Raw genomic sequence first — 89,007 nt, forward strand, 5'->3', positions numbered from 1 at the left:
CGGACGAGGTCCAGCGGCTGATGAACGAGTTGAAAGAGGCGACCGACGCTTACACCCAAATGCTGGCCGAGCAGGGGAAGGCCGATCCGGCCGAAAGATTCACTAAAAATCAGGAACGGCAGCAGATTACCGGCGATCAGATCCAGCAGATGATGGATGAGATCCAGCGACTCATGAATGAGGGCCGTATGGCGGAAGCCCAGCAATTGCTGGAACAGTTCAACCGCATGATGGAAAATCTGCAAGTTACGAACGACGGGGATCCGAACGGGTCGTCGGACGGGCAGGGCAATCGCTCGATGAATGGTCTTGCCGATACTCTGCGTGAGCAGCAGCGCCTGTCCGACGAAGCCTTCCGCGAGATGCAGGAGCAATTCGGTCGGGGCGAGGGGGAATCCTCGGGTAATTCGGAAGAACTGGCACAGCGTCAGCGTGAATTGCGCGAAGAACTGGGCCAGCAACGTGGTCTTCTGCCCGGCGAGGGAACGCAGCAGGGGGACGATGCGCGCCAGCGTCTGGATGATGCCGGTCGTGCCATGGAAGATGCCGAGGAATCTTTGCGCAATGGCGATCCGGGCGGGGCGATGCAGCGGCAGGCCGATGCGATCCAGTCCATGCGAGAGGGGATGCGCGCCCTGGGCGATATGCTTGGGCAAGACGGGCAGCGGCGTACAGGGGACGATTCGGACCGTGGTCAGGAAGGGTCGGGATCGCAATCCGCTGCGCCAGAGGGTGAACAGAGGCGGAGCGGTCAATCCGATTCCCGCGAGGGACAAAGCATGTTGGATCCGCTTGGCCGCGAGCAGTCAAGCAACGGGAACGTCACCACGCCCGATGGCCGCCTGGCAGAGGGTGAAATCGATCCGGCGGCGCGGGCGCGTAGCCTGCTTGATGAAATCCGGCGCCGCAGCGGCGATCAGGAACGGCCGCGCGCCGAGCGGGATTATCTGGAGCGGTTGCTGGATAGGTTCTGATCCGCTATCCCGATTGACGCCGGATCAATTGCCTTGTGTCAGTCTGGAAGTCTGGGTCTGAAGCCAGTCCCGCCCGGCATCGACTATTTCGCGGTATTGTGAAAACTGTGTGCCGAAACGGTCATTATTCGCGAAATCCGGCGCAATGACATAAAGCCCGAATGCGATTGCCGCCGCGACCAATGCGGTTCCGAACCCGGTGACATAACCACGGTTCTGCCCATGTTTTTCCGGGAGGGTTGCTTCGGCCGGGGCAGCGGGGGCGATGTGCTTGGCTGCAATCTCGGCGGATGGCATGGCAGGGGCGGGCAGCTGATCCGGCTGCGGGTCGTCAAGCGGAATACTATGAGGAAGATCACGGATATCCGGAACAGGGCCGGAATCCGTTATGGTCGTGGCGGGCCAGTCGTGATCCGGCTGGCCCGATGAATTTTCCGTGATCTCCGCCTGACGGGCACGCCTTTCGAATTCGACCTCTTCGCGCAGGATGTTCAGAACGCTTTCGGGAATACGGCGAGCCAGTGGGGGCGTTTCAAAATCGCCGGGCGGATTGCTTGTTTCCATTCCGCCGGAAGCAGAGCCATGCGGCGCGGCATAGCGGATAATGCCTGATTTATCGCCTTCATCCGCCTGTTCGACGCTGGCAGTCTTGTCTTCGGAACTGTCTGGAGAGTCGCGTTTTTCCGCGAAGGCCAGCCAGACATGATCGCAAGACGTGCATTCGACTTGCCGGCCCTCCTTTGGGATCACTCCTTCGGGCAGGTGGTACTCGGTTCCGCATTCCGGACATTGCAGCCTTATTTCACCCATGTCGCCCTCTCGCATTCGTCCTCTGCCTGTTCTATCAAGCGCAGGGCCGGCTTCCAAGCCGCAGGCCGCGGGACAGATACAGGAGAATGCGTTTGATCGAGATGCAGGATGTGAGCTTTGGCTACCGGCCCGGCTCCGAACTGTTGTCGGGAATGACGATGAGCTTGCAGCCGGGCATGTTCCATTTCCTGACGGGTCCCTCGGGATCGGGCAAGACCACGCTTCTCCGGCTGTGTTACGCCGATCTTCTGCCCAGCGGTGGGAAGCTGAGCGTTTTCGGGCAGGATGTCGCAGGGTTGTCGCGCGACGGAATCGCCATGCTGCGTCGCCGGGTGGGCGTGGTGCATCAGGACACCCAGTTTCTGGACCATTTGCCTGTGGCGGAAAATGTCGCCCTGCCGTTAAGCGTTTCGGGGCAGCCCGCAGATATCGAGGCGATGCGCGATCTTCTGGGCTGGGTTCAGCTTTCGCAGCATGCCCGGGCTTTTCCGCCTTCGTTGTCAGGCGGAGAAAGGCAGAGGGCGGCGCTTGCGCGGGCGGTCATCCTGTCACCCGATGTCGTGCTTGCCGATGAGCCGACGGGCAATCTGGATTGGGACATGTCGATGCGGTTGATGCAGTTACTGGTGGAACTGAACAAGACCGGCAAGGCGGTGCTGGTCGCCACCCATGATCTGAATCTCATACGCGCCGTCAAGGCGCAGGTTTCGGCGCGGGTTTTGCGGATCGCGGGCGGCGGGTTGCAACTGGCGGGGGCGGAACTGTGAGGCAGAGCGAATTCCGTGCGCTGAAACTCAAGGCGCTGTGGCAGGGTTTGATCGGGCGTGACGGAGGTGCGGCAAACCGTATCGTGCCACCGACGGGCTTTACCGCGCATCTGACGCTGTTCTCCGCCGGGGCCATGGCGTTCCTGGCGGTTTTCGCACTTGCGCTTGCGCTTGCGACCGAACGCCTTGCCGATCGCTGGGCGTCCGAGCTTTCCCAGTCGGTGACCGTTCGGGTCAGCGGTCAGCAGCAGGAACAAGAGGCCCTGACGCAATCCGTCCTGGACATCCTCCAGACGACGCCCGGCGCAGGGCAGCCCCGGCTTCTGGATCAGGATGAGGTGGCGGCATTGCTGACGCCGTGGTTCGGCCCGGACATGCCGATCGATGCTCTACCGGTGCCGGATCTGATCGAATTGCCGATTGCAGGCGATGATTTCGATGCTGAGGGATTGCGGCTGCGATTGGAAGGCGAGGTCCCCGGAGCGGTGCTGGATGATCATACAGAATGGCGCCGGCCTCTGGTCTCGGCGGCGAACCGGTTGCAGGCGCTGGGTGTCATCTCGCTGCTGCTGATAACGGCCGCGTCGGCGGCGATGATCACGCTGGCCGCCAAGGCGGCACTGGCTGCAAATGGTCAGGTGATACAGGTCCTGCGGCTGATCGGTGCGCGTGACATCACCATTGCGATCGCCTTTGTGCGCCGCTTTACCCATCGGGCCGCGATCGGGGCAGCGGCCGGCACCGTTCTGGGCATGGCGGCGATTGCTTTGCTGCCCGACATGCAGGCGGCAGGGGGTTTTCTGACCGGGCTTGGCTTTTCCGGCTGGAGTTGGCTTTTGCCACTTCTTGTTCCACTCGTGGCTGCGGTGGTGGGGTTCCTTGCAACCCGTTGGGCGGCATTGAAAATGCTGGAATCGGTCAGATGAGCCGCCGCGCCGATTCTTTTGTGCCGGGAAGGTTGGGGCCGTGGCAATATCTGCAGAATGCGCTGTTCTATCTGCATGTCAGCGTGGCGACCCTGCTGATGGGGGCCGTCGGTATCCTGCGGGTCATACGCCATGGCCGAGCCGGTGCGAACCGGGTGGCGACGGGTTGGATCGGCTATGTTCTCTGGGCCGCAAAGCTGCATATGGGGGTATCCTGCGAGGTGCGGGGCACGCCGCCTGTGGGCGATTGCATCGTCGCTGCAAAGCATCAGTGCTTTCTGGATATCCTTGCCATCGCACATGCTGTTCCCGAGCGGAATTTCATCATGAAGCGCGAGGTGATGCGGGTGCCGGTCATGGGCTGGTATGCCTATAAGGTCGGCTGCATCCCGATTGATCGAACGCGGGGGCGCGATGCGATGCGCGCCATCGGCAGCACGATCAATCGGCGGATTGCAGAAGAGGGGCTTGGACAATTGATCATCTATCCCGAAGGCACACGCACACGGCCCGGAGAGCGCCGAAGCTACAAGCACGGCGTTGGTACGATTCGGGCGGCGACAGGTTTGCCCGTGGTGCCGGTGGCGGTAAATGCGGGTTTGTTCTGGCCGCGTGGCGGCTGGGGCGTGCGATCCGGACGGGCGGTGGTGGAATTCCTGCCGCCGATCGATCCGCAATTGGCGTCCGAGGCCTTCATGTCGGAACTATCCGAGCAGATCGAAGAGAATTCCGACCGGTTGATGCGGGAAGCGGGGTTCCAGCTGTCGGAGGTCAGGGCATGAACTGGCTGAAAGAAGGTGATCTGGCGAGGATTTACGGTGCGCCGGGAGCAGCATCGTTGCGGAAAGTGGCGGACCGGCTGACCCCGGAATATGCGCGTTTCATCGAGGCCGCGCGCTTCTGTGTGTTGGGGACGGTCGGGCCAGAGGGCACGGATGGCAGCCCGCGTGGCGACGATGGCCCGGTGGTGCGGGCGCTGGATGAGAAATATCTGGCCTTGCCCGACTGGCGCGGAAATGACCGGATCGATTCGCTGCGCAATATCGCGCGTGACGGACGGGTGAGCCTGATGTTCCTTGTGCGCGGCTCGGGCAATGCGATCCGGGTGAACGGTACGGCGCGACTGACCGATGATGCCGAACTGTGCCAAAGCTTTGCGCATAACGGAAAATTACCGCGCACCGTGATCGTGGTGCAGATCGGCGAGGTCTATTTTCAATGCGCGAGGGCGGTGATCCGCGCGGGCCTTTGGGAAGATCGGGATGACAGCAAGGGGTTGCCGACTCCCGGACAGATCCTTGCGAATATGACCAGTGGCGAGGTTGGCGGTGCAGGTTACGATGCCGAATGGCCGGAACGCGCCGCCAGAACAATGTGGTAAGGCGCGCAGGGACCGCGCGCCTTCCTGTTGCTTTATCTCAGATCGTAGTATTTCGGTGCATGCGGCAGCGTCGGGGGAAGCCCGATGTCACGCCGCAGATGCGCGCCGAGATGATCCGTATCAGGTGGCCGCGGCCGCCTTCGCCGTGGCATCAGCAAGGCTCGGATCGTGGCCCATAAGACCGGCATCGCGCCATAATGCTGGATCAGGCGTTCGATCGTCGGACGCGGCGTCAGCACGCGCGCGGGAAGTTGCGCAATCATTGCGATCTCCTTGTTTGCCCATGCCGGGGCATGGGCATATTTGCTTGGGGTTGCTGAGAAAAAGACATGACAAATTGCCGCGAAAAAACGCAGTGAGTCAGATCATGTCAGCTTGGAATCTACCCTTGCGGGAACGAATCAGGCTTGTCGGTTGATGAACCGGTCAGCCATCACGGGAAGGGCATGTGCAAAGCGGTATATTGGCATGATCACCCCTCCTTTGGTCGTTCCTGACAATGGGCAGAGGTATCGAATGTCACAAAGTGACGTGGATTTCAAGAGTTCACGGCTGCGTGAGAGATGATTTTTCACTGTAGCGATTGGGCACCAGTTCAGCAGGGTTTCAGGCGGTCAGATCCTTGCCCATGAAAACCAGATCGTGAAATTGTCCGAATTTCCAGCCCGCTGCCGGGATGCGCCCCCATTCACTGTAACCCATCCGGTCATGAAAGCGGATCGAGATCACGTTGCTGGCGGTAATGCCCCCGATCATTAGCCGATGCCCTGCCGCACGGGCATGATCCTCGAGCGCATTCAGCAGCAGTTTGGCGGTGCCGGTCCCCCGGGCCTGTGGATGCAGGTTTATGGAATGCTCCATGCTTCTTGCATAGCCACCCCCTGCGCGGAACTGGCTGTAAGAGGCAAAGCCGGTCACATCGCCCTCATCACTCAATGACAGAAGGAAGGGATGGCCTGCCTTCCGCCGGTCGTGGATGATGGCCGCGATTTCGGGTTCGCTGCGTTGCTGCGGCCAGAAGGTGATCGGGGTGTCGCGGATGATCGGGTTCCAGATTGCCGCGATGGCTGCGGCGTCATCGGGCCCGGCATCGCGCAACCAGGTCACAGAACCACCTCGCCGCGAGGGGTGGCGATGCGAGCCGTGAAACCCGGTGCTCCGACCGAAACCCGGATGCGGGAATCGCTCACCGGCATGACCAGCCTTTCGGGGCATTGCACATCCAGCCCGGTCAGACGAAACCCGTGATGGGGCAGGTGGTCTGCGGGATGCGGCCCGTTGCCCCAGTCGATCCGCATGGGAATTGTGCCACTGCCGGGCATCTGCCCGGATTTCGGCAGAGTAATTCGCCAACGCAGATCACCACGACTGACTTCGGCGACAGTGGTCGCCGTATCAGCTTCAAGCGGAGACTGACGCAGAACCCAGCCAGCAATGCATGGCGAGGCGTCAAAATCTTTCAGCCCGAACCATCCGGGTCCTGTTATGGGGCCGGAATCCGGATCCATGGCAATCAGTTCAAGGTATTCGCGGGCGCCCAGCGACAGCAGCATGTTATGAGTGCCAAGCTGTGGATGTTTGCCGCCAGCCTGCAGCACGGCCCCAAGCCGCTCGTGCAGCCATGCGGCGCCTTCTTCCAGATTGCGTGCGGCGATGGCGATATGATCGAATTCGAGCATGGCGTTCAGCCGCGATGCGCCCCTGCCGCCAGATCGCGTACGAAATCAAGGATCTCGGGTACCGGGCGGCCTTCGCCGATCAGCTTGACGATGGCGCTGCCGACGACGCAGCCATCGGCGACCGAGGCGACTTTCTCGGCGGCTTCGGGAGTCGAGATGCCGAAGCCCACCACGACCGGCAGATTGGCCGCCGCCTTGATCCGGGCGACTTCCGGGGCGACTTCGGCGGCATTGGCAGCGGGCCCGCCGGTGATGCCCGTGACGCTGACATAGTAGACGAAACCGCTGGTATTCCGGATGACGGCGGGCAGGCGCCGGTCATCGGTGGTGGGCGTGGCAAGGCGGATGAAGTTCAACCCGGCGCGCGCGGCAGGCAGGCAAAGTTCATCATCCTCTTCGGGCGGCAGATCGACGATAATCAATCCATCGACGCCGGCCTCTTTCGCGTCAGACAGGAACCGCTCTACTCCGCCGGGACGGGCATAGATCGGATTGTAATAGCCCATCAGTACGACTGGTGTCCTGTCATCCTGCTTGCGGAATTCGCGCAGCAGGTCCAGCGTACGGCTGACGCTGCCGCCAACCGCCAGCGCCCGCTGCCCCGCCGCCTGAACGGTCGGGCCATCGGCCATCGGATCGGTGAAGGGCATGCCCAGTTCGATAATGTCCGCGCCAGCTCCCGGCAGGCCGCGCATGATTTCAAGCGCGGTCGCATCATCCGGGTCCGACGCCATGATATAGGTCACGAAGGCTTTTTTGCCTTGAGCCTGAAGCTGCGCGAATGTGTCGTCGATTCTGGTCATCTTGGGTCCCTGCAATCCTTCGGCTCAGAACTAGCCAACATGGGCGGGCTGCGCAATGAGAGTCAGTCTGCGGGCGCGCAGGGTGCAGGACTCCTTACGTCGGACAGCCGTCCGTTCGCCGGAAACAGCATGCCGATCAGCAAGGCCGCTGGTCGCAAACGCGCATTGCCTCCGACTGTTCGGGCGGATGGGCTGTTGTCACTCTGCCTCGACCACCAGCATCCAGCTTGCCCCGAAACGGTCGGTCAGCATGGCAAAGGATTTGGCGAAGAAGGTCGGGCCGGGCTCCATCTTGACCGTGCCGCCTTCAGCCAGTTCATCGAAGACGCGGCGGATCTCGGCTTCGGATTGCAGCGTGACCGCAATCGAAGAACCGGCCATGCGTTCGCCTCCGAATTGCTGGGGGGTGTCGCTTCCCAGCAATCTGCCGCCGTCCGGCAGGGTCAGTTGGGCATGCAGAACCCAGCCCGCCTGATCGGGCTCGAGTTCCGGCATTCCGGTGGCCTCGGGCATTTCATCGAAACGGTTGATCAGCAACTCGCCTCCGAATACCCGGGCATAGGTTTCGAACGCCTCGTGGCATTCGCCCTGAAAGGACAGATATGGGATAAAATTCACGGCTCCTCCTTTGCTCCCGCGGGGTGGACTTGTGGCGGGCCTCGCCCTAAGTATCCGCGAAATTCAAGGAGTGTTGCAATATGGGCTTTCGCATGGGGATCGTGGGGCTGCCGAATGTCGGCAAATCCACGCTGTTCAACGCGCTGACGAAAACGGCTGCCGCGCAGGCCGCGAATTTCCCGTTCTGCACGATCGAGCCGAATGTGGGCGAGGTCGCCGTGCCCGATCCGCGGCTGGAGAAGCTGGCCGGCATCGCAGGCAGCAAGCAGATCATCCCGACGCGGATCACATTCGTTGATATCGCCGGGCTGGTGAAGGGCGCCAGCAAGGGCGAGGGGCTGGGTAACCAGTTCCTTGCCAATATCCGCGAGGTGGATGCGATCGCCCATGTGCTGCGCTGTTTCGAAGACGGAGACGTCACCCATGTCGAAGGCAGGGTCGATCCCCTCAGTGATGCCGAGGTGATCGAGACCGAGCTGATGATCGCCGATATGGAATCCATCGAACGCCGCATGGCCAACCTGACCCGCAAGCTGAAGGGCGGCGACAAGGAAGCCGCCGCACAGGAGCGTCTTCTGAAACAGGCGCTTGCCGCGCTTGAAACCGGCAAGCCCGCCCGTAGCGTCGAGGTGACGGAAGATGACCGCAAGGCATGGGACATGTTGCAGCTTCTGACAGCGAAGCCGGTGCTTTACGTCTGCAATGTGGCCGAGGACGAGGCCGCATCAGGGAATGAATGGTCCGCAAAAGTCGCACATATGGCGGCAGAGCAGGGGGCGGGGCATGTGGTGATCTCGGCCCGTATCGAGGAAGAGATCAGCCAGCTTGACGCCGACGAGGCTCAGATGTTCCTGGGTGAGATGGGATTGGACGAGGCCGGACTGGATCGTCTGATCCGGGCCGGTTACGATCTGCTGGGGTTGCAGACCTATTTCACGGTCGGCCCGAAAGAGGCGCGGGCATGGACGATCCGCAAGGGTACCTTGGCCCCGCAGGCCGCCGCAGTCATTCACGGCGATTTCGAGAAGGGCTTCATTCGGGCCGAAACCATTGCCTATGACGATTACATTTCCGGAAATGGTGAAGCTGGCGCACGAGAAGCCGGAAAACTGCGCGTCGAAGGCAAGGGCTACGAGGTCAGGGATGGCGATGTGCTGCATTTCCTGTTCAATGCCTGAGTGGATGGGAGCGACGTGAAGGGAATGGGATTGCGAACGGCGTGACCGGCAGATAGCCTTTGGAAAGGACACTGGCCCGCTTATCGTTGCGCTTCTCGTCAAGAACAGGGGGCGGGTCTTCAGGACAAGGCAGGATTGGAGACGCGAATGAGTTGCGCCTGTGGACATCATCATCCGAAACCGGTTCGGGGCGGGGATGGCGCGGCCATTTCGCTGACCCGGCCGATGATCGCTTTGACCGGCCGCCTGATTTGCCATGATACCGCACAGATGATGACCGCGCTTTCGCTGCTGCCGGAACATGTCCGGCTAAGCCGGGCGGAGCCGGGTTGCCTGCGTTTCGATATCTGGCAGGATGAGGATCCGATGATCTGGCACCTGTCCGAATTATTCGCGGATGCCGACGCTTTCGCAGCGCATCAGCAACGCGCCGGCAGCAGCGATTGGAGCCTGCAAAGCCACGAGATCGAGCGTGATTTCGCCAAGCGCGAGATTTCGCCTGTCCTGCGCGAAGAACAGCCGTCGGATATAGACAGCATCGACAGCTTGCTGCGCGAGGCTTTCGGCGGTTCTGACGAGGCCCGGTTGGTTGCCGAGTTGCGGGGGCAGGGTGATCTGCAATTCTCACTGGTCGCCGAGGCGGCCGGGACAGTGGTCGGTCATCTGGGGCTTTCTCCGCTGACAGGGGATGTCGCGGGTCTGGCGCTTGCCCCGATAGCTGTCAGTCCGAAGCTGCAGCGCCGCGGGATCGGTGCCGCGATGATCCATCACGCCCTTGCTCATGCAGGTCAGACCCCGGTGATCGTGCTGGGGGAACCGGGATATTATAAAGCCTTCGGATTTGTTCCAGCAGAGCTGAACTCGCCTTATGCCGGGCCATATCTGCAAGCGCATGGCAAGATTGCCCCCTACAGCAATATCCGGCATGCTCGGGCCTTCGGCCAGCTATAATCAGCCAAATGGATGATAGCTGTGGAAAAATTAGTTAACATTTTGCTTGTAGCTTAGTATGAGGCTGTTATCGAGTGATAAGGTAATGTGTTTTCCTGCGCTGCCAATGAATTGGGCCGCAATCCTTTGCCAAGCGTACCCGCGTGAGGCATAACCGCTGTCCTGGGAGGTAACATGATCCGGTCCGAGCTGATTCAGAAGATCTCAGACGAAAACCCGCATTTGTTTCGACGCGATGTCGAAAAAATCGTCAGTACCGTCTTTGACGAGATCATTGATGCCATGGCGCGGGGCGATCGGGTCGAGTTGCGTGGTTTCGGGGCGTTTTCGGTCAAGAAGCGCGATGCGCGCACTGGCCGCAACCCGCGCACAGGCGAATCCGTCGAGGTCGAAGAGAAGCATGTGCCGTTCTTCAAGACCGGCAAGCTCTTGCGCGACAGGTTGAACGACAACGCCTGATCGTTCTAGAAAGGCGAAGAAGGAATGGCGCAGACAACCCTGCGCCAGACAAGAGGTTCCAGATGCGCTTTCTTCGCCTGCTGTTCATCGTTCTGCTTGCTATCGTTCTGGTGGCAGTTGCCCTTGCCAACCGGGAAATGGTTACGCTGAACGCGTTCCCCGCCAATCTGGGCGCATTCCTGGGCGTTAAATCCTCGATCGAATTGCCGCTGTTCCTGGTGATTTTCGTTGCTGTGGCCTTTGGCATGCTTGCCGGTCTGGTGTGGGAATATCTGCGCGAAGCCAGCATCCGACGCGAGGTCCGCAACCGCAGCGCCCAGGTCAGCAGGCTGGAAAACGAAGTCGACAATCTGCGCGACCGTCACGCCAATCCGCGCGACGAGGTTCTTGCGATCGTGGACCGGCCGAAGGAAGGCGGAACATCTCAGTCGTCCCGTCCGGCCCTGTCGGCTGCCTCGCCGGCAACCGGCACGACCCTGCCAGCGGCAAGATAGCTTCAGATGGCACAGGTCAAGATATGCGGCCTGCGCGAGCAGGCTCATGTGACCGTCGCGCTTGATGCGGGCGCGCGATATCTTGGGTTTGTCTTTTTCCCCAAATCTCCGCGCGCCGTTTCGGCCGCGCAAGCGGCGGAACTGGCCTCTCGGATACCTGCCGGGATCGCGCGTGTCGGGCTGTTCGTGAATCCTGATGACGCATTGCTTCAGGCCGTGCTGAGCGAGGTTCCGCTTGATCTGATCCAGCTTCATGGCGACGAGTCTCCGCAGCGCGTGGCCGAGGTCAAATCGCGATTCGGCCTGCCGGTGATGAAAGCGGTCGGGATCGCGACACCCGATGATATGCCGGCGCTGACCGATTACGGTCTGGTGGCGGATATGCTGCTGGTTGATGCCAAGCCGGCCGCGGATGCGATTTTGCCGGGCGGGAACGGGCTGGCTTTTGATTGGCGCCTGCTGGCTGGTCGCCGCTGGCTGAAACCCTGGATGCTGGCCGGCGGCCTTACGCCCGGGAACGTTGCCGAAGCGGTCCGCCTGACCAACGCGCCCTGCGTTGACGTATCCTCCGGCGTCGAATCGGCGCGCGGGCAGAAGGATGCCGGGTTGATCCGCGATTTTATCGCCGCTGCAGAAGGGTGATGTCATGGTCCAGTTTCGTCTCGCCCGGCGCGAAGATGTGCCGGAAGTTGTTGCGCTGCTGGCGGATGACATGCTTGGCCGCGGCCGCGAAATTGCCGGGCCTGCAAGCTATCTTGCCGCATTCGACGCCATGCAGGACGAGGGGAGCAATCACCTGATCGTAGGTGAGGATGATGGCCGGATCGTTGCCTGCTATCAGTTGACGTTCATCTCGGGCCTGTCGCTTTCCGCCGCTCGCCGTGCCCAGATCGAGGCTGTGCGGGTGGCCGCCTCCTGCCGTGGCCGGAAGATCGGCGAGGCTATGATCGAGGATGCCGAACAGCGCGCGCAAGCCGCAGGCTGCACGCTCCTTCAGTTCACCACGAATAAAAGCCGCAACGACGCGCATCGTTTCTATGACCGCATGGGCTTCACGGCCAGCCATATCGGTTATAAGAAATCCCTCTAGAGCTTCTTCTTTGTCCAAATACCTCTTCAACCGCGAAGGCGCACCCAATGCCCGATGATCTGGTGAACAGCTTCAAAAACGGACCCGATGAACAGGGCCGCTTCGGTATCTATGGCGGGCGTTTCGTCAGCGAGACGCTGATGCCGCTGATCCTCGATCTCGAAGCGGAATATGGGCGTGCCAAGACGGATCCGGCATTCTGGGCTGAGATGGACGATCTCTGGACTCATTACGTGGGCCGCCCCTCACCACTTTATTTCGCCGAACGCCTGACCGCGCGTCTGGGTGGTGCGAAAATCTATCTGAAACGCGATGAGCTGAACCATACGGGTGCGCATAAGATCAACAACGTGCTGGGCCAGATCCTGCTGGCGCGGCGCATGGGCAAGACCCGGATCATCGCCGAGACCGGAGCCGGTCAGCACGGCGTGGCGACGGCGACGGTCTGCGCGCGTTTCGGCTTGAAATGCGTGGTCTATATGGGCGCTCATGACGTCGAACGTCAGGCGCCGAACGTGTTCCGCATGCGTCTTTTGGGGGCCGAGGTCGTGCCGGTGACATCGGGGCGCGGCACGCTGAAGGATGCCATGAACGACGCGCTGCGCGACTGGGTCACGAATGTGCGCGACACCTTCTATTGCATCGGTACGGTTGCCGGGCCGCATCCCTATCCGGCGATGGTCCGCGATTTCCAGTCGATCATCGGCAAGGAAGCGCGCGAGCAGATTCTGTCCCGCGAAGGCAGGCTGCCCGACACGATCATTGCCGCGATCGGCGGCGGCTCGAATGCCATGGGACTGTTCTTTCCTTTTCTCGATGACAAAAGCGTCGGTATCATCGGGGTTGAGGCTGGCGGCAAGGGCGTCGATGACCGGATGGAGCATTGCGCCTCGTTGTCGGGCGGCCGGGCCGGTGTGCTGCATGGCAACCGCACCTATCTGCTGCAGGATGAAGACGGGCAGATCCTTGAAGGATATTCGATCAGTGCGGGGCTGGATTATCCCGGCATCGGACCCGAACACGCCTGGCTCAAGGATGTGGGGCGCGCCGAATATGTCAGCATCACCGACAAGGAGGCGCTTGAGGCGTTTCAGTTCTGCTGTGAAAACGAGGGCATCATTCCGGCGCTCGAACCCTGTCACGCGCTGGCACATGTGATGAAAATCGCTCCCGATTTACCCGCCGATCATCTGATCGTCATGAATATGTGCGGGCGCGGCGACAAGGATATCTTTACGGTCGCCAAACATCTGGGCTTTGATATCCAGACCTGATCTTGTTTCGATAATTCCCTTGTCAAGATGTTGATATAAATAATTTTATTAAACAATATTGCCATTGATCGATGGGCGGCATGTTATGCGGGGCAAGCCCTGAAGTTCCATGAACGAACGCCGGCGGTTTTACCCGCCGGCGCACAAGAGGATTGTTCATCGGTGGGGTTTTCAGGCACCGCCGGAACTGTCGCCCGAATCCGAGCCACCGTCCGAGTCTGATCCTCCGCCCGAATCCGATCCGCCGTCTGAACCCGATCCACCGTCTGAATCGGAACCGTCTCCCGAATCGGAACTATCACCGGAACCGCTGTCACTGCCATCCGAGGAATCTCCCGAATCCGCCCCATCATCCGAGGAACCATCATCGCCGCCGGTATCTGCCGAACCATCGTCAGAAGCGCCGTCGTCTGGACCGCCGTCATCTCCCGTACCGTCGGATGCTCCGTCATCCGGCGTACCATCATCGGGGCTGCCATCGTCAGCGGTGCCGTCGTCGCCATCTTCGCCGGGGTCGGCCGGATCCGTGGCATCGGCGGTCGGGGTTCCCGAACTGCCGCTTCCCGATTCATCGACCGTCGTCGGATTCAGTTCCTGCCCGTCGACCGACACCAGAGTGCCATTCGAGACGTTGTAGACCAGTTCCACCGGCTGTCCGTCGCGCATGGCGGTAACCGTCATGATCGCGGCTTTGCGCAGAATATGAATATCTGTGAACCCCTGTGAGATCAGGGTATCGATAACGGCATCGTTATTATCCAGTTGTTCTGGAATAGGGAAATCGCTGTCGCGAACCGCGCCGGCATTGGGCTCGGAGGTTTTGGCGGCCTCGGGGACGATTGCCTCGTTATCCGTGGAACCTTGTGCGAGTGCAGTGCTGCCCAGCAGGACAGTCAGAACAGCGGCCTTCCCGGCCGTAGTGATAAGCCATTTGGTATCGTTAAGCATCTGTTGCCTCCATTCTTGGCTTCGGCAACACAACGCAGCGATGCGCCAGAGGTTCATACCTTTGGCTATCGATCGTCCGATAAGCGTAAATCCGCCAGAGCCGGCAAAGCCTGTCCGGCACGCCTTTGGCGGCTTAGCGGCGCAGCAGGATCAGATCCATCCGCGATTCCAGATAAGGGTCGGGGAACAGGATTCGCGCGTGATCTGACGAGGTCATTTCGACCACCCCGATTTCCGGCATGAGTTGTGGGGTCGTTTGCGTATCGACCTGTTCCGGCAAGTCGGCATAGGGAACAGGAGTTTCGCCACTGACAAAGCCGGTTCCCAGATATACCAGCCTTTCGCCATCGAGATGCAGTTCCCCCCGGGTACGCTGCGATCCGGTCAGTTTTTCGAATTCCCCATTCTCGGACACGAGGCAGCGGAATTCCTGATAAACCACCAGCGGCAGGTTCTTTCCGAGTTTGATGGTTCTGCAGGACCATTCGCCAGGCAGGGCGGCCAAAGCATCTTCGGGTGAGAGCGGGTCCCCCGCAAGTGCCCTGGTCAATTCCGCGACATCCTCGGGCGCGCCACCCGCAAAGGCCTGTCGCAAGGCGGCCCCGGTGCTTGCATCCAGTTCCTGCAGCCGTCTGGCGTCATCCGCACGGATTTCGGTCATATCCGCCAGATGGGGCTGATCCGCCGCAGCTTCCCGAACTGCGCCAGGCAGAACGGTCAGGCTGCATAGAAATGTGACGATTATCGCGTTAAGTCCGGGTATCGAGGGCATGATTTTGCAGGAGCTCAAGGGGGACAATTTCCGTAGCACGGGCATGGGTTGCCTCCAGCACCACTTTCGGGGCGGCAAATTCCTGTGCCGCTTGCAGAAACCGGGCGGCGCAAAGGCACCAGCGATCCCCGGGTTTCAGGCCGGGAAAATGAAATTCCGGACGCGGCGTGCTGAGATCGTTTCCCAGATATTTCGACAATGCGAGAAATTCGGCGTTGACGATCACGCAGACCGTGTGACTGCCACGATCTTCTGCGCCGGTATTGCAGCAGCCGTCGCGGTAAAACCCGGTCATCGGACTGGTCGAGCAGGGCTGCAATGCTTCGCCCAGGACATTCAACGATGGCTCCATCGGCGCCTCTCTTTCTATGTCAGGTTAGCCCGGACCATATCCAGCGCCAAGCCCCGATGGTTCACAAGGCCTCATGACCGCGGGCAGGATCATTTGAAGCGATCCGCCAGCGCTCGTAGACGATCGGCAAAGCCAAGCGGTTCTTCAGCTTTCCGGGGCGGATCGGGTTTGGCGGGGGCGACGCGGGGTGGTTCTGTTTCGACCGGCTTTCCGGCATTCCGTGCGGGGGCTACCCTGTTGGCAACTGCGTTCTGAAACCGCCCGCCATCGCCAGCAGCCAATGCCGCCGCGCCCTCGGAAATGCCCCGTAAAAGATCGTCCAACCAGTCCTGATCGGCTTTGGAGAAATCCGACAGCACATATTGCGCCACCCGATCCTTGTGTCCCGGGTGTCCGATCCCCAGCCGGACCCGATGATATTCCGGGCCGATATGCTGATGGATCGAGCGCAGGCCGTTGTGACCGGCATGGCCTCCGCCCTGTTTGAGGCGGCATTTCCCAGGAGCCAGATCCAACTCGTCATGCAGGACGATGATATCTTCGGGTGTCAGCTTCAGATAACGCATCGCCTCGCCGACCGACTGGCCCGACAGATTCATGAAGGTCTGCGGTTTCAGCAGCAGAACCCTGTCATCGCCAAGGCGACCCTCGGCCGTCTGCCCCTGAAACCGCGATTTCCACGGCGCCAGCCCGTGATCCCCCGCGATGCGATCCACGGCCATAAAGCCGATATTGTGACGGTTATCCCGGTATTTCGCGCCCGGATTTCCCAGGCCCACGATCAGTTTCATGCTCGTCTCCTGCCGTGCGGTCCAAAGATGTCACGGCCGATTTTCGTTCAATCCCTTGCGGCGGACCTTGCCCGTTACTAAGACTCTGTCAACCTTTCGCGGCTAAGACGGGGTGGAATACCCGGTCGAATCGTGGGAAATGGGGCTATCAGGCAAGGAACAACGATGAGCGATCCGGCAGAATTCTACATGAACACCCTCGTTCCCATGGTGGTGGAGCAGACGTCCCGCGGGGAACGGGCCTATGATATCTTTTCGCGCTTGCTGAAGGAACGAATCATTTTCGTGTCCGGACCGGTGCATGACGGGATGTCCACGCTGATCTGCGCGCAGCTTCTGTTCCTTGAGGCTGAAAATCCGTCCAAGGATATCAGCATGTATATCAACAGCCCCGGTGGCGTGGTGACCTCGGGCCTGTCGATCTATGACACCATGCAATATATCCGCCCCCGCGTCTCGACGCTGGTCGTGGGGCAGGCGGCCTCGATGGGATCGCTGTTGCTGGCCGCCGGAGAGTCGGGGCTGCGCTATTCGCTGCCCAACAGCCGGATCATGGTGCATCAGCCCTCGGGCGGCTATCAGGGGCAGGCGACCGATATCCTGATTCACGCGCGGGAAACCGAGAAGCTGAAGCGCCGTCTGAATGAAATCTATGTGAAGCATACCGGAAAATCGCTCGAAGACGTCGAAGAAGCATTGGAACGTGACCGTTTCATGGCTCCGGAAGAGGCCCGGGACTGGGGCCTGATCGATGAAGTTCTGGAACCACGCGGCAAAGCCGAGGCCGAGAAGAAATAAGGCTGGGGGGGATTGTGACGGAAGCGCGTCACCCCTAACATGTGGGAAAAGCGTTGTGTCGCGGCCGATGGGTCGGGATGGCGGATTTGAATGGCGATGATCGGAATTGGTTCGGCATCGCCAGCCGCGTCGGGAGGGCGTTGGCTATATTGAAGGAATTGGACGATGGCTAACCAGTCCGGCTCAGACAGCAAGAACACGCTTTACTGCAGCTTTTGCGGTAAAAGCCAGCATGAGGTTCGCAAGCTGATTGCAGGACCGACAGTGTTCATCTGCGATGAATGCGTCGAGCTTTGCATGGACATTATCCGCGAGGAAACCAAGTCGACCGGGCTGAAATCCGATAATGGCGTGCCGACACCCAAGGAAATCTGCCAGGTTCTGGACGATTATGTCATCGGTCAGGAACATGCGAAGCGTGTCCTGTCTGTCGCGGTGCATAACCATTATAAACGGCTGAATAACGGCGCAAAATCCGATATCGAACTGGCGAAGTCGAATATCCTGCTGATTGGTCCTACGGGATGCGGCAAAACGCTGCTGGCGCAGACGCTGGCACGCATTCTTGACGTGCCGTTCACCATGGCCGATGCGACGACGCTGACCGAGGCGGGATATGTCGGCGAGGATGTCGAGAATATTATCCTTAAGCTGTTGCAGGCCAGCGAATACAATGTTGAGCGCGCGCAGTCCGGAATCGTCTACATCGACGAGGTCGACAAGATCACGCGCAAATCCGACAATCCGTCGATTACCCGAGATGTGTCGGGCGAAGGGGTGCAGCAGGCGCTTCTGAAGATCATGGAGGGGACTGTCGCCTCGGTGCCTCCGCAGGGCGGCCGCAAGCACCCGCAACAGGAATTCCTGCAGGTGGATACGACGAATATCCTGTTCATCTGCGGTGGCGCATTTGCCGGGCTTGATCGGATCATCTCGCAGCGCAACAAGGGCAGCGCCATGGGCTTTGGCGCCGAGGTCAAGGAAAACGACGACCGCGGCGTGGGTGAGCTGTTCAAGGATCTGGAACCTGAAGACCTGCTGAAATTCGGACTTATCCCGGAATTCGTCGGTCGTCTGCCGGTGATCGCGACCTTGACCGATCTGGACGAGGAAGCCCTGATCATCATCCTGACCAAGCCCAAGAACGCTTTGGTCAAGCAGTATCAACGGCTGTTCGATCTTGAAAACGTGCAGCTGACATTTACCGACGACGCCCTGAGCGCGATCGCGAAGCGCGCGATCAAGCGCAAGACCGGCGCGCGAGGATTGCGTTCGATCATGGAAGATATTCTTCTGGATACCATGTTCGACTTGCCCGGCATGGATAGCGTTTCAGAGGTCGTGGTGAATGAGGACGCGGTCGAGAATGCATCGGCCAAGCCTTTGCTGATTCATGCCGAAAACAAGAAAGAGAGTGCCTCGGCCGGATGAGCGGGGTGCTTGGGCATCGGGGGTTGTCTGCCCCCGGCCCGGCCTTTGATCGGACTCCCCCGAGGATATTTGAGTGAAGAAAGAAGGCCGGACCGCTGATTATACGGTGCGGGGACTGGATCTTCGCGGTGAGTTCCGCCATATCATTGACGAACCCGAGTTATGAGGTCTGCGCCCATGTCGTTTCTGCTTCGTGCCCTGACCTGGTGGAACAGCCAGACGATCAATACCCAGTTCTGGACCTGGCGTAACGGAACCAAGGTGGGTGAGGATAGCGAAGGCAATTTGTTCTATCAGAACAGGGATGGCAGCCGTCGTTGGGTGATCTTTAACGGTGAATCCCAGGCAAGCCGGGTCAGCCCCGAATGGCATGGCTGGCTGCATCACACATGGGCCGAGCCGCCGACCGAGGCGCCTTTGCCACATAAGCCCTGGGAACAGCCGCATCTGGCGAATATGACCGGGACCGAGGAAGCCTATTATCCGGAAGGGTCGCTTCAGCGTCCCGAGCCGGTGGCGCGCCGCGATTACGATGCCTGGCAGCCAGAATAGATGTCTGTCAGACGGCTGACACGGGCTGCTGCGGCACTGGCGGTATATGGCTTTGCCGCCTTGCCGCTTCTGGCGCAGGAGATCGTGGAATCGGATCAGGATACCCCTCCGCCTGTGATACGGGAGAGGGTCGCGCGTGCGGATACCGCCTTGCTGCGCGGCTTGGACAAGGTATCGGGTCGGACAACCGATCTGACGGTCGGCGTAGGTGAGGCGGTCCGGCTGGGGCGGCTGGAGATACGGTTGGGTGAATGCCGTTACCCTGCCGATGATCCGAGTTCTGATGCTTATGCGCAACTTACCATCACCGATCAGTCGGAAAATGTGACGCGGTTCAGCGGCTGGATGATCGCCTCTTCCCCGGCGCTTTCGGCGCTTGACGATGCGCGCTATGATGTCTGGGTGATTTCTTGCCAGATTTGATTGGAATCCGGTAAAGAATAGGCCCTAAAATCCGCCTCTGATCTTAGGGCATTGGCGAGCTGCTGGCGATAGGCCAGGCGTGGAATCTCGCGGCCGCCCATTCGCTCCAGATGCGGTGTCAGGAATTGCGTGTCGAATAGCGTAAAACCGCATCGGGCAAGATGGCACGATGTCCAAAGCAGCGCCATTTTCGATCCGTTGGTTCTGGTTGAAACCATCGATTCGCCAAAGAATGCCGAACCCAGGGTGACGCCGAAGATGCCGCCCGCAAACTGATTTTCGTAACGAATTTCAATGGCATGAGCGTGGTCCGCCTGATGCAGATCGCGATAGAGATGGCGCAGCGGCGTGTTGATCCATGTTTCGCGCCGATCGGCGCAGGCTGCGACGACCCGGTCGAAATCCGTGTCGAGATGCGCGGACCATCCTCCGCGCCGCAAATCGCGCAGCAGTGAGCGGGAAGCATGAATCTTGCCCACAGGCAGGACGCCCCGCACCGGTGGGTCGAACCAATGCAGATGCGGATCATCGGCACGTTCCGCCATCGGGAAGACGCCCTGCGCGTAGCCGGACAGCAATTGCGCGGGCGTCAGCACCGGGGTTCAGCCGAAATTCTGGTCCAGCCAGCGTTCCAGCCAGTGAATCGAGTAATTGCCCGTCTGGATATCCGGCTCTTGCAGCAACGCGCGGAACAGCGGCACAGTGGTATCGACGCCATCCACGATCAATTCGCCAAGGGCGCGATCAAGCCGTGCCAAAGCCTCGCGCCGGTCGCGGCCGTGTACGATCAGCTTTCCGATCAGGCTGTCGTAATAGGGCGGGATCGAATAGCCCTGATACAGCGCCGAATCCATCCGAACGCCCAGGCCCCCCGGCGCATGAAACTGGCTGATCCTGCCGGGGCAGGGGGTGAAACCCGGTACCTTCTCGGCATTGATGCGGACCTCGATGGAATGGCCGCGGATCGACAGGTTTTCCTGCTGAAATTCCATCTCTTCGCCTGCCGCGACCAGGATTTGCTGGCGAACCAGATCGACGCCGAAAATCGCCTCGGTCACGGGATGTTCGACCTGAAGACGAGTGTTCATCTCGATGAAATAGAATTCGTCATCCTCGAACAGGAATTCGATCGTGCCTGCACCCGCATAGCCGATCTTGGCCACTGCATCCGCGCAGATCGTGCCGATCCGGGCGCGTTGTTCGGCGGTGATGGCGGGGCCAGGGGCTTCTTCCAGAACCTTCTGGTGTCGGCGTTGCAGCGAACAATCGCGTTCGCCCAGATGCACAGCGCGCCCCTTGCCGTCGCCAAAGACCTGAATTTCGATATGGCGCGGTTTTTGCAGGTATTTCTCGATATAGACATCTGGATTGCCGAAAGCCGCCTTGGCTTCGGCTCTTGCGGTGCGGAACGCAACCTCCAGCCCATTCTCGTCCAGCGCGACCTTCATGCCGCGCCCGCCGCCGCCTGCCGTGGCCTTGATGATGACCGGATAGCCGATCTCGGCGGCGACGCGCTTGGCGTCATCCACATCGGCCACGCCGCCCTCGCTGCCCGGAACGCAGGGCACGCCAAGCGCCTTCATCGTTTCCTTGGCGGTGATCTTGTCGCCCATGATCCGGATATGTTCGGCCCGGGGGCCGATGAAGGTGATGCCGTGATCCTCCAGCATCTGCACGAAACCGGCATTCTCGGACAGGAAACCGTAACCGGGATGGATTGCCTGCGCCCCGGTAATCTCGCAGGCCGAGATGATGGCGGGCATCGACAGATAGCTGGCCGAGGATGGAGCCGGACCGATACAGACCGATTCGTCGGCCATACGGACATGCATGGCATCCTCATCGGCAGTGGAATGGACCGCGACCGAGGCAATGCCCATCTCGCGGCAGGCGCGGATCACGCGAAGGGCGATCTCGCCGCGATTGGCGATCAGGAGCTTGTCGAACATGCCTGCCTCACTCGACAACCATCAGGGGCGCGCCGAACTCGACCGGGCTGCCATCATCGACCAATATCCGTTTCACAGTTCCGGCGCGCGGGGCGGGAATGTGATTCATGGTTTTCATTGCCTCGACGATCAGAAGCGTGTCGCCTTCCTCAACCTGCTGACCGATCTGAACGAATGCCGCTGCGCCGGGTTCCGGTGCAAGATAGGCAGTGCCGACCATGGGCGAGGTCACCGCCCCGGGCAGATCGGCGGGATCGTCGCCACTGGTCTGTGCCGGTATGGTTGCGGTGGGCGCAGGGGCCGAAGGAGCAGGGGCTGCATGGACCGGCGCAGCCTGTACCGTGACTTGCTTGCCATGTTTGGACAGACTGACGGTAAGCCGGTCATGTTCGCCATATTCGCGTTTGACCGATAGTTCGGCCAGATCCCGTGCATTCAGCAGTTCGGCCAGCGACTGGATAAAGGCCACGTCGCCATCGTGATGCTTGCCGTCGTTTGAATCGTTGCTCATGCCGTCCTCTGTAATATGTTTGCGTCATCCCGAAGGGCGCTTGAATTGGGCCGCTTATAGCCTTCATGTCCGCCCAAGGGGAAGAGTTTCCGTCAAATCGTCAAGTTTCCGCCGCCTTGCAGAGATGATCTGCCAATTCCGTAATCCTGTGGGGCCGGCCCAAGCTTAACGCGACAGCAACGGTCCCGGATCATTTTGTCCCACGCGACGCCTTTTCTTCCAGCCCCGACTGTCCTTCGCGCCGTTCCAGTTCCGCCTCGACATCCGCCAGCGTCAGGTCGCGCGAAGCGAGCATCACCATCAGGTGATAGATCACATCCGCGGCTTCCGAGGTCAGCCGTCCGCGGTTGCCCTTGATGGCTTCGATGATCGCCTCAATGGCTTCTTCGCCGAATTTCTCGGCGCATTTCTCGGGGCCGCTGGCCAGTAGTTTCGCGGTCCAGCTGCTGCCGGGATCGGCAGTTTTTCGGGCAGCGATCGTTGCGGCAAGACGGTCGAGCGGGCGGGTCATGTCAACCTCATCGGGATACCAGCGGCGGCCATATGGGCCTTGGCCTCGGCAATCGTATAGGTGCCGAAATGAAAAATCGAGGCGGCCAGAACGGCGCTTGCATGGCCTTCGGTGACGCCTTCGACCAGATGATCCAGCGTGCCGACCCCACCCGAAGCGATGACCGGGATATTCACTGCATCCGCGATGGCCCGGGTCAGGGGCAGGTTGAAGCCCGAACGGGTTCCGTCGCGATCCATGCTGGTCAGCAGGATCTCTCCCGCGCCTTTCGCCTCGACTTTACGGGCAAATTCAACGGCGTTGATGCCGGTAGGCTTGCGGCCGCCATGGGTGAAGATCTCCCATCGGCCCGGCGCGACGGTCTTGGCGTCGATGGCGGTGACGATGCATTGGCTGCCGAAACGGTCGGCGGATTCGGCGACGACATCGGGGTTGGCGACGGCGGCGGAGTTGAAGCTGACCTTGTCCGCGCCGGCCAGCAGCAGGTCGCGCACATCACCCGAGCTGCGAACGCCGCCGCCGACGGTCAGCGGAACAAAGCACTGTTCTGCCGTTCGGGTGACAAGATCGAACATGGTGCCGCGGTTTTCATGCGTGGCATGAATGTCCAGAAAGCAGATCTCGTCTGCTCCGGCGGCATCATAGGCGCGCGCCGCCTCGACCGGATCCCCGGCATCCCGCAGATCGACGAAATTCACGCCCTTCACCACGCGCCCGTCGGCAACATCGAGACAGGGGATGATCCGGGTCTTGAGCATCGGTTATCCTTTCAGGGCGGCCAGGGCTTCGCCCAGATCAAGCGCTCCGTCATACAGCGCCCGCCCCGAGATTGCCCCGGCGATGATGCGGGTCTCGGCAAGCGATTTCAGATCGTCCAGCTTCGACACCCCGCCCGAGGCGATGACAGGGATATGTACGGCCCGGGCAAGCGCCTCGGTCGCGGGGATGTTCGGTCCCTGCATGGCGCCGTCACGATCGATATCGGTATAGATGATCGCGGCCACGCCCGCATCCTCGAACTGGCGGGCGAGATCGGCGGCTTTCACATCGGTTTCGGTTGCCCATCCCCGGGTTGCGACCCGGCCCGCACGGGCATCGATACCCACCGCGATCCGGCCTGGAAATGCCTCTGCTGCTTCGCGTACCAGGGCAGGGTTCTCGACCGCGACTGTTCCAAGGATGATCCGGTTCAATCCGCGGTCGAGCCAGCTTTCGATCGTCGCCATGTCGCGGATCCCGCCGCCAAGCTGGGCAGGAATATCGACCGCCGCAAGAATCGCTTCCACCGCTGCTGCGTTAACCGGTTTCCCCTCGAATGCGCCGTTCAGGTCGACCAGATGCAGCCATTCCGCCCCCGCATCCTGAAAGGCGCGCGCCTGCGCTGCCGGGTCGGTGCCGAATACGGTTGCCGCGTCCATGTCGCCACGCAGCAGGCGTACGCAGTTTCCGTCTTTCAGATCGATGGCGGGGTAAAGGATCATCTCGGCTCTCTCATTCGTCTTGCTGGCTTTCCTTTGCCATCTTGCTGACGAAAGGGAAAGGGTTTCACCTGACGTCATGCTTGCCATGAGCGTATTTTGAGGCACAAACTGCGGTTTATGATCCGAGGAGGAATGATCATGAGAAAACTGTTCTTTAGCGCGGCATTCCTGCTTGGCGCGGGTGCCGCGAGCGCCGACCCGATCGAGGGGATCTGGCAGACCCAGCCCGATGAGGGTGCTTTCGCCCATGTCACCATCGCACCTTGCGGCCAGGCTTTCTGCGGCACGATCAGCCGGACATTCAAGGACAAGACCGAATATCAATCGCCCAATATCGGCCGGCAGATCGTGATCGATATGGCTGCGCAGGGCGGCGATAATTATGAAGGCAGGATCTGGCGTCCTGCGAATAACAAGATTTATATGGGCAAGGCCAAGATTTCCGGCGATCAGATGAGCTTGTCTGGCTGTGTCGCCGGCGGCCTGTTGTGCAAAAGCCAGACCTGGGTGCGGGTCCAGTAAGCAAATAGGGGAAGCCCGGGGCAGGCATGGCCAGCTTCTGGTGGCTGCATGTCCGGGATTTCGGCAAACAGCCAGGGGCTGGCCTGCGGAATCTGGTCCGGCGGTGTTATCCTTTTGGCAACCCCAATGCCGTCAGTACGGATGACAGCGTATCGCGCGGCAGGATGATCAGCATCGGCCCGTCGATCTTCAACGTCACCAGCCCATGCGCGCGGTTCGACGTACCGACCCGCTGGCCCGGGGTGAATTCGATTCCGTCGATGGGCCATTCCAGCCCGGTGCTGATTCCGCGCGCCGGACCCATCGGATACAGCGAAACCCGCGTGCCCGGCATCAGCGGCAGGGTCAGCCGTGATGGCGCCCGGAACACGATATCTTCGGCGGTCAGCATGATCGGCACCGGCAGGCTGCACGTGACAAGCGTGGTCAGTGCGGCCAATGTATGATCAAGCCTCAGGCCCGAGAAGCCGACCGCAAGCGCGAAAGGCGCCTGTATCCGCTTCAGGCATTTGGTGAAATCGGTACTGTCCTGTTCGGCGACATGGACGATTCGTTCGGCCGGGATGATCTCTCTTGCGGCATCGCTGATACTGTCCAGATCTCCGATCACCCAATCCGGAGCCTGCCCCAGAGACAGGGCCCGATCCGCCCCGCCATCGGCGGCCACGATGGTCGGAGCGATACTGAGCGCGGTCATCAGTTCGACCGGGCGCACCTCTCCTCCTCCGATGACGGTCACGCCGGTGTCGCAGATGACCAGCGGCGGGTTCATTCGTCCCTGCCTATGCCGGTGAACAGGCGTTTGAACGGCATGATCCAGATGATGCCCAGAAGGACATAGACCAGAAGTTCGATCCAGATCGGCTGCCGACCCCAGGTCGCATCCATCCAGTTCGTCAAGGTGACAGCCACAATGATATACGCCGGAAGACCCAGCACGAGCACAAGAATCGAGAGGCGTTTCCGAGTCTTCAAATCCATTGTCTCAGCTTCCCGGTTCGATGTTTTGGGCAATCCGCCGATGCGCTTCCGGCGGTGACACCCCTTTCCGCGAAACCATTATTAATCCGAGAAAGGATCGGTCACCAGAATCGTGTCGTCGCGCTCGGGGCTGGTGGACAGGAGGGCGACGGGACATTGAATCAGCTCTTCGACGCGGCGCACATATTTGATCGCCTCAGCCGGAAGATCGGCCCAACTTCGCGCGCCCGAGGTAGAGCCCTGCCAGCCGTCCATTTCCTCGTAAACCGGCGTCACTCTGGATTGCAGCGCGGCAGCCGTCGGCAGGTAGTCATAATGCTGTCCGTCGATCTCGTATCCCACGCAGATTTTCAGCTTTTTGAAGCCATCCAACACATCAAGCTTGGTCAGGGCAATGCCGCTTACGCCTGATATGGCGCAGGTCTGGCGTACCAGCACCGCATCGAACCAGCCGCAGCGGCGCTGACGTCCGGTGACCGTGCCGAATTCGTGGCCGCGTTCGCCCAGTCGCTGGCCGTCCTCATCATGAAGCTCGGTCGGGAAGGGGCCTTCGCCGACACGAGTCGTATAGGCCTTGACGATGCCCAGTACAAAATCCACGGCTCCGGGTCCCATTCCGGTTCCGGTCGCGGCCATGCCGGACATCGTGGTTGAGCTGGTGACATAGGGGTAAGTGCCGAAATCGATATCCAGAAGCGAACCCTGCGCGCCTTCGAACAGGATGCGCTTGCCGGATTTCCTGGCATCGGCCATGATTTTCCAGACCGGCTGTGCATATGGCAGAAGACGTGGCGCGATCTCTTGCAGTTTTGCCTTGAGTGCGGCCCGGTCGATAGGTTCCGCGCCCAATCCCTGCCGCAGCGCATCGTGATGCGCCAGCAGGCGGTCAAGCCGGGCGTCCAATGTCTCTTCGTCGCCAAGATCGGCAAGGCGGATCGCCCGACGCCCCACCTTGTCTTCATAGGCGGGGCCGATGCCGCGACCGGTCGTGCCGATCTTGGCCTTGCCTGCAGCCGCTTCCCGAAGCTGGTCCAGATCCTGATGAAGCGGCAGGATCAGCGGAACATTCTCGGCGATCATCAGGTTTTCGGTCGAGATGGAGATGCCCTGCGCGGAAATCTTGTCGATCTCGCTGAACAATGCCCAGGGGTCCAGTACGACGCCATTGCCGATGATCGCCAGCTTGCCTTCGCGCACGATGCCGGAAGGCAGCAGAGAGAGTTTGAAAACCGTGTTACCGATGACCAGCGTGTGCCCGGCGTTATGACCGCCCTGAAATCGCGCGATCACATCGGCCCGTTCGCTGAGCCAGTCGACGATCTTACCCTTGCCCTCGTCACCCCACTGAGCGCCGACAACCACCACATTGGCCATGAGCAGGTCCTTCCATTACCCGAAAACTGTCCGCCAAGCGGTCTAGCGCATGACACTTGCGGGGGAAAGCGGATTTCAACCCTCGCAATTGCCGTGGTGCCGGGTCGGGGTGGCGATTCCGGAAATTGGAGCGGTGTGGCTTACCAATGCGGGGGACGCTGGTCGGACAGCGGGACGGTATTGCCCGCTTCGGTCTCGCGAGTCGCTTCGGCCTGCATCAGCATTTCGACGCGGCGCGTCAGGCGTGCGATCTCCGCGTCCTGACGGGCGATGACCTCGCTCAGATCCTCCGTAAGAAGTGTCAGATGGGCCAGAACCTCTTCAAGATGCTCGATTCGCGCCTCGTGCTGCTTGTCCATTTGGCCCCCTTCCGTTAGAGCAGCCACGGATTGGCCGGAAGGGCACAGGACCATGGCGAAGGATAAGAAGAAACAGCCCCGTCCCAAGGCGGAAACGCCGAAGGGCTTTCGTGACTATTTTGGCGCGGATGTGACGGAACGCAAGGTGATGCTGGACCGTATCGCGGAAATCTATCATCGCCACGGTTTCGATCCTCTGGAAACGAGCGCCGTCGAGACCGTCGAGGCGCTGGGAAAATTCCTGCCCGATGTCGACCGGCCAAATGCCGGGGTCTTCGCATGGCAGGAAGAGGCGGTGCCGGGCGGAGGCTCGGGCGACTGGCTGGCGCTGCGCTATGACCTGACCGCGCCGCTGGCCCGTGTCGCCGCGCAGTTCCGCAATGATCTGCCGATGCCGTATCGCCGCTTTGCCATGGGTCCGGTCTGGCGGAATGAAAAGCCGGGGCCGGGGCGGTTCCGGCAGTTCTATCAATGCGATGCGGATACGGTGGGTTCGGCCTCGGTCGCGGCGGATGCCGAGATTTGCGCGATGCTGGCCGATGCGCTTGAGGCGGTGGGGATCGCGCGGGGCGATTACATCGTGCGGATCAATAATCGCAAGGTTCTGAATGGCGTGCTTGAGACTGTTTTACCAATGCCCGCGAGTAAAGAGCAAGATTCGCATCATGAAGCGATTGGGCAGTCGGTAACTCGCGCAATGCGAACATATACCGCAGAATTGCTTTTGAGTGATGATATCCTGAGAGTGATCGATAAATTCGACAAGGTCGGTAAAGAGGGTGTGCGACAACTTTTGACCACCGGTCGTAAAGATGACAGCGGTGCCTTCATAGAAGGCATCGGGCTGAGCGAAGATTTAGCTGCGCCGGTGCTCGTCTTTCTGACCGCCAAAGGTGACGACAATGCAGCAACATTGGAGAACCTGCGCGCGGCAGTAGGCAATTCTGAGATCGGGACCGAGGGCGTGGATGAACTCACGCAGATTGCCGCCATGCTGAAGGCGATGAGGGTAGACGAAGATCGTGTGGTGATCGATCCCTCTGTCGTGCGCGGGTTGGGTTATTATACCGGGCCGGTTTTCGAGGCGGAACTGACTTTCGAGATCCTTGATGACAAGGGACGCAAACGGCAATTCGGCAGCGTTGCGGGCGGCGGGCGCTATGATGGGCTGGTCGAACGGTTCACCGGACAGAAAGTGCCGGCGACCGGGATCAGTATCGGCGTGGACCGCCTGCTTGCCGCCTTGCGTGCCAAGGGTTTGGCCGGGGCCGAAACGGGCGGACCGGTTGTCGTGACCGTTATGGATCGCGACCGGATGGCGGATTATCAGGCCATGGCCGCCGAACTGCGCGCCGCCGGTATCCGGGCAGAGGTCTATCTGGGTAATCCGAAGAATTTCGGCAACCAGTTGAAATATGCCGACAAGCGTGGGGCTCCTGTAGCGATTATCCAGGGCGCGGATGAGGCGGCAAGGGGCGTGGTTCAGGTCAAGGATCTGGTTCTTGGTGCGAAAATCGCCGCCGAGGCCAGCCTTGACGAATGGAAATCCCAACCCGCCCAGACCGAGGTTCCACGCAACGAATTGGTGGCTGAAGTCCGGCGGATACTCGGATGACCCTGAATTGCGGCAAGCAGACGGTCGGAAAAAGGCTTCTCGCGGCGTTCCGCGAGGCGGGCGCGGAAGAGGTTGCGCCCGATATCCTGCTTCCCGCCGAAAGCCTGTTGGATCTGTATGGCGAGGATATCCGCGCCCGCGCCTATGTCACCAGCGATCCGATCCGTGGCGAAATGATGCTGCGGCCGGATTTCACTGTGCCGGTTGTGCAGGCGCATATGGAGAATGGCGCGGAACCGGCCCGCTATTGCTATCTGGGCGAGGTATTCCGCAAGCAGGACATGGGCGATACCCGCTCCGAAACGCCGCGCGACAACGAATATCTGCAAGCGGGGTTCGAGCTTTTCTCGCATGAAACCGGCGCGGATGCCGAGGTGTTTGCGCTGTTCTATCGTCTGTTGTCGCCCTATGGGGCACGTGCCGAAACCGGAGATATGGGCTTGTTGCTGGATGCCGTGCGCGGCTTGCCGTTGCCTGCGCCGCGCCGGGATGCCCTGCTGCACCATATCTGGCGGGCAGGGCGGTTTCAGCAATTGCTTGTGCGGTTTTCTGCCGAGACCAGACCGCGTGATTTTCCGCAAAACGTGGCGTCCTGGACGGGGCTGCGCAGCACGGCCGAGATGCAGGCCCGGATCGACCGGCTGCGGGCGGATGCCGGATCCCCGCCATTGCCCGCGATCTGGACTGAACGGCTGAAGCGGTTATTCGCGGTCCGGGCGCCCGCATCCGAAGCTGTCGTCATGCTGCGGGAACTCGCCTTGGAATGGCCAGAGATCGCGGGAGCGGTCGAACGGATCGTAACCCGTTTCGACAAGATCGCGCGCGCAGGTGTCGCTCCGGAACAGGTTGTGTTCGACGCCAGTCACGGGCGGACCACGATGGAATATTACGACGGTTTCACCTTCAGCTTCATGGCCGGGGATCGCGGCTGGCCGCCGATTGCTTCGGGCGGGCGTTATGACGCACTGACCTCGGTTCTGGGCAAAGGGCGCAGGATTCCTGCTGTCGGGGGCATCATCCGTCCCGGCCTGCTTGCGGAACTGGAGACGGCATGATCCGGCTGGGAGTACCGTCCAAGGGGCGGCTGATGGAACAGACCTTCGATTGGTTCGCAGATCGCGGCGTGCGGCTGTCGCGCAGCGGTTCGGACCGCGAATATGCGGGGCAGGTCGAAGGCGCCGAGGGCGTTTCACTGGTGCTGTTGTCAGCAGGAGAGATCCCCCGCGAACTTCGGGCGGGGCGAATCGAACTGGGCGTGACCGGCACCGATCTGATCCGCGAAAAGCTGGCCGGTTGGAAGTCGGATATCGTCGAGGTGGTACCGATGGGATTCGGTCATGCCGATCTGATCCTTGCAGTGCCTGAATGCTGGTGTGATTGCGATAATTTGGACGACCTTACCTCGATCGCCCGTGATTTCCGCGCCGCGCATGGATTCCGCCTGCGAATCGCCACCAAATATCACCGGTTGGTGCGGGCATGGTTGGCTGCGCATGAAGTGGCAGATTACCAACTGGTCGACAGTCAGGGCGCGACCGAAGGCACCGTGGCCAATCAGACGGCCGAGGCGATTGCCGATATCACCAGTTCTGGCGCAACCCTGAGGGCGAATAACCTGAAAATCCTGTCGGAAGAGCCGATCTTGCGCTCGCAGGCGACATTATTCGCCAATCAGGCAGCGATGGATCCGAATATGAAGCGGTTTCTGAATCAGCTTGGGCTATAAATCCGGGAATTCCTGAGGGCTCGCCTGATCTGTATATCAGGCGGTGCGGTATACGCTTCGGGTCGTGAAACCTGACTGGAAGCGCACCCGGCTCATGAAAAAGGCCGCTGCAGTTTTCCGCAACGGCCTTTTCAGGAATCGTGAACGCCGGATCAGCTGCGGTCTTCGTCCGCGGCGCCGTCCTCGTCCGAAGTGGCGCTTCCGATATCGTCGAACAGTTCGGCGATTTCGAACTCGGCTTCGGCATCGGCCTCGGCGGCAATATCCTGAATGGATTTGCCCTGAGCCTGAATCTCGGCCTCTTCATTGGTGCGGGCGACGTTCAGGGTGATCGTTGCCTCGACCTCGGGATGCAGGATGATCTGTACCTTGTGCAGGCCCAGCTCTTTGATGGGCTGACCCAGAACGACCTGTTTGCGATCTACTGTAAAGCCCGCTTCGGTCGCGGCGTCAGCCGCGTCACGGGTGGTGACGGAACCGTAAAGCGCGCCCGAGTCGGAAGCCGAGCGGATCACGACGAAGGACTGACCGTCCAGCTTGTCAGCGACTTTCTGAGCGTCGGTCTTGGTTTCGGCGTTGCGGGCTTCAAGCTGAACCTTACGCTCTTCGAAGGCTTTCATATTGGCTTCGGATGCACGAAGCGCCTTGCCCTGAGGCAGCAGGAAATTGCGGGCGTAGCCGTGCTTGACGTTGACCACTTCGCCCATCTGGCCAAGCTTGGCCACACGTTCCAGCAGGATGACTTGCATGATATGTCCTCCTTACTTCACGGCATAGGGAAGCAGAGCAAGGAAGCGGGCGCGCTTGATTGCACGGGCCAGCTCACGCTGCTTCTTTGCCGAGACGGCGGTGATGCGGGAAGGAACGATCTTGCCGCGTTCGCTGATATAGCGTTGCAGCAGACGGGTGTCCTTGTAGTCGATGACCGGCGCGTTCTCGCCCGAGAAGGGGCAGACCTTGCGGCGGCGGAAAAACGGTTTGCTTGCCATTGTTCAGATCCTCTCAGTTCCGCTCGCGGCGGCGCTCGCCGCGCTCTTCGCGTTTCTGCATCTGCACCGAGGGGCCTTCCTTGTGCTCATCGACGCGGATGGTCATCACACGCATCACGTCGTCATGCAGGCGGGCAAGACGCTCCATCTCGTGAACGGCATCCGAGGGGGCGTCGCTGCGCAGGAAGGCGTAATGGCCCTTGCGGTTCTTGTTGATCTTATAGGCGAGGGTGCGGACACCCCAGTATTCATGATCTACGACCTTGCCGCCGTTATCGGCGAGAACGGTCGAAAAATGTTCAATCAGCCCTTCAGCCTGCGTGTTGGACAGGTCCTGACGGCTGATCAGCACATGCTCGTACAGAGGCATGGCGATCCTTTCATCTTGTCAAGCGCACTTCAAAGGCAGGCTTTGTCTTTCCGCCCCCGCCACGAGAGGTTACGCCGATTGCGAATAGTCTGCGGAAAGATGGGGTCTTATAGCGGTGGTTGCCGAAGATGCAAGGGAATTCTCGGGAAATGCAGCCTCGCCGGGAAGCGGCGGATATTCCTGCGTCAGTATGAGAATAGCTGTTATCACGCTTTACGGCTGGCCACGGCAGAGGTAATTCCCTTTCATGCTGCCAGAAGACCGCCTTGAACAGATTGTCCAGCGCTTCGAGTTTCTCGAGGCGCAGTTGAATGCCGGCGCCGCGCCTGCCCAGATCGCAGGAATCAGCCGTGAATATGCCGAGTTGAAGCCGGTGGTCGAACAGATCGGCCAGTGGCAGGACGCGCGTGCCCAGGTTACAGAGGCGCAGGCGATGCTTGCCGATCCCGAGATGCGGGAACTGGCCGAGGATGAACTGTCCCGATTGCGCGAGGAACTGCCAGAGCTCGAGCAGAAATTGCGCCTTGCGCTGCTGCCCCGGGATGCTGCCGATGCCCGTCCAGCGATCGTCGAGATCAGGCCGGGAACCGGGGGGGACGAAGCGGCATTGTTCGCAGGCGATCTGTTGGCCATGTATCGCCGCTATGCCGAGATGCAGGGCTGGTCGTTTCAATTGCTGGAATATAGCGAAACCGAGCTTGGCGGCATCAAGGAGGCCGTGGCGCGGATCGAGGGAGAGGGCGTCTTCGCCCGCCTGAAATACGAATCGGGGGTGCATCGGGTGCAGCGGGTGCCGGAAACCGAATCGGGCGGGCGGATTCATACCAGTGCTGCCACCGTGGCGGTGCTGCCTGAGGCGGAAGAGGTCGATATCGAGATTCCGGCCAGCGACATCCGCATCGACACGATGCGGGCCTCGGGTGCGGGGGGGCAGCATGTGAACACCACCGATTCGGCGGTGAGGCTGACCCATATTCCTACCGGAATCGTGGTAACCAGTTCGGAAAAATCCCAGCATCAGAACCGCGCCAACGCCATGGCGGTCCTGCGCGCGCGGCTTTACGATATCGAGCGGCAGCGCAGCGATGACGAACGCGCCGCGGATCGCAAATCCCAGGTGGGCAGCGGTGATCGCAGCGAACGGATCCGGACCTATAATTTTCCGCAGGGCCGGCTGACCGATCACCGGATCAACCTGACACTTTATGCGCTGGACAAGGTGATGCAGGGCGATCTGGGCGATATCATCGACGCGCTGATCTCGCATGATCAGGCCGCGCGGCTGGCCGCGCAGGAATGAGCAGACCCACAGGCAAAGAACTGTGCCTTGCCGCGCAGCAGCGGCTTGAAGCGGCGGGGATCGCGGATAGTTATCGGGATGCGTCACTGTTGTTCATGCATGCGCTGTGCCTGATTACGGGAGAGCAGATCAAGGATCACTATCGGGGGCAATATCTTGCGGCGGTTGCCTCGCCCGAATTGGAAGCCGCTTATCGGCGGATGATCGATGCCCGCGCGACGCGGCAACCGGTCAGCCAGATCACCGGTCGCCGCGCCTTTTGGGAACATGAATTCATCGTGACCCGCGACACGCTGGACCCGCGACCAGAGACGGAAACCCTGGTTGAAGAAGCGTTGAAATTGCCTTGGCACAGCGTGTTGGACCTGGGGGTGGGAACAGGCGCGATCCTGATTTCGCTGCTGTCTGCACGGCCTGGCAGTGTGGGGACAGGAACCGATATTTCCGAAGCGGCGCTTGATGTCGCGAGGCGGAATGCCCATCTGATTGGGGTGACAGCGCGGTTGGCAGTTTCGGACTGGTTTTCTACCGTGAATGGGCGCTTTGACCTGATCGTCTCGAATCCGCCTTATATCGCGCTTGATGAAATGGCCGGACTTGCCCCCGAAGTGGGCAAGTGGGAGCCGCGCCGGGCATTGACGGATGGCGCGGATGGGTTATCCGCCTATCGTGTCATTGCCGGCAGCGCGGCCGGGCATCTGACCCCGCACGGCCATGTTCTGGTTGAGATCGGCCATAAACAGGGCGAAGCGGTTGCGACGATTTTTCGCAGTCATGGTGCTGAAACACGCTGCCTTACCGATCTTGACGGTCGGGATCGTGTCATATTGGCACGTTTTTAGCCACTGATTGGCGGAATTTGCATGGAAATGAAGAAAACTTGAAACTTTTTCCTTGTCATAGCCCTGCTAGCGTGGTTAGTCACCGACATGCTGGGGCCGAAAGGCTGCCGCATATGTCAGCCCGACAATGCCGAAACCGTTTGATGTGCGAAGCGCATCGCATGAACGCAGGACAAGGCTGAATGGCAGGGCGCGGATTTCGCCGCGGAGGCCGCCTTAAACGTTGTCCAGACAACTGGAACCACATACAGACAAACTGATGAGATCATCGAAATCACGTTCGCGCAACAAGTCCAATCGCCAGCGCTCGCTGGGGAATATCGTCAATCGCGTCTTCGACAGCTCCGGCCCGGAGGGTAAGGTTCGCGGCACGCCACAGCAGATCATCGACAAATATCTGATGCTGGCGCGCGATGCGCAATTATCCAATGACCGCGTGGCCGAGCAAAGCTTCTTTCAGCATGCCGAGCATTACACCCGGCTGCTGGGCGAAGCACAGCGCGAAATGGCCGAGCGGCAACAGCAATTCCAGCAACAGCAGCATAATCGCCCGAATGGCGAGGATGATCGCGAAAATGGTGGCCGTGACCATATGTCACGCGATCATGGCCGGGAGGGCGCTGCTTCAGTGCAGGCTGATGCAAATCAGGCCGGGAACGAGACATCCACATCCCAATCCGAACCTGCCGTGACGTCCGACGCGGAACGATCGCAGGTGGAAATTCCGCAAACCGCCAGCAAATCCGGCGGATCGCCCCGTCGTTCCAGCCGGTCGCGCAGCAGCTCTGCGGAAACCGGGGCCGGACGTGCAAAGCCCGTATCCCAACCTGCTGATTCCCCTGCACCCGAACAGTCCGAACCGTCGGCTTTGGGATTGCCGGATGTTGTCGGCTCGTCGGAAGAGGGCGGGCTGGTCGAGACCCCCGAAAGCGGGAGCGGACGGAAATCGCGTGCCAAGCCCAGCACGGCCCGAAGCCGCAGCTCGCGGACGACAACAAGCCGCAAGAAGAGCACGAAGGCCTCTGACGACAGCGCGGAAGCTAGTGCTGTTCCGGCACCGGAAAAGAACGGCACTGACAACAGCGAGGGTTGATCCCGACTGATGGGGGCGTTCCAGCTCTCGGGAAGCGTAACGAAACTCTGTCTCGTCGGCTGCGATTTGCGTTAATTCCCTTGCGTCTCTGCAACCAGTCGGGCGAGGGCGCAAAATTGTTCAAGGTCGATTTCTTCTGCGCGTGATGTGGGGGCAATTCCTGCGGCTTCCAGCAGTCTTTCGATATCCGGATGCACCCCGCGCAGCGAGGCCCGCAGCATTTTCCGACGCTGGTTGAACGCCGCCGCCGTAATTCGCGACAGGATCGCCGGATTGGCGGGAAAACGCGGCTTGGGCAATGCCGTGATATGGACGACCGCGGAATGCACCTTCGGCGCGGGGACAAAGGCTTCCGGCGGCAGGGTCATGACGATCCGAGCATCCGCCCGCCATTGCGCAAGCAGCGCAAGCCGGCCATAGGCCTTGCTGCCCGGTCGCGCCGTGATACGTTCGGCGACTTCTTTCTGGAACATCAGGGTCAGTGATTGCCAGAATGGTGGCCATTCCGGGGGCGTCAGCCAGCGAATCAGCAATTCGGTGCCGATATTATAGGGAAGATTGGCGATAATGCGGATCGGTGGCGTCAGATGGGCCAGCGGGTCGATCTTGAGGGCATCGTCATTAAGAACGCTGAGACGGCCGGGATAAGCCGAGGCGATCTCTTCCAGCGCGGGCAGAGCGCGGGCATCCTTTTCGATGGCCAGAACCCGACGGGCGCCCTCGGCCAACAACCCACGGGTCAAGCCTCCGGGGCCGGGGCCGATTTCCAGGACATCGCATTCTGTCAGATCCCCTGCTTGCCGGGCGATCTTGGCTGTCAGGTTCAGATCAAGCAGGAAATTCTGGCCAAGCTGTTTCTTCGCGCGCAGTTCATGACGCGCGATGACGTCTCGCAAGGGGGGAAGGCCGTCGAGGCTGCTCATATTCGCGCCCTTTGACCGTCACGTGCCATCATCTGCGCCGTGCCGCCATGTCTTTGGCCATCCTTAGTGCCGCGATTGTCGATGCGGGATCTGCCCGACCGGTGCCCGCAATATCGAAGGCGGTGCCGTGATCGGGTGAAGTGCGGATGAAGGGAAGGCCCAGCGTGACATTGACCCCTCCCGCGAAATCCAACGTCTTGATCGGGATCAGGGCCTGATCGTGATAGGCACAGATCGCCGCGTCATATTTCTTGCGTGCGGGGGCGTGAAACATCGTATCTGCCGGTAGCGGCCCGGTAAGGTTAATGCCCTCATTGCGGAGCCGTTCCAGAAGGGGCGCGATGAAATCGATCTCTTCGCGCCCCATATTGCCGCCTTCGCCCGCATGGGGGTTGATACCGGCGATGGCAAGGCGGGGCGCGGGGATGCCGAAATCACGGATCATCGCGGCATGCGTGACCCTGATCGCTTCTTCAAGCCTGGCAGGGGTCAGGGTAGCAGGAACCTCGGCCAGGGCGATATGGATGGTTGCCGGAACCACGCGGCAAGGGGGCGCGACAGAGGTCGATGCCAGCATCATCGCGACCGGAGGGTCCCCCGCCAGATGGGCAAGATATTCGGTATGCCCGGGGAAAGGAAAGCCTGCTCCTTCCTTCAGCACACGCTTGTTGATCGGCAGGGTTGTCACCGCGCGGACCTGATCCCGCAATGCCAGATTGACGGCACGGGCGATTACATCGATGACCGCTTGCGCATTTTCCGGATTTGGCTGACCGGCAGTGACAGCGGCGGGGAAATCATGCTGTAGCACCGGAAGATGACCCGCCGGAACCGGATCGTCGACTTCGGCGATCCGGGTATGGGGGAGGTTATCTGGCAGGTGGCGCGCATCGCCGATCCAGACATAATCCACCCCACAATCCAATGCGCGGGCGGCAATTTCCGGTCCGATTCCGGCGGGCTCTCCGCAGGTCAGCAGAACGCGTCCGGCCATGTCGTCAGGGCCGGCGGATAACCGCATCCGCCCGCAATTCCTCCAGCAGGGCGTTTGCCATTTCATTTGCCTTGCGGTTGAATAATTGCTCGCGCATTGCCGTGCGGTCGGGAATGTCCGACTGATTGGGAACGGCGGCTTCCACCCCATCCGGTTCTTCGGCGGTGGTGGCGACATCTGAATCATCCTGCGCCAGCAATGCAGATTGACGCGAGCAAAGCATGACGAGATCCGCGCTGCCACCATAATCCACGACACTGGCCTCATCCGCATCCAGCGAGGCAAGCCGGGTGGCGATCAGCGTCGGGATTGCGCTTTGCGACGCGGTTTGGCGGTTGATTCGCGTGGACGCCGTGCCTGCCTGAACATAAAGATCCGCACAGCTCTGGCTGCGTGCCGCAAGCGAGGCGGCCTCGCTGGCGGATGTCAGCCGGAGGGTCGCATAATCCAGCAATTGTTCGCGCGCGCCGGGGCGCAATGTACCCTGGCTGTCACGAAGCCGGAACAGGACGACCGCACCGGTCACATTGAGAGGTTGCGAGACCTGTCCGGGCTGAAGTCCAAGAATGATTGGGCGCAGGCCCGGCGGCAGGTTATCGATACCGACCCATTCCAATCGGCCGCCCTGTCTGCCGGAATCGGCGGCGGAATATTGGCGCGCCGCCTCTGCGAACTGGGCATCGCTCGGGTTGCTCGCGGCGATGGAATTGGCAAGCTGCATTGCCTGATCTTCCTGACCTTCCGGGGCGGGGATGACCAGCTCTGAAAGCAGGACCCGTGTCACGATCGGGGTTTCGATCACCTGTTTGAGGGCCTGATCCACTTCGGCATCGCTGACATTGATCGCCGGCAGGAGTCGCTGACGGATAACGCCCCGCCATGCCACGCCCGCCTCGACGAAATCGCGGAAGACCTGATATTCGACCCCGGCATTTTCCAGCGCGGCGATGAATTCGGGTGCGCTCATATTTGCGCGACCGGCGAATTCCTCAAGCCCGGTATCCAGCTCTTCTTCGCTGACCTGGATGCCCATCTGCTGCGCCTCGAACATCCGCAGCCGATCCTGAATCAGGGCATCCTCCGCTGCCTTGCGATCCGTGTCTCCGGCGCCGAGAAGCCGCATGAAGCGTATCCGCTGATCTATCTCGTAGCCCGTAACGGCACGATCATTGACATATACCACCGGCTCGAACGGATTCTGCGCCAAGGCGGGCGAGAGTTGCCCGAACACCATGCAGGCCGAGATGGCGATGCCGGAAATAAGATGCCGCATATGCTGCCCCCAAATTCTTCTTCGGCCCAAGACTAGCGCATGCAACTGCGCCGCGCCACTGTGCCCGGGATGTCTTTTTGCCTGCCGAACCCGCCAAGGCGGACCGACAGATCGAAACTTGTCTCTGGCCGCACATTATCCGAATCGGTGAAGCGGCGCGACAGGCCCATCTCCACGCTCACGCATTCGTTTCTGTAGGTGACGTCCAAAGCTGCCATCTGTGCCTGATTTGCGGTGAAATCATAGCGTGTCTCGGCACTCCCCCACCAGCCATCCGCGATTTGCCAGCCGATATTCGCAGTGAATTCGTTGATATCGGTGCCACGGCCCTCGTCCTGATTGCTGTCCATCCACAGATGGCCGGCTGAAAGCTGCAGATCCGAGCGCAGCCAGCCAAGCCGCAATTCATTGCGCGAGAAGTTGAAGGAATCATCAAACAACGCGCGGTTCGAGATCGCCAGCCCGGTTCCGCTATCGTAATGCGCGGCCAGCAGCCAGTCCGAGTGCTGCCCGCTAAGCGGAGAATCCTTGGGGAACTGGTTGACGGCCCGATCGCGAAAGACCCGCCCGCCGGTCAGGCCGATAGACCAGCCTTGCGGATCGATTCGCGTCCAGCTGACGCCCAGATTTGCGCGCAATCCCGTTTCCCGCGCATCCCAGCCCGGGAAACGATTGGTCGAGAACAGATTGCCCTCATCGAATTCGATCAGGCGGCTATCCTCGTTCGGGATATCGTTGTCACCGCCGCGAGGGGACCAGAGAAGCTGTATCACCGGCTCGACTATATGCGTGGCGCCGCCGGAATATCCGGCCAGGGGCCAGCGAAGTTCGACACCTGTCGTCGGATAGGCGCGGAGGACTGCATCCTCGTAGTTACTATCCTGCGCGACGTGGTAAAGATCCGCGTCCAGCCCCAATATCGCCGCGCCGACGAAGCCACCCGGAAGGATCTCGCTGCGACGCCAGTCCAGTCCGAACGAGGCTCGGGCGATGTCGCGGCCCTTCACGTCTTCGTCCGAGGGGCGGCGATGTGCATGAAGCGACCATTCCATCAATGCCTCTCCGCCGATATAGTTCGGGGTGAAGCGACGCTGCCAAAGTGCGTCGGCAACCTGCGCAGGCGATGTGTCATTATCTTCGTAATCGCGAAGCGAATGATAATTGCCGATCCGCGCGATCAGCAGCTTGTCGCGCTTGATCCGTTCCAGAGTCACACCACTCCAGAGCCGGTCTGCTTCGGTGACGTCGTAATCCAGCAGATAGCTGCGATCCGAGGCCGCCTGAATTCGTACCCCCAGATTGTATCCGCGCGGCAACTCGAACTCGGCGGCCCCGAACAGATAACCGCGCGTCTCGCCCGGTTCGATATCGTCCCGGCTGATCGCGCCGCTCCACTCCATCGCGCCGTTTCTGAATGCCTGACGATAGCGCAGTTCCAGCGTGCGGGTGCGACTGGTTGAGAAATAGGGGATGATCGTCATATCGGCGTGGTCGCCGAGAGTGACAAAATAAGGAAGCTTCATCCCGAAGCCAAGCCGCGAGGTGGTCCGGAATTCCGGCCTGAGAAAGCCCGAGCGCCGTTCGACCGTCGGATCGGGCGCGGTCACCGTAAAGGGAACGGAAGCAAGCGGCAGGCCGAACGCGCGAAACTGCGGGTGATCAAGATGAAGCAGACTCGTCCGGGCGTCATGGGTGATGCTGCGCGCGCGGATTTCCCATAGGGGCACCGGGTTCTCGGCACAGATCTGGCAGGCCGAGGTCACGACATTGTCCAGCCGTGTGAAACGGCCCTGTTCGCTGCGGGTGGCCTGTCTGGACGCCAATTGCAGCTCATGGGCGATGACCAGCCTTGCGCCGCGGACGATGCCGTCTTGCAGTTCCCGGTCCAATTGCGCCGAATCCGCGATCAGGATCGCTGCCGCTTCGGGATCCGCCGCGCCGGGCCGCGACAGATGGATCGGTCCCTCGATCGTCAGCTCTCCGCTTTCGCCGTCTACGATCATGCGCGAGGCGACCAGCCGCGCGCCCTGATACCAGACCACAACGCCGCCCGCGGCGATTAGCGTTTGATCTCCCTGCAATACCAGGCTGTCGGCCAGAACGGTCGCCGCCTCATCGGGCGCTTCCGCGTCGGAGACCGTTCCATCAAGGGTAATATCCGCAGTTGGTTCTACCGTTTCCGGCAGGCGCGGGGAAGGCGTGCGATCGGCGACGGGCCGATTGGCCAGCGGGGTGGCCTGTGGCGCAAGCGCGGCGCCTCCTGCGCGTTGCTGGATGCTGGAACCGGCAGGCGCCTGCCATTCCGGGCCTGCTGAGCCGGGGGCGGCATTCTGCTGTGCCGCCGCCAGCCCTGGCAGCAGCACCGCCAGCCCCGCGATGCCAGCCAGCCCTGTGGTCCTGAGCAAACCCTTGTGTCGTCGTGCGGTCATCCGTCCTCCCGGTGTAGGATCAGGCCAAGGGCCAGCAGCGCCCCGATCAGCGGAGGTGCCGCCGCCGCCAGCGGGGGTGGAAGCTGTCCGTTCTCGCCGAGAATTTGCGCCATATTACGCAGGAAGAACAAGCCGATCCCGGCGGCAAAGGCCAGAAGAACCGCGATTCCGGTATTTCTGCCACGGACATGCTGCATCGAGAAGGCGGCGGCGATCATGACCATGGCAGCCATGACGAAGGGCCGCGCCAGTTCCATCTGCAACCAGACCCGATGCCGGGCGGCGCTGAAACCTGCCCGCTCGAGTCCCGCGATAAAGCCGGGCAATTGCCAGATCGGCACCGAATCGGGCCGCCCGAAGCCATCGCGGATTCGTTGGGCGGTCAATTCGGAGGGCAGGGTGAGTGTCTCGCTTTCTGTCGCGGTGGCCTCGGGATTAGGGCGATCCAGCGGATATTCCTTGACCCCCGTCAGGTGCCATTCGCCGGGGGCAAGCCGCGCTTCGCGGGCCTCTATCCGGCGTGTCGGTCCGCTTTCGCGTTCGAAAATCAGGAACCAGGCATCGTAAAGCGTGGTCGCATCAGGGCTTGCGCGCGCGGCTCGGATGACGATCTGGCCGGAATCTTCACCGGTCCCTGCCTCTGACTGACGAAGCCAGACAGCGCTGTCACCGACGGAAACGGTCTGTCTGCCGTCGCGCTCGATATTCGCGACCGCCGAGTCGAACATCTTGCCGGTTGCCGCAACGATGGGATTGAAAAGCCCGACGGTCAGGAACCCGATCAGCATCGCGGTGACGGCGGGCGCGGTCACAACCTTGATGCCCGAACGGCCCGAGGCGCGGATCGCCACCATTTCGGAACTCCGCGCGAGGTTGATGAACAGCGCAATGCCCCCCAGAACCGTAATCAACGGCAGAATAGCGTAGAAACTGCCCGCGATATTAAGTGCCGCAAGACGCGCCGCTCCGGTCAGTCCGATGTCCCGATCCGCAAAGCGGCGGATCATCTCGATCATGTCGATTAGAAACAGGATCAGCAGAAAAACTCCGGCGATAAGCAGGAAGCTGCGCAGGAAACGCCGGGCGACATATCGGGCAAGAATCACGCCGTGCCCTCCTTGCGTGATTTCAATCGTGGCCGGGGCCGTGGTTTTGCGGCAAGCCAAAGCAACATCAGACTGATCGCGGCACCGATCAGAGCCGGCATATATAATAACGGCCAGAGATTGAAATTCTTACCTACCTGATCTGCGGCGGCATTACTGACGAATTGCACGAAGATCAGCAGCAGAATCGCCCAGAAAACCTGTCGCCAGACTCCGAAACGCGAGAATCCACCCACCAGCAATGCGGCGAAACCGATCATGGCGGAAACCGGCGACAGGAATGGCTGCGCAATACGTTCATGTGCCTCGCGTATTGCTTGCCCCGCACTGGCGCCGGTAGCTTCCAGCAGTTCCCGGTCCGGATATAGCAGACGCCAGGTCGTATATTCACGCAAATCCTGCCCGCGCCGGTCCCTGGCGTGGAACATCGCTCCGATATCATAGCTGAATTCGGAAAAGCGAACCACCGACAGACGCCTGTTGCCGTCCTGCTTGCGCATATTCTGCGACATGCCCTGAAGCAGCACCAGCACGGGGCCGGTATCCTTGCGGACTACCAGAGCTTCTTCCGAGCTGTATATCGTCTGGTTGTCGGGATTGCGGGCGTCTTCGATGAACAGGTCCAGCAGCCGACCGTCCTTTGCAACCTCGCGGATGAACAGGGTGACGCCTTCCGTCGGATATTGAAATTCGCCCGGACGCAGGAATTGCGCGGTGACATTTTCGGCGATTGCCGTTTCGCGCTCGGCAAGCCGCGCGCGGGCCATCGGCACAAGGCCGTGAACGAGAATGGCGACCAGAAGCCCGACGAAGATGCCGAAGACCAGGACCGGTCGCGCCAGTCTCCACGGCGAAAGGCCGGCGGCCTGCATGGCGACCATCTCGGATTCACCCGTCAGCCGGTTGGTGCCATAGGCGGACGCGGCGAAGGCCGCGACGGGCAGAACGACCGAAATCACGATCGGCAATGTCAGAGCGGTGAATTCCAGGACGACCAGTGCGGTCTGGCCGTCGCTCAGCAGGTCATCGAACAGGCTGACGGCGCGGTTGATCCAGTAGACAGACACCAATACCAATGCGAAGAAGCCGAACAGGGTCAGCAACTGGCTGAGAATGTATCGGTCAATCCGGGGCATTCGGGGCGGGCCTTTTGATCCTGCGGCGTTCTGCCCTGATTAGCGGCAAGGACGGCTCTGGCCAAGGGGAAGTTCCGCCGCTAGAACGGTTTGGCGACCAACGGCAACATCTGTTCATGCGTCTTGGCCGGACCTGGGGCTGTTCGCCAGCCGGGTCCGGTGAGCCAATCGCAGCAGCGCATCGGATGTTATTCGCCCATGTTGCCGGAGTCGTTCGGGCCGGATGGCCAACCGTTTCAGGAGGATGCATGACACACCCCGTCGAGATTTCGTTTTCCCAGATCGCCGCTGATAAGCTTGCCGGACATGAGGGCCGGGTGGCCGTGATCGTTGCGCCGGGTGGGCGGTTGCCTGCCGGTCTGCCACGTGCGGCAAGCGCTGCGGCGCGGCGGGCGCTTGATTCCAAGGCCGGAAAGGCGCTTAAGCCGGGCGCTTCGATCGAGCTTGCCTTTCCCGCCGGGATGGCCGCCGAGGCATTGCAATTGATTTCGCTGCCTGCCCGCGCCTCTGCCGCCGAGGCGCGCAAGGCGGGTGCCGCGATCGGTGCGAAACTGGGGACAGTGCATACGCTGGTTGTCGCAGGCGCGCATCGGCAGGCGAATGAGATCGCGCTTGGAATTGCGCTCAGGGGATATGATTTCTCGGTTTATCAAAGCAAACCGGATGAAGACGATACAGAGTCCGACTCCGATAAGCCGCGCGTGACATTTATGGTCAAGGATCCCGAAGCGCTGGCAAAATCGGCGAAAGATGGGGCGGCCGTCGCTGAGGGCGTGTTTTTCACCCGCGATCTGGTGAACGAGCCTGCGAATGTGTTGACCACAACCGATTTCGCCGACCGGCTCAAGGCGATGGAAGAGATCGGGCTGACGGTCGAAGTGCTGGAAGAAGATGAACTCGCCAAACTGGGCATGCGCGCGCTTCTGGCCGTGGGGCAGGGTAGCGAAAGTCCTTCGAAAGTGGTCGTCATGCGCTGGAATGGCGGCGGTGACGAGGCTCCGTTGGCGCTTGTGGGCAAAGGGGTTGTGTTCGACACGGGCGGGATCTCGATCAAGCCTGCTGCGGGCATGGAAAGCATGACGATGGATATGGGCGGCGCGGGTGTCGTGGCGGGCGTCATGCGCACATTGGCGTTGCGTCAGGCGCGGGCAAATGTCGTCGGATTGGTCGGCCTGGTCGAGAATATGCCCGATGGTCGCGCACAGCGCCCGGGCGATATCGTCAAATCGATGAAGGGCGACACGATCGAGATCGTCAATACCGATGCCGAGGGCCGTCTCGTGCTGGCCGATGTGCTGTGGTACGCGCAGACCCGGTTCGAGCCTGCGGCGGTGATCGATCTTGCCACGCTGACCGGTGCCGTGATTATCGCATTGGGGCATGACAATGCGGGGGTGTTCGCGAATGACGACAAGCTTGCCGCCAATCTGCTTGCTGCCGCCGGTGCCGAGGGCGAAGGTGCGTGGCGCCTGCCGCTGGGACCGGGTTATGACAGCTTGATCAAGTCGCGGCTGGCCGATATCAAGAATTCGGGCGGCCGTTCGGCGGGGTCGATCACCGCGGCACAATTCCTGCAGCATTTCATCCGCAAGGATCAGGCCTGGGCGCATATCGATATCGCCGGTGTGGCCCTGCCCGAGAAAGCCCCCGATCTGGCCCCGAAAGGCGCAAGCGGCTGGGGCGTCATGACGCTTGATCGTCTGGTGCGCGACAAGTTCGAGGGCAAGTGAGCGCCCTATGGGCAATGTGCTGTTCTATCACCTGACCCGCTCGCCTGCCGAGGCATTGTTGCCGGTTCTGATCGGCAAATCGCTTGCGGCGGGCTGGCGGGTCGAGTTGCGTGGAACGGATCCGGGCCGGATGGACTGGCTGGACCGTCAGCTTTGGCAGCGCGAGGGGTTTCTGCCGCATGGACTCGCCGGGGGGGCGCATGACGCGCGGCAGCCTGTGTTGCTGACGGTGCCGGGGCAGGCGGCTGGCAATGATCCGTCCTGCCTGATGGTTCTTGACGGAGCCGAGGTGGACAGCGAGGAATGCGGGCGGCTTGAACGCGCTTGTATCATTTTCGATGGTGGCGATGCCGGGGCGGTCGCGCGCGCCCGCGATCAATGGAAATCATTAACCGGTGCGAGCATCACCGCAGAATACTGGTCCGAAGAATCCGGCCGCTGGGAGCGTAAGCGATAACCTGTTTCGATACCGGCCGGACCTGTCGGCGGCCCGGCCTGTCCAGCAGTACGGGATTGCGGATTTATCGCCCCGCTATTTATCGCAGCACAGGGGGGCGGTCCTGTTTGCGCCGCATGTCCTCTACCCCCATGCGCATCCCGTTACCGATCCGATGCGCCAAAGCGGACCACGCCCTGGCGGTTGCCGGAGGCAGAAGACGGCCAAGCGTTTCGTCGAAAAGTGTCAGCCACAGTGCGAAATGTTCGGGGCGGACATCGCCGGCAGCTATGTGGACCTGCATCGGATTTCCGTCATAGCCCGGTTGGTGCAGAATGGCGTTTTTCCAGAAACCGACGATCTTCGCTTCATGAGCGGGCCAGTCCGTGACGTGGCGCGCGAAGACCGGCCCCAATGTTTCGTGCCGGCGGATCGCAGCGTAGAACACCCGTATCACCTGTTCGAGTTGTTCTTCGGTCAGATCGAAACGTGGCGGAATCATGAGCTTTGCCTTGTCTGGATGCCGCCCGGTACCAAAGCGGGCAGGGCTTCGCCGGCCAGTGGCGGAACAAGCGTACCCGCGACCAGCCGGGTCAGGACATGTCTGATTCCGGGCCATCGCGATACCGGCGCAAGAATATGGTCGCGCAGATGTGACAGTGTGTTCATTCTGGATTGATACATCGGCGTGAAGAGTGCGCTCATTCCCTGATAGATCCGCACATGCCAGCGGCGCATCGCCGCATAGGCCGGCAAAGCGTCCTCGACCGGCAGGGTCCGCAAGGCGGTGCAAAGCGCAAGCGCATCCAGCAAAGCCATATTCGCCCCTTGTCCCAATTGCGGGCTGGTGCGGTGGGCGGCATCTCCGATATGCGCCAGTGCCGGCCCGAACGGCCGGGCAAGGGTTCCGTGGCCGTATATGGCGGGGACCATCTGATCATGCCGGGTTATCGCGGCGATGAACGGCTCGATCCGGGGCCATAATTCAACCGCCTCCTTGCGCCAGATATCCAGCGGCCGGTCATGCCAGCCCGGAAGCTCGTTGGCAGGCAGTGACCAGAAAATCGTCGCGACGGGTGCCTTGCTTCCCGGCAGGCAGCCGACCGGCAGGATTCCGGCCATGCGGCGTGAGCCGTGATAGCATTGCCGCAACTGGTCCATGGGCAGATCATGCGCGTCCGGCCACGGCACCGTACCCCATAACGCCCCATAGCCCAGGGGCCGAGCGCGTAGTGGCGAAATCGCCGATCCTGCGCCGGCTGCATCAATGACCAGATCGAAGGGGCCGTAATTGCGCCCGTCCTGCAAGATCACGCGGCGTCTGTTTCCGTTCGGCGTAGCTTCGGCGACCGTGGCCGAGGTGATCAGGTCGATATCGAAGCTTTCCACAAGTTGCCACAGCAGGTGAAACAGGCTGGCGCGATGGAAAGCGCGCCCTGGATGATCCGGCGGGTAGGATACATCCAGCGCCAGTCTGCCTGCCCGCGCGTCATGCCCCAGCATGCGGTTGATCGGAGAAGATAACCGCCGCGCCTCTGGTCCCAGTCCCAGATTGTCGAGAACGCTCAGCCCGACCGGCTGTATGACCAGCCCCGAGCCGACCGGGCGCGGAAAGTCGAAACGCTCGAATATCGTGACGTGATGTCTGTCGCGCGCCAGCAATGCGGCGGCGGCAAGCCCGCCTATTCCCGCTCCGATAATGGCAATTCTCAGCTTCATGATATCTTCGTGGCCCGACCCGCGCCGGGTTGCAAGCTGATTGATTGACGCAGCGCGGCAAGAGCTGTTATCGAATCCTTCCGGTCGCAGCCCACCCGGTCAAAACAGGAGCATGAATGAGCCATTATACCGACAAACTGACCCAACTCGGTACCCGGACGGCGCTTCCCGAAAATCCGGAAGCTGTGGTTCTGGAACGTGTGCCCAACCCGCAGCCGAACGAGCTTTACACGGTCCGCTTTGCCCAGCCCGAATTCACCAGCCTGTGCCCGATCACCGGCCAGCCCGATTTCGCGCATCTGGTGATCGATTACGTGCCGGGCGAATGGCTGGTCGAATCCAAGTCCCTGAAGCTGTATCTGGGCAGTTTTCGCAATCATGGCGCATTTCATGAGGATTGCACCGTGGGGATCGGAAAACGGCTGGTCGCCGCCCTCGCGCCGCAATGGCTGAGGATCGGCGGCTATTGGTATCCGCGCGGCGGGATGCCGATCGATGTGTTCTGGCAGACGGGTGAGGCGCCACAGGGATTGTGGCTGCCTGCGCAGGATGTGCCCGGCTATCGCGGCAGGGGCTGACGGGATTGATCGCATCCGGTGTTACGGGCGATAATCCCGCTGAACGGTGGCGTGCGCCTGTATCAAATTCTTTGACGGTAGCGTCACAGGGATTTAGAACGATTTAAACCTGCGATCTCGCAAGCATCGGCGGATGGACATGAAACAGAGAAAAGTCACATTGGGCGAGGTTGCCCAAGTCGCCGGGGTGTCGCGGGCTACCGTTTCGCTGGTTGTTCGTAAATCGCCGCTTGTTGCCGATCATACCCGGCAGAAGGTCGAGCGGGTTCTGGCTGATCTGGATTATGTTCACGATATCGGCGCTGCGCGTCTGCGCAATAACAGTAGCCGGACCATCGGTGTCATCGTTCCCAATCTGGTCAATTCCTTCTTTACCGAGTTCCTGTCCGGCGTCGAGCAAATGATGAGCGAGGATGACCGTGTCGTTCTGCTTGCCAATAGCGACGATGATCTGACCCGGCAATCGCAAATCCTTCAGCGTTTCCGCGGTCACGGGGTTGATGGCGTCATTCTTTGTCCTGCCGAGGGTACGGATCCCCAGCTTCCCATGCGGATGCGGCAATGGGGTTTGCCGTTAGTGCAATCCCTGCGCGAGGTCGGTGACAACGTAACCGATTATGCCGGGGCGGATTACATCAAGGGCGTGCAGCTTGCGGTTGGGCATCTGGTCGAGCATGGCCATCGGCAGATCGCCTTCCTGTCGGTATCCGCCCGGACTTCAGCCCGGGTAGAGAGGCTGGAGGGGTTCAGCCGTGCTATTGCCGGCACCGAAGCGCAGAATGCTGGTATCGTCGAGGCGGAACTGAGTTGGGAAGGTGCCGCCCAATCGGCGGCGAAGGTGCTGGCGCTGCGCGGCACACCATCGGCGGTCCTGTGCTTTAACGATGTTCTGGCCGCGGGGCTGATGCTTGGTCTGCGCCGCGCCGGACGCGAACCCGGACGGGATATCGCGGTCGTGGGTTTGGATGATCTGCCTCTGGCAGAGCTTACATTTCCGCCGATGACAAGCGTTGCGATGTGTCCCGAGCGGATCGGTGCGGCTGCCGCCCGGCTGCTGGCCCGTCGCCTTGAATCCCCCGATGCGCCGGTCGAACGCTCGGTTGTCGCTCCAAGCCTGATGATCCGGGAAAGCAGCAATTTAAGCGTCAGTTGACGTGTTGACTTATTATTTAGATCGTTCTAAATCCGTAAGAACGCAACATCCGCAGGGGAGGGCAGATGTATCAGTTCAACTTCCAGCCCGTTTTCGAAAACCTCGACCTGCTGCTTCATGGAGCATGGTTAACGGTGAAGCTGTCCTTCATGGCGATGTTTCTGGGGCTGATCGTTTCGGTGTTCGGAGCGGTTGCAAAGACCTCGGGCATCCGTCCGCTGCGCTGGCTGGTCGATATCTATATCGAGGTGATTCGCAACACGCCTTTCCTCGTGCAGATCTTTTTCATCTTTTTCGGTCTTCCTGCCGCCGGGATCAGCATGTCGCCGAACCTTGCGGCGCTGGTTGCGCTTGTCATCAATGTCGGCGCCTACGGCACCGAGATCATTCGCGCCGGAATCGAATCCATTCCGCGAGGCCAGATCGAGGCGGGCCGCGCGCTTAGCCTCAGCCCGGTTCAGATCCTGCGATACGTGATTCTGAAGCCTGCGCTGCGGAATATCTATCCTTCGCTGACCAGCCAGTTCATTTATCTCATGCTGACTTCCAGCGTTGTTTCGGTCATCTCGGCAAATGATCTGGCCTCGGCGGGGGCGGATCTGAATGCGAAAACCTTCGCCAGCTTCGAGATTTATCTTGTCCTGACGATCCTTTACTTCCTGCTGGCCTTTGGCTTCTCGACCCTGTTCGGCGTCATTCGGCGCGCCTTCTTCACCTATCCGGCGGGGCGCTGACATGATCCGTGAATTTTCATCGGCAGATATCCTGTTCATCGTCACCGCGGCGCGCTGGACCTTGATCCTGTCGGCCATTGCCTTCTTCGGAGGGGCCATCGGCGGGCTTCTGATCGCATTGTCGCGCAGTTCGCACAGCGTGATCTTGCGCCGTCTGGCCGCGTGGTTCATCCAGGTCTTTCAGGGAACGCCGCTGCTGATGCAGTTGTTTCTGGTCTATTTCGGCCTTTCTGTCGTGGGCTTGCCGATCGATCCGCTGCTGGCCGCCGCCGTCGCGCTGACGCTTCATGCCAGTGCTTACCTGGGCGAGATCTGGCGCGGGGCCATCGAAGCGGTTCCCTCGGGACAAACCGAGGCAGCCAGGGCGCTTAGCCTGTCTTACAGGGATCGGATGCAGCATGTCGTCCTGCCGCAGGCGATGCGGGTGGCGACCGCGCCGACGGTCGGTTTCCTCGTGCAGCTGATCAAGGGCACATCGCTTGCTTCGATCATCGGCTTTACCGAACTGACCAGGGCGGGGCAGATCGTCAATAACGCGACCTTCAAGCCCTTCCTCGTCTTCGGGACGGTCGCAATCCTGTATTTCGTGCTGTGCTGGCCGCTATCTCTACTGGCACGGCATATGGAAACCCGCATGCGCCGGGCAATCACACGCTGACAATATCTGGGAGGAAAGAAACATGAAACTGAACCGCCGTATCTTCACGACCCTCGCGGCCGGAGCATTCGCCGCCGGGCTTGCCGCGCCGGCGCTTGCCGCCGAACTCGAGGATATCGAATCCGCAGGTGCCGTGAAAATCGGCATGCTGGTGGATTTTCCGCCTTTCGGCATTCTGGATACTTCGGGCAATCCGGATGGTTATGATGCCGATGTCGCCAAGGCACTGGGCGAATATCTGGGCGTGACCGCGCAGATCGTGCCGGTGACAGGCCCCAACCGGATTCCCTATCTTCTGTCCGGTCAGGTCGATGTGCTGGTCGCGTCGCTTGGGATCACCGAAGAACGTGCCCAGAAGGTGGACTTCTCGATCCCTTACGCGGGGATCAGCATCGCGGTTTACGGCGACTCATCGCTTGAGATCGGCGATGCAGGCGGGCTGGAAGGCCAGTCGATCGCGGTCGCGCGAGCCTCGACGCAGGATACGGGCGTGAGTGAGGTCGCGCCGGACGGCACCGATATCCGCCGCTTTGACGATGATGCCAGCGCGGTGCAGGCCCTGATGTCCGGGCAGGTCAAGCTGATTGGCGCATCCAATGTCGTCATGTCCCAGATCACCGATAGCACCGGTGATCGCTTCGACAAGAAGTTCGACCTGTCCAGCCAGGTGCAGGGCATCGCGGTTGCGCCGGGCTCGGATGCGCTTCTGGAAAAGGTTAATGCTTTCGTCAGCGATGCGCGCGATGACGGGACGCTGGACGAGATTCACGAGAAATGGCTGGGTGAGCCGCTGCCCGATTTCGTGAAGGAAGCCGAGTGACGATATGCGTCCGGCCATGGGCCGGGCGCTTTTCAGGGGAACACGGATCATGACAGACAGTGCCATCATCATGCGTGCGGTGAACAAGTTCTACGGGGACTTTCACGCATTGGTCGATATCGACCTGACGGTCGGACGGGGCGAACGGATCGTCATTTGCGGCCCGTCCGGCTCGGGTAAATCGACGCTGATCCGGACCATAAATCAACTGGAAGAGATCCGGTCCGGCACCATCCTGGTTGACGGGGTTGAACTGACGGCCGGCGGTGACAACGTGGCCAGGGTGCGGCAGGATGTCGGTATGGTTTTTCAAAGTTTCAACCTGTTTCCGCATATGACCGTGCTGGAAAACTGTATTCTCGCACCGATGAAGACCCGCAAAATTCCACGTGCCGAGGCCGAGGCAACGGCGCGTCACTATCTGGAACGGGTGAAGATTCCCGAGCAGGCCGAGAAATATCCCGCACAGCTTTCGGGCGGACAGCAGCAGCGCGTGGCGATAGCGCGCGCCTTATGCATGAAACCCCGGATCATGCTGTTCGACGAACCGACCTCGGCGTTGGATCCCGAGATGGTCAAAGAGGTTCTGGACACGATGATCGATCTCGCACGCGAGGGCATGACGATGATTTGCGTCACCCATGAGATGGAATTCGCCCGTGCTGTGGCCGATCGGGTGATCTTCATGGATAAAGGATTGATCGTAGAAGAGAATGCCCCCGAGGCATTCTTCAACTCGCCGAAAAACGAACGTCTGAAGAACTTTCTGGGACAACTCGCATGAACCGACCGCGTATTCTCGCTCTTACGCCCATTCATCCGCAGGACATAGCGGATCGCATGGCTGCCGATTACGATATCATCCACGATATCGCCCAGGCGGCGGATATCGAGGTTGTGCTGACGAATGGTGGGCTTGGGTTGTCAACCGAACAGATGGCGGCACTGCCTGCCCTGCGGCTGATCGCGGTGAATGGTGTCGGTGTTGATGCCATAGATCTGGACGAGGCGCGCCGCCGCGATATTGCGGTGACCACGACCCCCGACGTTCTCTCGCTGGCTGTTGCTGAAATGGCGCTTGGCCTTGCGCTGGCGGCGGGTCGTCGCATTGCCGAAGGTGACCGCTTCATCCGCGCGGGGGAATGGGCGGATGGCGGCAGGATCGCCCTGGGCGGATCTGTGCTGGAGCGTCGTGCCGGTATCCTTGGTTACGGGCGCATTGGCCGCAAGCTGGCCGATCTGCTGCGGGGCATGGGGATGGAGGTGTTGTATACGGCACGTTCCGAAAAATCCGATTCACCCGATGCCTATCGTCCCGATCCGCTTGCCCTGGCGCGCGATTGCGAATTGCTTTTCGTGACCGCTGCCGGAGGAAGGGATACGCGTGGACTGGTCGACGCGGATGTTCTGGCGGCGCTTGGGCCTCTGGGGATCGTTGTCAATGTCGCCCGCGGACCTGTGGTCGATTCCGCCGCGCTTGCCGATGCCCTGCAATCGGGACGGATCGCCGGAGCCGGGCTGGATGTGTTCGACGATGAGCCTGATGTACCCGACATTCTGCTGAATGCGCCGAATTGCGTGCTGGCCCCTCATATCGCTTCGGCCACCACCGAGGCACGCCGTGCAATGGCGCAACTCGTACTGGACAATGTCGTGGCCTATTTCGCGAACCACCCCCTGCCGACCCCTTACAATAACGGCTGACCGAAGGGGCTGCTTCGGCTGCACTGTACCGCAGAAAGCCGATCACTCAGACCGGCAAAGCGGTCGTATGCTTGACGCGCCGCAGCACGAAATTGCTGGAGGTCGCCGCCACACTTTCGTGATCAAGCACATGTCCCATCAGGATCCGCTCGTAATCCTGCATATCCTCGACGATGAGATGCAGCAGGTAATCCCATTCACCTGAAACGGAATAGGCCGCGAGGATGGTCGGTTCCGCTTCCATGGCCCGTTGAAAACTGGCCCGGGCGCGAGGCCCTTGGGATTTCATCCGCACATGGCAGAACACGTCCAACGTCCGACCAAGCGCAACCGGATCGACAAGCCGCACATGCGGGCCAAGAACCCCTGCCTGCTCCAACGCGCGGATACGCCGCCAGCAGGAGCTTGCGGATGCATTCACCCGCTCGGCCAGGGTATTGGTTCCCAGTGAGGCATCCTTCTGCAGGATGGTCAGGATTTTCCGATCCAGATCATCAAGATGAAAGTATTCGTTCATAATTTTACCATAATCGATAAATTTCATTCAAATTTATGCATCTCGAAAAGAACGTTGGTCAAGTCATATCGGGGCAGGGGGCGTATTCTAACGGCAGCAAACTGTCTGCCCGTGCCCGGTTTCGCGCTAGCTACGGCGCGTCGGCGCGGCAAGGCAATGACCGGAGGCCGCCGATGATCCACGACATACCCCAGAAATCCCGAAGCAATGCGGCTGGATCCGGGCATGATTGGCCGCGCGTTCTGTCCATAATGGCGCTGTCCCGCGCCCTTGACCGGATGGAGGAAGAACATCTGGTCCCGGCAAAAAAGGTTCTTTACCAGTTTTCCGCCCGTGGCCACGACATGGCGCAGATCCTGCTGGGCCTGCAATTGACCGGGCGGCATGACGCGATTTGCGGCTATTACCGGTCGCGGCCTATCCTGCTATCGCTGGGAGTCGACCCGGTAGAGGCGCTGGCTGCGGCGATGGGCCGGTCGGGCGGCTATTCCGATGGCCGCGATATCGGCGTGGTCTTCAACCATCCCAACCCGGACGGCGCGACCGCCCTGCCGATGTGCGGGGGTGTCGGTGCGCAATTCACGCCGACGGCGGGATGGGCGCAGGCGCTGGATTATTATACCCGGCAGATGGGATCGGCGGATCACGGGAATTCCATTGCGGTTGCCTTGGGCGGGGACGGGTCGGTCGCGACCAATGGTTTCTGGTCGGCCCTGGTGATCGCGACCACCCGGAAATTACCGATGCTGTTTTATATCGAGGATAACGGCTATGGGATCTCGGTGCCGTCCGGCTTCAATTCGCCTGGCGGTGATATCGCCGCCAACCTTGCGTCGTGGTCGGGGCTGGCGATTTTTTCGGGCGATGGAACCGAACCCGAAGAGGCCGCGCGCCTGACGGCCGAGGCTGTCGCCCATGTGCGGATTTCCCGCGTACCCGCCCTGTTGCGCCTGACCGTTCCGCGCTTGCAGGGTCACAGCTATCAGGACACGCAGACCTATAAATCCGACGAGGTGATCGCAGCCGAACGCACCCGCGACCCCTGGAGCAAGCTGAGATCATATCTGGTGCCTGACCGTCTCGATGTCTCGGAATGGACCCGCGTGACCGAGGCGGCAGATGCTCGTGCCGAGGCCGCGCGGGAAGCGGCGGAGGCCCGCGATATCCCGGAACCGGAGACCGTCACGCGACATGTCTTTTTCGAGGGTGAGATGCAGCGGATGGGCGGGCAGCATAATCACGGCTATATCCCGCCCGAAACCCTTGCCGATCCCGATCCGCAGGGCGCGCGGCTGAACATGGTCACGGCGATCCGCCGCACGCTGGAGCAGGAGATGACCCTGAACGAGCGCGTCGTCCTGTTCGGTGAGGATATCGGACCGAAAGGCGGTGTGCATGCCGTGACGCTTGGTTTGCAGGAGAAATTCGGCGAGAACCGGGTTTTCGATACCAGCCTGTCCGAGGAGGGGATCGTGGGTCGCGCCGTCGGCATGGCGGTGGCCGGGTTGATGCCGGTGCCGGAAATCCAGTTCCGCAAATATGCCGAACCTGCCACCGAACAGATCAATGATTGCGGCACGATGCGCTGGCGCAGTTCCAACCGTTTCGCCGCGCCGATGGTGCTGCGCATGGCTGGCGGCTTTTTCAAATGCGGCGATCCGTGGCACAGCCAGACGAATGAGGTTGCCTTTGTTCACAATCCGGGCTGGAAATTCGCGGTCCCCTCGAATGCCGAGGATGCCGTGGGGCTTTTGCGAACCGCCCTCCGCGGCAATGATCCGGTGATCTTCTTCGAACATCGCGCGATGCTGGATTTGCCCTGGGCGCGCCGGCCCTGGCCCGGCGATGCCTTTGCCCTGCCCTTTGGAAAGGCGAAGATCACCCGCCCGGGCAAGGCTTTGACCGTGGTGACATGGGGAGCCATGGTTCCCCGCTGCGAAGAGGCGGCAGAGGGACGGGATGCGGAAGTGATCGATCTACGCACCCTGATGCCATGGGACAGCGAACTGGTGCTGGATTCGGTTCGCCGTACGGGCCGCTGCCTGATCGTGCATGAGGATTTGCAGACCGCCGGTTTCGGAGCCGAGATCGCAGCCCGGGTTGCCGATGAGGCCTTTCTTGATCTTGACGCGCCGGTTGCACGGCTGACGATGCCCGACATTCCCTCGCCCCATAATCCGGTGCTGCTGGAACATGCGGTGCCCTCTTCCGCGTCCATTGCCGTGAAGATCGACGAGTTGAAGGGGTTCTGAGCCATGCATGACTTGATTGTTCCGCTCGAGCAGGAAGGAACGCAGGCCAAGGTTCTGGACTGGTACGCAAAACCCGGCCAGCGGGTGTCAGAGGGCGACCCGCTGGTCGAGCTCGAGACGGATAAGGTGACGATGGAAATCCCCGCGCCTGTCGCCGGTATCCTCCGGGAGATCCTGTTGGCGCCGGGAAGCGAGGCGAAGCCCGGCGGGATTCTGGCCCGGATCGAAACTGTCGCCAAACCCGATACGGACGGGTTCAGTGCGAAAGCTCCGGCAGGAAACGCCAAGGATAATCTTGCCTCGGAACCGTCCCCCGCCGCCCGCCCGATCCGCGAAACCCGTCATTCGCCCGCCGTCCGCAAGGCACTTGCCGAGACCGGACTGGATCCGGCGAAGCTGACGGGGACGGGCAGGGATGGTCGCCTGACCCGCGAGGATGTCCGCCATGCCGCTGCCAGGGCAGATGTCCGGCATGAACCGACCCCGGCCTGTGTCCCGGCCCATGCCAGCATAGCGACAGAGGGCGCTTCCGGAGGTTCGACCTTCGTGCCTCATGACCGCATGCGCCTGCGCATTGCCGGGAACATGTTGCAGTCGGTTGCGACGGCCCCGCAGGTCACCGCTGTTTTCGAGGCCGATTTCGGTCCGTTGATGGCGCATCGCGACGCCTATCGAAAGGCGCTGGAAACCGAAGGGATCCCGCTGAGTTACACCGCTTATATCGTTCACGCCTGCGTCGCGGCCATGATGAAGGTCCCTGCGGTCAACAGTCGATGGCACGATAACGGGCTGGAGATTTTCGGCGATGTGAATATCGGTATCGGCACGGCGCTTGGGGACAAGGGGCTGGTCGTGCCGGTGATCCGTCAGGCCCAGAACCTGTCGCTGAAAGGGATCGCAGCGCGGATTCACGATCTGACCACGCGTGCCCGTGATGGAAAACTGACTGCCTCCGACATGTCCGGAGGCACCTTCACCATTTCCAATCATGGCGTGTCCGGTTCACTTTTGGCAGCCCCGATCATCATCAATCAGCCGCAATCGGCGATCCTTGGGGTCGGCAAGCTGGAAAAGCGTGTGGTCGTGCGGCAGGTGGACGGCAGTGACTCGATCCAGATCCGGCCCATGGCCTATGTCTCGCTGACCATCGATCACCGGGCGCTGGACGGCCATCAGACGAATGGCTGGCTGTCGGCATTCGTTGCGGCACTGGAAAGCTGGAAACCCTGAATACGCCATTTCCGCGATCATTCTGATCGGCAAACACGCCCGTCCTTCTTCCTCACTTAAATATCCCGGCAGGGGGGCAACGCCCCCGCCATCGCGGGACGCAAACCGCCATTCCGCCGGGGTCGGATGCGGCCCGCCGCCCTGATGCCGGGCTTCGGAGCCGGGGTTTCACGCCCAGCCGGTATTTTCCCGCACCAGTTCTGCGTAAAGCTCCCTTATCCGTCGTGTTATTGGCCTGTCGCCGGTGCCAATGGGCTTGCCGTCGATCGAGGCCACCGGCGTCTGTGCTCCGAAACTTCCTGTCAGGAAGGCTTCATCCGCGCCATAAGCCTCGTAAAGCGAGAAATTCTTCTGGAAGACGGGAATACCCTCTGCCTGGCAAAGCGCGATGACCTTTGCCCGGGTTATCCCGTTCATGCAGTAATCTCCGGTCGAGGTCCAGACTTCGCCTCTCCGCACAATGAAGAAATTGCAGGCATTTGTGGTATTCACAAAGCCATGCGGATCAAGCATCAACGCCTCTTCCGCGCCCGCCGCTTCGGCTTGCAGGCAAGCGATGATGCAGTTGAGCTTTGAATGACTGTTGAACTTCGGATCCTGGCTTGTCGGCAAGCCACGCACTTGCGGCACCGTGGCCAGACGGATACCTTTGGTCTGAAGACTTTCGACCGGTTTCGAATGTTCGAGGATCATGACGATTGTCGGTCCCGAGCGGCTGAGACCCGGATGCTGGAACGGTTTATCCTTCACGCCTCGGGTACACATCAGCCGGCAATGGACATCCGTCGTCATTCCATTCGCCTCGGCCGTCCGGTTCAGGGCGTCGAGAATCTCGTTCTTCGTCATGCCGACATCCAGCGACACCGCTTTGCACGAGTTGAAGAAACGGTCCATATGCTCGTCGAAGAAGGCCCATTTGCCGTTATAAAGACGCATCCCTTCCCACATCCCGTCGCCCAGCATGAAGCCCGAGTCGTAGACCGAGACCTTCGCCTCGTCCCGATGCACGATGTCGCCATTCACATAGATCCTGATATCGCGATTGCGAATGTCTTCCGCCGCTGCATGGGTAGAGTGGCTATGATTGCTCGTATTCATTGACCGGCCTGTTCTGGGTTTCGATGCAAAGCGCTGCCGCGCGTCACGGCCAGTAAAACCCTCTCCGCTGGCCATGTCGAGCATGGAAGAGGGGCTGTTGAAACCTGCCGGCGAACGGGCGGTTCGTTGCCGTGGGTGGGTGATGCCTGACACGGCAGAACGCGGTTACTTCGGAACGGGCCGGAGAGATAGGCTCGCAAAAGGATCGAGACCGCGTATTTACGTTGATGCGCGATGGCTTAGAATGGCGACATCATGGCCGATCTTTTCGACACACCCTCTGCTGCCAATCCTCCGCCCGATCCGGCGCTGAGTCCGCTTGCCGACCGCATCCGTCCGACACGGCTGGATGAGGTGATCGGACAGGACAAGGTGCTTGGCCCGGATGGCCCTTTGGGCTCGATGCTGGCGGCGGGAAGCCTGTCATCGCTGATCCTGTGGGGACCTCCGGGTGTGGGCAAGACGACCATCGCGCGGCTGCTTGCTGACGAGACCGATAGAAGCTTTGTGCAGATCAGTGCGATTTTCTCGGGGGTGCCGGAACTGCGCAAGGTGTTTGAAGCCGCGAAACTGCGGCGTGGACAGGGGCGGGGGACGCTGCTTTTCGTCGATGAAATTCACCGTTTCAACAAGGCGCAGCAGGACAGTTTCCTGCCGCATATGGAGGATGGAACCATCCTTCTGGTCGGCGCCACGACCGAAAATCCATCATTCGAACTGAATGCCGCCGTGATGTCGCGTGCGCAGGTGATCGTGCTGGAACGGCTGAGCCTTGCCGATCTCGAGCGGTTGACGCAAAGGGCCGAGAAGGAACTGGGACGCAAAATGCCCCTGACCGCCGAAGCGCGGGAGGCGCTGCTGGAGATGGCGGATGGCGACGGGCGCGCGGTGCTGAACCTGATCGAGCAGGTCGCGGCGTGGAAAACCGATCAGCCACTGGATGTGCAGGCCACGGCACAGCGGCTGATGCGGCGGGCGGCCAGATATGACAAATCCGGGGACGAGCATTACAACCTGATTTCGGCGCTGCATAAATCGGTGCGCGGATCGGATCCGGATGCCGCGCTTTACTGGTTCGCGCGAATGCTGGAAGGGGGCGAGGATCCCCGTTATCTTGCCCGCCGCATCACCCGGATGGCGATCGAGGATATAGGTCTGGCCGATCCGGCGGCGTCGCGGCATTGCCTGGATGCCTGGGCGATGTATGAGCGATTGGGCAGCCCCGAGGGCGAGCTGGCTTTGGCGCAGGCGGTGATCTATCTGGCGCTGTCGCCCAAATCGAACGCCGGTTACGTGGCCTATAAAGGGGCGCGGGCCGAGGCGAAACGCACCGGCAGCCTGATGCCGCCCGCTCATATCCTGAACGCACCCACCCAGATGATGAAAGATCAGGGCTATGGCGCGGGTTATGCCTATGATCACGATGCCGAGGACGGTTTCTCGGGGCAGGATTATTTCCCGGAAGGTATGAAGCGCCCGGTTCTGTATACCCCCGTCGAGCGGGGCTTTGAGCGCGAGTTGAAGAAACGGCTGGACTGGTTCGTGTCCCGGCGGCTGAAACGAGGGGGATAGGCGGCGGAAGAGTCGCCGGAGATGACGCCCGTCCGATCAAATTCCGCCGGTCCGGGCAGCGAAATTTCGCTGGCCACTATCCAACTGATCTTGCAGTTGGAAAAACGTGCATACTAAATTGCCTCCATGCCGGGGATGCAGGGATTCATCCGTGCGATCAATAGGTTCATCGGAACCGATTTCGGAATGTTACGTTGATGTTTCATATGAGAGACAAGGATAGACAGATGCAAAAGAAAATGCTCGGAGTTGCGGTGCTTTTGGCGGTGATGGCTGTGTCGGCTTGTGAAACCATGCAGGGCGCTGGCCGCGATCTGCAAACCGCCGGTCAGGTGGTTCAACAGGAAAGCGCCGAGGCGCAATATGGTCAGACCCAGTACTGAAATCTATCTGTTTGATTTAGAAGTACTTTATTTCTGGTGATGTCACGGGACAGCCGGCGCTTATAGGGCACCGGCTGTCCCGATCCTGTTTCCACAGGGCCATGCGGTATCTAACCCGGATATCCACCGGGGCGGCGGTGCTGAACAGTTGTCTTTATCTTTGCCCGAACCCTGTTCCGGCCCATGGCGATCCGCTTTCTTCTGGGCATCGATGGTGCCGCCGATATATCGCGCTGCTCCTCTGCCTGCTCATTGTGATGGTATGCTGGAAAGCCGCAGGGCATAAATCTCCCCGGATGGCTATAAGGCATGGCATGGGCCGCGCTGCTGACGGCACCGGCCCATGCCATGAAATTCATTGCGGTCATTGTTCCGGATTTGGAACAGATTTCCGAAGGTAATTGTAAGCCTCTCTGGATGTGTTCGGAAAGTCGCGTTAACCAAGATTCGGAGGTGCGGTCTGGTGTCCGTTTTATTGGAGGATTTGGCGTTTTTGTGAATTGGAATGAAAATGATACGCCTGATTGAGGGCGTGGAATCGTGCTTTTCCTGATTGGTGTGTTTTTTGTGTATCTACGAGGAGTTGTAAGGTGCCTGGTTATTATAAGTTTTATGCGTTGAAAGAATCGGATGTAACGTTTTATGGAGGTGACTTTGAATCCTTCAATTCGGTATCTGTAAGCGCGTATGATTGGGTTGAAGTTAAAGTCAGCGATGGAGATCAGGGGGATGTATATGATTTAGGTTTTTCTTATTCTCAACAAGATGCGCATGGAAATTATCTTGGTCCAGATTATGATCAGGCCCTGTTAAATGATATCCCGGGACATTATTCTGGCGAGAATATCTCTATGGTCAGGGCGCGAGCTATCGCAGATGGGAATATTTATAGATTTACAATTGGCGGTGAAAGATACATTACTTTTGGTAGCGGTGTCACCGATGCACCCGTAAGTGGAACATTCTACGAAATTTCTGAATATAAAGGAGGGGGGCATACATCGAGACATGGTGGGATACCCTTACGGGAGGAGACTCCCTCCAATGCTTCACCCTTGGCACGCTGATCGAAACGAACGAAGGCAACAAGCCCATCGAGGAATTGGCTGTTGGCGACCTCATCGCCACGATGGATGACGGCTATCAGCCCATCCGCTGGATCGGCCACACCACCCGCGACGCTATCGATCTGGCCCGGAACCCGAAGCTGAAACCGATCCGCATCGCCGCCGGAGCACTTGGGAATGGCCTGCCGGAACGTGACCTGACCGTCAGCCGTCAGCACCGCGTCCTGATCCGCTCGAAGATCGCGCAACGGATGTTCGGCGCCGAGGAAATCCTGATCCCCGCCATCAGGCTGGTCGGTCTGGACGGCATCGAGATCATCGGGGATTGCGAAGAGGTGACCTATTTCCACATCCTGTTCGACAAGCATCAGGTGATCTTCTCCGAGGATGCCCCCACCGAAAGCCTGTTCACCGGCCCCATCGCCCTGCAAAGCGTATCGCCAGAGGCCCGCAAAGAGATCGAGACCCTGTTCCCCGAGATCACCGAACCCGATTTCGTAGCCCGGTCAGCCCGCCCGATCCCTGAAAAGGGCGCGCAGATCAAGCAACTGGTCGCACGCCACAAGAAACGCGGCATGCCGCTGCTGAACGGCTGATTTGCCAGTCGCTTCGCCGATGGCCGGCCCCGGCCGCGCCATCGGCGAATACAGCGAAGGGGCGGGCGAAATGACGCCAATGGTTGACTTTGCGCCCGCCGCGTCACATCACCGCGCCATGATGAACCCCTTTCTTCAGGTCGCCATTGGCGGAGCGATTGGTGCGTCGGCACGCTATGCCGTTTACCGCGCCCTGTTCTGGCATGGGCCGGGCTTTCCCGTTGCAACGGCCGCAGTCAATATTCTGGGCAGTTTCGCGATGGGGCTGCTTGCCGCCGGCATGGCGCATAGATGGGGCAATGCCTACGCGCCTTTTTTGCTGACTGGTGTTCTGGGAGGCTTCACCACTTTTTCCGCCTTTTCGCTGGATGCGTTGACGCTGTGGGAAAGAGGGCAGATATCAGGAGCGGCGATCTATGTCGTGGCCTCGGTTCTGCTGTCGTTGCTCGCCGTGATTGCCGGTCTGGCCGTGGGACGGGGAATATTCGCATGAGCGGCGTTCAACTGATCCACGTAGACCGGGAGGAGGGCGGGCAACGCCTTGACCGCTGGCTGAAGAAGCGTTTCGCGCAACTGACACAGGGCGCGGTCGAGAAGATGTGCCGCACCGGGCAATTGCGCGTGGATGGCGGGCGGGTCAAGGCTTCGACCCGGATCGAGGCGGGGCAGGAGGTGCGCGTGCCGCCCTTGCCGGATGTCAGAGCAATGGCCGATAAACCGCCTGCCGCGCGGATCCCCGAAAACGATCAGAAGATGATCCAGCAGGCGGTATTGTGGAAGGACGAACATATCATTGCCCTGAACAAGCCTCCCGGTCTGCCTTCGCAGGGGGGCAGCGGGCAGGGCAATCGCCATGTGGACGGGCTGACCGAAGCCCTGATGTTCGGCTACAAGGACCGGCCCAAGCTGGTGCATCGGCTGGACAAGGATACCTCGGGCATCCTTCTGCTGGCCCGGACCGACCGGATCGCCCGCGCACTGTCCGAAGCATTCCGGTTGCGCAGCACGCGCAAGATTTACTGGGCGGCGGTCGCCGGCGTCCCGGTCCCGCGGATGGGGACGGTCCGTTACGGTCTGGTCAAGGCGGGCGGTCACGGACGCGGGGGCGAGGGCGAGAAAATGATCGCCGTGCATCCCCGCGATATCCCCGCGACCGAAGGCGCCAAGCGGGCGACAACCGATTATGCCGTGCTGGATGCGCTTGGAACGCGGGCAAGCTGGTGCGCTCTCGTGCCGATCACCGGCCGTACCCATCAGTTGCGGGCGCATATGGCCGAACTGGGGCATCCGATTGTCGGTGACGGGAAATATGGCGGCTCGGGACAGGAAAATCTGGGCGACGGCTGGGGCGCGCAACTTGGTGGGGAGATCAGCCGCAAGCTGCATCTGCATGCGCGCAGCCTGTCTTTCGACCACCCCATTACCAAACGGCGCGTCACCCTCACGGCACCCTTGCCCGATCACATGCGCCGGACATGGGACACCCTTGGCTGGCATGAAAATGACGTGCCGGCGGATCCTTTTGCGGAGGACGAATGAGGCTGGTCATCTTCGATGTGGACGGAACGCTGGTGGATAGCCAGCAGGTGATCCATCTGGGTATGACAGCGGCTTTTGAAGCCGTGGGCCTGCCTGTTCTGCCGAAAGAGCAGGTGTTGGCCACGGTTGGCCTGTCGCTGCCGGTCGCCATGGCGCGGCTTGCTCCGCATGCGGATACCTCTGTCCATGCCCTTCTGGTCGAGGCCTACAAGGACGCGTTCACGGCAGCCCGGATCAAGGAATTCGCGCCGCTTTATCCGGGGGCGCTTGAATGTATCGAGGCTCTGTCCGCCCGCGACGATCTGCTTCTGGCCATCGCGACCGGCAAGGGACGGCGGGGATTGCTGCCCATGCTGGACACATATGGCCTGCACGGACGGTTCTTTTCGTTGCAAACGGCGGATGACCATCCTTCCAAGCCGCACCCCTCGATGCTGCACCGGGCCATGTCCGAGGCTGGGGTCGAGTCGGAACGCGCGGTCATGATCGGCGATACGACATATGATATCGAGATGGCCGTTGCAGCCGGCATCCCCGCCATCGGCGTCGCATGGGGTTATCATCCGGTCGAAGCGCTGCAGAATGCCGGTGCGGTACAAGTGGCGCAGGACTTTTCCGCCCTGAGCGCCGCGATCGAGGATTGGGCGGTATGAGCGAGTGGAAGGCAAGGCGGTTCTGGAAACAGGCCGAAGCGCGGGATGCCGATGGCGGCTGGGAAGTTGCGCTGGATGGCCGTCCGGTCAGAACGCCGGGCAAGCATGCACTCATCCTGCCGACCCGGGCCCTTGCCGCTGCGATTGCGGACGAATGGGACGCCCAGAGCGACGTGATCGATCCGAACTCCATGCCTCTGACCCGCGCGGCAAATTCGGCCATCGAGAAGGTTGCGCCGCAATTTTCGGATGTCGCGGCCATGCTTGCCGATTATGGCGTGACGGATCTGCTGTGTTATCGCGCAGAGCAGCCCAAGGAACTGGCAGCGATGCAGTCAGAAGGATGGGATCCGCTGATCGATTGGGCGGCGACCAGCCTGAACGCGCCGTTGAACCTGACCAGAGGCGTCGTTCCGATTGCCCAGCCCGACGAGTCGATTGCACGGCTGCGGTCCGAGGTCGGGACATTGGACAGTTTTGCCATGACAGCATTGCATGACCTTGTGACCTTGCCTGGTTCACTAATTCTTGGGCTTGCCGTGGTTCGGGGCCGCCTGACCGCCACCGAGGCACATCGTCTTTCACGTATCGACGAAGATTATCAGGCCGGGATCTGGGGGCGTGACGAAGAGGCGATGACAGCTGCCGAAAATCGTCTTGTCGCCATGATTTCAGCGGAACGTTTCCATGGGCTTTCGCAAAACGGCTGACGGTCGGAAACCGGCCCTACGCTTGACCTGTGAGGCAGGATGGGCAAGATGATTTGGATAGGCATCGTATTCGTGTCATCTTCTTTTAAGAGGATATTAACTAAACGATGTCCATAAATGTCTGAACGGGGCGGAACACATCGCCTCGACAGTCTCAACAGCGAGGTAAGCATGAAACGAACGGTATTTTGGGGCGCATTGGCGGTAACCGCCATGACGGCAGGTGCCGCCGCCGCCGACACTCTTTCCGAAGTGAAAAATCGTGGCGAGTTGAATTGCGGCGTCAATCCGGGTCTGGTCGGTTTCGCTGCGCCTGACGCGAACGGCAATTGGGCGGGATTCGATGTCGATCTGTGCAAGGCGGTTGCGGCCGCGGTGCTGGGAGATCCGGGAAAGGTCAAATATGTCCCTCTGACGGGACAGACGCGGTTCACCGGTCTGTCCTCGGGGGAGGTGGATCTTCTGGCGCGGAACTCGACCTGGAGCTTTTCGCGCGATACCGACCTCAAGCTCGATTTCGCGGGGGTGAATTATTATGATGGTCAGGGCTTCATGGTCCGCAAGGATCTTGGTGTCACCTCGACCAAGGAACTGGATGGCGCGACGATCTGCATCCAGACCGGCACCACGACCGAATTGAACCTTGCCGATTATTTCAAGGCCAACGGCATGGAATATCAGCCCGTCAATATCGACAGCAATGCCGAGGGTGAGCAACAATATATGGCCGGGGCATGCGATGCCTACACCACCGATATTTCGGGGCTTGCCGCGACCCGTGCGGCGTTTGCCGATCCCGAAAATCATGTCATCCTGCCCGAGGTGATCTCGAAAGAGCCTTTGGCCCCGGCGGTTCGTCATGGCGATAACAATTGGGGCGATATCGTCCGCTGGACTCTGAACGCACTGATTGCCGCCGAGGAATATGGCATCACCTCGAAGAATATCGAGGAACTGGCGAAATCTTCGGAAAACCCCGAAGTACAGCGGATTCTGGGCGTCACGGACGATCTGGGAGCGATGATCGGGCTGGATAAGGAATGGGCCAAGCGCGCCATTCAGGCCAGCGGGAATTACGGAGAGATCTTCGCCGCCAATGTCGGGGAACAGACGCCGATCGGGCTTGCGCGGGGACTGAATGCGCAATGGACACAGGGCGGATTGCTTTACGCGCAACCCTTCCGCTGATCCTTGATACCAGAGGGCGCTTTGGCGCCCTCTGGTCATTCCGAAGATAACGATCAGGTCACAAGCAAGCGGCGCCAAGTCGCGGACCGACGACAGGGGAACATAAATGACTGAAGTGCCGCTAGGGGCGGAACAGCCATTTCGGCTGAGCATGCTGGTCTATGACCGACGCTACCGCTCGATGACGTTCCAGGTGATCGTATTTATTCTGGTCATGGCGCTGGGCTGGTGGTTGGTCAACAACACCATCAGGAATCTTGCCGCGTTGGGCAAGGATTTCAATTTCGGTTTCCTGTTCCAGCGTGCGGGCTACGATATTCCGCAGCGATTGATCCCCTACAGTTCCGACGATACGCATCTGCGCGCGACGATCGTGGGGTTGCTGAACACGATACTGATTTCGTTTATGGGGTGTATCGCCGCGACGATCCTTGGGGTTGCCATCGGGATTGCCCGCCTGTCGAATAACTGGCTTTTTGCGCGGCTGATGGCGATCTATGTCGAGGTATTTCGCAATATCCCGTTGCTTTTGTGGATATTGATCATCTACGCGATCTTTACCGATGTTCTGCCTCCGCCAAATGCCTATCGGGGCGATGATCCGCAATGGTCGATGATCTTTTTCGATCAGGTCGCACTGACCAATCGTTATACTGCGGTTCCGGCATTCGGAATGAGCAACGATCCCGGCACCATCGATCTGGGCGCGCGCATCACCGTGAATCTGGCGCTCATCGCATTTCTGGTTGTCATTATCGGCGGCTGGATCGCACGGCGGGCGATCCTTGCCCGCGCGCAGGCCATACAGGACCGGACAGGGCATCGCCCGGTGACATGGTGGATCAATCTGGCGGTGATGACCGTGCCGTCCGTGCTGCTGATCTGGTATTTCGGCTTGCATCTGCTGGCGCCGGAACTCAAGGGTTTCAATTTCAGCGGCGGGAACAATCTGAACAATGCGCTGGTTGTCCTGTGGCTGGCCCTGACCCTTTATACCGGCGCGTTCATTGCCGAGATCGTCCGCGGCGGGGTGCTTGCCGTCAGCAAGGGGCAGACCGAGGCCGCTTTCGCGTTGGGGCTGCGTCCGAAAGCGACGATGAATCTGGTGATCCTGCCGCAGGCATTGCGCGTGATCATTCCGCCGCTGATTTCGCAATATCTGAACCTGACCAAGAACAGCTCGCTTGCGATTGCCGTGGGCTACATGGATCTGCGGGGTACTCTGGGTGGGACGACGCAGAATCAGACCGGGCGTGAGCTGGAATCGATCGTACTGATGATGCTGATCTATCTGGCGCTCAGCCTGATCATCTCGGCGGGTATGAACGCTTTCAACCGAAGCGTCAGGCTGAAGGAGCGTTGACATGAGCAATCCGAACCATGGCCCGGATGCCTATCTTCGCGAGGAAATGCTTCCCGAGATGCCACCGCCCCCTCGCGAAACGGGAATGGTGAAATGGCTGCATGAAAACCTGTTTTCGGGGCCGGTGAATGCCGGGTTGACCGTATTGGGGTTGTTGATTGTCTGGTTCCTGTTCGACCATTTCTATCCGTGGTTCGCGCATTCGGTCTGGAACGCCTCGAGCCTGCCGGAATGCCGCAAGATCATCGCCGAAACATGGGGCGAGGGCGCAGGCGGAGCCTGTTTTGCCGTTATCCGCGAGCGCTGGAATCAGTATATATACGGATTCTATCCGCCCGGACTTTACTGGCGCCCGACGCTGGTATTCGGGCTGCTGTTTGTGGCGCTTGCGCCGATCCTGTTTTCGATTTCGCGCAATATCCGCCGGATCGTGCTGCTGACCGCAGCCATCGTGACGGTGCTTTCGCTTGTTGCCCTGAATACTCCACCGATCTGGCTGGGTGTCGCCGTTGCGATCTTTGCGGTCGCGCTGCTTGTGGCTGAACGGCGTCAGATGTGGCTGCTTGGCTTTTCGGCCTTTTATCCGCTTCTTGGGGTCTGGCTGATCTGGGGCGGTTCCTTCTGGTGGATCATCATGATTCTGGCCGGTATGGGCTTTGGCTCGCTGGCATTTATCATCGCCGGACGGTTATCGCCGCTGCTGGCGGGCAGTTCCGCCATCGTGGTGACGTTGCTGGTCTGGGTATTTCTTTCCGGTGACGCTGCCAAAGACGCCGAAAATCTGTATTCACTTGCCATTGCCCGTGTGGATTCCGAAGCGATCGGCGGTTTTCTTCTGGCGATCACCATCGGCGTTGCGGGCATCACCATGTCGCTACCTCTGGGAATCGTGCTGGCGCTGGCGCGGCGCTCGGACATGTTTCTTGTCAGTTCGCTTGCCGTGATATTCATCGAGTTCATTCGGGGCGTGCCGCTGATCACCCTGCTTTTCGTCGCCCAGCTTCTGCTGAATTACTTCCTGCCGCCCGGCACCAGTTTCGATATCGTCCTGCGGGTTATCATCATGGTGACGCTGTTTGCCGCCGCCTACATGGCCGAGGTGATCAGGGGCGGGCTGGCCGCATTACCCACAGGGCAATACGAGGCCGCCGACGCGCTTGGGCTGGATTACTGGAAGGCGCAGCGGCTGATCGTGCTGCCGCAGGCACTCAAGATCAGTATTCCGGGGATCGTTTCGACATTCATCGGCATGTTCAAGGACACGACTCTGGTTGCTTTCGTCGGACTTTACGAGCCGTTGAAGAATATTTCCGATGCGGTTCGCGCCAATATCGAATGGAAAGGCATCTACTGGGAGCCGTTCATATTCGTGGGCGCAATCTTCTTCATCATCTGCTTCAGCATGTCGCGCTACTCGATGTATCTCGAGCGTCGGCTGCAGCGCGACAACAGATAGGAGGTTTTCATGAGTCAGACCCCGATGCGGGATGTCGATCCCGATCAGATGACCATCAGCGACGAGATCGCGATCGAGATCATCCGGATGAACAAATGGTTCGGAAGTTTCCACGTCTTGCGCGATATCGACCTGGCCGTGCATCGTGGCGAGCGGATCGTGATCGCCGGTCCTTCGGGATCGGGAAAATCCACGCTGATCCGCTGCATCAACCGGTTGGAAGAGCATCAGAACGGGCGGATCGTCGTAGACGGGATCGAACTGACCAGCGATATCAAGAATATCGACAAGGTACGATCCGAAGTCGGGATGGTCTTTCAGCATTTCAATCTGTTCCCGCATCTGACCGTGCTGGAAAATTGCACACTGGCCCCGATCTGGGTCCGCCGGACCCCGCGCCGGCAGGCCGAGGATGTCGCAATGCATTTCCTTGAGAAAGTCAGGATACCGGAGCAGGCAGGCAAATATCCCGGCCAGCTTTCAGGAGGCCAGCAACAGCGGGTCGCTATCGCGCGGTCGCTTTGCATGCAGCCCCGGATCATGCTGTTCGACGAGCCGACATCGGCGCTGGACCCCGAGATGATCAAGGAGGTTCTGGATACGATGATAGAACTTGCCGAAGACGGGATGACGATGCTTTGCGTGACCCATGAGATGGGCTTTGCGCAGGCCGTGGCGAACCGGGTGATCTTCATGGATCAGGGCCAGATCGTCGAGCAGAACAATCCGCATGATTTCTTCAACAACCCGCGGTCAGAGCGGACCAAGCTGTTCCTTAGTCAGATTCTGGGGCATTGAGGGCAGAGTTTTCGCTTTGCCCGTTATCCGCCGCCCCTGTTTTCCGACGCTCGTGCATCTTTGGGGCTATCGGATATCCTTCACGAATTTATCCCCAAATTGCGATCTCAGGAATTCCATCTGCGGTTCCATCCGCTCTGTCAGCAGTGCGACCGCGGCGGGGGGCGGGTTCAGGCCAGGGGGATTTGCGAAGACTTTTTTGTCAAGATTGCCATAGGGATAAGGCCCAATTCCCAGATATTCCTCTAACTCGTCCATCAATTCGCCGGGCTCTCTGGCGATCCGGCCGAAGGGGATCACCTTCATGTCGGGGAAATGCTTTTGCCAGCGCGGAAGATAGGCTGCGTAATCGCCCCGATCATACAGAACCGGGTTCCGGACCTCTTCCAGCCAGTCGGCTTCGGTTTTCGGAGTGCGCTTTTCCCGGCGCAGGTTCATCCGCAATTGTGAAATCGCCCGGTCGACCGGATGGCGGATCATGTAGATCACTTTGACCTTGCGCAGGAAACCGGCCACGAATTCGACGCCCTCTTCGGGCAGGGTCGAATATTCCGGCGTGAAATCCATCGGGACCGCATTTCCGGGCGCCGGGGCGAAGACACGCTTGTACCAATGATTGTGAAACATTTTCCCGCTGGTCAGCCCGTCCAGATAGGAATCAAGCTCCGGCGGCAGGGGTTCTTCGCGTTTGATATGACGTTCGCGGATTTCCTTGGGCTTGTTCCGGTAATGCCATTTGATCCAGTATTGATGCCCGGGAATGTAGACGTAATTGAAGAACTGCACCTCCTTGAACGGAGGTATCCACACCTGCGGATGCTGGCCAAGCATCTGGGCAAGCCAGGAGGTTCCGGCCTTTTGCGCCCCTATGCACAGCGCGCCGGGCTTGCGGGGCTGGCCCTTGGGGTCGAAATTGGCACTGACGGTGATCAAATCTCGCAGCATGGGAATCCGGCGGTCATCATGTAAAAATCACTTGGAACGAAGTTTGACGATATTGCTTTGCGAATGGTTCGCATAGGTAGGCCAGTCGGGCTCGTACTCCTCGGATTGATTGCCCCAGACCGTCCAGCCCTTGCGCTTGCCGCGCGCGAACATTTCCAGACGGGGGCCCCAGCTGCAAGCCTCGATCACATCATATTGTTCATCGGGTTTGCGGCTGTGTTCGCGCTTGCGGGTGGCGAAGATGTTTTCCTGCGAGCGGCCGGGATCCAGCGTGCGGACATCCTTGCCCCGCACGCCGAACAGCAGGATCTCGGTCACGTTGCGGAAATAAAATCCCACGCCGCGCCGGTCGGGGCCGCCATCCTTGCGGATCTTGTACCAGATCAGGTTGCTTTTATAGGTAAAGCCCCAATGCTCCATGACCCGCAGCCCTTCGGGCAAAAGCGCGTTCGGGACCCACAGATACAGATGGGCGCGGGACGCGGCGATTGCCTCGACCGGAAGATCGCAGATCGCATCCAGGCTCATTGTCGGATAGCGCGACAGCCGCCGATGCTCGGGCGCCATCTTGCCGGTGCGGTTCTGGAACTGCCACGGAGGATCGGCAAGGATCGTGCCGAAGCGCGTGGAGCCGGCACATGCCAGCAACTCGTCAGATGCGCTGTTCATCCCCGCCCCCATCTACATATAGCGACTTGCTTATACCGAACACCAATAGAGGACATCCGGCCCCGCCGCCACCCTCAATCCGTGGCAAGAGCTTGGACATATGCGTGGTCGATGCCCCGAAGGACGATTTTCGCCCAAGATTGTTGAAAATATCCTGAAGCTCGTCCGATCTTGTTATGATGACACCAACGCTCAGCGCACGCAAATCGAATAGCAGGCGGAAATTGTTCAGATCGCGGTCGAAAAAGGGATCCTTGTTGTTCCACTCGATTTCCAGCCCGATCTGGTTGCGATAGCAGTCGATCTTGTGGGTCGGACTGTCAAGACGACGCCCGTCCACCATGACTGCCGTCTGGAACTGTTTCTCCTGCCAGCCGCGCAGGGTCAGGAACCCATCGATATTTGCCGCGACGCGCGATTTCTGGCCGCCGCCGATCTCGATCCATTCGCGATGCAGGCGGAACTGGGTCAGCACGTCAAGGATATCGCGCCATTCGTCCGGAAAATCATGGGCAAGGATCGCACTGGCATGGCGCCATTCATGAACCTCGTAATGCGTGCGAATGAACTCGGGCAGCCGGTCGGCCTTCACAACCGGCCCCAAAGATCGTATTCGCCCGCCTCATCCACCGTGACCGAAACGATATCGCCGGGGTTCAACGCCTCGAAACCCGTGTCTATGAACAGATTTCCGTCGATTTCGGGTGCGTCTGCCTTGGTGCGGCAGGTCGCGCCTTCATCATCCACCTCATCCACGATGACCTCAAGGCGCTGTCCGACCTTCCGCGCCAGCTTGGCTTCCGAGATTGCCTGCGCCTTCTGCATGAAGCGGTCGAAACGATCCTGCTTGATCTCGTCCGGCACATGGTCGGGCAGATCATTCGCCCGTGCGCCTTGGACGTTTTCATATTGGAAGCAACCGACACGATCCAGTTGCGCCTCGTCAAGCCAGTCCAGCAGGGTCTGGAATTCTTCCTCGGTCTCGCCCGGATATCCCACGATAAAGGTCGAACGCAGCGTGATTTCGGGGCAAACTTCACGCCATGCGGCGATCTCGTCCAGCGTTTTTGCCGCCGCGGCCGGGCGGGCCATGCGTTTCAGCGTATCGGGATGGGCATGCTGGAAGGGAATATCCAGATAGGGCAGCACCTGTCCGCCCGATTCGGCATGGGCGGCCATCAATGGGATCAATTCACGCACATGCGGATATGGATAGACGTAATGCAGCCGCACCCACGCGCCCAGACTGCCCAGATCGCGGACAAGATCGGTGATATGGGCACGGTGGCCGCGTTCTTCGGCGAATTTCCGGTCAACGCCATAGGCAGAGGTATCCTGCGAGATGACCAGCAGTTCCTTGACACCGGCCTGCACCAGCTTTTCGGCTTCACGGATCACTGCATGGGCGGGGCGGCTGACCAGGCGTCCACGCATGTCCGGGATAATGCAGAACTTGCACTTGTGGTTGCAGCCCTCTGAAATCTTGAGATAACTGTAATGGCGTGGCGTCAGGCTCACACCGCTTGCGGGCAACAGGTCGATAAAGGGATCGGGCGCGGGCGGTACCGCGCCATGCACGGCATCCAGCACCGATTCATATTGATGCGGCCCGGTGACAGCCATGACCTTGGGATGCGCGCCGGTGATATATTCCGGCTCTGCCCCCAGGCAGCCGGTCACGATGACCCGCCCGTTCTGGTGCAGCGCTTCTCCGATGGCCTCCAGCGACTCGGCCTTGGCGCTGTCCAGAAAGCCGCAGGTATTCACGATCACGGCATCCGCGCCTGCGTAATCCGGGCTGATCGCATAGCCTTCGGCGCGCAGCCGGGTCAGGATGCGCTCGCTGTCGACAAGCGCCTTGGGGCAGCCAAGGCTGACCATGCCGATCGTCGGCTGGCCCTTGCGCCGTACATCGGGGATGGCGGCGCGGGCAAGATCGGGGCGCAAATCTGGCGGGTTCCTGTGCATCCGCCGCACATAGGCGATTCTGCGGCATCTGAAAAGAGGATTGCAACCAAGGGACATAACCGCGAGTTAGCATTCCATATCTGCGTTTCATCTATCTTCAGGACATTGCCATGAGATCGTCTTCCCTTTCGTCGCGAGAGTATCAGAGCCGGGCAGCCGGGGTGACGGGGCCAAGCCCTTTGGGCGCTGCAATGTACCGGGACTGGCCCCTCCTGCGAAAATTATTCGCACTCGCCATACTGGGGGCGGCGTTGCTCATGATTTTGACGACGCCTCTTCATGCTCAGAGCCAAAAAAACTCTCGCTTCATCGATGTGTCGAACAATCGGGGGGGAAACGTGCTGGAGATGGTCAAACGGCGGGAAGAACTGGCCCGTTCAGGAAAAACCGTACGTATTCGGGGTTATTGCCGTTCTGCCTGCACGATTCTGACAACCCTGCCGAATGCCTGCCTTGGGCCAAATGCGCGGATCGGCTTTCATGCGCCGCGCATTCCGAACACCACCATCATTCCACCTTATGTCGATCAGATCATGGGCAGTTATTACCGCGCTGGTATTCGTGACCGCTGGTTCGGTGGCTGGAACCGTTCGCTGAACATGAATGTGATCACCGCCCGGGAATATGTCCGGCTGGACCCACAGACGCAAATATGCAAAAGCATCAAGCCGTCGCGCCGATGATGGCAAAGGCGCCCGGGCGGGCGCCTGCCGGTTTCATTCCCTTAGCCGCCAGCCGGTCGCGAAGATCCAGCGGATGATGGCAAGACAGATCACAATGAAGATCGCCACCGCGAACAGCGACACGCCCACCGGCACATCCGCCAGCCCGAAGAACGACCAGCGGAAACCCGAGATCAGGTAAAGCACCGGATTCAGCTTCGCGACACCTTCCCAGAAGGGCGGCAGCATGCTGGCCGAATAAAAGGCTCCGCCAAGGAAAACCAGCGGCGTGATCACCATCATCGGCACGATCTGCAATTGTTCGAAGGATTTTGCCCACAGGCCCAGAATGAAGCCCAGCAGGCTGAAGCCAAGCGCCGTCAGGAACAGGAAGGCAAGCATCCAGAGCGGGTGCAGGATATGAACGCCCACGAAGAAGAAACTGGTGGCAAGGATGACCAAAGCGATCAGGATCGCCTTGGCGGCTGCGGCGCCCACGAAACCCAGAGTGACCTCGATCCAGCCGACGGGAGAGACAAGATATTCATAGATCGTGCCGCTGAATTTCGGGAAATAGATCCCGAAACTGGCATTGCTGACGGCTTGCTGCAACACGGTCAGCATCATCAGCCCCGGCACGATGAAGGCGCCGTAAGGCACGCCCTCGACCGATTGGATGCGCCCGCCGATCGCTGCGCCGAAAACGACGAAATACAGAACCGTGGACACTACGGGCGAGGCCAGCGACTGCCAGATCGTCCGAAAGAACCGCATCATTTCGTGATGGAAGATCGCCCAGATTCCGGGCCAGTTGAGCAGGGTCATGCGGCCTCTCCTTCCTGAACCAGCGAGATGAAGACTTCTTCAAGGCTGGATTGCCGTGTCGACACGTCACGCACGGTTATGCCCAGCGTGGCCAGTTCGCCCAGCAGACGGGCAATGCCGGTCCGTTCGGCGGTCGTGTCGTAATTATAGGTGATCCTGTCCCCTTCGGGGGCCAGTTCCAGCCCGCGTCCCAGAAGTTCGGACGGGATTGCATGCAAGGCTTCGTCCAGCTCGATGGTCAATGTCTTGCGCCCGAATTCGCGCATCAGCTCATCCTTGGGCCTGATCAGCAAAAGCTGGCCCTTGCTGATGACACCGACCCGGTCGGCCATCTCTTCGGCCTCTTCAAGGTAATGCGTAGTCAGGATGATGGTGACCCCCTCGCGGCGAAGCTGCCCGACCACTTGCCACATCTCTCGGCGCAGGGTGACGTCGACACCTGCGGTCGGCTCGTCCAGAAACAGGACCTTGGGGCGATGCGCCAGAGCCTTGGCGATCAGAACCCGCCGTTTCATCCCGCCCGACAGATCCTTGGTTGCGGCGTCGCGTTTGTCCCACAGCGCAAGGCTGCGCAGCACCTGTTCGATATAGGCATCGTCGCGGCCCTCGCCATATAGCCCACGGGTGAAGCGGACCGAGTTGAAGACGGTCTCGAACGGCTCCAGCGCAATTTCCTGCGGAACCAGTCCGATCAGCTTGCGTGCCGCGCGCCAGTCCGTCCGAATATCGTGCCCATCCACGCGGACGGTGCCGCCCGTAGGCACGACCAGCCCGCAGATGATCGAGATCAGCGTGGTTTTTCCGGCGCCGTTGGGGCCGAGCAATGCGATGATCTCACCTTCTTCGATGGACATCGTGACGTCGGACAGCGCCTTGGTTCCGCTGTCATATTGTTTCGACAAATTGTCGATTTCGATGATTCCGGTCATGTTCCGGCTCCCTCGTTATGATTTCCGCCCGGGTTCAGCCGGCATTCTGCGGATTGGATTGGTGCTGCGTGGCCCGGCCTGTCTGTGCAGGGTCACGGTAAGTGCCGCGGCCAGAGCGACAAAGGCGAATGCTCCGATCCGGAAGGCACCGGAATACCCCAGATGGGTAACCAGAGGCTGACTTGCCAGAGGCGAAAGGAACTGACCCAGAAAAATAGATGCGGTGACCAGCCCCGTGACCAGCCCCCGCCGCCGTGCAGGTGTGACATTCAGGGCAGTGGTGATGAACGTCGGCATGCACATGCCAAGACCTGCGCCGATCAACGCGGTCGAGACCATGGCAACCGGCAGCGATTGTCCGGCGGCAAGGCCCGCGAAACCGGCGGCAAGTGAAAGATAGCCGGAAACCGGTGTGCCGATCCTGCCCAGCCGGGGGCGGATCAGGCCCGACACGACCGACATGATCGCGGCGGCGAACATCATCGCCCCCATGACCAGCCCGGCACTGCGTGGATCTTCCAGCCCGATCCCCCGGAGATGATAGGGAACCTGCGTCGGCACGGCGTAAAAGATCACAAAGGTCAATCCTGCCGCGATCGTCATGACCGCGACTGTCATCCGCCAGCCCGGTTCGCTGTCACCGGATCCGCCGGCATGTCCGACCGTGCCCGAGAAACGATCCGGTTCGGGCAGGATCACCGCCAGCAGCGGCAGCAGCAACGCAGCCAGACCATAGATCGCAAAGGGCAGACGGGCGTCGGTCGCTGCAAGCGCCCCGGCCAGGGTTACAAAGACCAGCCCGCCAACATTGGTCGCCCCCATCTGGTACCCCATCAACCGCCCGCGCGCCGGGCCGTCGAAATAATCTCCGACCAGCGCGGCCTGAGCAGTCATGATCGCGGCGACGCCCAGTCCAAGCGCCAGACGGCTGGCCAATATCGCCTCGAGAGAGTCCAGATACAGTCCCGCCGTTCCCGCGACCGCATAGATGACCAACCCGATCAGAAGGGGACGTTTGCGCCCCAGCCGATCAGTCATTGCACCGGCAAAGGGCGCGACGCAGGCAACCAGCAGTGAGGGCGCTGTGATCAGAAGGCGCGTCAGCAGGGGCGCCCTTGAATTATCCGCGAATATTGCCTCGAGTCCCGGCAGCGAGGGGGTGATCGTGGCGTTTGACATGATCGTCAGCATTGCCGCCAACATCAGCCCCCAGCTTCGCGGGTCTTTCAGCAGATAGTCCATTCAGGCAAACTCCTGATCAAAGGGTCGTGCAGTTCTTGCGTCATTCAGGGCATTGGCCCACCAGTGCAGCCGTCGGGAAAATACCGTCATTGCCGTTTCTGCCGCCTTGGCATCCGCGGGCTCGGTGATGCGCCCGGTTTCGTCGAACCTGTTCCACGGCGCGGCAAAGCTTACCGTGTCCCGCAGCGTGACAGCATGTAATTCCGACAGCACCGGGCGCAAGGCCTCGATCGCGCGCAATCCGCCGGAGATGCCGCCATAACTGATCAGCCCGACCGGACGCGCAATCCATCCGTCCTTTACCGAATCGATCAGGGTCTTCAGTGGTCCCGGCGCCGAATGATTGTATTCCGGCGTCACGATGACGAAGCCATCGGCATTCCCCATGCGTTGCCGCAGATACTCTATGGCAGGTTTGTCGCCGGTCTGCACCGGTAAAATTTCCGGATCTGCGGGGTCCAGAAGATCCGGCAAGAAGCCGTGCATCCTCAGCTGCCCTGAGACCCATGCCGCGACCCGGTCATTCATGCGGCCTTCCCGGATCGATCCCAGAACCACCACGATACGATTGCCCTGTGCCATCTCTTTCTCCTTGCAATTCAAATCATGGTTTGCCACCCTAAGACCTTAACTATAGTTCAGGACAAGATAAAAATGTCTTGTAAAATCAACAAAATTGATCCCTCGGCTCCGATCATGTCGGTTGGTGCGATATCGAAGCGCAGCGGAATCTCGATCTCTGCCATTCATTTCTACGAACGCGAAGGACTGATTCGCTCGACCCGCAATGCCGCCAATCACCGGCGCTATTCACGCGCCAGTTTACGCATTCTGGCGATCATCAAGGCCGGTCAGCAGGCGGGGATTCCGCTGGCCGAGATCCGATCCGCTTTGAAGCCCGCGCTTTCAGGTAGACCGCTGGGCCGTGAGGAATGGGTACGGATTTCCGAAGCCTGGCACGATGATCTGGAGCGGCGGATCAGAATGCTTGAACGGGTCCGCGACCGGCTGGGCGGCTGTATCCGTTGCGGCTGCCTGTCGCATGAGCTTTGCGAAATGTTCAACCCGGAAGACCGTGCTGCCAGACAGGGACCCGGTGCCCCCGGTCTTGGGGTCTGAGAAGGCCGTTATTATGACGACCGACCGGCTGCGCTTTTGATGTTCACATAGTTGCCGCCCAGGATCAGGGCCGCTCCGGCGATCAGAAACAGGCTGACGGGTTCATCGAACAGAAGCAGCCCGACTAAAGCTATCACGGGCAGGCGCAGGAAATCGAAGGGCATGACCAGCGTTGCGGGGGCGACCCGTAACGCGCAGGTAATGCAGAAATGCGCGGTCAGGCCGGTCACGCCGATCACGGCCACCCACGGAGCCGCCGCAAGCGAAGGCAGCGCGATATCGCCGTCGATTCCGGCGCATATAAAGCCGAACACGGCTTGCAGGACAGTCATCCAGAACAGGATGGAAGCCGTATGCGCCACCGTGGTCAGTTTCTTGGTGAAAACATAGGTCATCGCGAAGCCGATGGCGCAGCACGCAGCCGAGATCAGCCCCGGCGTGATCGGCACGGAACCGGGCCGCGTGACCAGAAGGATACCGATGAAACCCAAAAGCGCGGCAACGATCCGCGGAGTGCTGAGCCGTTCTCCGAGGAAGGCCCGCGACAGGATCAGTGCCCAGAGAGGCGCGGTGAACTCCAGCGCGAAAACCTGCGCAAGCGGGATCGTGAAGATCGCGTAGAACCACAGATTCTGTGCGGCGAAATGGAAGATATTGCGGGACAGGTGCAGATCGAAGCGATGCAGATTGACTGTCTTCCACAAGCCGCTGAAGGTGATCACCAAAGCCATGACGATCACCCCCATGAGCGAACGCCATCCCAGAACCTCGAATGTGTCGAGTTCCAGCGAAACGGCTCGTCCGGCCACGGCCATAAAGGTGAAAGAGGCCACCGCGCCCATCATCCATGCCGCAGCAATGACTGGCCGTGCCTCGGAAGATGGACGGGCAGGGATCTCTGTTGCGCTTGTCATGGTCACTCTCCCGCAGGTTGGGATCGTCATCGATGGTTCCGGCTAACCTATTGTTGCGCGTTCTGCAATGTCGCGGCGATTGCGTCCCGCGATCCAACGGTTTATGGCGGCAAAATCTGATCAGGAACCTGCAACCATGCCGACATTCACCGCTTTGACCCATATCGCTGGACGCGCGCCTGCCGAGGCGCTGGCCGAAGCCTGCGAGGATCTGTCCCCCGAACCGGTTGGTTCGGGCGTGTTCGAGATCGAAGACGGATCGGATCGATGGGAAGTCGGGGTCTATTTCCTTGAACGCCCGGACGAAATTGCCCTGGCTTTGCTGGCTGCGGCCTATCAGGCGGAACCATTCGTCATCTCGGAACTGCCGGAGGTTGACTGGGTCGCGCATGTCCGGCGCGAATTGTCACCGGTCGAGGCCGGGCGGTTCTTTGTTCACGGCAGCCACGATTCCGATCGCATTCCCGAAGGCGTCGAGGCATTGTGCATAGAGGCCGCGATGGCCTTTGGCACCGGGCATCACGGTACGACCAAAGGCTGCCTCGAAGCGCTCGACCGGCTGGCTCACGAAGGGTATCAGCCCAGCCGCATCGCCGATATCGGTTGTGGCACCGCGGTTCTGGCCATGGGCGCGGCGCGCATCTGGCCGGTGACGGTGTTGGCCAGCGATATCGATCGGATTGCAGTCGATACGGCAAGCGCCAATGTCATCGCAAACGGGCTGGACGGGCGGGTGATCTGTATCGAGGCGGTGGGCTTCGATCATCCCACACTGGAAGAGGCGGCACCTTTCGATCTTGTGCTGGCGAATATCCTCAAGCAGCCCCTGATCGATCTGTCTCCCGATATGGCGCGCTCTGTCAAACCGGGCGGCAAGATCATCCTGTCCGGGATCCTGACCGATCAGGGCCCTGAGGTGATCGATGCTTACCGGAATGCCGGCTTCTCGCTTGATCGCCGCGACGATCTGGGGGAGTGGGTGACCCTGACAATGACCCGCGGCTGAACGCAAAACGTAAATGCCGTTGTTTTCCGGGCCTAATCCTGTCGCCGCGTCAATTCCGAGATCGCAATCCCGATATTCGCGTCCAGATCCTGCGACATGTCCAACATGATCGGGTTTTCTTCGGATGTCGGGATCTCAAGCGCTTCGATCTGAGAATCCAGCAGTTCAGCTGGCATGAAATGCTGCCGCGCGTTCATCCTTGCGCGGATAAGGTCACGCGGTGCGGACAGGCATAGAAGCTGGAGGTTACCGATGCCAAGCCGAAGCAGATCGCGATAGCGCAGCTTGAGCGCCGAGCAGGTGAAGACTGTATCCTGCCGTTCGGCTGACGTCCTGACGGCATTGGCAAGCGTGTTCAGCCAGGGCATTCGCATTTCATCGGTCAGCGGCTGGCCCGCACTCATGGCTGCGCGGTTTCGCGGGGGGTGGAAATCGTCACCCTCGATGAAATTCGCGTTCAATGCACTGGCAAGCGCCTGTGCGAAAGTGGATTTTCCCACTCCGCTTGGGCCCATGACCAGAACACACAGGTTGCCAGGATTGGTAACGTTCTGCATTCGCGTCCCATTGTGAAAAGATCATGCCCGCCGCGCGGAGCACACAGCAGGCAACATGTCAGCGACCTGTAATTCCTGGAACGGTAACCGGCAAGCCTGGCGCCAGTATCTGCATGACCGCATCGCGTAACAGGTTGCGGGAAAAATGCGCGCTGCAGCGCTCGGTGAACAGAAAATCCGCTTCCTGCTGCCGATGGTGAGCTTTCGAACCATGTCAGTGGCCGGCTGCTCTTTGTGAATGGAGGAATAGCCCATGTTATGGCCGGTCGTCATGGGCTGGATCGCCGCTACCGAGAGGACGCAGCCTGTCTCATCCCCAATAGGCGGCGGCGGTAAAGCTTTTTTTTGGAAGTCCAAGCGATGTCAGATGCTTGCGTGCTTCCCTTGCCTGATCGGCAGGGCCTGCGAACCAGACAAAATCATCTTCGCCGAACCGTTCGTGTTCGCGCAAGGCGGATAACAGATCGCTTACCCGCGTGACACGGTGATCCGTGGTCATCTCTGCCAGATCCTCGACCGAGGCCGAGATGGAAGCGAAGACTTCTCCTTCGGCCAGATCCAGCATACGCACGATTGCGGGCAGGGCGGTCTCATCGCCGAACAGCCAAAGCCGCCTTGCGATAGGGCACCAGCCGCCGCCGGGGCCAAGTATCCCGACCTGTTGCCCGACAGGTTCGGATAGCGCCCAATCGCAGGTCGGGCTGTTCGCGTGGCGGAAGATGTCGAAATCCAGCCAGTCATCGGCTTGCGCGACGACCGTGTAAACCGGGCGGTGCAAAGCGTCCTCGCCCTTGGGCCAGTCGGTGCGCCCGGATGCCGAGATGCGGGGCCAGACCGGATCGCGACCGGAAGGCGGCAGCAGCAGACGGAAATGCAGGCCACGTTCGGCGAATCTTCCTGCTTCGGGTCCCGTTACCCTGACCCGGATAAAGCCGGGCGTGCGCGATGCGACGCTTTCCACCCGCAGCAGCGACAGGCCCGGCGCAAGCGCGCCGATATCAAGCTGATCCCATTCGGCGGTCAGGCCGGCTTCCTCGAAAAGTTCGGTTGCGCTGTCCCGCAGGATGCCGATCAGTCGCGCCTCAGGCCCGCTCAGGTCGATGCGCAGGCAGTCTGGTTCGATCTTCAATCGTAGCTCGCAGTCCCAGACAAACATGCTCAGTTGATCCGGAGACTCGATCAATGGCACTTCCCATGCTGAGGCACGGGCCTTGAGTGCAGCGACCGCCGCACCGGAAAGATGAGGGATGATACCGGTGCTGCGGAAGGTTTGTAATTGGGACACGCCGCTTGTCTTTCCCTGTTTCGGGTCTGATTCAGACATGCAGCTTATAACAGAGTATTTCTATCGGCAATGGCGATGGCGAAGATGATGCGACGCGCTTGATGGCGCGGCAAAACGGTCCTGATGATATGCGCCATGCCCGCGTCTTTCGGTGTGGGTGGCGGTGCAACCACCGCGCGGCTCATCCATGCCCTGTAATCGAATATTTTGCCCTTTGCGCAAGTATCGCCGATCTTCGGGCAGCTATCCCTTGCGGCGACGTTTTCTTGCCCGTTTGACCTCGGCCAGTCGGGATTGCGTGGTCATGCGCCGGGGATTACGCCCCCGCTTACCCTTCGCGGTACCGCGCGGCAGCGCCTTGCCTTCCAGTTCAAGCAGTTCCAGCGTCAACCCGCCAGTCACCGGCACCGCTTCCGTCAATCGGACGGTGACACGCTGGCCCACGCTGATCTCGGTGCCGGTATCCGCCCCCAGAAGGGTCTGCGTATCTGGATCGAAATGGAAATATTCATGCCCGACCTCGCGTAGTGGCAGCAGCCCATCCGCCCCGGTCTCGTCCAGCTTGACGAAGGCGCCGAAACGCTGGATGCCGCTGATGCGTCCGGTCATTTCGGTTCCCACCCGGTCGGCCAGATAGGCGGCGAGATAGCGGTCCGTCGTGTCACGCTCGGCCGCCATGCTGCGGCGCTCGGTTTCGCTGATATGGGTGGCGGTTTCCGAAAGCTGCTCGATATCGTCGGGGGACAACCCATCCGGTTTTCCGTCACGCCCGCCGCCCCAGCCATGTGCGGTGATCAATGCCCGATGCACGATCAGATCCGAATAACGGCGAATGGGCGAGGTGAAATGCGCATAGCTTTTCAGGGCCAGTCCGAAATGACCGAAATTCTCGGGGTGATAATAGGCCTGCGTCATGGATCGAAGCGTGGTGATATTGATCAACTCGTCGAAATCCGTGCCCTCGGCTTGCGCCAGCAGCTTGTTCAGATGGCCGGTTTGCAGCACCTGTCCCTTGGCCAGAGTGAAGCCAGACGCCTGCGCGACCTCGCGCAGGGCATCGATCTTGTCAAGCGCGGGTTCTTCATGCACGCGGAACAGAAGCGGGCGTTGACGGCGGGACAATTCCTCGGCGGCGGCGACATTGGCCAGCACCATGAATTCCTCGATCAGTCTGTGCGCGTCGAAACGTTCGCGGAAGTTTACCGATTTCACCCGCCCGTCGGCGGTGAGTTCGATCCGGCGCTCGGGCAGGTCCAGATCAAGGGGCTGGCGGCGCTTGCGGGCGTCTTTCAGCAGCCCGTAAGCGTGCCAGAGAGGCTTGATGACAGTATCGATCAGCGGTGCGGTTTGATCATCGGGATTGCCATCTGCGGCGGCCTGCGCCTGTTCAAAGGACAGGCTGGCGCGGCTGTTCATCAGGCCGCGATGAAAATTATGGCTGACCTTGTTTCCCTCTGCGTCCAGCCGCATCCTGACCGCGATCACGGCGCGATCCTCGCCTTCATGCAGCGAGCAGAGATCGGCGGACAGCGCCTCGGGCAGCATTGGAACCACGCGATCGGGGAAATAGGTCGAATTGCCGCGTTTCCAGGCCTCGCGGTCAAGGGAAGAGCCTGGGCGGACATAATGCGCGACATCGGCGATGGCGACCCATATCACCGCACCGCCATCCTGTTCGATCTCTGCGGCAACGGCGTCGTCATGATCGCGGGCATCCGCCGGATCGATGGTGACAAGATGCAGGTCGCGCAGATCGTCGCGGCCTTTCATGCTTGCCGGTTTCTGTGCTTCGGCCTCATCCGTGACCTTGCCCGGAAATTCGTCGGGGATGCCATGCTGATGAATGGCGATCAGACTGACCGAGCGCGGCGCGGATGGATCACCCAGCCGTTCGACCACACGGGCCAGCGGCAGGCCCATCCGCCCCTTCGGTCCGGCTTGCTCGGCCTGCACCAATTCGCCGGATTGCGCCCCCAGCGCATCATCCGCCCGTACCCGCCATTCCTTGTCCGCGCCCTTGTCGATGGGTACGATGCGCCCCCCTTCGGTCTCTTTGCGGAAGATACCGAGTATCCGGTTGGGCTGAGCTAGAACGCGGCGCATGAATCGCGCCTCGTATTGATAATCCTCGCCATGCGCCTCGACCATGCGAGCAAGGATGCGATCGCCCTGTCCCAGCGCCGGGTCGGATTTGCGGGGCGTATAAAGAACACGCGGCATCGGCCCATCGCCCCGCCATTGCAGCGGCCGCGCGAACAGATCGCCCGAGCCGTCCGGGGCCAGCAATTCCAGTACCGTCACCGATGGAAGTTTCTCGGGGTCAAGGTAATGGCGGCGGCGGCGTTCAAGCTGACCGTCGGCCTCGAGTTCCTTGAGCAACCGCTTGAGCTCGATCCGGTCTGCGCCCTTGATACCGAACGCCTTGGCGATGTCGCGCTTGGAATTGGCGTCGGGGTGGTCGGCAACCCAATCCATGATCTGTTGCTTGCTGGGAATCTGGGTCATGGGACAAGCCTATCAGGGGGTGCGGATAAACGCGACCGATTGTTGACGCTGAATATTCATGATCTAACGGCAATCTTCCATACCTGACTTGCGCATATCGATGTCACCACCGCGACAGCCCGGGGTGGACTGCAACGATGTCGTTGCGATGGGCGGTGCCATCATTGTTTCCCTGACATCTGCATAATCAGTTTCCAGAACAGTGCCAGAGCGATGAAGAATGTGGCCGCGATCGCGAAATAGAGGGAAAACGTAAACAATCCTTGCCCCAAGGTGATTGCGCATTTTCCAGTCTCGAGCCAGATTTCTCTGTGGCAGATCTCGTTATCCATCTCGCTGATCTTGGCCATATACAGGGGCAGGATCCCAAAGAGCACGGATAGGATCGTTGCGATGATGGCATAGCTCTTCATGGTCGCTACCGTTTTCAGTGCCCACATGATGAGCTTCCAGTATAGGAACAGAGCAGTGAAGAATATGATAGCAACCGCGAAATAGATGGCGAAGAAGAGGAGTGTTCGATCCCACAGAGGGACACATGTACGCCCTGCCGAATAAAGCAGCTCAGGGTCACATAATTCTGCTTGGTCGAATCTCGTCCCAATATAGATGGGGAGAAGGCCGAAGAAGGTGGAGATAATTATTGCGATAATCACATAAATTTTCATGGCTACGGCCTTCCTACCGGTGCCTTTCGGGATGCGGAGGACTGGGAATCCAGTCTTCACGAAGGGTGTTCATGAAGTCTTCGACACGAGCACCGTAATCGGTGACGACTTTCGCATCTATATCATTGTAAAGAGTAGAAATTTTTCGAATGGTTCGATCGTTCACGGTCAACCGCTCGATAATCCGTTTCAGCATGAATGCGCCTGCATCGAAATTTTTGGCCGGGTTGTTCATGTCATCCTCGGAGAACAGTTTTGACCAGTAGGGTACGTTGATATTCATCGGACGGATGGTTTTGTTACCTCCAAATGGTTGAAATATTGCATCATACCATCCGTGGGTGGTTTCCATCACGGCAATCGATAAGATCAGGATTTCAGGGACGGAAAAGCGGGCGGCACTGGCCTTGATGTATTGTGGCCAGGCGGGACGATCATTGGTAAGTTTCGCCATGGTTTCGCTCTCGTACCACGTCGGATATTCACTTGCAGTATGATCATCCTCAATATGGAAATCATACGGAATGTCGTAGATCATCGACGCCTTGCGAGAGATTTTCACCCGGACGAAAGCGGTCTGGTTGCCCTGAAAGGGGACGTCATGCCGAAAGGAAGCGTCCAGCGGAATATCCCGGTAATCGTGATGTGAACTGCCGGTGTGCGGCCTCACATCGAGATTATAGATGTTGATACCGTGTTTTTTGGTTTGCCAGATTTCCACTTCTCCACCGCTGTCTTCCAACGCGCTGTCACGCCCCATCCGGCGTAGCGTTGCTGCAAAGGGGATCGGCGCAGCATCGCGTTCGTGGCTGGGTTCGACCATGACGACAGCGTCCGCACAGCCGCATTTCTGAATGATCTGCCCAAATTCTACATTGCTCTCGTAGGAGATGTCTAAATTTACCATTTACTCGTACCTGATATTTTACACGCACTTAACATTCTTCACTGCCGCGCCCGACCAATCCCGGCCGGCCAGTTTCCCGGCCATTACATGCCGGGGGTCTCTGCGATATCGTCGCGGGCTGGTGTTACAATTCGAGGATCATGTCGCGATGCGGGATTCCGGCATCCTCGTATTCCTTGCCGATGGCCGTAAAGCCCAGCTTTTCATAGAATCCGACCGCATGTACCTGCGAACTCAGTTTGGCCTGGGTTATGCCGGGGCAATCGCGCAGCTTGTCTACCGCCATCCGGATCAACCCGACACCAAGCCCGATGCCTCGCGCATCCTGCAGCACACAGACCCGGCCGATCTTGCCGATATCGCCGGATAGCAGGATCCGCGCGGTGCCGACAGGCCGGGCCTCCTGCCATGCCAGCAGATGGATCGCCTGACCATCGAGACCGTCCCATTCATCGGCTTCTGTCACGCCCTGCTCATGGATGAACACGGCGCGGCGCAGGGTGCGGCAGGTATCGATGTCATCAGTCTCTTCGATTCTCATGCGAAATATCTTTCGAGGATCTTCTGATAGATATCCTTGAGCTGCCGGATCTGCGCCTTGGGTACACGCTCATCGACCTGATGCATGAAATGCCCGACCAGTCCGAACTCGACCACCGGGCAATGATCCTTGATATAGCGGGCGTCAGAGGTGCCGCCCGATGTGGACAGGACCGGTTCCCGCCCGCATTCCGCTGTGACCACATCACGGACCAGATCGACGAACGGGCCGGGTTCGGTCAGGAAGGCTTCGCCGGATATATCCGCAGCGATCTTCAGTGAAACACCGGTCTCGGCGCTTAGCTTGTCGGCGCGCGCGGTCAGATCGTGGATCAGCGAAGCGCCGCTATGCAGATCGTTGAAACGGATATTGACCACCGCAGTTGCGGTTTCAGGAATGACATTCGAGGCCGGGTTGCCGCAATCGATCGTGGTGATCTGCAATCCCGTAGGATCGAAATGATCCGTTCCCTGATCCAAAGGCGCGGCAATCAGTTCGTTCAGATAGCGGGTCAGGGCATGCAGCGGATTATTCGCACGGTGCGGATAGGCGGCATGACCCTGAATCCCGGTGGCGGTGATATGAAAGGTGACCGAGCCGCGACGGCCGATCTTCATCATCTCGCCCATATGATTGGGATTGCTTGGTTCCCCGACGATGCAGACATCCATCCGCTCGCCCTGTTCGGTCATCCAGTCCAGCAGGGCAGGGGTGCCATCCTTTGACGCACCCTCTTCGTCGCCGGTGATCGTCAGGATCACCGCGCCATCCGGCGGGGTCAGGGTAACGAAATCGATCGCGGCGGCAGTAAATGCCGCGACACCCGATTTCATGTCGGTCGCGCCCCGGCCCCAGATAATCCCGTCCTCGACATGTCCGCTGAAGGGCGGATGGCTCCATGAACCCAAATCGCCGGGCGGCACCACATCGGTATGCCCGTTGAAGCCGAATGTCCTGCCGCCTTTCGCGCCCCAGCGGGCAAACAGATTCGGCGTGCCGTTGCGGTCCACGCGATGCACCTCGAACCCCGCCTTGCCCAGCATTTCGGCAAGCAGAACAAGCGCTCCGCCTTCCTCGGGCGTGACGGAGGGGCAGCGGATCAGGCGGGCGGTCAGGTCGGCGGCATCGGTCATTTGCTTACATCCAGATTTCAATGGCACGACGAACAAGGTTCAGTCCGGTCAGGATCAGAAGCACCAGCGTCCAGCGCCGAAACTGCACCACATCAAGCCGGTCCTGCAAGGCAAAGCCCGCAAACATCCCGGCAAAGGCAGGCAGGCAAAGAATGAACGACAGCGGCAGGGTCTGGGAATTCAACAGGCCCGAAGTCAGATGTGCGCCGGTCAGAACGACCGCACCGATCAGGAATACCACGCCCTGCACCCGGATCTGCTCGCGTTTTCCGACCCCGGCCGACAGCAGGTAAACGATCAGCGGCGGTCCCCATATGCCGGAAATTCCGCCGTAAAGACCGCCGATAATGCCGGTGATCGCCTCGAACGGCTTGTCGTGCTGAACCGGCAGCGCCAGGGATCGCCCCGACAATTGCCATATTGCGAAGCCGACGATTGGAAGCCCAAGCGTGACATACATGACAGGCTGCGGGATGCGTTGCGCGAAGGCGGCGGAGACGCACATGAATATGACGACCATCGCGATATGAAGTCGAAACCGGCTGATCGATTTCCATGCCTCGCCCGGGCCCTGACGGAAAGCCTGATAGATATTCGTCAGCAGGACGGGCAGGATCAGGGATGCCAGCGCCGTGGTCGCAGGCATGATCGACCCGAATGCGGACAGCATGATCATTGGCATGGCGAAACCGATCGCGCCTTTCACCAGACCGGCGAAGGCCGTGATCACAATTGCCGCCCAGAATTGCCAGATTTCGACGCCGAACATGCGCGCAAGCTAGCCCGGCCGGCGGGAATAGGGAATGCCGGATTTGCACTATTTGCAAAAACCGTGACGTGCCGGCTGCGCGGGAAAAGAGAGGGCGTTTTTCTGTTGCACTCTCTGCGGCGGATCTGTAGGTGCCGTCTTGGGCAACCCTTCCCCAACGAAGGGCAATTAGCTGGAAGGCTGAATGATATGAGTGATCATCCGATCCCGGCCACGCGGCCGGTTAATCCGCGTTTCTCTTCTGGTCCTTGCGCCAAAATCCCCGAATATAATCTGGATATGCTGTCGGACGCGCCGCTTGGGCGCTCGCATCGCGCTGCCATCGGAAAAGGCAAGCTGGCCGAGGCCATCGATCTGACGCGCGAAATATTGGGCGTGCCCGCGGATTACCGCATCGGCATCGTGCCCGCCTCGGATACCGGCGCGGTCGAGATGGCGATGTGGTCGATGCTGGGTGAGCGTCCGGTTGAGATGCTGGCCTGGGAAAGCTTTGGTGAGGGCTGGGTGACCGATGCGGTCAAGCAGTTGAAGCTGGATGCCACCGTGCACAAGGCCGACTATGGCAAGATCGTCGATTTCACACAGGTGGATTTCGGCAAGGATGTGGTCTTCACCTGGAACGGCACCACCAGCGGCGTACGGGTTCCCAATGGCGAGGCCATTCCCGCGGATCGTGACGGGCTGACGATTTGCGACGCGACCAGCGCCGCTTTCGCAATGGATCTGCCGTTCGACAAGCTGGATGTGGTCACCTTCAGCTGGCAGAAAGTACTGGGCGGCGAGGCGGCGCATGGCATGCTGATCCTGTCGCCCCGTGCCGTCGCCCGGCTGGAAAGCTATACGCCGGACCGTCCCCTGCCGAAGATTTTCCGGCTGACCAAGGGCGGCAAGCTGAATGAGGGCATCTTCCGGGGTGAAACGATCAACACGCCCTCGATGCTGGCGGTCGAGGATTATCTTGTCGCTTTGAAATGGGCGCAATCGATCGGCGGCCTTCAGGGCCTGATCGCGCGAGCTGATGCGAATGCGAAAGCCGTGCGCGATTTTATCACTGACAAGGACTGGATCGCCGATCTGGCCGAGGATCCGGTGACGGCTTCGACCACGAGCGTCTGCCTGAAATTCACCGATCCCTCCATCAAGGATGGCGCCGCCTTCGCCAAAGCCGTCGCCAAGCGGCTGGAGACGGAAGGCGTGGCGCTTGATGCTGGCGCATATCGCGACGCGCCTCCGGGGTTGCGCATCTGGTGCGGCTCGACGGTGGAAGCCGGCGACGTGGCGGCGCTGATGCCGTGGATCGAGTGGGCCTATCGCGCGGAACTGATCGCGCAGAAATGACCTGTGAGGGGGGGGGGGGGGGGGGGGGGGGGGGGGGGGGGGGGGGGGGGGGGGGGGGGGGGGGGGGGGGGGGGGGGGGGGGGGGGGGGGGGGGGGGGGGGGGGGGGGGGGGGGGG

Annotated in this window: 101 protein-coding genes (1 of these 101 cut by a window edge); 51 read left to right on the forward strand and 50 right to left on the reverse strand. The window is 60.3% G+C overall.

Going from position 1 to position 89,007, the window contains the following annotated elements; genetic code table 11:
* On the forward strand, positions 1-974 hold the 3' portion of the coding sequence (locus tag Q0601_RS10005; RefSeq protein ID WP_305289678.1) for a DUF4175 domain-containing protein. It extends 1,513 nt beyond the left edge of the window; 974 of the gene's 2,487 nt are visible here — the last part of the coding sequence; the start codon falls outside the window, past its left edge; the stop codon is at positions 972-974.
* 24 nt (positions 975-998) lie between these two features.
* On the opposite strand, the gene Q0601_RS10010 is transcribed toward Q0601_RS10005, so the two are convergent.
* Positions 999-1,784, reverse strand: a complete 786-nt coding sequence (locus Q0601_RS10010) for a zinc-ribbon domain-containing protein (protein ID WP_305289679.1) — start codon at positions 1,782-1,784, stop codon at positions 999-1,001.
* Positions 1,785-1,876: 92 nt separating this feature from the next.
* On the opposite strand from Q0601_RS10010, the gene Q0601_RS10015 reads away from it, so the two are divergent.
* Genes Q0601_RS10015 through Q0601_RS10030 form a run of 4 tightly spaced genes read left to right on the forward strand, consistent with a single transcriptional unit; the run spans position 1,877 to position 4,858 of the window.
* The gene (locus tag Q0601_RS10015; RefSeq protein WP_305289781.1) at positions 1,877-2,551 is read left to right on the forward strand and encodes a cell division ATP-binding protein FtsE; all 675 of its coding nucleotides are present in this window, start codon (positions 1,877-1,879) and stop codon (positions 2,549-2,551) included.
* Positions 2,552-2,571: 20 nt separating this feature from the next.
* Entirely contained in the window at positions 2,572-3,477 is a 906-nt protein-coding gene (locus tag Q0601_RS10020) for a cell division protein FtsX (RefSeq protein WP_370656118.1), read from the forward strand.
* A complete protein-coding gene (locus Q0601_RS10025) occupies positions 3,474-4,259 on the forward strand; it encodes a lysophospholipid acyltransferase family protein (RefSeq protein ID WP_305289681.1) in 786 nt (261 codons plus the stop codon). The genes Q0601_RS10020 and Q0601_RS10025 overlap by 4 nt, the downstream gene beginning before the upstream one ends.
* Positions 4,256-4,858, forward strand: a complete 603-nt coding sequence (locus Q0601_RS10030) for a pyridoxamine 5'-phosphate oxidase family protein (RefSeq protein ID WP_305289682.1) — start codon at positions 4,256-4,258, stop codon at positions 4,856-4,858. The genes Q0601_RS10025 and Q0601_RS10030 overlap by 4 nt, the downstream gene beginning before the upstream one ends.
* 32 nt (positions 4,859-4,890) lie before the next feature.
* On the opposite strand, the gene Q0601_RS10035 is transcribed toward Q0601_RS10030, so the two are convergent.
* From Q0601_RS10035 to Q0601_RS10055, 5 genes are all read right to left on the reverse strand, one after another.
* Positions 4,891-5,121, reverse strand: coding sequence for a hypothetical protein (locus Q0601_RS10035; protein WP_305289683.1), 231 nt, complete (start codon positions 5,119-5,121; stop codon positions 4,891-4,893).
* A 343-nt stretch (positions 5,122-5,464) separates the two neighbouring features.
* A complete protein-coding gene (locus Q0601_RS10040) occupies positions 5,465-5,965 on the reverse strand; it encodes a GNAT family N-acetyltransferase (protein WP_305289684.1) in 501 nt (166 codons plus the stop codon).
* Entirely contained in the window at positions 5,962-6,537 is a 576-nt protein-coding gene (locus tag Q0601_RS10045; RefSeq protein ID WP_305289685.1) for a VOC family protein, read from the reverse strand. The genes Q0601_RS10040 and Q0601_RS10045 overlap by 4 nt, the downstream gene beginning before the upstream one ends.
* A gap of 5 nt (positions 6,538-6,542) precedes the next feature.
* Positions 6,543-7,340, reverse strand: a complete 798-nt coding sequence (trpA, locus tag Q0601_RS10050; protein ID WP_305289686.1) for a tryptophan synthase subunit alpha — start codon at positions 7,338-7,340, stop codon at positions 6,543-6,545.
* A 198-nt stretch (positions 7,341-7,538) separates the two neighbouring features.
* Positions 7,539-7,958 (reverse strand): VOC family protein, encoded by a 420-nt coding sequence (locus Q0601_RS10055; RefSeq protein ID WP_305289687.1) that lies wholly within the window; start codon positions 7,956-7,958, stop codon positions 7,539-7,541.
* A gap of 80 nt (positions 7,959-8,038) precedes the next feature.
* On the opposite strand from Q0601_RS10055, the gene ychF reads away from it, so the two are divergent.
* The 7 genes from ychF (at position 8,039) to trpB (ending at position 13,404) form a co-directional block, all read left to right on the forward strand.
* On the forward strand, positions 8,039-9,136 hold the full coding sequence (gene ychF / locus Q0601_RS10060) for a redox-regulated ATPase YchF (RefSeq protein ID WP_305289688.1): 1,098 nt from the start codon (positions 8,039-8,041) through the stop codon (positions 9,134-9,136).
* Positions 9,137-9,283: 147 nt separating this feature from the next.
* Positions 9,284-10,087 carry a GNAT family N-acetyltransferase gene (locus Q0601_RS10065; RefSeq protein WP_305289689.1) on the forward strand — a complete coding sequence of 268 codons (804 nt, stop codon included), beginning with the start codon at positions 9,284-9,286 and terminating at the stop codon, positions 10,085-10,087.
* Between the two features lie 162 nt (positions 10,088-10,249).
* Positions 10,250-10,546, forward strand: a complete 297-nt coding sequence (ihfB, locus tag Q0601_RS10070) for an integration host factor subunit beta (RefSeq protein WP_269902627.1) — start codon at positions 10,250-10,252, stop codon at positions 10,544-10,546.
* 62 nt (positions 10,547-10,608) lie between these two features.
* Positions 10,609-11,040 (forward strand): LapA family protein, encoded by a 432-nt coding sequence (locus tag Q0601_RS10075; RefSeq protein WP_305289690.1) that lies wholly within the window; start codon positions 10,609-10,611, stop codon positions 11,038-11,040.
* Between the two features lie 6 nt (positions 11,041-11,046).
* Entirely contained in the window at positions 11,047-11,682 is a 636-nt protein-coding gene (locus tag Q0601_RS10080; protein WP_305289691.1) for a phosphoribosylanthranilate isomerase, read from the forward strand.
* Between the two features lie 4 nt (positions 11,683-11,686).
* A complete protein-coding gene (locus Q0601_RS10085; protein WP_305289692.1) occupies positions 11,687-12,130 on the forward strand; it encodes a GNAT family N-acetyltransferase in 444 nt (147 codons plus the stop codon).
* A 47-nt stretch (positions 12,131-12,177) separates the two neighbouring features.
* Entirely contained in the window at positions 12,178-13,404 is a 1,227-nt protein-coding gene (trpB, locus tag Q0601_RS10090) for a tryptophan synthase subunit beta (protein ID WP_305289693.1), read from the forward strand.
* A gap of 171 nt (positions 13,405-13,575) precedes the next feature.
* Here trpB and Q0601_RS10095 read toward each other — a convergent pair whose 3' ends face one another.
* The 4 genes from Q0601_RS10095 to pth form a co-directional block, all read right to left on the reverse strand.
* On the reverse strand, positions 13,576-14,352 hold the full coding sequence (locus tag Q0601_RS10095) for a hypothetical protein (protein WP_305289694.1): 777 nt from the start codon (positions 14,350-14,352) through the stop codon (positions 13,576-13,578).
* 133 nt (positions 14,353-14,485) lie between these two features.
* Positions 14,486-15,124, reverse strand: coding sequence for a DUF4893 domain-containing protein (locus tag Q0601_RS10100; RefSeq protein WP_305289695.1), 639 nt, complete (start codon positions 15,122-15,124; stop codon positions 14,486-14,488).
* Positions 15,102-15,476 (reverse strand): DUF2237 family protein, encoded by a 375-nt coding sequence (locus Q0601_RS10105; protein WP_305289696.1) that lies wholly within the window; start codon positions 15,474-15,476, stop codon positions 15,102-15,104. Before Q0601_RS10105 ends, Q0601_RS10100 begins: the two co-directional genes overlap by 23 nt.
* Positions 15,477-15,565: 89 nt before the next feature.
* Positions 15,566-16,267: an aminoacyl-tRNA hydrolase gene (gene pth, locus Q0601_RS10110; RefSeq protein ID WP_305289697.1), complete on the reverse strand. Its 702-nt coding sequence runs from the start codon at positions 16,265-16,267 to the stop codon at positions 15,566-15,568.
* Between the two features lie 165 nt (positions 16,268-16,432).
* On the opposite strand from pth, the gene Q0601_RS10115 reads away from it, so the two are divergent.
* From Q0601_RS10115 to Q0601_RS10130, 4 genes are all read left to right on the forward strand, one after another.
* Positions 16,433-17,065: an ATP-dependent Clp protease proteolytic subunit gene (locus Q0601_RS10115; RefSeq protein ID WP_305289698.1), complete on the forward strand. Its 633-nt coding sequence runs from the start codon at positions 16,433-16,435 to the stop codon at positions 17,063-17,065.
* 165 nt (positions 17,066-17,230) lie between these two features.
* Positions 17,231-18,496: an ATP-dependent Clp protease ATP-binding subunit ClpX gene (gene clpX / locus Q0601_RS10120; protein WP_119748788.1), complete on the forward strand. Its 1,266-nt coding sequence runs from the start codon at positions 17,231-17,233 to the stop codon at positions 18,494-18,496.
* A gap of 177 nt (positions 18,497-18,673) precedes the next feature.
* A complete protein-coding gene (locus Q0601_RS10125; protein ID WP_305289699.1) occupies positions 18,674-19,048 on the forward strand; it encodes an NADH:ubiquinone oxidoreductase subunit NDUFA12 in 375 nt (124 codons plus the stop codon).
* Complete coding sequence (locus tag Q0601_RS10130; RefSeq protein WP_305289700.1) at positions 19,049-19,471, forward strand: DUF2155 domain-containing protein; 423 nt, start codon at positions 19,049-19,051, stop codon at positions 19,469-19,471.
* Here Q0601_RS10130 and aat read toward each other — a convergent pair.
* The 6 genes from aat to hisA all read right to left on the reverse strand — a co-directional run bounded on the left by aat (position 19,438) and on the right by hisA (position 23,923).
* Positions 19,438-20,067 (reverse strand): leucyl/phenylalanyl-tRNA--protein transferase, encoded by a 630-nt coding sequence (gene aat / locus Q0601_RS10135; RefSeq protein ID WP_305289701.1) that lies wholly within the window; start codon positions 20,065-20,067, stop codon positions 19,438-19,440. The genes Q0601_RS10130 and aat overlap by 34 nt on opposite strands.
* Positions 20,068-20,073: 6 nt before the next feature.
* Positions 20,074-21,420, reverse strand: coding sequence for an acetyl-CoA carboxylase biotin carboxylase subunit (gene accC / locus Q0601_RS10140; protein ID WP_305289702.1), 1,347 nt, complete (start codon positions 21,418-21,420; stop codon positions 20,074-20,076).
* Positions 21,421-21,427: 7 nt separating this feature from the next.
* Positions 21,428-21,931 carry an acetyl-CoA carboxylase biotin carboxyl carrier protein gene (gene accB / locus Q0601_RS10145; RefSeq protein WP_305289703.1) on the reverse strand — a complete coding sequence of 168 codons (504 nt, stop codon included), beginning with the start codon at positions 21,929-21,931 and terminating at the stop codon, positions 21,428-21,430.
* 190 nt (positions 21,932-22,121) lie between these two features.
* Positions 22,122-22,442, reverse strand: coding sequence for a phosphoribosyl-ATP diphosphatase (locus Q0601_RS10150; RefSeq protein ID WP_305289704.1), 321 nt, complete (start codon positions 22,440-22,442; stop codon positions 22,122-22,124).
* A complete protein-coding gene (gene hisF, locus Q0601_RS10155) occupies positions 22,439-23,200 on the reverse strand; it encodes an imidazole glycerol phosphate synthase subunit HisF (protein WP_305289705.1) in 762 nt (253 codons plus the stop codon). Before hisF ends, Q0601_RS10150 begins: the two co-directional genes overlap by 4 nt.
* Positions 23,201-23,203: 3 nt before the next feature.
* Positions 23,204-23,923 carry a 1-(5-phosphoribosyl)-5-[(5-phosphoribosylamino)methylideneamino]imidazole-4-carboxamide isomerase gene (gene hisA / locus Q0601_RS10160; RefSeq protein WP_305289706.1) on the reverse strand — a complete coding sequence of 240 codons (720 nt, stop codon included), beginning with the start codon at positions 23,921-23,923 and terminating at the stop codon, positions 23,204-23,206.
* Positions 23,924-24,061: 138 nt separating this feature from the next.
* Here hisA and Q0601_RS10165 point away from each other — a divergent pair, with 138 nt between their 5' ends.
* A complete protein-coding gene (locus Q0601_RS10165; RefSeq protein WP_305289707.1) occupies positions 24,062-24,445 on the forward strand; it encodes a DUF2147 domain-containing protein in 384 nt (127 codons plus the stop codon).
* A 106-nt stretch (positions 24,446-24,551) separates the two neighbouring features.
* Here the strand turns inward: Q0601_RS10165 and Q0601_RS10170 are convergent, their stop codons facing one another.
* The 4 genes from Q0601_RS10170 to Q0601_RS10185 all read right to left on the reverse strand — a co-directional run bounded on the left by Q0601_RS10170 (position 24,552) and on the right by Q0601_RS10185 (position 27,159).
* A complete protein-coding gene (locus tag Q0601_RS10170) occupies positions 24,552-25,217 on the reverse strand; it encodes a thiamine diphosphokinase (RefSeq protein ID WP_305289708.1) in 666 nt (221 codons plus the stop codon).
* A complete protein-coding gene (locus Q0601_RS10175; RefSeq protein ID WP_119748809.1) occupies positions 25,214-25,426 on the reverse strand; it encodes a DUF2842 domain-containing protein in 213 nt (70 codons plus the stop codon). Before Q0601_RS10175 ends, Q0601_RS10170 begins: the two co-directional genes overlap by 4 nt.
* A gap of 81 nt (positions 25,427-25,507) precedes the next feature.
* Positions 25,508-26,800, reverse strand: coding sequence for an adenylosuccinate synthase (locus Q0601_RS10180; protein ID WP_305289709.1), 1,293 nt, complete (start codon positions 26,798-26,800; stop codon positions 25,508-25,510).
* 140 nt (positions 26,801-26,940) lie between these two features.
* On the reverse strand, positions 26,941-27,159 hold the full coding sequence (locus Q0601_RS10185; protein WP_305289710.1) for a SlyX family protein: 219 nt from the start codon (positions 27,157-27,159) through the stop codon (positions 26,941-26,943).
* 52 nt (positions 27,160-27,211) lie between these two features.
* Here Q0601_RS10185 and hisS point away from each other — a divergent pair, with 52 nt between their 5' ends.
* Genes hisS through hisG form a run of 3 tightly spaced genes read left to right on the forward strand, consistent with a single transcriptional unit; the run spans position 27,212 to position 30,500 of the window.
* On the forward strand, positions 27,212-28,774 hold the full coding sequence (gene hisS, locus Q0601_RS10190) for a histidine--tRNA ligase (RefSeq protein WP_305289711.1): 1,563 nt from the start codon (positions 27,212-27,214) through the stop codon (positions 28,772-28,774).
* Positions 28,771-29,829, forward strand: a complete 1,059-nt coding sequence (locus Q0601_RS10195; protein WP_305289712.1) for an ATP phosphoribosyltransferase regulatory subunit — start codon at positions 28,771-28,773, stop codon at positions 29,827-29,829. Before hisS ends, Q0601_RS10195 begins: the two co-directional genes overlap by 4 nt.
* On the forward strand, positions 29,826-30,500 hold the full coding sequence (gene hisG / locus Q0601_RS10200; protein WP_305289713.1) for an ATP phosphoribosyltransferase: 675 nt from the start codon (positions 29,826-29,828) through the stop codon (positions 30,498-30,500). Before Q0601_RS10195 ends, hisG begins: the two co-directional genes overlap by 4 nt.
* A gap of 152 nt (positions 30,501-30,652) precedes the next feature.
* Here the strand turns inward: hisG and rplI are convergent, their stop codons facing one another.
* The 3 genes from rplI to rpsF are packed head-to-tail and all read right to left on the reverse strand — an operon-like array spanning position 30,653 to position 31,859.
* On the reverse strand, positions 30,653-31,249 hold the full coding sequence (gene rplI / locus Q0601_RS10205; protein ID WP_305289714.1) for a 50S ribosomal protein L9: 597 nt from the start codon (positions 31,247-31,249) through the stop codon (positions 30,653-30,655).
* 12 nt (positions 31,250-31,261) lie between these two features.
* Positions 31,262-31,489 carry a 30S ribosomal protein S18 gene (gene rpsR / locus Q0601_RS10210; protein ID WP_119748823.1) on the reverse strand — a complete coding sequence of 76 codons (228 nt, stop codon included), beginning with the start codon at positions 31,487-31,489 and terminating at the stop codon, positions 31,262-31,264.
* A 13-nt stretch (positions 31,490-31,502) separates the two neighbouring features.
* Complete coding sequence (gene rpsF, locus Q0601_RS10215) at positions 31,503-31,859, reverse strand: 30S ribosomal protein S6 (protein WP_305289715.1); 357 nt, start codon at positions 31,857-31,859, stop codon at positions 31,503-31,505.
* 247 nt (positions 31,860-32,106) lie between these two features.
* Between rpsF and prfA the strand changes: the two genes are divergently transcribed.
* The 3 genes from prfA (at position 32,107) to Q0601_RS10230 (ending at position 35,094) form a co-directional block, all read left to right on the forward strand.
* Positions 32,107-33,159, forward strand: coding sequence for a peptide chain release factor 1 (gene prfA, locus Q0601_RS10220; protein WP_305289716.1), 1,053 nt, complete (start codon positions 32,107-32,109; stop codon positions 33,157-33,159).
* Positions 33,156-34,001: a peptide chain release factor N(5)-glutamine methyltransferase gene (prmC, locus tag Q0601_RS10225; protein WP_305289717.1), complete on the forward strand. Its 846-nt coding sequence runs from the start codon at positions 33,156-33,158 to the stop codon at positions 33,999-34,001. Before prfA ends, prmC begins: the two co-directional genes overlap by 4 nt.
* A 259-nt stretch (positions 34,002-34,260) precedes the next feature.
* On the forward strand, positions 34,261-35,094 hold the full coding sequence (locus tag Q0601_RS10230; protein WP_305289718.1) for a DUF4167 domain-containing protein: 834 nt from the start codon (positions 34,261-34,263) through the stop codon (positions 35,092-35,094).
* 71 nt (positions 35,095-35,165) lie between these two features.
* On the opposite strand, the gene rsmA is transcribed toward Q0601_RS10230, so the two are convergent.
* Genes rsmA through lptF form a run of 6 tightly spaced genes read right to left on the reverse strand, consistent with a single transcriptional unit; the run spans position 35,166 to position 42,955 of the window.
* On the reverse strand, positions 35,166-36,017 hold the full coding sequence (gene rsmA, locus Q0601_RS10235) for a 16S rRNA (adenine(1518)-N(6)/adenine(1519)-N(6))-dimethyltransferase RsmA (RefSeq protein ID WP_305289719.1): 852 nt from the start codon (positions 36,015-36,017) through the stop codon (positions 35,166-35,168).
* A 28-nt stretch (positions 36,018-36,045) separates the two neighbouring features.
* A complete protein-coding gene (pdxA, locus tag Q0601_RS10240; RefSeq protein WP_305289782.1) occupies positions 36,046-37,011 on the reverse strand; it encodes a 4-hydroxythreonine-4-phosphate dehydrogenase PdxA in 966 nt (321 codons plus the stop codon).
* A gap of 4 nt (positions 37,012-37,015) precedes the next feature.
* Complete coding sequence (locus tag Q0601_RS10245) at positions 37,016-38,284, reverse strand: peptidylprolyl isomerase (protein ID WP_305289720.1); 1,269 nt, start codon at positions 38,282-38,284, stop codon at positions 37,016-37,018.
* Positions 38,285-38,316: 32 nt separating this feature from the next.
* Positions 38,317-40,713: an LPS-assembly protein LptD gene (locus Q0601_RS10250; RefSeq protein WP_305289721.1), complete on the reverse strand. Its 2,397-nt coding sequence runs from the start codon at positions 40,711-40,713 to the stop codon at positions 38,317-38,319.
* Entirely contained in the window at positions 40,710-41,819 is a 1,110-nt protein-coding gene (gene lptG / locus Q0601_RS10255; RefSeq protein WP_305289722.1) for an LPS export ABC transporter permease LptG, read from the reverse strand. The genes Q0601_RS10250 and lptG overlap by 4 nt, the downstream gene beginning before the upstream one ends.
* On the reverse strand, positions 41,816-42,955 hold the full coding sequence (gene lptF / locus Q0601_RS10260) for an LPS export ABC transporter permease LptF (RefSeq protein ID WP_305289723.1): 1,140 nt from the start codon (positions 42,953-42,955) through the stop codon (positions 41,816-41,818). The genes lptG and lptF overlap by 4 nt, the downstream gene beginning before the upstream one ends.
* Before the next feature lie 248 nt (positions 42,956-43,203).
* Here lptF and Q0601_RS10265 point away from each other — a divergent pair, with 248 nt between their 5' ends.
* Together Q0601_RS10265 and Q0601_RS10270 are read left to right on the forward strand one after the other, a co-directional pair.
* Positions 43,204-44,685: a leucyl aminopeptidase gene (locus tag Q0601_RS10265; RefSeq protein WP_305289724.1), complete on the forward strand. Its 1,482-nt coding sequence runs from the start codon at positions 43,204-43,206 to the stop codon at positions 44,683-44,685.
* 7 nt (positions 44,686-44,692) lie between these two features.
* A complete protein-coding gene (locus Q0601_RS10270) occupies positions 44,693-45,142 on the forward strand; it encodes a DNA polymerase III subunit chi (protein WP_305289725.1) in 450 nt (149 codons plus the stop codon).
* 79 nt (positions 45,143-45,221) lie between these two features.
* Here the strand turns inward: Q0601_RS10270 and Q0601_RS10275 are convergent, their stop codons facing one another.
* Positions 45,222-45,623 (reverse strand): group III truncated hemoglobin, encoded by a 402-nt coding sequence (locus Q0601_RS10275; protein ID WP_305289726.1) that lies wholly within the window; start codon positions 45,621-45,623, stop codon positions 45,222-45,224.
* Positions 45,620-46,840 carry an FAD-dependent oxidoreductase gene (locus tag Q0601_RS10280; RefSeq protein WP_305289727.1) on the reverse strand — a complete coding sequence of 407 codons (1,221 nt, stop codon included), beginning with the start codon at positions 46,838-46,840 and terminating at the stop codon, positions 45,620-45,622. The genes Q0601_RS10275 and Q0601_RS10280 overlap by 4 nt, the downstream gene beginning before the upstream one ends.
* 116 nt (positions 46,841-46,956) lie before the next feature.
* Here Q0601_RS10280 and queF point away from each other — a divergent pair, with 116 nt between their 5' ends.
* The 7 genes from queF to Q0601_RS10315 all read left to right on the forward strand — a co-directional run bounded on the left by queF (position 46,957) and on the right by Q0601_RS10315 (position 52,487).
* Positions 46,957-47,418, forward strand: a complete 462-nt coding sequence (gene queF / locus Q0601_RS10285) for a preQ(1) synthase (protein ID WP_305289728.1) — start codon at positions 46,957-46,959, stop codon at positions 47,416-47,418.
* A gap of 139 nt (positions 47,419-47,557) precedes the next feature.
* Positions 47,558-48,571, forward strand: a complete 1,014-nt coding sequence (locus tag Q0601_RS10290) for a LacI family DNA-binding transcriptional regulator (protein WP_305289729.1) — start codon at positions 47,558-47,560, stop codon at positions 48,569-48,571.
* Between the two features lie 65 nt (positions 48,572-48,636).
* Entirely contained in the window at positions 48,637-49,305 is a 669-nt protein-coding gene (locus Q0601_RS10295) for an amino acid ABC transporter permease (protein WP_305289730.1), read from the forward strand.
* Between the two features lies 1 nt (position 49,306).
* Complete coding sequence (locus tag Q0601_RS10300) at positions 49,307-49,963, forward strand: amino acid ABC transporter permease (RefSeq protein WP_305289731.1); 657 nt, start codon at positions 49,307-49,309, stop codon at positions 49,961-49,963.
* Between the two features lie 22 nt (positions 49,964-49,985).
* Complete coding sequence (locus Q0601_RS10305; protein WP_305289732.1) at positions 49,986-50,783, forward strand: transporter substrate-binding domain-containing protein; 798 nt, start codon at positions 49,986-49,988, stop codon at positions 50,781-50,783.
* Positions 50,784-50,832: 49 nt separating this feature from the next.
* Positions 50,833-51,567, forward strand: a complete 735-nt coding sequence (locus Q0601_RS10310) for an amino acid ABC transporter ATP-binding protein (RefSeq protein WP_305289733.1) — start codon at positions 50,833-50,835, stop codon at positions 51,565-51,567.
* Complete coding sequence (locus Q0601_RS10315; RefSeq protein ID WP_305289734.1) at positions 51,564-52,487, forward strand: 2-hydroxyacid dehydrogenase; 924 nt, start codon at positions 51,564-51,566, stop codon at positions 52,485-52,487. The genes Q0601_RS10310 and Q0601_RS10315 overlap by 4 nt, the downstream gene beginning before the upstream one ends.
* 46 nt (positions 52,488-52,533) lie before the next feature.
* Here Q0601_RS10315 and Q0601_RS10320 read toward each other — a convergent pair whose 3' ends face one another.
* Positions 52,534-53,004 (reverse strand): Lrp/AsnC family transcriptional regulator, encoded by a 471-nt coding sequence (locus Q0601_RS10320; protein ID WP_305289735.1) that lies wholly within the window; start codon positions 53,002-53,004, stop codon positions 52,534-52,536.
* Between the two features lie 173 nt (positions 53,005-53,177).
* Here Q0601_RS10320 and Q0601_RS10325 point away from each other — a divergent pair, with 173 nt between their 5' ends.
* Positions 53,178-55,256 (forward strand): transketolase C-terminal domain-containing protein, encoded by a 2,079-nt coding sequence (locus tag Q0601_RS10325; RefSeq protein ID WP_305289736.1) that lies wholly within the window; start codon positions 53,178-53,180, stop codon positions 55,254-55,256.
* Between the two features lie 3 nt (positions 55,257-55,259).
* Entirely contained in the window at positions 55,260-56,486 is a 1,227-nt protein-coding gene (locus Q0601_RS10330) for a dihydrolipoamide acetyltransferase family protein (protein WP_305289737.1), read from the forward strand.
* Positions 56,487-56,654: 168 nt separating this feature from the next.
* Here the strand turns inward: Q0601_RS10330 and Q0601_RS10335 are convergent, their stop codons facing one another.
* On the reverse strand, positions 56,655-57,584 hold the full coding sequence (locus tag Q0601_RS10335) for an aminotransferase class IV (RefSeq protein ID WP_305289738.1): 930 nt from the start codon (positions 57,582-57,584) through the stop codon (positions 56,655-56,657).
* A gap of 255 nt (positions 57,585-57,839) precedes the next feature.
* Here Q0601_RS10335 and Q0601_RS10340 point away from each other — a divergent pair, with 255 nt between their 5' ends.
* The 13 genes from Q0601_RS10340 (at position 57,840) to Q0601_RS10400 (ending at position 68,909) form a co-directional block, all read left to right on the forward strand.
* Positions 57,840-59,156 carry a replication-associated recombination protein A gene (locus Q0601_RS10340; RefSeq protein ID WP_305289739.1) on the forward strand — a complete coding sequence of 439 codons (1,317 nt, stop codon included), beginning with the start codon at positions 57,840-57,842 and terminating at the stop codon, positions 59,154-59,156.
* A 227-nt stretch (positions 59,157-59,383) separates the two neighbouring features.
* The gene (locus Q0601_RS10345; protein WP_305289740.1) at positions 59,384-59,539 is read left to right on the forward strand and encodes an entericidin A/B family lipoprotein; all 156 of its coding nucleotides are present in this window, start codon (positions 59,384-59,386) and stop codon (positions 59,537-59,539) included.
* A 309-nt stretch (positions 59,540-59,848) separates the two neighbouring features.
* A complete protein-coding gene (locus tag Q0601_RS10350; protein WP_305289741.1) occupies positions 59,849-60,067 on the forward strand; it encodes a hypothetical protein in 219 nt (72 codons plus the stop codon).
* Between the two features lie 62 nt (positions 60,068-60,129).
* Positions 60,130-60,606, forward strand: coding sequence for a hypothetical protein (locus tag Q0601_RS10355; protein WP_305289742.1), 477 nt, complete (start codon positions 60,130-60,132; stop codon positions 60,604-60,606).
* Between the two features lie 35 nt (positions 60,607-60,641).
* Positions 60,642-61,202 (forward strand): Hint domain-containing protein, encoded by a 561-nt coding sequence (locus Q0601_RS10360; protein ID WP_305289743.1) that lies wholly within the window; start codon positions 60,642-60,644, stop codon positions 61,200-61,202.
* Positions 61,203-61,320: 118 nt separating this feature from the next.
* Positions 61,321-61,695 carry a fluoride efflux transporter CrcB gene (crcB, locus tag Q0601_RS10365; protein ID WP_305289783.1) on the forward strand — a complete coding sequence of 125 codons (375 nt, stop codon included), beginning with the start codon at positions 61,321-61,323 and terminating at the stop codon, positions 61,693-61,695.
* The gene (locus Q0601_RS10370; RefSeq protein ID WP_305289744.1) at positions 61,692-62,741 is read left to right on the forward strand and encodes an RluA family pseudouridine synthase; all 1,050 of its coding nucleotides are present in this window, start codon (positions 61,692-61,694) and stop codon (positions 62,739-62,741) included. Before crcB ends, Q0601_RS10370 begins: the two co-directional genes overlap by 4 nt.
* On the forward strand, positions 62,738-63,394 hold the full coding sequence (locus Q0601_RS10375) for an HAD-IA family hydrolase (RefSeq protein WP_305289745.1): 657 nt from the start codon (positions 62,738-62,740) through the stop codon (positions 63,392-63,394). The genes Q0601_RS10370 and Q0601_RS10375 overlap by 4 nt, the downstream gene beginning before the upstream one ends.
* On the forward strand, positions 63,391-64,104 hold the full coding sequence (locus tag Q0601_RS10380) for an ATP12 family chaperone protein (protein ID WP_305289746.1): 714 nt from the start codon (positions 63,391-63,393) through the stop codon (positions 64,102-64,104). The genes Q0601_RS10375 and Q0601_RS10380 overlap by 4 nt, the downstream gene beginning before the upstream one ends.
* Before the next feature lie 171 nt (positions 64,105-64,275).
* Positions 64,276-65,292, forward strand: coding sequence for an amino acid ABC transporter substrate-binding protein (locus Q0601_RS10385; RefSeq protein ID WP_305289747.1), 1,017 nt, complete (start codon positions 64,276-64,278; stop codon positions 65,290-65,292).
* Positions 65,293-65,398: 106 nt separating this feature from the next.
* Positions 65,399-66,655: an amino acid ABC transporter permease gene (locus Q0601_RS10390; protein WP_305289748.1), complete on the forward strand. Its 1,257-nt coding sequence runs from the start codon at positions 65,399-65,401 to the stop codon at positions 66,653-66,655.
* A 1-nt stretch (position 66,656) separates the two neighbouring features.
* Complete coding sequence (locus Q0601_RS10395) at positions 66,657-68,111, forward strand: ABC transporter permease subunit (protein ID WP_305289749.1); 1,455 nt, start codon at positions 66,657-66,659, stop codon at positions 68,109-68,111.
* 9 nt (positions 68,112-68,120) lie between these two features.
* A complete protein-coding gene (locus tag Q0601_RS10400; RefSeq protein WP_305289750.1) occupies positions 68,121-68,909 on the forward strand; it encodes an amino acid ABC transporter ATP-binding protein in 789 nt (262 codons plus the stop codon).
* A gap of 66 nt (positions 68,910-68,975) precedes the next feature.
* Here Q0601_RS10400 and Q0601_RS10405 read toward each other — a convergent pair whose 3' ends face one another.
* The 4 genes from Q0601_RS10405 to rimO are packed head-to-tail and all read right to left on the reverse strand — an operon-like array spanning position 68,976 to position 72,491.
* The gene (locus Q0601_RS10405) at positions 68,976-69,854 is read right to left on the reverse strand and encodes a sulfotransferase family protein (protein ID WP_305289751.1); all 879 of its coding nucleotides are present in this window, start codon (positions 69,852-69,854) and stop codon (positions 68,976-68,978) included.
* A 27-nt stretch (positions 69,855-69,881) separates the two neighbouring features.
* Positions 69,882-70,523 carry an MT-A70 family methyltransferase gene (locus Q0601_RS10410; protein ID WP_305289752.1) on the reverse strand — a complete coding sequence of 214 codons (642 nt, stop codon included), beginning with the start codon at positions 70,521-70,523 and terminating at the stop codon, positions 69,882-69,884.
* Positions 70,507-71,115: a BglII/BstYI family type II restriction endonuclease gene (locus Q0601_RS10415; RefSeq protein WP_305289753.1), complete on the reverse strand. Its 609-nt coding sequence runs from the start codon at positions 71,113-71,115 to the stop codon at positions 70,507-70,509. Before Q0601_RS10415 ends, Q0601_RS10410 begins: the two co-directional genes overlap by 17 nt.
* Positions 71,112-72,491 carry a 30S ribosomal protein S12 methylthiotransferase RimO gene (gene rimO / locus Q0601_RS10420; RefSeq protein WP_305289754.1) on the reverse strand — a complete coding sequence of 460 codons (1,380 nt, stop codon included), beginning with the start codon at positions 72,489-72,491 and terminating at the stop codon, positions 71,112-71,114. Before rimO ends, Q0601_RS10415 begins: the two co-directional genes overlap by 4 nt.
* Positions 72,492-72,829: 338 nt before the next feature.
* On the opposite strand from rimO, the gene Q0601_RS10425 reads away from it, so the two are divergent.
* Positions 72,830-73,174, forward strand: coding sequence for a hypothetical protein (locus Q0601_RS10425; protein ID WP_305289755.1), 345 nt, complete (start codon positions 72,830-72,832; stop codon positions 73,172-73,174).
* A 33-nt stretch (positions 73,175-73,207) separates the two neighbouring features.
* Here Q0601_RS10425 and Q0601_RS10430 read toward each other — a convergent pair whose 3' ends face one another.
* Genes Q0601_RS10430 through Q0601_RS10445 form a run of 4 tightly spaced genes read right to left on the reverse strand, consistent with a single transcriptional unit; the run spans position 73,208 to position 76,731 of the window.
* Positions 73,208-73,978 (reverse strand): ABC transporter permease, encoded by a 771-nt coding sequence (locus tag Q0601_RS10430; RefSeq protein ID WP_305289756.1) that lies wholly within the window; start codon positions 73,976-73,978, stop codon positions 73,208-73,210.
* Complete coding sequence (locus tag Q0601_RS10435) at positions 73,975-74,907, reverse strand: ABC transporter ATP-binding protein (protein ID WP_305289757.1); 933 nt, start codon at positions 74,905-74,907, stop codon at positions 73,975-73,977. The genes Q0601_RS10430 and Q0601_RS10435 overlap by 4 nt, the downstream gene beginning before the upstream one ends.
* Before the next feature lie 15 nt (positions 74,908-74,922).
* The gene (locus tag Q0601_RS10440) at positions 74,923-76,149 is read right to left on the reverse strand and encodes an MFS transporter (RefSeq protein ID WP_305289758.1); all 1,227 of its coding nucleotides are present in this window, start codon (positions 76,147-76,149) and stop codon (positions 74,923-74,925) included.
* A complete protein-coding gene (locus tag Q0601_RS10445) occupies positions 76,150-76,731 on the reverse strand; it encodes an NADPH-dependent FMN reductase (RefSeq protein WP_305289759.1) in 582 nt (193 codons plus the stop codon). It lies immediately after the preceding gene.
* A 72-nt stretch (positions 76,732-76,803) separates the two neighbouring features.
* On the opposite strand from Q0601_RS10445, the gene soxR reads away from it, so the two are divergent.
* Entirely contained in the window at positions 76,804-77,268 is a 465-nt protein-coding gene (gene soxR, locus Q0601_RS10450; protein WP_305289760.1) for a redox-sensitive transcriptional activator SoxR, read from the forward strand.
* Positions 77,269-77,279: 11 nt separating this feature from the next.
* Here the strand turns inward: soxR and Q0601_RS10455 are convergent, their stop codons facing one another.
* The gene (locus tag Q0601_RS10455; protein ID WP_305289761.1) at positions 77,280-78,182 is read right to left on the reverse strand and encodes a DMT family transporter; all 903 of its coding nucleotides are present in this window, start codon (positions 78,180-78,182) and stop codon (positions 77,280-77,282) included.
* Between the two features lie 136 nt (positions 78,183-78,318).
* Here Q0601_RS10455 and Q0601_RS10460 point away from each other — a divergent pair, with 136 nt between their 5' ends.
* Complete coding sequence (locus Q0601_RS10460) at positions 78,319-79,188, forward strand: 50S ribosomal protein L11 methyltransferase (protein WP_305289762.1); 870 nt, start codon at positions 78,319-78,321, stop codon at positions 79,186-79,188.
* Between the two features lie 32 nt (positions 79,189-79,220).
* Here the strand turns inward: Q0601_RS10460 and Q0601_RS10465 are convergent, their stop codons facing one another.
* From Q0601_RS10465 to Q0601_RS10500, 8 genes are all read right to left on the reverse strand, one after another.
* Positions 79,221-79,745, reverse strand: a complete 525-nt coding sequence (locus tag Q0601_RS10465) for a gluconokinase (RefSeq protein ID WP_305289763.1) — start codon at positions 79,743-79,745, stop codon at positions 79,221-79,223.
* A 310-nt stretch (positions 79,746-80,055) separates the two neighbouring features.
* The gene (locus tag Q0601_RS10470; RefSeq protein WP_305289764.1) at positions 80,056-81,030 is read right to left on the reverse strand and encodes a siderophore-interacting protein; all 975 of its coding nucleotides are present in this window, start codon (positions 81,028-81,030) and stop codon (positions 80,056-80,058) included.
* A 243-nt stretch (positions 81,031-81,273) separates the two neighbouring features.
* A complete protein-coding gene (rnr, locus tag Q0601_RS10475) occupies positions 81,274-83,535 on the reverse strand; it encodes a ribonuclease R (protein ID WP_305289765.1) in 2,262 nt (753 codons plus the stop codon).
* Positions 83,536-83,696: 161 nt separating this feature from the next.
* Positions 83,697-84,203, reverse strand: a complete 507-nt coding sequence (locus Q0601_RS10480; RefSeq protein WP_305289766.1) for a hypothetical protein — start codon at positions 84,201-84,203, stop codon at positions 83,697-83,699.
* Positions 84,204-84,216: 13 nt separating this feature from the next.
* On the reverse strand, positions 84,217-85,110 hold the full coding sequence (locus Q0601_RS10485) for a hypothetical protein (RefSeq protein ID WP_305289767.1): 894 nt from the start codon (positions 85,108-85,110) through the stop codon (positions 84,217-84,219).
* 124 nt (positions 85,111-85,234) lie between these two features.
* The gene (locus Q0601_RS10490) at positions 85,235-85,651 is read right to left on the reverse strand and encodes a GNAT family N-acetyltransferase (protein ID WP_305289768.1); all 417 of its coding nucleotides are present in this window, start codon (positions 85,649-85,651) and stop codon (positions 85,235-85,237) included.
* Positions 85,648-86,784, reverse strand: coding sequence for a succinyl-diaminopimelate desuccinylase (dapE, locus tag Q0601_RS10495; RefSeq protein ID WP_305289769.1), 1,137 nt, complete (start codon positions 86,782-86,784; stop codon positions 85,648-85,650). The genes Q0601_RS10490 and dapE overlap by 4 nt, the downstream gene beginning before the upstream one ends.
* A gap of 4 nt (positions 86,785-86,788) precedes the next feature.
* On the reverse strand, positions 86,789-87,553 hold the full coding sequence (locus Q0601_RS10500) for a sulfite exporter TauE/SafE family protein (protein ID WP_305289770.1): 765 nt from the start codon (positions 87,551-87,553) through the stop codon (positions 86,789-86,791).
* A 189-nt stretch (positions 87,554-87,742) separates the two neighbouring features.
* On the opposite strand from Q0601_RS10500, the gene Q0601_RS10505 reads away from it, so the two are divergent.
* Complete coding sequence (locus Q0601_RS10505) at positions 87,743-88,891, forward strand: phosphoserine transaminase (RefSeq protein WP_305289771.1); 1,149 nt, start codon at positions 87,743-87,745, stop codon at positions 88,889-88,891.
* Positions 88,892-89,007: the final 116 nt, after the last annotated feature.

This window comes from Paracoccus wurundjeri (genome assembly GCF_030678915.1).
GTDB lineage: Bacteria > Pseudomonadota > Alphaproteobacteria > Rhodobacterales > Rhodobacteraceae > Paracoccus > Paracoccus onubensis_A.

Excerpts from the sequence above, each read along its gene's own strand:
- accB (WP_305289703.1), bottom strand. The coding sequence starts at position 21,931 with ATGAGCAACGATTCAAACGACGGCAAGCATCACGATGGCGACGTGGCC.
- pth (WP_305289697.1), bottom strand. The coding sequence starts at position 16,267 with ATGAAACTGATCGTGGGCCTGGGAAATCCGGGCGCGAAATACCGGGAT.
- Q0601_RS10045 (WP_305289685.1), bottom strand. The coding sequence starts at position 6,537 with ATGCTCGAATTCGATCATATCGCCATCGCCGCACGCAATCTGGAAGAA.
- rimO (WP_305289754.1), bottom strand. The coding sequence starts at position 72,491 with ATGCACAGGAACCCGCCAGATTTGCGCCCCGATCTTGCCCGCGCCGCC.
- Q0601_RS10080 (WP_305289691.1), top strand. The coding sequence starts at position 11,047 with ATGGCACAGGTCAAGATATGCGGCCTGCGCGAGCAGGCTCATGTGACC.
- Q0601_RS10170 (WP_305289708.1), bottom strand. The coding sequence starts at position 25,217 with ATGAACCCGCCGCTGGTCATCTGCGACACCGGCGTGACCGTCATCGGA.
- Q0601_RS10085 (WP_305289692.1), top strand. The coding sequence starts at position 11,687 with ATGGTCCAGTTTCGTCTCGCCCGGCGCGAAGATGTGCCGGAAGTTGTT.
- Q0601_RS10350 (WP_305289741.1), top strand. The coding sequence starts at position 59,849 with ATGGCATGGGCCGCGCTGCTGACGGCACCGGCCCATGCCATGAAATTC.
- Q0601_RS10485 (WP_305289767.1), bottom strand. The coding sequence starts at position 85,110 with ATGGTAAATTTAGACATCTCCTACGAGAGCAATGTAGAATTTGGGCAG.
- trpB (WP_305289693.1), top strand. The coding sequence starts at position 12,178 with ATGCCCGATGATCTGGTGAACAGCTTCAAAAACGGACCCGATGAACAG.
- Q0601_RS10300 (WP_305289731.1), top strand. The coding sequence starts at position 49,307 with ATGATCCGTGAATTTTCATCGGCAGATATCCTGTTCATCGTCACCGCG.
- Q0601_RS10315 (WP_305289734.1), top strand. The coding sequence starts at position 51,564 with ATGAACCGACCGCGTATTCTCGCTCTTACGCCCATTCATCCGCAGGAC.
- Q0601_RS10430 (WP_305289756.1), bottom strand. The coding sequence starts at position 73,978 with ATGACCCTGCTCAACTGGCCCGGAATCTGGGCGATCTTCCATCACGAA.
- hisA (WP_305289706.1), bottom strand. The coding sequence starts at position 23,923 with ATGATCCTTTACCCCGCCATCGATCTGAAAGACGGAAACTGCGTACGC.
- Q0601_RS10400 (WP_305289750.1), top strand. The coding sequence starts at position 68,121 with ATGAGTCAGACCCCGATGCGGGATGTCGATCCCGATCAGATGACCATC.
- dapE (WP_305289769.1), bottom strand. The coding sequence starts at position 86,784 with ATGACCGATGCCGCCGACCTGACCGCCCGCCTGATCCGCTGCCCCTCC.
- hisG (WP_305289713.1), top strand. The coding sequence starts at position 29,826 with ATGATCCGGCTGGGAGTACCGTCCAAGGGGCGGCTGATGGAACAGACC.
- Q0601_RS10175 (WP_119748809.1), bottom strand. The coding sequence starts at position 25,426 with ATGGATTTGAAGACTCGGAAACGCCTCTCGATTCTTGTGCTCGTGCTG.
- Q0601_RS10165 (WP_305289707.1), top strand. The coding sequence starts at position 24,062 with ATGAGAAAACTGTTCTTTAGCGCGGCATTCCTGCTTGGCGCGGGTGCC.
- clpX (WP_119748788.1), top strand. The coding sequence starts at position 17,231 with ATGGCTAACCAGTCCGGCTCAGACAGCAAGAACACGCTTTACTGCAGC.
- Q0601_RS10500 (WP_305289770.1), bottom strand. The coding sequence starts at position 87,553 with ATGTTCGGCGTCGAAATCTGGCAATTCTGGGCGGCAATTGTGATCACG.
- Q0601_RS10320 (WP_305289735.1), bottom strand. The coding sequence starts at position 53,004 with ATGAACGAATACTTTCATCTTGATGATCTGGATCGGAAAATCCTGACC.
- Q0601_RS10180 (WP_305289709.1), bottom strand. The coding sequence starts at position 26,800 with ATGGCCAATGTGGTGGTTGTCGGCGCTCAGTGGGGTGACGAGGGCAAG.
- Q0601_RS10250 (WP_305289721.1), bottom strand. The coding sequence starts at position 40,713 with ATGACCGCACGACGACACAAGGGTTTGCTCAGGACCACAGGGCTGGCT.
- Q0601_RS10130 (WP_305289700.1), top strand. The coding sequence starts at position 19,049 with ATGTCTGTCAGACGGCTGACACGGGCTGCTGCGGCACTGGCGGTATAT.
- ychF (WP_305289688.1), top strand. The coding sequence starts at position 8,039 with ATGGGCTTTCGCATGGGGATCGTGGGGCTGCCGAATGTCGGCAAATCC.
- Q0601_RS10345 (WP_305289740.1), top strand. The coding sequence starts at position 59,384 with ATGCAAAAGAAAATGCTCGGAGTTGCGGTGCTTTTGGCGGTGATGGCT.
- Q0601_RS10440 (WP_305289758.1), bottom strand. The coding sequence starts at position 76,149 with ATGGACTATCTGCTGAAAGACCCGCGAAGCTGGGGGCTGATGTTGGCG.
- Q0601_RS10270 (WP_305289725.1), top strand. The coding sequence starts at position 44,693 with ATGGGCAATGTGCTGTTCTATCACCTGACCCGCTCGCCTGCCGAGGCA.
- hisS (WP_305289711.1), top strand. The coding sequence starts at position 27,212 with ATGGCGAAGGATAAGAAGAAACAGCCCCGTCCCAAGGCGGAAACGCCG.
- Q0601_RS10325 (WP_305289736.1), top strand. The coding sequence starts at position 53,178 with ATGATCCACGACATACCCCAGAAATCCCGAAGCAATGCGGCTGGATCC.
- hisF (WP_305289705.1), bottom strand. The coding sequence starts at position 23,200 with ATGCTCAAGACCCGGATCATCCCCTGTCTCGATGTTGCCGACGGGCGC.
- rpsR (WP_119748823.1), bottom strand. The coding sequence starts at position 31,489 with ATGGCAAGCAAACCGTTTTTCCGCCGCCGCAAGGTCTGCCCCTTCTCG.
- Q0601_RS10405 (WP_305289751.1), bottom strand. The coding sequence starts at position 69,854 with ATGCTGCGAGATTTGATCACCGTCAGTGCCAATTTCGACCCCAAGGGC.
- prfA (WP_305289716.1), top strand. The coding sequence starts at position 32,107 with ATGCTGCCAGAAGACCGCCTTGAACAGATTGTCCAGCGCTTCGAGTTT.
- Q0601_RS10245 (WP_305289720.1), bottom strand. The coding sequence starts at position 38,284 with ATGCGGCATCTTATTTCCGGCATCGCCATCTCGGCCTGCATGGTGTTC.
- Q0601_RS10410 (WP_305289752.1), bottom strand. The coding sequence starts at position 70,523 with ATGAACAGCGCATCTGACGAGTTGCTGGCATGTGCCGGCTCCACGCGC.
- Q0601_RS10330 (WP_305289737.1), top strand. The coding sequence starts at position 55,260 with ATGCATGACTTGATTGTTCCGCTCGAGCAGGAAGGAACGCAGGCCAAG.
- rpsF (WP_305289715.1), bottom strand. The coding sequence starts at position 31,859 with ATGCCTCTGTACGAGCATGTGCTGATCAGCCGTCAGGACCTGTCCAAC.
- Q0601_RS10075 (WP_305289690.1), top strand. The coding sequence starts at position 10,609 with ATGCGCTTTCTTCGCCTGCTGTTCATCGTTCTGCTTGCTATCGTTCTG.
- accC (WP_305289702.1), bottom strand. The coding sequence starts at position 21,420 with ATGTTCGACAAGCTCCTGATCGCCAATCGCGGCGAGATCGCCCTTCGC.
- Q0601_RS10030 (WP_305289682.1), top strand. The coding sequence starts at position 4,256 with ATGAACTGGCTGAAAGAAGGTGATCTGGCGAGGATTTACGGTGCGCCG.
- Q0601_RS10395 (WP_305289749.1), top strand. The coding sequence starts at position 66,657 with ATGAGCAATCCGAACCATGGCCCGGATGCCTATCTTCGCGAGGAAATG.
- lptF (WP_305289723.1), bottom strand. The coding sequence starts at position 42,955 with ATGCCCCGGATTGACCGATACATTCTCAGCCAGTTGCTGACCCTGTTC.
- Q0601_RS10095 (WP_305289694.1), bottom strand. The coding sequence starts at position 14,352 with ATGCTTAACGATACCAAATGGCTTATCACTACGGCCGGGAAGGCCGCT.
- Q0601_RS10010 (WP_305289679.1), bottom strand. The coding sequence starts at position 1,784 with ATGGGTGAAATAAGGCTGCAATGTCCGGAATGCGGAACCGAGTACCAC.
- Q0601_RS10390 (WP_305289748.1), top strand. The coding sequence starts at position 65,399 with ATGACTGAAGTGCCGCTAGGGGCGGAACAGCCATTTCGGCTGAGCATG.
- Q0601_RS10280 (WP_305289727.1), bottom strand. The coding sequence starts at position 46,840 with ATGAAGCTGAGAATTGCCATTATCGGAGCGGGAATAGGCGGGCTTGCC.
- Q0601_RS10290 (WP_305289729.1), top strand. The coding sequence starts at position 47,558 with ATGAAACAGAGAAAAGTCACATTGGGCGAGGTTGCCCAAGTCGCCGGG.
- Q0601_RS10335 (WP_305289738.1), bottom strand. The coding sequence starts at position 57,584 with ATGAATACGAGCAATCATAGCCACTCTACCCATGCAGCGGCGGAAGAC.
- crcB (WP_305289783.1), top strand. The coding sequence starts at position 61,321 with ATGATGAACCCCTTTCTTCAGGTCGCCATTGGCGGAGCGATTGGTGCG.
- Q0601_RS10505 (WP_305289771.1), top strand. The coding sequence starts at position 87,743 with ATGAGTGATCATCCGATCCCGGCCACGCGGCCGGTTAATCCGCGTTTC.
- Q0601_RS10490 (WP_305289768.1), bottom strand. The coding sequence starts at position 85,651 with ATGAGAATCGAAGAGACTGATGACATCGATACCTGCCGCACCCTGCGC.
- Q0601_RS10230 (WP_305289718.1), top strand. The coding sequence starts at position 34,261 with ATGAGATCATCGAAATCACGTTCGCGCAACAAGTCCAATCGCCAGCGC.
- Q0601_RS10265 (WP_305289724.1), top strand. The coding sequence starts at position 43,204 with ATGACACACCCCGTCGAGATTTCGTTTTCCCAGATCGCCGCTGATAAG.
- Q0601_RS10480 (WP_305289766.1), bottom strand. The coding sequence starts at position 84,203 with ATGAAAATTTATGTGATTATCGCAATAATTATCTCCACCTTCTTCGGC.
- Q0601_RS10035 (WP_305289683.1), bottom strand. The coding sequence starts at position 5,121 with ATGATTGCGCAACTTCCCGCGCGCGTGCTGACGCCGCGTCCGACGATC.
- Q0601_RS10375 (WP_305289745.1), top strand. The coding sequence starts at position 62,738 with ATGAGGCTGGTCATCTTCGATGTGGACGGAACGCTGGTGGATAGCCAG.
- Q0601_RS10460 (WP_305289762.1), top strand. The coding sequence starts at position 78,319 with ATGCCGACATTCACCGCTTTGACCCATATCGCTGGACGCGCGCCTGCC.
- rplI (WP_305289714.1), bottom strand. The coding sequence starts at position 31,249 with ATGCAAGTCATCCTGCTGGAACGTGTGGCCAAGCTTGGCCAGATGGGC.
- Q0601_RS10340 (WP_305289739.1), top strand. The coding sequence starts at position 57,840 with ATGGCCGATCTTTTCGACACACCCTCTGCTGCCAATCCTCCGCCCGAT.
- Q0601_RS10025 (WP_305289681.1), top strand. The coding sequence starts at position 3,474 with ATGAGCCGCCGCGCCGATTCTTTTGTGCCGGGAAGGTTGGGGCCGTGG.
- Q0601_RS10295 (WP_305289730.1), top strand. The coding sequence starts at position 48,637 with ATGTATCAGTTCAACTTCCAGCCCGTTTTCGAAAACCTCGACCTGCTG.
- Q0601_RS10465 (WP_305289763.1), bottom strand. The coding sequence starts at position 79,745 with ATGCAGAACGTTACCAATCCTGGCAACCTGTGTGTTCTGGTCATGGGC.
- Q0601_RS10435 (WP_305289757.1), bottom strand. The coding sequence starts at position 74,907 with ATGACCGGAATCATCGAAATCGACAATTTGTCGAAACAATATGACAGC.
- Q0601_RS10115 (WP_305289698.1), top strand. The coding sequence starts at position 16,433 with ATGAGCGATCCGGCAGAATTCTACATGAACACCCTCGTTCCCATGGTG.
- Q0601_RS10305 (WP_305289732.1), top strand. The coding sequence starts at position 49,986 with ATGAAACTGAACCGCCGTATCTTCACGACCCTCGCGGCCGGAGCATTC.
- Q0601_RS10185 (WP_305289710.1), bottom strand. The coding sequence starts at position 27,159 with ATGGACAAGCAGCACGAGGCGCGAATCGAGCATCTTGAAGAGGTTCTG.
- Q0601_RS10275 (WP_305289726.1), bottom strand. The coding sequence starts at position 45,623 with ATGATTCCGCCACGTTTCGATCTGACCGAAGAACAACTCGAACAGGTG.
- Q0601_RS10445 (WP_305289759.1), bottom strand. The coding sequence starts at position 76,731 with ATGGCACAGGGCAATCGTATCGTGGTGGTTCTGGGATCGATCCGGGAA.
- trpA (WP_305289686.1), bottom strand. The coding sequence starts at position 7,340 with ATGACCAGAATCGACGACACATTCGCGCAGCTTCAGGCTCAAGGCAAA.
- rnr (WP_305289765.1), bottom strand. The coding sequence starts at position 83,535 with ATGACCCAGATTCCCAGCAAGCAACAGATCATGGATTGGGTTGCCGAC.
- prmC (WP_305289717.1), top strand. The coding sequence starts at position 33,156 with ATGAGCAGACCCACAGGCAAAGAACTGTGCCTTGCCGCGCAGCAGCGG.
- Q0601_RS10100 (WP_305289695.1), bottom strand. The coding sequence starts at position 15,124 with ATGCCCTCGATACCCGGACTTAACGCGATAATCGTCACATTTCTATGC.
- Q0601_RS10195 (WP_305289712.1), top strand. The coding sequence starts at position 28,771 with ATGACCCTGAATTGCGGCAAGCAGACGGTCGGAAAAAGGCTTCTCGCG.
- pdxA (WP_305289782.1), bottom strand. The coding sequence starts at position 37,011 with ATGGCCGGACGCGTTCTGCTGACCTGCGGAGAGCCCGCCGGAATCGGA.
- Q0601_RS10150 (WP_305289704.1), bottom strand. The coding sequence starts at position 22,442 with ATGACCCGCCCGCTCGACCGTCTTGCCGCAACGATCGCTGCCCGAAAA.
- Q0601_RS10125 (WP_305289699.1), top strand. The coding sequence starts at position 18,674 with ATGTCGTTTCTGCTTCGTGCCCTGACCTGGTGGAACAGCCAGACGATC.
- Q0601_RS10380 (WP_305289746.1), top strand. The coding sequence starts at position 63,391 with ATGAGCGAGTGGAAGGCAAGGCGGTTCTGGAAACAGGCCGAAGCGCGG.
- Q0601_RS10385 (WP_305289747.1), top strand. The coding sequence starts at position 64,276 with ATGAAACGAACGGTATTTTGGGGCGCATTGGCGGTAACCGCCATGACG.
- queF (WP_305289728.1), top strand. The coding sequence starts at position 46,957 with ATGAGCCATTATACCGACAAACTGACCCAACTCGGTACCCGGACGGCG.
- Q0601_RS10105 (WP_305289696.1), bottom strand. The coding sequence starts at position 15,476 with ATGGAGCCATCGTTGAATGTCCTGGGCGAAGCATTGCAGCCCTGCTCG.
- Q0601_RS10370 (WP_305289744.1), top strand. The coding sequence starts at position 61,692 with ATGAGCGGCGTTCAACTGATCCACGTAGACCGGGAGGAGGGCGGGCAA.
- Q0601_RS10065 (WP_305289689.1), top strand. The coding sequence starts at position 9,284 with ATGAGTTGCGCCTGTGGACATCATCATCCGAAACCGGTTCGGGGCGGG.
- Q0601_RS10455 (WP_305289761.1), bottom strand. The coding sequence starts at position 78,182 with ATGACAAGCGCAACAGAGATCCCTGCCCGTCCATCTTCCGAGGCACGG.
- Q0601_RS10310 (WP_305289733.1), top strand. The coding sequence starts at position 50,833 with ATGACAGACAGTGCCATCATCATGCGTGCGGTGAACAAGTTCTACGGG.
- soxR (WP_305289760.1), top strand. The coding sequence starts at position 76,804 with ATGTCTTGTAAAATCAACAAAATTGATCCCTCGGCTCCGATCATGTCG.
- rsmA (WP_305289719.1), bottom strand. The coding sequence starts at position 36,017 with ATGAGCAGCCTCGACGGCCTTCCCCCCTTGCGAGACGTCATCGCGCGT.